This is a genomic window from Microbacterium sp. SL62 (assembly GCF_026672635.1).
Taxonomy (GTDB): Bacteria; Actinomycetota; Actinomycetes; order Actinomycetales; family Microbacteriaceae; genus Microbacterium; species Microbacterium testaceum_A.
In genome coordinates this window covers 3,235,645-3,318,354 of the sequence record NZ_JAPPRM010000001.1, presented here as the reverse complement: position 1 = coordinate 3,318,354, position 82,710 = coordinate 3,235,645, and the positions used below count along the sequence as shown (strand labels likewise).

The following is an 82,710-nucleotide window of genomic DNA, read 5'->3' as shown; positions in this document are numbered from 1 at the left end:
TGTTGATTTCGCATTTACGGGCACAATTCCCCGGGAGGACAGTCATGTCGTCGGATGACGCGAACGATCGCAAGAGCAACGAAGGGCGCTCGGGCGACCGCGCTTCCGGGCGCGGACAGTCTTCTCGAAGCAATGATTCGTCACCTCGTGGCGATCGTCCTTATCGCCGCGACGGGCAGGCCGGCGGGCAGCGCCGCGACGGCGACCGTCCGTTCCGTCGTGATGGTGACCGTCCCGTTCGTCGTGACGGTGACCGTCCTGTTCGTCGTGATGGTGACCGTCCTGTTCGTCGTGATGGTGACCGTCCTGTTCGTCGTGATGGTGACCGTCCCTTCCGTCAGGACGGCGACCGTCCGTTCCGTCGTGACGGCGAACGCCCCGCCCAGCGCGATGGTGCTCGTCCGTTCCGTCGTGACGGTGACCGTCCTGTTCGTCGTGATGGTGACCGTCCTGTTCGTCGTGACGGTGACCGTCCCTTCCGCCGGGATGCTGATCGTCCTGTTCAGCGTGGTGGTGATCGTCCGTTCCGTCGCGACGGGGATCGTCCTGTTCGTCGCGAGGGGGATCGTCCGGTCCGCCGTGACGGTGATCGTCCCGTTCAGCGCGAGGGGGATCGTCCGTTCCGTCGCGACGGGGACCGTCCGTTCCGTCGTGACGGGGACCGGCCCGTTCGTCGCGACGGCGATCGTCCGGCTCGCCGTGACGGTGACCGTCCGTTCCGTCGGGACGGGGATCGTCCCGTGCGCCGAGACGGTGACTCTCGCGGCTTCGGGGGCGGTGACCGACGTCCGAGTGGCGACCGCCGGCCGGGCGCGGGAGCGCCGCGTCGATTCGATCGCGAGGATTCCCGTGCCACGCGCCCGCCGCAGGATCGTCGCGAGCGTGGCCCGGAGATCCCCGAGGACGTCACTGCCTTCGACCTGCCTGGCGCAGCCCGCAACGAGTTGAAGACGCTCAGCAAGGACAACGCCGACAACGTCGCCCGTCACCTTGCGATGGCTGCTCGCATGATCGACGAGGACCCCCAGCTGGCGCACGAACATGCGCTGGCCGCATCCCGGAGCGCCGGCCGTGTCGGGGTCGTCCGCGAGACCGTCGCCATCACGGCATATGCCGTCGGCGACTTCGCCCTGGCACTCCGCGAACTCCGGACGCACCGCCGGATCACGGGGTCCGACGAGCAGCTTCCGCTCATCGTCGACAGTGAGCGCGGGGTCGGACGTCCCGATCGCGCCCTCGAGGAGGGGCGCGCGGTGGACCGCTCGAGCCTGTCGGTTCCGGTACGTGTACAGCTGGCGATCGCCATGTCGGGAGCGCGCCTCGACCTCGGGCAGACGGATCGTGCTCTGCAGGAGCTCGAGATCCCCGAGGCCGACCCGGACCGCGCGTTCGAATGGAGCCCGGCCCTCTTCTCCGCGCGCGCAGCGGTGCTCGAAGAACTCGGACGCTCCGATGAAGCCGCCGAATGGGAGCGTCGAGCCGAGATCGCGGCCGACGCCCTGGACGCCGCCGCAGGTGTCGCCGATCGCGAGGTCATCGTCGTCGAAGAGATCGAACTCATCGACGACGAGGGTGGTGTGGACGTGGCATCCGGAGTCATCCCCCTCGAAGGAAACGACGTGGCGGTCGAATCGGCCGACGACGATGCGAGCGAGGCGCACGACGAAGACGTGATCGAGGGTGACGGGGACGATCGTGCCGACGGCATCGAGCCCGCCGAGACGGTTGTCGAAGCGGACGTCGAGGAAGACGGGCGATGATCTTCGGCCGGAGCACTCCGCCGCCGACACCGCTCGACAGCGTCGACGTCGTTCTGGCGGACCTCGACGGGGTGGTCTATGCCGGCCCCGGTGCTCTGCCGCACGCGGTCGACAGCCTGAACCGCGCGCAACAGGAGGGGCGTCGTCTCGGGTACATCACGAACAACGCGTCGCGCACCGACGCGTCGGTCGCCGAGCACCTCACCTCCCTCGGACTGCGTGTGGCGGCGGACGACGTCACCACCAGCCCGCAAGCGGCGATGCGTCTGATGCGCGACCTGGTGCCCGCCGGTTCCACCCTGCTGGTCATCGGCGGCGAGGGTCTCGTCGTCGAGGTCGAGAAGGCCGGCTTCGTCGTCACGCGCAGCGCAGATGACAACCCGGCGGCCGTCGTCCAGGGCTTCGCTCCCGAGGTCGGGTGGGTCCATCTCGCCGAGGCCGCGTACGCACTCGCGACGCCTGTGGAGGAGGGGGGGATCCCCTGGGTCGCCACCAACTCCGACTGGACGATCCCGCAGGCCCGTGGCATCGCTCCGGGCAACGGCACGCTCGTGTCGGCCGTGCACACGGCCGTGGGGCGGTTGGCCACCATCGCCGGCAAGCCCGAACGGCCCATCTTCGATGTCGCCGTCGCCCGCACCGGCGCGCAGTCGCCGCTGTTCATCGGTGATCGCCTCGACACCGACATCCAGGGTGCGCGCACGGCCGAGATGCGCTCCCTGCTGGTGCTCACCGGCATCGACCGACCGAAGCAAGTGCTCGCGGCGCCGCCCTCGCAGCGCCCCGACTACATCGTCGAAGACCTCCGTCAGCTCTTCGAGCCGTACCCCACGACGGTCGTCAAGGGCGACCGCACCCGTGTGGGTGATGCGATCGTCGAGATCGACGGCGTCGATCTCCGGATCGTCAACGACGGAGGGCGGCAGATCGACCTTCTGCGTGCCGGCGCGGCGGCCATCTGGAACAGTGGTCGCGCCATCTTCGGCTTCCGGGTTCCGGAGCAGCTCTACGCGGACCCGTTCCGCGTGCGCTGACGTCGGTAGCATGGCATCCATGTCCGACAGCTCCGCCCCGGACGCCGGGCTCATCGATCGGCTGCGTCTCATCGAGGAGCAGCCCCTCGACACCCGCGCGGACGCTTACGCCGCCGTGCACGAGGAGTTGGCTCGGCGACTCGAGTCGGCGCCGATCGATCCGACCGCAGCGTCGTGAGCCCGCGCCTCGATGCCGAGCTCGCCGCCCGCGGGCTGGCGCGTTCCCGCTCGCACGCGGCTCAACTGATCTCCGGCGGGCTCGTGACGGTCGACGGCCGCTCCGTCGTCAAAGCATCGACGCCCGTGGAGACGGACAGCGTGCTCGACGTCGCGGGGGCCGACCACTACGTCAGCCGCGGCGCGCACAAGCTGCTGGCCGCGCTCGACGCCTTCGGGGTCGACGTGAGCGATCGGGTCGCCCTCGATCTCGGAGCGTCCACCGGCGGCTTCACACAGGTCCTTCGCGAGCGCGGCGCGTGTCCGGTCATGGCCGTCGACGTGGGGCACGGTCAGTTATCCACCGTCGTGGGGGCGGACCCCGACGTGGTGTCGGTCGAGGGGTATAACGTGCGGTTCATGACCGCCGACTCCCTCGCGGGCGCCACGGGTATCGCCGAGCGTCCCACCGTGGTGACCGGAGACCTGTCGTTCATCTCGCTGGAGCACGTGTTGCCGGCCGTCGTGGCCACGGCGGCCCCCGAGGCGGATGTCATCCTCCTCATCAAGCCGCAGTTCGAGGTCGGCCGCACGGCGGTGAAGGGCGGGCTGGTCACCGACCCCGCCCTGCGATCCGACGCCGTGCACGGCGTGCTCTGGGCAGCGTGGGACGCAGGTCTCAGGACCTCCGGGCTCATCGCGTCGCCCATCGTCGGAACGCACGGGAACCAGGAGTACGTCGCGTGGTTCTCGGCCACTCGGGGCAGCGACCCCTCAGAATGGGAGAGCACCGTGACCCGACTGACCGGAAGCCGATGACCCCCAGCGATCGCCGAATCCTCCTCGTCGTGCACGCGCGCCGAGATGACACCGTCCACGCCGCCGAGCGCATCCTGACCGCCGTGCGGTCGGCCGGTGCCACCCCGGTGGTGTCCGCGGAGGACCGGCCCGAGCTCGCGGAGCGTCTGTCGCTCGAGGGCGTCCAGACCCTCGGGGTCGACGTCGGCATCGACGACATCGAGCTCGCCATCGTGCTCGGCGGCGACGGCACCATCCTGCGCGCGGCCGAAGTCGTGCGGGGTGGAACCGTCCCGATCCTCGGGATCAACATGGGCCACGTCGGATTCCTCGCCGAGATCGAACGCGACGACATGGACGACGCCGTGCGTCGGGTCATCGACCGCGACTACGTCGTCGAGGAGCGACTCGCCCTCGCGGTGCGCGTGTTGAACGCCGACGATGAGGTCATCTTCGAGACCTGGGCGCTGAACGAGGCCACCGTCGAGAAGGCGAGCCGCGAGCGGATGCTCGAAGTGGTGATGGAGGTCGACGGCCGTCCGCTGTCGTCGTTCGGCTGCGACGGGATCGTCGTGGCGTCTCCGACCGGTTCGACGGCCTACAACTTCTCCGCCGGAGGGCCGGTGATCTGGCCGACGGTCGAGGCCATCGCCGTCGTCCCCCTCTCGGCGCACGCCCTTTTCGCACGTCCGCTGGTGGTGAGTCCCGAGGCGATGGTCGCCGTCGAGGTGCTCGAGCGCACGAGCGGCAGCGGCATCCTGTGGTGCGACGGCCGACGCTCGCACGAGCTGCCCCCGGGCGCTCGCGTGATGGTGCGTCGTTCGTCGAGGCCCGTCCGCCTCGCCCGCCTGCACCCTGCCGCGTTCACCGACCGGCTCGTTCGGAAGTTCCGTCTCCCGGTCACGGGATGGCGCGGGATGCCGGGAGGTGCGGCGTGATCGAGGAGATGCGGCTGCGCGACCTCGGGGTGATTGCGGATGCGACCCTGCCGATCGGGCGCGGTTTCACGGCCATCACCGGCGAGACCGGGGCGGGCAAGACGATGGTCGTGACCGGACTCGGGCTGCTGCTCGGTCAGCGCGCCGACTCCGGCGCGGTGCGCAAGGGCGCGACCCAGGCTGCCGTCGAGGGCGTGTGGCTCGTCCCCGAAGAGGGGGTCGTCTCCGCGCGAGTGCGGGAGGCCGGAGGCGATGTCGAGCCCGTCGGGGACGGTTCGGCCGAGCTCTATCTCGGACGCACCGTCTCGAGCGAAGGACGCGGGCGCGCCACCGTGGGCGGACGCACCGCTCCGGCGGGTGTCCTGGCTGATCTCGCCGACGACCTCGTCGTCGTGCACGGACAGTCCGACCAACTCCGCCTCAAGTCGTCGGGAGCGCAGCGCGATGCCCTCGACCGCTTCGGCGGGGAGCCGGTCGTCGCTGCCCGCACCGCCTATCGCGCGGCGTGGGACGCCTGGCGTGCTCTGGATGCCGAACTGACCACCCTGACCGCCGATCGTGACGACCGCGCCCGCGAGGCCGAGCAGCTGCGCGCCGCGATCGCCGAGATCGAGGCCGCAGCGCCGATCGTCGGCGAGGAAGAGGAGCTGGCGCGCCGCGCCGAGCGTCTCGCCAACGCCGAGGATCTGCGAGTCGCCGCCGTGACGGCCCACGCCGCCCTGTCGAACGAAGACGGCTCACCCGATGTCGTGACGCTGCTGGCCGAAGCCCGCCGGGCCCTCGAGCGGATCTCGGGCAGCGACGAGGCACTCGCCGCCATCGGCGAGGTGGTCGCCGACCTCGGGTATCGCGCGACCGACGCCTCCGTCGCGCTGTCGGGCTACCTCGCAGACCTCGACGAATCCGGCCCGCACGAGCTGGCCGCGGTCGATGAACGCCGCGGAGTGCTCGCCGGACTCGCCCGCACGCACGGAACGGTCGAGGCGGCGATCTCGTTGCTCGAGACGGGCTCGGCTCGTCTGGTCGAATTGGATGACGACGGCGACCGCCTCGAGCGACTCGAGGCGCAGCGCGACGCCGCGGCCTCCGAGCTGGATGCGGCCGCGGAAGCACTCACCGCTGCGCGACGCGAGGCCGCCGAGAGACTGGGCGCCGCGGTCACCGAAGAGCTCCATGCGCTCGCCCTTCCCGACGCCCGGTTGAGCGTCGACGTGGCCCCCGCCTCGCCCGCCGGTCACGGACGCGATGAGGTCTCGATTTTGCTCGCCCCGCACCCGGGCGCCGATCCCCGCCCCGTGTCGCGCGGGGCGTCCGGGGGCGAGCTGAGTCGCGTCATGCTCGCCATCGAGGTCGTCATCGCCGGCGTCGACCCGGTGCCCACCTTCGTGTTCGACGAGGTCGACGCCGGAATCGGGGGAGCCGCGGCCATCGAGGTCGGTCGTCGGCTCGCTCGTCTCGCGGAATCGTCGCAGGTGATCGCCGTCACGCACCTCGCGCAGGTGGCGGCCTTCGCGGGAAACCACCTGACGGTCGTCAAGGGCAACGACGGTGCGGTCACGGCATCCAGTGTCCGCCGTCTCGACGGGGCCGAGCGCGAAGCCGAGATGGCCCGGCTGTTGTCGGGGCTCCCCGACTCGGAAGCGGCGTTGACGCACGCCCGTGAACTGCTGGAGACCGGCCGATCCCGATGACCGACGACTCCGACGACGAGCTATCAGCGCCGCCGGAAGCGACGCGGATCGACCCCCCGCGGCACACGCGGCTGTGGGCGTTCCTCTCCCGGCTGCTGCTGCGGCTCGAGGCGTGGCTGCGGTCGCACGGGGGGACACGTCTGCGTGCCGACATCCGCGTGTTCTGGGCGGCGGTCGCCGCCGTCGGCGTGGTGCTCCTCGTCGGCCCGGTGATCAACGCGCCCCTCACCTTCGACGACATCACCTCGTCGGCGAAGGATGCCACGAGCACCTGGATCGCGAAGGACTTCTCGGCGGAGTACGACCTGCAGCGTCACGACGACGGGCGACTCGTCGTCGCGGTGACGGAGAGGTTCACCGCGGTCTTTCCGGACGACGTCGACGAGAACTCGATCGAACGCGTGCTCGCGTCGCAGTACGAGGGACACGACCTCGCTCCCGCGCTGCGCGAGGCGCGGCTCGACGATCGCCCCGTCGACGCACGGGTGGAGACGACGCCGACCCGCACGACCTACGTCATCGGGGGAGTGGACAGACTCACCGGGTCGCATCTCGTCGAGGTGCGCTACGACCTGCGCGACCTCGCTTACGACGACCGCGACACCTCGTCGGACCAGGTGTCCCAGGTGCTGCAGTGGGACGTCTTCGGACCCGAGTGGCCGCACGGGGTCTCGTCGAGTTCGTTGCGCGTCGTCGTGCCGCGCGACCTCGAGGGGGCTTTCGCGCGCCAGCCCTCGGCGGGACTGTCGTGGCTTCTCGTGGGCGGTTCCACCACGATGGAGCCCGAGGACGCGGCATCCGATCCTCTCGTGTACGAGATCACGAACGACCAGAACATCCCTCCCCACGGATCTTTCTGGTTCACGTTCCGGTTCGATCCGGGTACGTTCGCGATGCCGGGGCCGTCTCCGCTGTTCTTCGCCCAGGCGTACGGGCCCTTCGTGCCGCTGCTTCTCTTGACGGCCGGCGTGCTCTTCGCCTTCGCCGCGCGGGCGGTGGCCTGGGCCGACGCGCGGGGGCGCGCGTGGTTCGTGGCGGAGTCGCAACCGCGCCGCGGCAGCTCGGTGGCGCTGGACGCACGCCTGTGGGGAGCGCGCCGCACGGCGGTGCTCGCCGAGGCCCTCGACGCGTGGCGTCGAGATCCGAAGGACCCCCGGCTGACCCGTCGTCTCGCGCGCGCCGCGCATCGAACGGGGCGGTGGGGGGACCTGCTCCCGGCTCTGCGGTCGTTCCGCTTCTCGCCCGCGTGGAGGGCACAGTTCGAACGGGGTCTCCGCACGGTGCCGCGCGGGTTCGTCCGGGACGCCTTCCTCGGCGGAGCGTTCGCGCTCGCCGTCCTCCAGCTCGGACTGACGCGACAGCTCTCGCATCAGCGCGCGCTGACGATCGAATGGTGGCCCGTGGCTGCCGCGGCGGCTTCCGTCGCCCTCGCCGGCGTGATCCTCGCGGTGGCGCTGAGCGCACGCCCACTGACGCGCGAGGGAGCCCTCGCGCGTGAACACCTTCTCGGTCAGCGGCAGTACCTCGAGTTGACAAGCGCCGCCGAGCGAACGCCGATGCGATCGCCGGATCTGCCCTACGTCGTGATCTTCTCGCACCCGCGCGCGGCCGGTCGTGTGCTCAGGGGCCTGATCGAGCGCGAAGGGATCGATCGACGGGTGGGTGCCGATCCGACGTTCCTCGGGGGCGGACGACTCGCCGTCCGTGCGTGCGCGCTGGGTCTCGTCGCCGGCGCCATCGCGCTCGCGTTCCTCACGACGGCGTCCACCCGCGCCGCCCCCGATCAGACCGCGGTTCTCGGCGGGATCGAGGGCAGCAGCGGTCTCGCCGTGACGGACGCCGACATCGCCGCCACCCTCCGTCGCGACGGCGACGGAGCGGGCCGGGTGGAAGTCGTCGAGACCCTGAAGACGGAGGTCGAGGCGGATCGCCGGGTGATCCCCCAGGTCACGCGCGTGTGGCGGGACGTCGTCGACGGGCACGATCAGGGGCTGACCGTCGAGTCGATCACCGTCGACGGCGGGACGGTTCCCTTCGTGCAGACCCGGCGTCTCGATCACGCTGTCGTCCAGACTCGCCTGACCGACGACTGGACCGGGGCCCACGTCGTCGAGATCCGGTACGAGGTGACGCGCCCGATCGCCCAGGGCGCATCGGGGGAGCGGATGACCTGGACCGCACTCATGCCGGGGTGGTCGTGGTCGTGGCGGACCGTCGACGCGGAGACGGAGCACGTGCGGATCGCGTTGACCCTCGCGGACGGACTGGGAGAGGACCTCGAAGAGGGGTCCGGATGGGTGGATGCCACTCCCTCCCGCCCGGATGCGGCACCCGAGCCGCTGGGCGACGACGCCGTGCAGAGCGGGTCCGAGACCGTCATGTCGTTCGACGCGAGGGCGAGCGACGAGTATTCGCCGAACAGCCGGTGGCCGTCCTCGTCGAAGTACGCGGGTCTCGACCTGCGATTCGCCTCGGGGACGTTCTCGTCCGCGACGCCACCGAGCATCGGGCACACCCCGTGGACGGCGCTTCCCTGGGTCATCGGGCCGATCCTCGGAGCGGGGGCCGTCGTCCTGGGCCTGGTGGGCATGAGCGCGCGCGACCGGGTCGGTGTGCGGCGCGATCTCGCGCGCTGGCTGCCGCCGAGCCTGGTCATCGCCCAGGTCGTGCTCGTCGGCTGGGCGGCCGGCGACGCGGCGACCGAGGACGCGATCCTTCCCGTCGTGCTGATCCCCGTGGTGCTCTCGGTGGTCGTCGCGGTGGTCGCCTTCGTCCGCACCCGAAGACTCGCCATCGTCACGCGAACGTGACGCGGATGTCGGAGGGGGGTGCCAGACTCGGAGGCGAACCCCCACACGCGACTGATAGGATCGAAGCCCGTGATGCAGACTTCGGACGCGGGACATTCAGACGACACGACTTTCACGACGAAGCACATCTTCGTCACCGGAGGCGTGGTCTCCTCACTGGGGAAGGGCCTGACGGCGGCAAGCCTCGGCAACCTCCTCACGGCTCGCGGACTCCGCGTCGTCATGCAGAAGCTCGACCCGTACCTGAACGTCGATCCGGGAACGATGAACCCGTTCCAGCACGGCGAGGTCTTCGTGACCGACGACGGAGCCGAGACCGATCTCGACATCGGTCACTACGAGCGGTTCCTCGACATCGAGCTCAGCCAGGCGGCGAACGTCACCACGGGCCAGATCTACTCGCAGGTGATCGCGCGCGAGCGCCGCGGCGAGTACCTCGGCGACACGGTGCAGGTCATCCCGCACATCACCGACGAGATCAAGCGCCGCATGCGCCTGCAGGCCAGCGAGCAGCCGCAGCCCGACGTCATCATCACCGAGATCGGCGGAACGGTCGGCGACATCGAGTCGCAGCCTTTCATCGAGTCGGCGCGACAGATCCGTCACGAGCTCGGCCGTAAGAACGTCTTCTTCGTGCACGTCTCGCTCGTGCCGTTCATGGGCGCCTCGGGGGAGCAGAAGACCAAGCCGACGCAGCACTCCGTCGCGACGCTGCGCTCCATCGGCATCCAGCCCGACGCCCTCGTGCTGCGCAGCGATCGCCCCGTCACCGAGTCGAACAAGCGCAAGATCGCGCTCATGTGCGACGTCGACGAAGACGCGGTCGTCAACGCGATCGACGTGCCGAGCATCTACGACATCCCCTCGATGCTGAACGACCAGGGTCTCGACGGCTACATCGTCGACGCCCTCGACCTCGACAAGGCGAGCGACGTCGACTGGTCGCGGTGGCAGCGCGTGCTGCAGGCCGTGCACAACCCAAAGCACGAGGTCACGATCGGACTCGTCGGCAAGTACATCGACCTGCCGGACGCGTACCTCTCGGTCACCGAGGCCATCAAGGCCGGCGGCTTCGGTCAAGAGACGCACGTCAAGATCACGTGGATCCCCTCCGACCTGTGCGAGACGCCCGAGGGCGCGGCGAAGGCCCTCGGCGCGGTCGACGGCATCATCGTCCCCGGTGGTTTCGGCATCCGGGGAATCGAGGGCAAGCTCGGCGCGCTGCGGTTCGCACGCGAGCAGGGCATCCCCACGCTCGGCATCTGCCTCGGCCTGCAGTGCATGGTCATCGAGTACGCGCGCACCGTCGCCGGCCTCGAGGGCGCGTCGTCGAGCGAGTTCGACCCGGATACCGCGCACCCGGTGGTGGCGACCATGGCCGAGCAGGTCGACATCCTCGAAAGCGGCGACCTCGGCGGCACGATGCGCCTGGGCTTGTACCCCGCCGCGCTCGCGGAGGGCTCGCTCGCGGCCGACCTCTACGGATCGAACAACATCTCGGAGCGTCACCGTCACCGCTACGAGGTCAACAACGCCTACCGTCAGCAGCTGAGCGACGCGGGCCTGGTGTTCTCGGGGCTGAACCCCGACCTCGACCTCGTCGAGTTCGTCGAGCTGCCGCGCGACGTGCACCCGTACTACATCGCCACGCAGGCCCACCCCGAGCTGCGCTCGCGCCCGACCGAGCCGCACCCGCTGTTCCGCGGTCTCGTCGGCGCGGCCCTCGAGCGTCACCGCTCGAGCGAGCTCTTCGACGTCGAGGAGGACTGACGTGGAGGAGCTGCGCGACGAGAAGGTCGACCTCGAGGTCGTCTCGACCGACCTGGTCTACGAGGGCGCGGTCTGGGACGTGCGCTCCGACACCGTGCGCTACGGCGACGGCGAGATGACCCGTCAGTACGTCGAGCACCCGGGAGCCGCGGCGGTCGTCGCGATCGACGACGACGAGCGCGTCGTGCTCATCCAGCAGTACCGCCACCCCATCAAGGAGCGCGACTGGGAGATCCCCGCCGGGCTGCTCGACGTCGCGGGCGAGCCGCCGATCGAGACCGCCAAGCGCGAGCTGACCGAAGAGGCCGACCTCGCCGCCGACCGCTGGCAGCACCTGGTGTCGATGCACACGACCCCCGGCGGCAACGACGAGGTCGTGCACCTCTTCCTCGCGCGTGGTCTGCGCGCGGTCGAGACCGACTTCGAGCGCGAGCACGAGGAGTCCGACATGCGCCTTGAGCGCGTGCCGCTGGCCGAGGTGATCGACGGCGTGCTCGCGGGACGCCTGCGCAACGGCATCCTGGCCACCGGCGCCCTGGCGGCGGCCGAGGTGTTGCGCCGCGAGGCCTCCGCCCGCTGACGTGGAGCTCGAGCGCGCGGTCGAGACCTACCTTCGGCACGTTGCGCTCGAGCGCGGGCTCTCGGACCACACCGTCGCCGCGTATCGCCGCGACCTGTCGGTCTACACGGCGTGGTTAGGTGAGCGCGGCGTCGTCGAGGTCGAGGTCGTGACGTCCGCTCTGATCGCGGACTTCGCGGCCGAGCGGGCCTCGGCCGAGCCACCGCCCGCCTCGTCGTCGCTGGCGCGGCTGCAGTCGTCGGTGCGGGGGCTGCACCGCTTCCTCGTGCGGGAGGGACGCGTGGATGCCGACCCCAGCGGCCGACTGCGCCCGCCCAAGGCTCCGCGCCGCCTGCCGAAGGCCCTCACGATCGCTCAGGTCGATCAGCTGCTGGATGCCGCGGGTCCCGCGCCCGGTTCGGCCGACGCCTCCGCCGCGGAGCCGGCGGCCGTGCGCGACCGCGCTCTGCTCGAGCTGCTGTACGCCACGGGTGCCCGCGTGTCGGAGATCGTGCAGCTCGACGTCGACGACACCGCCCACGGCGACCTGCTGCGCGTGCGCGGCAAGGGCGACAAGGAGCGGATCGTGCCCGTCGGTTCCTACGCGCGCGCGGCCGTCGAGGCCTACCTGACGCGCGTGCGACCCGCGCTCGCCGCGAAGGGGCGGGCGACACCGCGGCTGTTCCTCGGCGTCCGCGGGGCGCCGCTGTCGCGCCAGAGCGCCTGGTTGATCATTCAGGCCGCCGCCGAGAAGGCGGGGCTCACCGCCCACGTCTCACCGCACACGCTGCGGCACTCGTTCGCGACCCACCTGCTGCAGGGCGGAGCGGACGTGCGCGTCGTCCAGGAACTGCTCGGACACGCCTCGGTGTCGACGACGCAGATCTACACCCACGTGTCGGTCGACGCGCTGCGCGACGTGTATGCGACCTCGCACCCGCGGGCGCGGTGACGGGACGGCATCTGGAGCCTTCGGCGGGCTCAGGGACCCGGGCGGCGCGGGCCGGTGTCCTGTCCCGTCGACGGGCTGGGGGACCTGCATGGGCGGGCGCCTGAGGGAGTGGCATCCGAGGTCTTCGACGCGTCGAAGGCGGAGGCGTGAACAGCGCAGCGGCCCTGAGAGACTAGAGGGATGACCGCCACCCTCGTCGCGCAGGGCCTCGCCGGGGGCCACGGACACCGCACACTCTTCGACGGCGTCGACCTCACCGTCGCGCCGGGAGACGTGATCGGCGTGGTGGGGGCGAACGGAGCGGGCAAGTCCACGCTGCTGCGTCTGCTCGCCGGCGTCGACGAACCGCAGGGTGGATCGATCAGCCTCGCGCCAAGCGACGCCTTCGTCGGCTGGCTCCCGCAGGAGCACGAGCGCGTCGCGGGAGAGACCGTCGCGCAGTACATCGCCCGCCGCACCGGGTGCGCGGAGGCGACGCGGGAGATGGATGCCACGGCGGCGGCGCTCGGCGACGCCTCGGTCGTGGGGGCGGACGACGTCTACGCCACGGCCCTCGAGCGCTGGCTCGCCAGTGGCGCGGCCGACCTCGACGAGCGGCTGCCGATCGTGCTCGCCGACCTGGGTCTGGACGTGGGACCGGATGCCGAGATGACGGGCCTTTCCGGCGGCCAGGCGGCGCGCGTGGGGCTGGCGGCTCTGCTGCTGTCGCGCTTCGACATCGCGCTTCTCGACGAGCCGACCAACGACCTCGACCTCGACGGGCTCGAGCGGCTCGAGACCTTCGTGAAGGGGCTCCGCGGCGGGGTGGTGCTGGTCAGTCACGACCGCGAGTTCCTCGCCCGCTCGGTGACCCGCGTGCTCGAGCTCGACCTCGCGCAGAACTCCCACCGTGTCTACGGCGGTGGATACGACGCCTACCTCGAGGAGCGCGCGACCCTGCGCCGCCAGGCGCGTGAGAAGTACGAGGAATACGCCGACACGAAGGCCGACCTGGTTTCGCGCGCCCGCACGCAGCGCGAGTGGTCGAGCCAGGGCGTGCGCAACGCCATGAAGAAGTCGCCCGACAACGACAAGATCCGCCGCAAGGCCGCGACGGAGTCGAGCGAGAAGCAGGCGCAGAAGGTGCGCCAGATGGAGAGCCGGATCGCGCGCCTCGACGAGGTCGAGGAGCCGCGCAAGGAGTGGCAGCTCGAGTTCACGATCGGATCGGCGCCGCGCTCGAGCTCGGTCGTGTCGACGCTGTCGGGGGCGGTGTTCCGCCAGGGCGACTTCACTCTCGGGCCGGTGTCCCTGCAGGTCAACGCGGGCGAGCGGATCGGCATCACCGGGCCGAACGGCGCCGGCAAGTCGACCCTGCTGCGCGGCATCCTCGGCCGTCAGAGCCCTGACGAGGGATCGGCCTCGCTGGGCTCGAGCGTCGCGATCGGCGAGATCGACCAGGCACGGTCGCTGCTGGTCGGCGGGCGTGCGCTGGCCGAGACCTTCGAGGACTTCGTGCCGGAGATGAACGCCGGTGAGGTGAGGACGCTGCTGGCGAAGTTCGGGCTCAAAGCCGACCACGTCACCCGCCCGGTCGATGAGCTCTCGCCGGGCGAGCGCACGCGCGCGGGACTCGCCCTGCTGCAGGCGCGGGGCGTCAACGTGCTCGTGCTCGACGAGCCGACGAACCACCTCGACCTGCCGGCGATCGAGCAGCTCGAGCAGGCGCTCGAGTCGTACACCGGCACGCTGCTGCTCGTCACGCACGACCGGCGGATGCTGGCCGCGGTGCAGACCGACCGCCGCTGGCGCGTGCAAGCCGGGGTCGTGACCGAGCTCTAGGCGAGCGGCGCGGGGCGCACCCGTCGCTCGATAAACGCGGATTCTGTCGGGACACGGTGTGTCGCAGCGAGTCTCGCCACTATCAGCGTTTATCGCGTGTGGGGGCGGCGGGGAACGGCGGGGTCAGCGGCCCTGGCGCTTCTTGTAGGGCTTCGGCTCGCCCTTCACGATCGGGGCGCGGCCCTTGCCCTTGTTGGCCTTCGCCTTGCCGCCGCCGGGGGCCTTCTGCCGGGGCGCGGCGGGAGGCGCATCCGCGATGCGGAGGTGGGCTTCTTCGAGCAGCAGGCGGCCGGCCGGGGTGAGCTGCGTCGGCGGGGTGCGCGAGATGAGCGGCTGCCCCACCTGCTCCTCGAGCTTGTCGACGGTCGTGTACAGGGAGGCGAGGGGGATGCGCAGCTTCTCGGCCGCGCGCGGGAAGTGCAGCTCCTCAGCGAGGGCGGCGAACCGGACGAGGTGCTCGAGCTTCATGGCATCCATTCTCCCGTGTTCGACGCGCGGAGCGGACCGGGCCGCTCGGCATGCGGACACGGGGGCCGCTCCTGAGTCGTCTGGAGCGCGGACCGGGGGACCTGGACGCGCGTCACCGTCCCGCCGCACCTGCGCGCGGCGGGACGGACGACGCCACTCAGGCGGCGGTGGAGGCGAGGAAGCGGTCCGCGGTGCGCAGGGAGAGGGCCATGATCGTCAGCGCGGGGTTGGCGGCGATCGCCGAGGGGAAGACCGAGTTGTCGCAGATCCAGAGGTTCGGGATCTCGTGCGAACGGCCGTCGGCATCGACCACGCCGTCGGACGGGTCGGTCGACATGCGGCACGTGCCGATCGTGTGCGCGGTGCGGGCGAGGACCATCGTCTCGCGCGCCCCGGCGGCCTCCATCACGCGCAGCATGAAGGCCGTCGCGTGCTTGTCGATCGCCTTCTCGTTGTCGCCGGCGGTGAACGTCACCCGAGCGCGCGGGATGCCGAACTCGTCGAGCTCGTCGACCAGCTCGAGGCGGTTGTCGTCGGACGGTAGGCAGTCGGCGTTGATGCCGATGCCGGCCATGAACCGCGCCTGATCGAGTCGCTGCAGGAGCTCGGGGCCCCACAGGCCGCCGCCGCGCACGAGGGTGGTCGAGAACGTCAGCGGCATGACCCCGAGACTCTGCACGAGGTATCCGCCGGCGAAGTCGGCGTCGGCCGGGCGCATCATGTCTTCGCTGATGAGCGACGAGGGGTACCCGCGGTGCCCGCGCACCGGCTCGTCGAACCGGCCCCACACCTGCGTCGCGCCGTGCGCGAGGAAGTTGCGGCCCACCTGACCGTTGTCGTTGGCCAGGCCGGTGTGCAGCAGCAGGCGCGGCGTCTCGACACCGCCGCCGGCGAGCACGAGGGCGCGGCAGCGCTGACGACGGTCGACGCCGTCCGTGCGGTAGACGACGGCCTCGACGTGACCGCGGGCGTCGAGCTCGATGCCGTGCACCATCGCCTCGCTGCGGATCTCGGCACCGGATGCCACGGCCGCGGGCAGGTACGTGTTGGCGGTGGATGCCTTGGCATCCACCCGGCAGCCCTGGTGGCACTCGCCGCAGTTGACGCACGCTCCGCGCTCGCCGTGGTGGTCCTGCAGGCGGGCGCGGGTGAGCACGGCGGCCGGGGCGTCGGCCCAGCGGACGCCGAGGGCGTCGCAGCCCTTGGCCACGAGATTCGCGGGCGCGTTGCGCTGCGCCGGCGCATAGGCGTAGGTGCGGCTGGGGTCCCACGGGTAGGGGGACGGACCCGAGACACCGATGTCGCCCTCGACGCGCTCGACGTACGACAGCAACTCGTCGGGATCGATCGGCCAATCGCGGCCGACCCCCGACTCGGTCCGCAGCGCGAGGTCGCGGCGGTCGGGGCGCGGGGTGAAGGCGCCCCAGTGCAGCATCGAGCCGCCGACGCCGCGCCCGCTGTTGTTCGGGCCGAACGCGGTCGGGTCGTCACCGCCGCTGAGGCGCTCCGACATCCAGTTGATCTCGACGGCCTCGGTCTCGTCGGGGGTGAGGTCGTCGAGCGAGAAGTGCCGCCCGGCCTCGAGAGCGACCACCGTGAGACCCTTCCGCGCGAGTTCGGCGGTCAGGGGTGCGCCGCCGGCACCGGTTCCGATCACCACCACGTCGACGATCTCGTCGTCGCTGAAGGCGCGCATCGCTTCGAGGTTCATGCCGCGTCTCCCGTCGCGATCGTGCCGCCGACGTTCGCCGGCTCCCAGTCTTCGCGGCGCCCCAAGCGCAACTCGACGAATCCGCGGATGGGGCGGCCGCCGGTGGCGAACCCGTCGTAGCCGACGCGCGCCATGCTCGCGGGGTGGGCGAGCCACTGGCGCACGAGGTCGTTGCGCACGTCCTCGAGCCACGCTTTCAGCTGGGTGGCGTCGAAGGGGCCCTCGGCATCCGCCTCTCCCTCGACGGCGGCGCGGAAGGTCTCGGCACGCTCGGCCGGGTCGGTGGGCCACGCGGCGGCCATCTGGTCGAGACCGGTGCGATACGCCTCGGCGTCGAGGGGCAGGTCGGCGTGACGCCAGCCGTCCCCCTCGCCGCGTGCGAGCTGAGCATCGACGCGCCCGGCGATGTCGATCGCCGGACCTTCCTGGGGAACGACGAGATCGGCGATCTCGCGGAGCAGCGTCAACTGCGCCAGATCCAGCACCGCGGGGGCGTAGCCGCGGTCGTCGGGCAGGGATCGTCGAGCCAGGATGCCGCGCACCCGGGCATCGACACGATCGCCGGCGATCAGCCGGGCCCAGTCGTCCGGCACCACCGGACCGACCCGCACCTCGTCGGCGATGAAGCGGGAGATCGCCGCAGCGGCCTCGGCGGGACGTTCGAGGGGGATCATGTGCCCGGTGTCGGGGAAGGTCGTGAAACGCGCGCGGGGGTAGACCGAGGCGAGCAGCTCCGGCTGGGCGGCGGCCCCGAGGTCCGCGTCGTCGGTGCCGGCGAGCACGAGCACGGGGATATCGAGGGTCTGCACCTCGGCGGTGGCGTCGACGCGACTCCCCGTCTCGAGCCAGGCGCGCCACGCGGTGGGGGACGTGCGACGAAGGTCCGCGAGGGCGAGGGAATGCGCCCCGGCGTCGAGGGGCTCCGCGGTGTTCTGATCGATGAAGGTCTCGGCATCCTGCTCCGAGATCGCCCCGCCGTCGACCCACGAGAGCATCCGCTCACGGCGCTCCTCGTCCATGGGTTCGGGACGTGGCGGCGAGGGAGCCATGAGCACCATGCCGCGGAGCCCGAACAGCGGAGCGTCTCCGCGCAGGACGCGTGCGGCGACGAGCGCGGCGATCTTGCCGCCCATGCTGTGGCCGCCGAGCATCCACGGACCGTTCGCGTGGCCGGCGAGGTGGCGGAGGACGTGCTCGACGGTCTCGTCGAGCGTGGCGTCGGGGGCGCTCGCGGCGGAGCCGAACCCGGGGAGGTCGATGCCCTGCACCCGCACGTCGTCATCGAGCTTCTCAGCGAGGCGGTCGAAGGAGCCGGAGCTCGCTCCCAGCGCGTGGAGGAGGTACAGGGTGAGGGGCGCCCCGCTGGCGGCGGAGGCGTTGTCGGTGGGCATGCACTCACGCTCGCGCACGGGAGGCCCCGGAAAGGGTCGGTTGCGGAACGGGAGGTTTTGCGCAAGCGTGCGCTGTGGCCCGTCCCCGGGACGACGATCGCCCCGGCCGCGCGCGACGGACCGGGGCGATGCGCGTGGTCGGCTTACGGAGTGACCATGCCGCCGTTGACGTTGAGAGTCTCTCCGGAGACATAGCTCGACTCCGCCGAGGCGAGGAAGACGAAGGCCGGCGCGATCTCGGCCGGCTGGCCCGCCCGCTGGTAGGTGCTCTCGTCGTCGAAGTGCTCCATCTGGTCGTCGGAGACGCCCTGACTCACCTGCAGCGCCGACCAGGTGGGACCCGGTGCGACGACGTTGACCCGGATGCCGCGTGACGCGAGCTGCTGCGCCAGCCCCTTCGAGAGGTTGTTGATCGCGGCCTTGGTCGCGGCGTAATCGAGGCGGTCGGGTGCGGGCACGTACGCCTCGAGGGACGCGGTGTTGATGATCGTGCCACCTTCCGGCAGATGGGCGAGGGCCGCCTTGGTGATCCAGAACGGCGCGAACACGTTGGTGCGGAAAGTCTGCTCGAATTGTTCGTCCGAGAGGTCGTCGACCTTCTCGACCATCACCTGCTTGCCGGCGTTGTTCACGACGATGTCGAGGCCGTCGAGCGCCTCGGCGGCGCGGGCGACGAGCTCGCGGCACGCGCCGGGATCGGTGATGTCGGTCGCGATCGAGACGCCGGTACGGCCGGCATCCCGGATCTGCTCGAGGATGTGGTCGGCATCGCGCTGCTCGTCGGGCAGGTGCACGATGGCGACGTCGGCACCCTCGCGCGCGAAGGCGATCGCCACGGCCCCGCCGATCCCGGAGTCGCCCCCGGTGATGAGCGCCTTGCGGCCGACCAGGCGGCCGAGCCCGCGGTAGGTCTTCTCACCCAGATCGGGCACCGGACTCATATCGGCCTGAACGCCGGGCTCGGGCTGGTGCTGCAGGGGCGGCTCGACGCGGGCATAACGGGTCACGGGATTGTCGAAGGTGAACTGATCGCGATCGGAGGTCATACGTCGACGGTAGGCAGGGGCCGCTGCGCGGCGCGTGGCCTTGACGGGAGCGGGGCAGCCACGCTCGGACCGCGCGAGCCGGCGCGGAGACGGGAGCGTCCGATGGTCAGGACACCCCGCCCCGGTCGACGAGGCGCGTCGGCACGAGGTGCGTGTGGGAGCCCGTCGCGGGGTCGGCGCCCCTCGCCAGCAACGTCTCGGCCGCGCGCGTGCCGAGCTCGGTGACGTCGTAGTCGACGATGCGGATGCGACGGGGCAGCAGCCGCGAGAGCTCGAAGTCGTCGAAGCCCGCGATCGCGACCTCGGCTCCGCGGGGCAGAATCGCCTCGAGGGCACCGATCGTGACGCGGTTGTTGGCGCAGAAGACCGCCGTCGGCGGCTCTGCGGAGTCGAGAAGTCGATGCACGACGTCGCGGGCGACGGCGGGGGTGTGGAGTCCGTCCACGACCAGCGCAGGATCGAGGGACAGCCCGGCGGCGGCGAAAGCCTGGCGCGCGCCGGCGAGGCGCTCGACCATGGTGAAGATCTCGGGGGAGTCGAGCAGCACGGCGATACGGCGGTGTCCGGCCGCGAGGAGCTCAGCGACGGCGTCGCGAGCGCCTCCACGGTTGTCGAGAAGGATGGCGTCGGCCGGTACCCCGCTGCCGGGGCGGTCGAGGAAGACGACGGGCGTCCCGAGCTCGACCTCGCGGGACAGATAGGAGTGGTCGGTGGCGGTGGGGACGACGATGAGGCCGCCGATCTGGCGCTGGCAGAGATCGAGGGCGAGGGTGCGTTCCAGGTCGGCGTCCTCTTCGCTGGATGCCATGACTAGGTGCATGCGCTCTCGCGTGGCGATCGTCGAGACGGCGGCGGCGACGGCCATGTAGAAAGTGTTCGAGAGGTCGGCCGCGATGAAGCCGATCGTGTCGCGGTTGCCCGAGCGCAGGCTCGCGGCGAGGGAGTTGCGGTGGTACCCCAGCCGCGCGACCGCCGCGCGCACCCGCTCGATCATGGCCGGGTCGACGCCCGACTCCCCGTTGACGACCCGCGAGACGGTCTTCAGGCTGACGCCGGCGTCGGCGGCGACGTCGATCATCGTGGGCCGGCCGGTCTTGCGCATGCGTCTCCTCGTGCTGCCGTGAAGCGACGGCATCCTCCGAGCATAGGGAGTGCGCCCGCCTCGAACCGGCGACGCGGGGCCCGGGAGCGCGTCCGGGCCCCGCGTCGCGTGATCAGGCCTCGGGGGCGACCAGCGCGCCCGTCTCGTGCGAGGCGATCGCGGCCGCGAACAGGCGGTGGGTGAGCGCCGCCTCTTCGGGGCGCACGCAGCCGAATCCGTCGCCCAGCTCGCCCAGGTATTCGGCGAGGAAGGCCGCCCACATCTGCAGGATGGCGTCGGAGAAGCCCGACTCGAAGTTGGGGCCGGTCACCGTCGGCCAGACGGACTGGCTCCCGGCATCCACGCTCTGCCAGCTCTGCTCGCGGCCGACACCGGGCACGTCGACGAAGGCGAACACCTCGACCTGCTTGGGGTTCTTGGTGCTGAAGCGCACGCCGCCCGACATGCCGATGGCCTCGAACTCCCACGTGTTCTTCTGCCCCGGAGCGATGCGCTTGGTCTCGGTGGTGAGGGGGAAGGGGGCGCCCTCGTGGCGCGACCACGAGTGGATCACGGCGTTGTCCCACGTGTCGCAGGGCTGCGGCGACCCGTCGGGGCCGGGGCGCTCGGTGACGATGTCTTGCAGGATGCCGACGACCTTCTCGGGCGCCCATCCCAGGCGCAGCGGCACGTGCCACGTGTGCATGCCGAGGTCGTTGAGCACACCGGCGTCGCCGCAGAACTGCTTCTGCCGCTTCCAGTTGAGGGGCTTGTTCACGTCGATGTCGCTGGAGTGCAGGAAGGTGCATTTCGCCTCGACGATGCGGCCGAGACCGCCCGCGCGTACGTAGTCGACGGCCCACTGAGCACCCGGGAAGAACGGCATCTCGCTCGAGACGCGCACGAACGACTGAGGATTCTCCTCGATCGCGGCCACGACCGCGTCGGCGGCGGCGCGGTCGATGCCGAACGGCTTCTCGGCCAGCAGCGCCTTGCCCGCGCGCACGGTGTCGACGTAGAGACGCTCGTGCAGGTCGTGGCGGACCGCGATGTAGACGACGTCGACGCGGGGGTCGGCGAGCAGCTCGTGGTGGTCGGTCGTGGTCAGCTGCACCGTGTCGATGCGCTCGAAGAACTCCAGCGCCGCGGGGTTGATGTCGCAGACGGCGACGAGCTCGGGCTCGGCCGGGTGGTCGATCAGGGCGGGCCAGCGTCGCAGCGCCGCCGCGATCTCGCGGCCCATGAGGCCGCCGCCGATGATGCCGACGCCGATCTTCTTGCCGGTCATGCGCGGTCTCCTTCTGCGGGGGCGCCGATGAGGGCGAGGGCCTCGTCGACCGAGGCGTCGTCGTGCACGACGGCCATGAGGGCGGCCGTGATGCCGGCGGGGTCGTGGTGCTGGATGACGTTGCGTCCGTAGACGATGCCGCGCGCGCCCTGCTCGAGGACGGCCCGCGTACGCTCGAGCAGCGTGCGGTCGTCGACGCGCCCGCCGCCGCGGACCAGCAGCGGGGTGTCGCCGGCGGCCTGGATGACCCGGTGGTACTCGGTGATGTCGTCGGTGGGGTCGGCCTTGATGAGGTCGGCGCCGAGCTCGCGCGCCTGACGAACAAGGGTGACGATCTTGGCGGTGTCGCCGTCGACGCCGTAGCCGCCGGTGCCGGGCTTGGTCTGCATGACGAGGGGCTCGATCATGAGCGGCATCCCGTACTTCTCGGCGTCGGTGCGGAGGGCCAGGATCGAGCGGATGCACTGCTCGCGCACCTGCGGCTCGCCGGGGAGGTCGAGGAGGTTGACGCACACGGCCACGGCGTCGAGACGCACGGCGACCTCGATGGCATCCGGAACGTGGATGCTGTGCAGCGGCGTCTCGAGGGGGTCGCCGTAGACGTTGGCGATGTCGGTGCGCAACACGAGTCCGGGCTTCTGCTTGCCGGGGAACGCCTGCAGCAGCGGGGCCTGGCCGAGGGTGAGCTGCACGGCGTCGGGGCCGGCGTCGACGAGAGTTGCGACGGTCTTCGCCATGTCTTCGATGCCGGTGAGGAAGTTGTACTCGTGGAACGCGCCGTGGTCGACGGCGACGTCGAACGCGCGACCGGATCGAGCGTTGAAGAGGCGATTGAGGCGGGGTTTCGACATGGGGTGTGGGTCTCCGAAGCGTCGTATCGGGGCGCGGCTCTGCGCTCGACGGTCAGTATGCGGTTCGCAAGACAACGTTGTCAAACGTTGGTAGCGTGAGCGTCGCAACGGCGAGGAAGGCGGGGCTCATGGGCGAGCTGTACGGACGATCGATCGACGAGGCGCTGCGGCGCTCGGGCTCCGCGGCGCAGGTCGCCGCGGTCGAGGCATCGGTGCGCAGCGATGGGCCGGATGCCGGAACCCGGCGACTACGCGTGATCGCGGGCGACCTCGACATCGAGCTGCTGCCCGACCGCGGACTCGACCTCGGGCAGGTGCGGCACCGCGGCGTGCCCCTGGCCTGGGTGTCGCCGACGGGATGGCCGCGCCCCGGCGCCACGGGGTTCGGGGCGTCGTTCGGCGGGGGGCTCGTGACCACCTGCGGTCTGCTGTCGTTCGGCCCGCCGTCGGTCGACGCCGAGGGGGAGCATCCTCAGCACGGGCGGTACAGCGGGCTGTCGGCATCCGTCACCCGGGCGGAGGTGCAGGCGGATGCCGTGGTGATCGAGGCCACCGTCGTCGAGGCGACGGTGCTCGGCGCCCACCTGGAGCTGCGACGGCGCCTGCGCGTGCCGCTGGGCGCGGGGCGGATCGAGCTGCGCGACGAGATCGTCAATCGCGGGTCGCGGGCGGTGGAGCCGATGGTGCTCTACCACGTCAACCTCGGCTGGCCGCTGGTCGACGCGGGCACCGTGCTGCGCTCGCCCGCGGACCGCGTCGAACCCCGCGACGCGGCGGCAGAGGCGGGGCTCGACGGGTGGGCGGAGTTCCCTGAACCGGTCGCGGACTACCCCGAACAGGTGTTCCGCCACGAGCTGCCGAGCGATCGCCGGGTGAGTGCCGAGGTGATCTCGGCGTCGGGGCTCGGCATCCGGATCTCGTTCGACACCACGGTGCTGCCGGCGATGTTCCAGTGGCGCGTGGCACAGGACGACGGTGTCGTGCTGGGCGTCGAGCCGGCGACGGCGGCGACGATCCACGGCCGTGCCGCCGCGCGGGAGGCGGGGCTGCTGCGCGCGATCGCCCCCGGTGCGTCGTGGGAGCTCGGCCTCGACATCGATGTCATCCGTCATCGATCTGAGACTTGACAACGTTGTCCGGCTGACCGCAGGATGACTCCATCGGAGCCCGACCGAGGGATCCGATCCGAAATGACAACGATGTCGAGGATGCGATGACGCACGATGAACGGGTGGCCGCCGCCGCGGTCGCCGAGGCCGCGCCGGCCCGCCCGCGCGCTCGCCTCATCGACGTCGCGATGGCTGCGGGCGTGAGCCCCAAGACCGTGTCTCGCGTCATCAACGACGAGACCGGGGTGCTCCCCGTCACCCGCGACAAGGTCATGCAGACCGTGCGCGACCTCGGCTTCGTGCCCGACCGCAGCGCCCGGGAGCTCAAGCGTCGCGAGGCCGACACGATTGGCATCCTGATCGACGCGATCAGCGACCCCTTCTTCGCCGCCTTCGTCAGCGTGGTCGAAGAGCTCGCGATCGCCGAGGGGCTGAGTGTGATCTTCGCCAGCACCGGCTACGACGCCGCGCGAGAGACGGCCCAGCTCGACCGCCTGACCGGACGCCGCCTCGCCGGTCTCGTGGTCGCGCCCGTCGCCGTACCCGCCGCGGTCCTCGCGGGGCTCCGCAACAGGTGCCCCGTGGTGACAGTCGACCGCGTGCGCTCGGGGATCGACGCGGTCGTCATCGACGATTTCGGGGCGGCGGTCGAAGCGACGACCGCCCTCCTGTCGCACGGCCACCGCCGGATCGCCTTCATGGGCGAGGACGTCCCCTACCCCACCGTCAGCGATCGCCAGGCCGGATACCGCGCGGCGCTCGAAGCGGCCGGCGTGGCCTTCGACCCCTCACTCGTGATCTCGCACGAGCGCTTCCGAGCGGGGGAGGCGGCCGAAGCCTCGCCCCTGCTCGAACGCGCGGACGCCCCCACCGCCCTGCTGTGCGCGACGAGCCTCGCGGCCATCGCGACCGTGCGCGCGATCCGCGCGCGGGGGCTCGGGATGCCCGCGCTCATCTCGTTCGGGGACTTCACCCTCGCCGAGGTGCTCGAACCCGGGATCTCCTACGTCGATCACAATCCCCGTCTGCTCGGCGCGGCGGCCTTCCACCGCCTCCGGCACCTAGCCCAGCACCCGGACGACGCTCCGAGCCGCACGGTCGTGCCCACGCGTCTCGTGCCCCGCGGCTCGGGCGAGATCGCCCCCGCCTTTCCCCTCGACCCGATCGGAGCGACGCGATGAAGCCCGTCCTGCTGCCCCCCAATCCCGTGCAGCACTTCTACCGCGGAGGCGACCGCATCGCCGCCCTCCGCGGCATCGTGCCCGAGACCGACCGTCAGCCCGAGGAGTGGCTCGGCTCGACCGTCTCGCGGTTCGGCTCCGACGAGATCGGTCTCGCCGTCACCGACGGCGGCGACGTCCTGCGCGACCTGGTCACCGCCGACCGCGCCGCGTGGGTGGGAGCGCGCAGCGGACGGGATGCCGCCGACCTCGGCATCCTGGTCAAGCTCCTCGACGCCCGGCAGCGCCTCCCCGTCCACGTGCACCCCGACCGCGGGTTCGCGAACGCCCACCTCGACTGCCCGTACGGCAAGACCGAGGCCTGGTACGTGCTCGAGACCGAGGACGACTGCGCCGTCCACGTCGGCTGGAACGAGAGCGTCGACCGCGACGAACTCGACCGCCGCCGCGACGCGCAGGACAGCGAGTGGATGCTCGCCCACATGAACCGCGTCGTCGTGCGCCCGGGCATGGGGGTGCTGGTGCCCGCCGGCACCGTGCACGCAATCGACGGCGGCATCTTCGTCGCCGAGGTGCAGGAACCCACCGACTTCTCGATCCTGCTGGAGTGGTCGGTCACGACCTCGACGCGCGAGGAGTCGCACCTCGACCTGGGCTTCGATGCCGTCATGCCCGCGGTGTCGACCGAGAAGCTCGACGCCGCAGCCCTCGACGCCCTGGTCAGCACCTCCGGCACGACCCCGGCCGGACCCGCTTTCCGTTCCCTATTGCCGGATGCCGCGGACCCCTACTTCCGCCTCTTCGACGCCGCGGGAGACACGGTGGCGCACGCGGCCGGCTTCTCGGTCGTCCTGGTGCGCGAGGGCGCGGGCGCCCTCGTGTCGGATGCCGGCCGGGTCGACGTCGAGCGCGGACAGGTCTACGCCGTGCCGCACGCCTTCGGCGCCTGGCGCCTCACGGGCGGAGCCGAGATCCTCGTCGCCGCCCCCGGCGCCGGCTGGCCCGGAACCCTCCGCGGCGGTGACGTGCGATGAGCGACTACGTCGTCGGCGTCGACATGGGCTCGACGAGCACGAAGCTGCTCGTCGCCACCCCCGAGGGACGCCAGGTGCTCGTGGTGAGCCGCCGGTCGCCGTGGACCAACCTCGACCACGGTCAGGCCGAGATGACCGCAGCGGAGGCCGTCGCCGTCGTGCGCGACCTCGCCGCCGAAGCCGACGCGCGCCTCGACGGGGGCTACCGCATCGTCGCGCTCGGGGTCTCGGGCATGGCCGAAGCGGGCGTCCTGCTCGACGAGCGAGGCGCGGCCCTCGCGCCGATCATGGCGTGGTTCGACCCGCGCGGGGCGGCGCAGATCATGGCGACGCCCGATTCCTTCCGCGCCGAGTTCCCCGGCCGCACCGGACTGCCGGTCGGACCCCTGGCATCCATCGCCAAGCTGCTGCACCTGCGCGACGAGGGCATCGCGCTCGCGGGAACCACGTTCCTGAACGTCCCCGAGTTCGTCGTGCACGCGCTCGGCGGCCCTCGTGTCGCGGAGTACTCGCTCGTCTCGCGCACCGGCCTCATCGATCAGGACGACAGCACCCCCTGGCAGACCGCCCTCAACGTGCTCGGCGTCGACGAGTCGATCCTCGGCGCCCTCGTCAGCGCGGGGGAGCCGGTCGGCACCCTCACCGACCCCGACATGCCCGCGGGCTTCCGCGGCGCCGCCCTCACCGTCGCCGGTCACGACCACCTCGTGTCGGCGGTCGCCGCCGGCGCCACGCACACCGGTCAGCTCTACGACTCGATGGGCACCGCAGAGGCGCTCGTGCGGGTGCTCGACGACACCCTTCCCTTCGATGCGCGCGAGCGTCTCGCCCACGCCGGCATCAACTGCGTGCGCCACGTCATCCCCGGCAAGTACGTCCTGCTGGCGGGCACGAAGTCGGGCCTGCTCATGCGGCGCGTGCTGCAGCTGCTCGGCATCGCGGATGCCGTGGGGCGGGCCCGCATCGACGACGAGGCTCTCGCTCTTCCCGTCGACGGGACCCTCGCCGACGGAGGCCTGGAGGTCTCGGGCGCGCGCAACGACGACGGCGTGCTGAAGATCGTCGCGCAGAGCGACGGGCTCAGCCCCGCGGAACTGTTCGCGGCGTCGTTGCGCCATGGCAACGACATGCTCGCCGAGTGCATGGCGGCGATGGACCGCGAAGTGACCCCTCCCACCTCGACGGTGCTCACCGGGGGGTGGTCGACCATGGCGTCCGTCGTGCGCTCGCGCTCCGCGCTGCTGCCCGAGGTCACCGTCTCGACCCACGACGAGGGCACGGCCTACGGCGCCGCGCTCTTCGCCGCCTTCGCCGCGCGATCGGCCGAGGGCACGGCATCCGGGACCTTCGCGGACGTCGCGGACACCTTCCTCTCGTCAGCGCTCGACCCGGCGGAGCGCCGTTCCGCCGTGCTCGCCTCCCCCACCCCCACCCCTGAAAGGAGCTGACGATGTCGTCAGTCACCACGACCGTCCCGGTGCTGCAGGCCCGCGGCCTGTCACGTCAGTTCGGATCCGTCCGCGCCCTCCACAACGTCGACTTCGAGGTCTACCCCGGAGAAGTGACCGCCCTCATCGGCGACAACGGCGCCGGCAAGTCGACGCTCGTCAAAGCCCTCTCGGGCAACCTCGCGGTGGACGAAGGCGAGATCCTCTTCGACGGCAAGCCCATCGAGATGTCGAACCCGCAGGTGGCGTCGTCGCTCGGGATCGAGACGGTCTACCAGGACCTCGCACTGGCGCCGCACCTCGACCCCGTGCAGAACATGTACCTCGGCCGCGAGATCCGCCGCCCCGGCCTCGCCGGCGCGCTGGGTTTCATGAAGACCAAGGACATGGCCGTCGCCTCGCGGGCCGCGTTCGACGAACTCGGCGCGACGGTGCGATCGCTGTCGTCGCCGGTGGGCGAGATGTCGGGCGGTCAGCGCCAGGCCATCGCGATCGCCCGGGCCGTGCACTGGGCCGGTCGCCTCGTCTTCCTCGACGAGCCCACCGCCGCCCTGGGCGTGCGCCAGACGAAGAACGTGCTCGAGACGATCCGCCGCGTGCGCGACAAGGGCATCGCCGTCGTGCTGATCTCGCACTCCATGCCGCACGTGATGGAGGTCTGCGACCGCATCCAGGTGCTGCGCCTGGGCACCCGCGTCGCCAACGTCGACGCGAAGAACACCTCCATGGAAGAACTCGTCGGACTCATGACCGGCGCCGTCACGAAGGACGACTCCAAATGAGCACCAAGACCCCTCCCACCGAGACCGTCGCCATCGGGACCTTCGACGACTCGCGGCCGAATTTCTTCACAGGACTGCTCAAGGCGCAGGCCTTCCAGATCCTCATCATCCTCATCGTCATCGTGCTGATCTTCAGTGCGCTGGCCCCCGACTCGTTCGCGCAGTGGTCGAACTTCCGCCTCATCATCCAGAACGCCTCGATCCTCGCCGTCCTCGGCGTCGGCATGACGTACATCATCATCACCTCGGGCATCGACCTCTCCATCGGATCGGTGCTGGTGTTCTCGGGCGTCGTCTCCGCGCTCACGATGAGGGCGCTCGGCGGTGAAGGCTGGGGCGTGGCGACCATCGGCATCCTGGTCTCGATCCTCAGCGGCGTGTGCTGGGGCCTTCTCAACGGCTTCCTCATCGCGAAGGCGAAGATCCCGCCGCTCATCGTCACCCTCGGCTCGCTGGGAATGGCGCTCGGTCTCGCGCAGATCCTCACCGGCGGCGTCGACATCCGCGACGTGCCCACCGTGCTGACCGTCTCGATCGGGTACGGCAACGTGTTCGGTTCGCTGCCGATCATCAGCGTCATCGCGCTCGTCGTGGTCGTCATCGGCGCGATCGTGCTGCACTTCACGAAGTTCGGCCTGTACACCTACGCCGTCGGCTCGAGCGAGCTCGCCGCCCGCCGCGTCGGCGTCAAGGTCGACCGCCACCTCATCTCGGTCTACACGCTGTCGGGAGCGCTCGCGGGCCTCGCCGGCATCCTGGCGCTCTCGCAATTCTCGACCACCGCGATCGCGGGACAGTCCCAGACGAACCTGAACGTGATCGCGGCCGTCGTCATCGGCGGTACCTCGCTCTTCGGCGGGGTCGGCACGATCTTCGGAACCGTGGTCGGCCTCTTCATCCCGGCCGTGCTGCAGAACGGCTTCGTCATCACCGGCGTGCAGCCCTTCTGGCAGCAGGTCGCGGTGGGCGCGGTGCTGATCACCGCCGTCTACGTCGACCAGGTGCGCCGCACCGCCGCGACCCGCGGCAACACCCAGAGCCTCTGGCGGAAGTTCGTCAGCGGAGGACGCCGCGGCTGAGGCCCGGCATCCGACACCCACCAAGAGAGAACAGGCAATCACAATGCAGTGGAACAAGAAGGTTCTCGCGTTCGCCACCCTCGGCGCCGCAGCCACCCTCGTACTCGCCGGGTGCTCCGGCGGCTCCTCGTCCGGCGGCGCGTCCGGCGGCGCCGACGGCGGGTACAAGATCGCGTTCGTGCAGGGCGTCGCGGGAGATGAGTTCTACATCTCCATGCAGTGCGGCATCCAGGCCGAGGCCGAGAAGGAGGGTGCCACCGTCACTACGCAGGGTCCCGAGAAGTTCGACCCGACCCTCCAGAAGCCGATCGTCGACGCGGTCGTGGCCTCCAAGCCCGACGCGCTGCTCATCGCCCCCACCGACGTCTCGGCCATGCAGGCGCCCATCGCGGCCGCCGAGGCAGCCGGCATCAAGGTGGTGCTGGTCGACACGACGCTGGAAGACCCCTCCGGTGCGGTCTCGCAGATCTCCTCCGACAACGAAGGCGGCGGAGCTGCGGCGTTCGAAGCGATCCAGAAGGCCAACCCGGGCGGCGGCAAGGTCCTCGTCGTCTCCACCGACCCGGGTGTCTCCACCACCGACGCCCGCGCCCAGGGCTTCGAAGACGCCGTCAAGAAAGACAGCAAGTTCAGCTCCGTGGGCGTGCAGTACTCCCACAACGAACCCTCCACCGCTGCGGAGATCGTGACGGCGGCGCTGCAGAAGGACCCCGACATCGTCGGCATCTTCGCCGCCAACCTCTTCGCCGCCGAAGGCTCCGCCACCGGCGTCCAGCAAGCCGGCAAGCAGGGCGCCGTGACCATCGTCGGCTTCGACGCCGGCCCCGCGCAGGTCAAAGCCCTCGAGGCCGGCACCGTTCAGGCCCTCGTCGCCCAAGAGCCCGCCACCATCGGCGAAGACGGCGTCAAGCAGGCCATCGCGGCGCTGAAGGGCGAGAGCACCGAGGCCAAGATTCAGACCGGCTTCACCATCCTGACGAAGGACAACATCACCACCGATGGCAAGGACGCGGTCTACAAGTCCTCCTGCTGACACCCCCCTCGCGTGAGGGGTCACAAACGGTCGCCTGGGCCGCTCCGAAGCGACACCGAGTGACCCCTCACGCGAGATGAATCCCGGATGCCGGGACTCGGAGCGACCGCCCGGGCCCCGGCATCCACCCCCCTCCTCCCCCTCCCCGCGCGTGAGTCGCCAGAATCTGTCGCTTCCGACACCCCTGAAGCGACGAAATCTGGCGACTCACGCGGAGGGGCGACCCGACAAGAGAGAAACCGCCGTGCCGCTGGCCGACATGCCCGCCCTGCTCGCCGCGCACCGCGCGGTCGGGGCCTTCAACTTCATCACCCTCGAGGTCGCCGAGGCGATCGTGACCGGGGCCGAGGCCGCCGGCACCGGCGTGATCCTGCAGCTCTCGCAGAACGCGATCGCCTTCCACGGCGGTCTGGCGCCCGCCGCCTCCGCCGCCCTCCGCCTGGCCGAAGCGGCGCTGGTCGACGTGGTCGTGCACCTCGACCACGCCACCGACGAGCCCCTCGTCGACGAGGCCCTGGCGGTCGGCCTCCGTTCGGTCATGTTCGACGCCGCTCACGTGAGCGATGCCGAGAACCTCGAGCGCACCGCCGCCGTCGCGGAGCGGGTGCACGCCGCGGGCGGCTGGATCGAGGCCGAGCTCGGCGAGATCGGCGGCAAGGGCGCCCACGCACCCGGGGTGCGCACCGACGTCGCCGAGGCCGTGCGCTTCGTGCGCGAGACCGGCGTCGACGCCCTCGCCGTGGCCGTCGGCAGTGAGCACGCGATGCGCGAGCGCAGCGCCCGACTCGATGAGGCGCTCATCGCCGAGCTCGCCGCGGCGGTGCCCGTGCCCCTCGTGCTGCACGGCTCCAGCGGGGTCGCGGATGGGGGCATCGACGGCGCCGTGCGCGCGGGCATGCGCAAGATCAACATCGGCACACACCTCAACGCCGTGCTGACGGGCGCCGTCCGCGTGGAGCTGGAGCGGGACCCGGATGCCATCGACCCTCGCCGCTGGCTCACCCCGGGCCGCGCGGCGGTCGCCGCCGAAGTCGAGCGCCTCCTCGGTGTCATCGCGGGGCGCGGCGCATGAGCGGGTTCGTCACCCTGACCGCCGCCGGGGCGATCGACGCCACCTACCGCGTCGGCGCTCTGCGCCGCGGGGCGTTCGCCCGCGCCGAGAGCTACACGCGCGAGGTGAGCGGTAAGGGCGTCAACGTCTCTGCCGCCCTCGCCGCGGGCGGGGCGAGGACGGTCGCGGTCGTGGTACTCGGGGCCGACGACGTGCGCTTCGCGCGATGCGGGCTCACCGCTCCGCTCCTGCGGATCGTCGAGGTGCCCGGGTCGACGCGCGTGAACACCTCGATCATCGACGCCGACGGCGCCACGACGAAGGTCAACGCCCCGACCCCGCCGCTGTCGTCCGACGCGTGGGATGCCACGGTCTCGGCCGTGCGCGACGAGCTCTCGGCCCGAACGGCCCCCTGGCTCGTGATCTCGGGGAGCCTGCCCGACCTCGCGGGCACCGGGTCTCTGATCGATCTCGCCGCCGTCCGCGCGGTCGCGCGCGAGCACGGTGCGCGAGTGGCCGTCGACACGAGCGGGGCGGCGCTCGACGCGCTGCTCGCCGAACCGGACGGAATCGACCTGCTCACCCCGAACGCCGAAGAACTGTCGGCAGCGGTGGGACGCCCGCTCGCCACGCTCGGCGATGTCGTCGACGCCGCCCGGGAGATCGTCGCGCGGGGAGTGGGGACGGTGCTCGCGAGCCTCGGCGCCGACGGCCTCGTCGCCGTCACCACCGATCGAGCGGTCTTCGCGCGCGCAGCCGCCCCCTACGTCGCGAACACCGCCGGCGCGGGAGACGCCGCCCTCGCGGGCTTCCTCCTCGGCCTCACCCGCGAAGCCGCGGCCACCGCCGCCGGTGCCGACCCCTCGCCGTCGCCGCAGCGTCGGCGGCCGAGTGGGGAGCGCACGCCGTCGCGCACGCCTCCACTCTCGTCGCGGGACCTCCGCACGGCATCCGGGCCCTCGTCGAAACCGCGCCGGACCTCGAGCGCGTGCTCACGCCGGAGGGCGAAGCATGACCTCCCGTTCGGCCCGATCGAAGGACAGTGCATGACCGTGGCCCGCACCGAGATCGCCCCGGAGATCGTCGCGGCCGTCGCCGACGTCTCGCGCATCCGCACCCGCGCGATCGACCGGGTCGCCTACGCCAACGACGCCTCGCACTACCTGCTGACGCCCGAGGCGGTGGTGGTCGCCTCGGATGCGGTCGAGGTCGGCGCGATCCTCCGCGCGGCCACCGCGTCGCGCACGCCCGTGACCTTCCGCTCGGGTGGCACGAGCCTGTCGGGCCAGTCGGCCGGGTCGGGCCTGCTGGTCGACGTGCGGCAGGGATTCGGCCGCATCGACGTGCTCGACGGCGGCCGACGCGTGCGCTCGCAGCCCGGAGCCACCGTGCGTCAGGTCAACGCGCGACTCGCGCGGCACGGTCATCGCCTCGGCCCCGACCCCGCGAGCGAGGCCGCGTGCACCATCGGCGGGGTCGTCGCGAACAACTCCAGCGGCATGGCATGCGGAACGGCCGAGAACTCGTACCGCACCCTCGAATCGCTCGTGGTGGTGCTGGCATCCGGAACCGTCGTCGACACCGCGGACCCCGATGCCGATCGGCTGCTCGCCCAGCGCGAACCCGCCCTCGTCGACGAGCTGATGCGGCTGCGCTCCCGCGTGATCGGCGACGCCGCGAGCGTCGCGCTCATCGAGCGGCAGTTCGCGATGAAGAACACCATGGGGTACGCCCTCAACGCCTTCGTCGACTTCGACACCCCCGCGGCCCTCCTGGCCCACCTGGTCGTCGGCTCGGAGGGGACGCTCGCCTTCGTCGCCGAGGCGACCTTCCGCACCGTGCCGATCCGGCCCGCGATCGCGACGACCCTCGCGGTGTTCCCGACGCTCGACGCCGCCACGCGGTCGCTTCCAGCGCTGGTGGCGACCGGCGCGGCGACGCTCGAGCTGATGGATGCCACCTCGCTCCGCGTCGGACAGCGCCTGGAGGGGACTCCCGCCGCGATCCATGGCTTCGAGGCGACGACCCAGGCGGCTCTTCTCGTGGAGTATCACGCGGATGACCCCGAGGCCCTGCGCGCGCTCGCCGAGGCCGGCTCGCGCGTGCTGGGGGAGCAGGACCTGCGCGACCCCGCGCTGTTCTCGAGCGACGCCGCCGACCGCGCGGCCGCGTGGAAATTCCGCAAGGGCCTCTACGCCTCGGTGGCCGGCGCCCGGCCGAGCGGCACCACGGCCCTGCTCGAGGACGTCGTCGTGCCCGTCGACCGCCTCGCCGACACCTGCGGGGGGCTCCAGGAGCTGTTCGCGCGCTACGGCTACGCCGACAGCGTGATCTTCGGTCACGCCAAGGACGGCAACATCCACTTCATGCTCACCGACCGGTTCGAGGGCGCGAAGGCCCTCGGCCGTTTCGAGGGCTTCACCGACGCGATGGTCGACCTCGTGCTCGACGCGGGCGGCAACCTCAAGGCCGAGCACGGCACGGGTCGTGCGATGGCGCCGTACGTGCGCCGCCAGTACGGCGACGCGCTGTACGACGTGATGGTTCGGCTCAAGCGCCTGCTCGACCCCAGCGGCATCCTGAATCCGGGTGTCATCATCGACGACGACCCGACCGCGCACATGCGCAACCTCAAGACGCCCGTGTCGATCGAGCCCGAGGCCGACCGGTGCGTGGAATGCGGATACTGCGAGCCGGTGTGCCCGAGTCGCTCGCTCACGCTCACCCCGCGCCAGCGCATCGTCGTGCGGCGCGCCTCGACCGCCGCCCGCGAGCGCGGCGACGGGGCGCTCGTCGCCGAGCTCGAGAAGGACTACGACTACGACGCGGTGCAGACCTGCGCGGTGGACGGCATGTGCCAGACGGCGTGCCCCGTGCTCATCAACACGGGCTCGCTCATGAAGCGCTTCCGCCGCGAGGACGCGAACCCCGCGCTCGCCGCCGGCTGGTCGGCCGCGGCGACGGGATGGGGCGCGGTGACGCGCGCCGGATCCGCGGCCCTGTCGGTCGCATCCGTACTGCCCACACCGGCGGTGCGGGCGATGACGGATGCCGCGCGCGCGGTGCTCGGGACCGACACGGTGCCCCGCTACGCGGCCGAGCTGCCGGGCGGCGGAGCCTCGCGCAAGACGCTGGGCCGGGTCGTCGGTGCCGCGGGCGTCGAGCCGAGCGCGGTGTTCCTGCCCGCGTGCGTGGGCAGCATGTTCGGACCGGCTTCTTCCGACGGCATCGGCGCGACCGAAGCGTTCACGCGGCTGCTCGAGCGAGCGGGGGTCTCGGCGATCGTCCCCGAGGGCATCGATGCTCTCTGCTGCGGCACGCCCTGGTCATCGAAGGGATACGCGAAGGGGCACGCGACGATGTCGGCTCGCGTCCGCGCGGCGGTGTCCGCGGCGTCGCGCGGGGGAGAGCTCCCCGTCGTCTGCGATGCGTCCAGCTGCACCGAGGGATTCGCGGCGACCCTGCGTGACGAGGGAGTGAGAGTGGTGGATGCCGTGGCCTTCGCGGCATCCGCTCTGCTTCCGCTCCTCGAGCCCACGCCGGTGGCCGAGCTGCTGGCCCTGCACCCCACGTGCTCGTCGACGCAGTTGGGCATCGACCCGGCGCTGCGCGCGGTGGGCGAGGCCGTGGCGTCCGAGGTGCGCGTGCCCGACGCCTGGGGCTGCTGCGCCTACGCGGGGGACCGGGGCATGCTGCACCCCGAACTCACCGAGGCCGCGACCGCTCCCGAAGCAGCCGAGGTCGCCGGGCTCGGCGCCGATGCCTTCGCGTCGTGCAACCGCACGTGCGAGCTGGGCATGACGAAGGCGACGGGCGAGACGTACGTGCACGTGCTGGAGCTGCTGGAGCGCGCGACGCGGTAGCAGCGCAGCGGATCCGAAGAATGGTCACCCCCTCTCCGTGTGAGAGGGGGTGACCACCTGAAGGGATGTTGCGTCGGTCAGGCGGCCATCACGCCGTAGCGCTTGTGGCCCTTCACGTCGTAGCGGTCCAGCATCATGACCTTCGACCACACCTGGGCGAAGTCGCGGACGAACCTCTCCTGTCCGTCGGTGCCGGCGTAGGCATCGGCGATCGAGCGGAGCTGCGCGTTCGAGCCGAACACGAGGTCGTTCCTCGATGCCCGCCAGCGCGCCTCACCGGTCGCCTGGACGCGGCCGGTGAAGGTCGACGCGGTGTCGTCGTCTTTCGTCCAGACCAGATCGGTGTCGGTCAGGTTGACGAAGAAGTCCGTCGTCAGGACGCCGACGCGTTCCGTGAGGACACCTGTATCGGATCCGTCCCAGTTCGCGCCGAGGACGCGCAGGCCCGCGGTGAGGACGGTCCACTCGGGCGCGGTGAGCGTGAAGAGGTTCGCCTTGTCGAGGAACGCCGCCTCGGGGGCGACTCCGGGCGCGAACTGGTCGAATCGCTCCGACACGAAGTTGCGGAATCCATCCGCTACGGGCCGAAGCCACTCGAACATCTCGATGTCGGTGAGCTCCTGCGTCGTGTCGACGCGACCCGGGGTGAACGGGACGTCGACGTCGGAGCCCGCCGCCCGCGCCGCGCGCTCCACGGCGGCCGTGCCGGCGAGCACGATCAGGTCGGCAAGCGACACCTGCCGCCCGCCCGACGACGCGGCGAACTCCGTTTGCACCGACCGCAACGCGTCGATCACCGGGATGGTGCGGCGGTTGATCGCCCAGTCCTTCTGGGGCGACAGGGCCAGGCGGCCACCGTTCGCGCCGCCGCGTTTGTCGCTGTCACGGTAGGTGGACGCCGCGGAGTAGGCCGTGTAGACGAGGTCGGACACAGACAAGCCCGTCGCGATGACGGCCTCTTTCAGGGTCGCCACCTCCGCCTCGTCGAGGGCGGTTCCCTCCGCATCGGGCAGGGGGTCCTGCCAGAGCAGGTCGTCGGCGATGGTGACCTCGGGTCCGAGGTAGCGGTGCTTCGGACCCATGTCACGATGCGTGAGCTTGTACCAGGCCTTCGAGAACGCCAGCGTGAAGAGGTCGAAGTCGGCCAGGAAGCGCTCGCACACGGCCCGGTACTCCGGGTCGACCTTCAGGGCGATGTCCGAGGTCATCATCATCAGCGGGTTCATCTGCCCGGGCACGTGCGCGTCGGGGGTTTTCGGCGCGTTCGGGTCGGTGGGAGTCCACTGCAGGGCGCCGGCCGGGCTCTTCGTCTGCTCCCAGTCGAACGCGAACAGGTTCTCGAGATAGGTGTTGTCCCACTGGATCGGGTTCGGGGTCCAGCTGCCCTCGATGCCGTTGGTCGAGGTGTTCTCGGCGTTGCCGCTGCCGACGGGGTTGTGCCATCCGAGCCCCATCGACTCGATCGGCGCCAACTCGGGCGAGGGGCCGATCTTCGACGCGGGTACCTGGCCGTGGCTCTTGCCGAAGGCGTGGCCGCCGGCGATCAGCGCGACGGTCTCCTCATCGTTCATCGCCATGCGGGTGAAGGTGATGCGGATGTCGCGCGCCGAGCCCATCGGGTCGCCGTTGGCGTACGGTCCCTCGGGGTTGACGTAGATCAGGGCCTGGTGCGATGCGGCCAGGGGGCTCTGCAGGTCGTAGTCCGCGTCGCCGTTCTCGCCGTGCCAGCGTTCGTCACGACTGACCATCTCGTCGGGGCTCTGGACGTTGTGCGGGTTCCAGACCTCGGGGCCCCACCAGGTGCCGTCGTCGGGCTCCCACGCGTCGAGTCGTCCCCCGGCGAAGCCGTACGTCGGCAGTCCCATCAGCTCCAGCGAGCAGTTGCCGGTCAGCACCATCAGGTCGGCCCACGACAGCGCGTTGCCGTACTTGTGCTTGATCGGCTGCAGCAGGCGTCGGGACTTGTCGGTGTTGCCGTTGTCCCACCAGCTGCCGATCGGCGCGAATCGCTGCATCGCGGTTCCCGCTCCGCCGCGTCCGTCGGCGATGCGGTACGTGCCGGCGGCGTGCCACGCCATGCGGATCATCTGCGGGCCGTAGTTGCCGTAGTCCGCCGGCCACCAGTCGACCGAGGTGGTGAGCAGTTGCTTGATGTCGGCCTTGAGCGCGTCGAGATCGATCGTGGCGAACGCCGCCGCGTAGTCGAAGTCGGCACCGAGCGGGTCGGCGGCGACGCCGTTGCGATGCAGCAGCTCGACCTTCAACCGTTGCGGGTACCACCCGTCGAGGCTCGGCGCCTGGCCGAAGGTGCCGCCGAGGTGGTCGCCGCCGGCCGGGAGATCACCGGCCATGTGGTAGCTGCAGGTATCGGTCTTGTCATCCGAGCTCATGGGTGCTCTTTTCGTTCTCGAGGGGGGAGCGCCTTAGTCGAGTTCGGGTGCGACACGAGGCGGCGGCCGCTCACTCTGTCCGATCAAGAGCCTGAAGATGCGCGATTGAGCCCAGAGTAGGCAGCGACCGGTTGGCGCGCTACGGGCGAGAGCGAACGCCCAGCCGATGCGTCGATGGTCCTAAACTGTGCGGCTGACGTCCCTTCACAACCGGATCGGGCCTCGTCGTGGCGGTCGCGTGATCAGGCCGGGAACAGCCGGAGCGTCCCGGATGCCGTGACCTCGAGCCGCACGGCATCCAGCCCGTCGACGACGAGGTCGGCGGTCAACTCCTCTTCGGCGGTCGTGCCGGTGAGGGCGATCACGGCGCAGCCGGCGGCGCGGGCGGCGGCGATGCCGGCGGGGGCGTCTTCGACGACGAGGCAGCGTGACGGATCGACGCCGAGACGTTCGGCCGCCAGCAGGAACGGCTCGGGGTCCGGCTTTCCGTTGACCACGTCGTCCACGGTGACGAACACCGCGGGTCGCTCGTAGCCGGCGGCCGCCAGACGCGCGGTCGCGATCGGAACGGACCCCGACGTGACGATGGCCCGATTCTCCGCCGGGACGGATGCGAAGAAGTCCGCGGCTCCGCGGATGGGGGACAGGCCCACGGCATCCGCCACCTCGAGAGCGGTGACGTGCGCGATGGCCTCGGCCCCGCGCTCGGCGGGCAGGAGCAGGCTGACGAGGGTGCGCGCGGGTTGCCCGTGGTTGGCATGCAGGGCCTCCATCGACACGTCGAAGTGCTCCGCGAAGCGCCGCCACGACCGGACGACCGATGCCGTGGAGTCCACGAGCGTCCCGTCGAGGTCGAAGAGCACCGCGTCGAACTCGCGTCGGAAGATCTCGGCGTCTGCGTCGACCGCCCGGCGAATCCCCAGCGCGGGGAGCACTCGGGCGAGCTGTTGTGCGGTTGAGAGTTCGGCGTCGACGGCGATCACCGGGATCGCCGGCGCCACGAGGGCGACGTCGGGGCGGTGCGCGTCGCGGGATGCCCCCCTCGCCGCGCGGCGGGATGCCAGGACGGCGGGGTCTCCGTCGACGTGCACGACGTGCGGCTCGGCGGGGGCGAGCGCGGCGACCAGCGCCTGCCACTCCTCGCCGCCGGAGAGCTCGGAGGTGAAGGGGGCGACGATCACCACCCGGCCCGCTGTCGCGAGGGCATCTGCGGCGGTCGCGAGCAGGGCCGCGTAACGCCCGGCACGGATCGCTGGGGCGTGGGGGGAGGTGAGCCAGTGGCCGCCGCCGAAAGCGTCCGCGGGCAGGGCGTCGAGCAGGGGAGTCGTGACGCTGTCGAGGTCGACGAGGGGTGCGCGAAGGGTCTCGGCGATCGCGCGGCCGAGCGTGCTCTTGCCGCTCCCGGCCGTCCCGGCGACGACGACGGCGAGCGGATCGGGTATTTGACACGACGACGGCATACCCTCACCATAGACGTAGCAAGTCACCGGTGTCATGCTTGAAATTCCGGGACTCGACGAAGTTCCGGAAAGGACGGCCGCCCATGCGAGACACCGGTGACATGGTTTCGGGGCCCGCGCGACTGCACGGCGGGCTCGACCTCGGCAGCACCGCGATCAAGATGCTCGTCATCGACGACGACGGCGCCGAGATCGCCGGTGCGCAAGTGCCGACGCCCTGGCGCGTCGGCGAGGGCGGAACGACCGACATCGACGCCGACGACCTGCTCCGCGCCATCCGCTCGCTCATCGAACGCGTCGACGAAGAACTGGCGCCGATCACCGCCGCTTCGCTGACCTCTCTCGCCGTGGCCGGCATGGGAGAGACCGGAATCCTCGTCGATGCCGAGGGGGCCGCTGCCGCGCCCGGCTTCGCGTGGTTCGATCCGCGCGGACTCGAGCAGATCGCCGCCTTCCCGCGCGTGGTGCGCGAAGAGTTCGCCGGTCGCACGGGACTCCCGCTCGGTGCGCAGGTGAGCGTCGCGAAGCTCGCGTGGCTGCGCGATCAGGGCACCTCGCTCGCGGGCCTGCGCTGGCTCGACCTGCCCGAGTTCGTGGTCGCCTCCCTCGGCGGTGACATCGCCCTCGAGCTCTCGCTCGCGTCGCGCACCGGCCTCATCGACCAGGACTCCGGTGCCGCCTGGCCCGCGATGCTCGACGCTCTCGGCGTCGACGCCGACCTGCTCCCGCCGCTGCGCGGAGGGGGACTGCCCTGGGGGACGGCATCCGGAGCCTTCGGCTCGCGCGTTTCGGGCGCGGCACTCACCGTCGCCGGCCACGACCACCTCGTCGCCGCTCAAGCGAACGGGACCCTGGACGCGGACGGATACCACGTGTCGCTCGGCACCGCCGAGGTGCTGCTGCGCGTGCTCGATGAGCCGCTCGGCTTCGCGGCTCGACAGCGGTTGGCTGACGCGCTGATCAACGAGGTGCGCCACGTCGTGCCCGGCAAGCACGTGCTGGTGGCCGGGGTGAAGACGGGGCTGCTGCTGCGTCGCGCTCTTCACGCCGCCGGCATCAGCGACCGCGCCGGGCGGGACGCCCTCGACGAAGCGGTCATGGCCCTGCCCGTCGAGGGCGAGCTGCCCGCCGGGGCCATCGAGGTCACCGGTGCGCGCAACGACGACGGCGTGCTGCGCCTCACCCTGCACACCGAGGCGTCGCCCGCCGAGATCTTCGGCGCCGTGCTGCGGCACAGCAACGACGAGGTCGCCGCCCTCATCGCGGCGATGGACCGCGAGGTCGCCCCGGCCACCCGCTCCACCCTCACCGGCGGCTGGGCGGGCATGGCGAGCGTCCGCCGCGCCCGCGCGGAAGTGCTCCCCGATCCGTCCCTGTCCACCCGCGAGCAGGACGTCGCGTGGGGAGCCGCCGACATGGCGCGGCGCCTCGTCTCGGCATCCGTCCCCTCCTGACGTCCCACCCGCCGTGCCCGTCCCGATCGGGCGCGCGAGCAGACCACCCGCGCCGACCGGTGCGAAAAGAACCCAGAGAAGAGAGATCATGAACGCACTCACCACGATCGAACGCCGCGCGCTCCAGTCGATCAGCACTCCCGACGGCCACATGCTCATCGTCGCTGCCGACCAGCGCAACGGCATGAAGGCCGCGATCAAAGACGCCCCGAACGGCTCCGACGCGATCTCGCGCGACGAGCTCGCCCAGGTGAAGGCCGACCTCGTGCGCCACCTCGCCAACCACGCGCCGGCGATCCTGCTGGACCCGGAGGTCGCGCTGCCGCAGATCGTCGACGACGGTGTGCTCGCTCGCGACACCGCGCTCGTCGTGGGCCTCGACGCCTCGGGTGCCGAGACCGTCGACGGGCTGAAGTACACGCGTTTCGTTCCCGGAGCCACCCCCCACTCGATCCGCGAGCAGGGTGCCGACGTCGCCAAGATGCTCTGGTACACCCGCCCCGACAAGCAGGATGCCGACTCCCGCGTCGCGCACGAGATCCGCGACCTTGTGCAGGCGTGCGAGGCCGAGGGGCTGCTGCTGATCGTCGAGCTGCTGACCTACCAGCTCGACGACGAGAGCGACGAGGAGTACACGGCGACCTTCGCCGACCTCGTCGTCGACGGAGCCGCCCTCGCCGTTGCCTGCGGCGCAAAGATCCTGAAGCTGCAGTACCCCGGCTCCGCCGAGGCGAGCGCCCGGGTGACCGAGGCCGCCCAGGGCGTGCCGTGGGCCGTGCTGTCGGCCGGCGTCGACCACGAGACCTTCATCGAGCAGGTGCGCACCGCCGTCGCGAACGGCGCCTCGGGTGCGATGGCCGGCCGGTCGCTGTGGAAGGACAGCCTCTCGATCGACGCCGACCGCCGCGAGGAGCTGCTCTCGGGCCGCGCCCTGCCGCGCCTGCGCGAGCTCGCCGACGCCGTCGACGGTCACTGAGATGACTACGCCCGCTCGGGTCGGGGCGCGCTCACCGCGGGTGCACGCGGGGAGCGTCGCTGCGGCCCCGGGCGGGCGGGTCCGACCCGTCGCCGGATAGGGTGGCCTGTCGGAGCAGCCCCCCGCCCGATCCCCTACCTCGGAGGTGTCTCGTGACCACCATGCGCGATGTCGCCCTGCGCGCCGGGGTGAGCACCAAGACCGTGTCGCGCGTCTTCAACGACGACCCGCACGTGCTGCCCGACACCCGCGCCCTCGTCGAGGCCGCGATGCGCGAACTCAACTACGTGCCCAACGCCCTGGCGACGACCTTCCGCGCCGGTCGCGCCTCGGTCATCGGGGTCGCCGTTCCCGACGTCGTCGACCCGTTCTTCGCCGCGATCGCGCGGTCGGTCGAAGACGCCGCCCGACGGCGCGGGCTCTCCACCCTCGTCACCAGCCTCGGCGAGGATCCCGCCGACGAGCGTCCCGCTCTGGAGTCTCTCCTGGGGCGTCAGCTCACCGGGCTGGTGATCGCCCCCGTCGGCACCGACCACTCGTGGCTCGAGCGCTGGCGCGGCCACACGCCGATCGTCTTCGTGGACCGCGCTCCGGTGGGGCTGCTCACCGACACGTTCACCGAGAACGACGAAGCGGGCGCCCATCTCGCGACCGCCCATCTGCTCTCGCACGGTCACCGTCGCATCGCCTACGTGGGCGACATGGTGCACCTGTCGACCGAGACGAAGCGCGTCGAGGGCTGGCGACGAGCACTCCGCGAAGCCGGGGTCGACGTCGACGAACAGCTGATCGCCTCGCAGGTGTCGGACCGCGAGTCCGCGGCATCCGCCCTCGGACGCCTGCGCGCGCTCGCCGACCCGCCCACCGCCGTCTTCTCGGCCAACGCGCGCTCATCGATGGCTCTCGCCCACGTGCTGCGCGGGCAGTCGCTGCCGTTCGTCGGATTCGGCGACTTCCCGATGGCCGACACCCTGACCCCCTCGGTCACGGTCGTCGACCAGGATCCGCGCCGCATCGGAGCGCTCGCGGCCGAACGCGTCTTCGCGCGCCTGCAGCCCGACGCCGGTCTCGGCCTCGACGAGCTGACGGTCATCGACGTGTCGCTCGTCGAGCGGGAGTCCTGCGGCCTCTGATCGGCGCTTCCGGGTCCGGGAGGCCCGCGTGATCGATCCGCCGAAGCGACGGGCACGGCACCCCCCAATGGTGCCGTGCCCGTCGCCGACGGACCGGGAAGCCTCTCCCGGTCGCTCGCGCGCGGGGTTTCCCCCACGGACGCCCGCGCGCGGTCGTCATCCATACAAGCACAGCGTCTCGTAAATAGCACCCGCGCTCGGGCCGTAAATACGATCATCCCTGCGTCGTCGGGGGCGTCTACGATCGGAATGTGGGTCGCGGCGCTGTCGGACCGCCCTCGCGGTACTCCCGGCGAGTGGTGGCGAATGTGGATCGCCTGCGTCGGGCGAAAGGCCTGACGGTGGGCGAGCTGCTCAGTCGCGCCGGAATGACGAAGAGCTACTACCAGTCGCGCGCGGGCTTCTCTCTGCCGTACAACACGAACGACATCGAGGCGCTCGCCGCCGCCCTCGGAGTGGCCCCCGAAGAAGTCGCGAACCCCGACTCCGCGCCCCGGGTCGAGATGCGCGTCCCCGCGGCCCCCCTCGCCGCCCGCGTCCGTCGACTCGTCCAAAGCCAGGGGGCGACGGAGAACGACCTCGTCGATCACCTCGATGAGATCGACCCCGCCGCCGCCGAGAGCGCGCGTGCCCTCCTCGCCGCCGCGACCAACACCGTCGTGCTCGACGAAGAGGTCCTGCGCCTGATCACGCACTGGGCCGACGTGCCGACCGAGTACCTCACCGACTACACCGACGACGCGGTGACCGACCGGACCGACGCCGAGCTCGAACTGCGCGACGCGATGCGCGAGGCGGGAGCGAGCAGCATCCAATTCCGCGCCCTCGGCGAGATGTCGCCCGACGCCCTCCGCGCCATCGCGCACTCCCTGCGAAGCAGGCCGCCCGCGACATGATCAGCCGTGAGGGGGGACGGTGGTGACGGAAGCGGACGAGATGATCGCCCGCGTGCAGGCGCGCGCCGACCGCGCGATCCAGCGCGCCGGTCTCGCCGTCGGCATGACCTTCGACCAGGTCGTCCACGCGGTCGAGCAGGCGCTCGAGATCCGCTTGCGCATCGTCCCCGAGACCGACACGGCGGGGTGGGGCACGTTGACCGGTTTCCTCACCTACTTCGCCGATCGACGCGAGGGCAGCATCCACGTCCGCGCCTCGGATGCCGCGATCTACAGCCAGTTCGCCGCCTCCCACGAACTGGGTCACCTCCTCGACGACGCCCACTGCTCCGGCGCTCTGCACGAGCGTTCCTCGGTCTCACCCCATGACAACCCCCTGTTGACCACGCCGGAGTACGAGGCGGAACTCGTCGCCGAGCACATCGCGCACCGGATCGCGCGCCTGCTGTACACCTCGCCGAGGGTGGCCGAGTCGTCGTGGTGACCGTCCTTCTGATCGACGCGGCACTGGCGGGGCTGCTTCTCGTCGTCGTGCTCCGGGCCCGCGTCGCCTGGCGCCAGCCGCGGGCGCGCATCGCGTGGCTCGCCGCTCTTATCGGCTGCATCGCCCTGCTCACGCAGGGCACCGTCATCCCCCTCGAGATCCTCGACGGGTTCCTCGGCGGAACGAACGTCCTCAAGCTCGTGCAGAACGTGCTCACCATGGTGGCGCTGTGGCTCGGCATCCAGGCGGGTACCGCTCCGGTGAGCGCGCGTATCCGCACCCTGCGGTGGTGGTTCCCCGGCCTGCTCGGCGCGCTGTTCGCGGTGGTCTTCTTCGCCGCCCTCCCCGAGCGGGGGACGTCGTCGTTCCGGTTCCTCGAGGATGCGGCGATGACCTCGACCGGCGCATGGGCGTACGGCGTGCTGCACATGGCGGGTATCGCGCTCGTCGGCCTGCTGCTGTTCCGCTCGGCCCGCGGATCGCTGCCGAAAACGCGCGTCTTCTTCCGCGTCGGGGCGGTGGGGATCGTTCTCGGGTGCCTCAGTGAGATCCTCGACCTCACGCTGTCGCGGTTCTTCGAGCCGGACGCGCTGGTCAGTGCGCTGTTCGATCCGCTCTTCTACCTCGGGGTCGTCTCGTTCGTGATCGGGATCTTCGTGGCATCCCGCACGACGACGCGCATCCGCCGCCGCGGCGATGAGCTGCTGGCGCGGCTCGAGCCGGTCGCCCGGGAGCGTGGAGTGGACTCGTTCCCCGGGCTCCCGGCCGATGCCGTCGCCGACACACGCCTCCACGCCCTGCGGGTCGCCATCGAAGACGACGCGATCGCCACCTCGACGCCGCTCAGCCCTCCTCAGCGCGCTCTGCTCGACGACATCGACGCCCACCTGACCCGACGAACCACGGGAGTCCACCCATGATCCGATCCCTCGCCGTCGGCACCGGAGTCGCCGCCGCGACTCTCGCCCTCGCTCACACGGCCGTCGCCGGCTACGTCGCCCGCCGTCTCATCGCGCCGCGCGCTCCGAAGGTGTACGCCCCGATCACTGTCGCGGGCGACACCGTCTCGGTGCCGGCCACGCTGGAGAGCCGCGAGCCGGGCACGTACGGACTGTGGCTCGACGACGGTCGGCACCTGGTCGTCGGCGAGCCGCTGCGCATCGGGAAGGACCGGGTCGTGCGCGCGCTGGCGGCGCGACCGGAGGGCCTCGAAGACGGGGATGCCGTGGCCACCTGGACCTCGCAGAGCATCGGCGCCCCCGAGGAGGTCGGGCCCACTCGACACGTCTCGGTGCCGCTGCGACGCGGCGGAGTCGCGGAGGCCTGGGAGATCGGCGACCGCGACACCGCGGACGGACGGTGGACGATCCACGTCCACGGCCTGCGTTCCAGCCGCAACGGTGCCTTGCGCTCCACCCCGGCCGCAGCCGACGCGGGGTGGATGTCGCTCGTCGTCTCGTACGCGGGCGACGAGGAGTGCGCCCCCGCCGATTCCCTCCCCTCGACGCTCGGGACGCGCGAGTGGAGAGACGTCGACGACGCGATCTCGTATGCCGTCGACCAGGGGGCGCGCGAGATCGTGCTCGTGGCCTGGTCGATGGGGGGAACGATCGCGATGCTCGCGCTCGAGCAATCGGCGCACCGCGACCGGGTCACGGCTCTCGTGCTCGTCGCGCCGGCCCTCGACTGGACGCGCGTGGTCGAGAACGCCGTCGCGGGCGCCCACCTTCCGCGCTCGGTGGCGGGAGCATCGATGCGCATCCTGGGCAGCGCCCTCGGCGCGCGAGCACTCGGACTCATCGAGGGCGTGGACGCCCCGGCGCTCAACTGGGTCGACGGTCCGCGGCCCGCGCCTCGCGTCCCCACCCTGATCGTGCACAGCCTGCGCGACCCCGTGGTGCCGGTGAGCGGGTCGCTCGCGTACGTGAAACGGCATCCCGAGGCCGAGCTCATCGCGTTCGATGCGACCGGTCACTGCAACGAGGCGAACCAGGACCCGACGCGGTTCCACGACGCCATCGCGGGGTTCCTGCGGAGCCGACCGCGTACTTGACCCGCCCGGGCCGTCAGCCGGCGAGGGCGGCGATCGCTCCGCGCGCCCCGCGCTCGGCCAGCGACGCCCGCGCCGCGAGGTAGGCCTCGCGCAGGCGGGGGTTCTGCCCGAGGTCGCCGAAGACGGGGGCGTAGTCGAGGAGCGACACAGGGTCGTCGGCGACGATCGCCCGCAGTTCGTCGAGACGGCTGTCGACCGCGGGCGTCTCTTCGCCCGACTCGGTGCGCCCCTCGAGGAAGACGCTCCACCCCGCGAGCACGAGCGCGGCGTGGTCGATGCGGCCGCCCGAGGCGAGCTGCTCACGCACGACCGGCAGCAGGAACTTCGGCAGGCGGTCCGAGCCGTCGACGACCTGGCGCGCGAGGGTGTCGCGGATCGCCTCACTGCCGAAACGGGCGATGAGCTGGTCGCAGTAGGCATCGAGGTCGATCCCCGGGACCGCGCGGAGCGTCGGGATCGCCTCCTCGTGCATGTATCCCTGCAGGAAGTCGACGAACAGCGGGTCGGTGCACACCTCGTGCACGTAGTGCGCGCCCGAGAGAATGCCGAGGTAGCTCATGGCCTGGTGCGAGGCGTTGAGCAGGCGCAGCTTCATCAGCTCGTAGGGCTCGACGTCGTCGACGAGCTGAACGCCGACCTCGTCGAACGGCGGGCGCCCGGCGGGGAAGGCGTCTTCGAGCACCCACTGCTCGAACGACTCGCTGCGCACGGGCCAGCGGTCGCGGATGCCGAAGTCCGAGGCGATCGCGTCGCGCGTCTCGTCGGTGGTCACGGGCGTGATGCGGTCGACCATCGAGTTCGGGAACGACACGTTCTCGGCGATCCAGCTCGACAGCTCGGCGTCGCGCCGCTCGGCGAAACCGAGCAGGGCCGCACGGGCGACGTGTCCGTTGCCCTGGATGTTGTCGCACGACATGACGGTGAAGGCCGGGATGCCGGCATCCCGGCGTCGGCGAAGAGCTTCGGTGAGCAGACCCATGACGCTGCGCGGCGGGGTCGCACCGTCGAGGTCGGCGAGCGTCGCCTCGTCGCGCGGGGCGTAGGCGCCGGTGGCGTCGTCGATGCCGTACCCGCCCTCGGTGATGGTGAGAGAGGCGATCGCGGTGTCGGGGGCGGCGAGCTTCGCGACCACGGCCTCGGGGTCATCGGGCACGAAGAGGTACTCGACGATGGAGCCGACGACGCGGGCGGTGGAGGTCCCGTCGGGCGCGGTCGTGACGAGCGTGTAGAGGTCGTCTTGAGCGGCGAGGGCGTCGCGCATGGACGCGTCGAACGACAGGACCCCGACTCCGCACAGGCCCCACTCGGTGTGGCCGGCTTCGAGCAGGCGGTCGAGGTACATGGCCTCGTGCGCCCGGTGGAAGCCGCCCACACCGAAGTGCACGATGCGCGCGCGCACGGCCGACCTGTCGTACGTCGGAACGGAGACGTTCGTCGCGAGGGAGGGGAGGGCGGCGGCGGTGAGGTCGGTCATGCGGGGCTCCGTGGTCGATGCGCGTGAGTCGCCAGATTCTGTCGCTTCAGGGGTGTCGGAAGCGACAGACCTTGGCGACTCACGCGCGGGGAGGGGGAGGGGGGGGGGGGGAGGGGGATGCCGGGACGCCGCGTGAGCGCGAGATCCCGGCATCCGGAATCGATCAGCAGGACGACTTGTAGACCGCGTCCTTGCCGTCGGTGGTGATGTTGTCCTTCGTCAGGATGGTGAAGCCGGTCTGAATCTTGGCCTCGGTGCTCTCGCCCTTCAGCGCCGCGATGGCCTGCTTGACGCCGTCTTCGCCGATGGTGGCGGGTTCCTGGGCGACGAGGGCCTGAACGGTGCCGGCCTCGAGGGCCTTGACCTGGGCGGGGCCGGCGTCGAAGCCGACGATGGTCACGGCGCCCTGCTTGCCGGCTTGCTGGACGCCGGTGGCGGAGCCTTCGGCGGCGAAGAGGTTGGCGGCGAAGATGCCGACGATGTCGGGGTCCTTCTGCAGCGCCGCCGTCACGATCTCCGCAGCCGTGGAGGGTTCGTTGTGGGAGTACTGCACGCCCACCGAGGTGAACTTGCTGTCTTTCTTGACGGCGTCTTCGAAGCCCTGGGCGCGGGCGTCGGTGGTGGAGACACCCGGGTCGGTGGAGACGACGAGGACCTTGCCGCCGCCCGGGTTGGCCTTCTGGATCGCTTCGAACGCCGCAGCTCCGCCGCCTTCGTTGTCGGAGGAGATCTGCGAGACCGCACCGGAGGGGTCTTCCAGCGTCGTGTCGACCAGCACCACCTTGATGCCGGCTGCCTCGGCGGCCGCGATGGGCGCCTGCATGGCCGAGACGTCGGTGGGGGCGATGAGCAGCGCGTCGGGCTTGGAGGCCACGACCGCGTCGACGATCGGCTTCTGGAGGGTCGGGTCGAACTTCTCGGGACCCTGCGTAGTGACGGTGGCACCCTCCTTCTCGGCCTCGGCCTGGATGCCGCACTGCATCGAGATGTAGAACTCATCTCCCGCGACGCCCTGCACGAACGCGATCTTGTACCCGCCGTCGGCGCCGCCGGACGCGCCGCCCGAGGACGCACCGCCCGAGCACCCCGCGAGGGTCAGCGTCGCCGCCATGCCGAAGACCGTCAGGGCGGTCGCCTTCTTGTTCCACTTCATTGTGATCACCGTTCTTTTCTGGAGTACTGCTGTCGGGTTGGTAAGGGGTGGAGAGGGAGGGGATGCCGCCGCGGATCAGCCGCGTCGACCTCCGCTGAGGAACTTGCGCCAGAGGCCCTGCGAGGTACCGCGGGTCGCGGCGGTGCGGCGCACCTGGTCGACGTAGACCGCCGCGATCAGCACCGCGCCGACGGCGACCTGCTGCCAGAAGGGCTGCACGCCGGTGATGACGAAGCCGTTCTGCAGCACCGCCGGGATGAACAGGCCCACGACGGTGCCCATGATCGTGCCGACCCCGCCGAAGAGCGAGGTGCCGCCGATCACGACAGCGGCGATGACGTTCAGGTTGGTCTGGGACTGGCCGGCGATGGCGGTCGTGGAGAACTGGGAGAGAGACAGGATGCCGCCGAGCCCGGCCAGGGCGCCGGAGATCGTGTAGATCTTGATCAACTGTGCGTCGACCTTCACACCGACGCGGCGGGCGGCGATCTCGCTCGAGCCCACGGCCAACGTGTAGAGGCCGAAGCGCGTGAAGTGCAGGACGACAGCGCCGATCAGCACCACGACGAGCGCGATGACGCTGATGATCGGGACGGATCCGAACACGTTGCCGTAGCCGATCGAGACGGTCAGCACGGTGGGCACGTCGCGGATGTCGACGCCGCCGGTGAGGATCTGCGCGAGACCGAGTGCCATGCCCAGCGAGCCGAGGGTGACGATGAGCGGCGGGATCTTCGCCTTCGCGATGAGGAAGCCGTTGAACAGCCCCCAGCACACGCCGCTCAGGACCGCGACGATGATGCCGACCGTAGCGACGCCCCACCCCTCGCCGCCCATCGCTCGCATGACGAGGGCCGATACGACCCCCGAGAAGACGAGGACGGACCCGACCGACAGGTCGATGCCGGCGGTGATGATGACGTAGGTCATGCCGACGGCGAGCACCGCGAGGATCGAGGCGTTCTGGATGATGAGGCGGAAGTTCGACCACTGGGCGAACGAGTCGGGCGCGATGATGCTGAAGACGATGATGATCGCCAGCAGAACCAGGAGGATCTGGAACGCCTGCGTGCGCAGGACCGCGGCGACCGGGTTGGTCTTCTTGTTGTCGTCGAACGTGCCGATCGCGACGGTCTCGGTCGGGGGAGTCTTGAGGCTCACTTCTGGTCGTCCTTCGTGACGGCGCCGGTCATGAGTCCGACGAGCTCTTCCATGGAGGTGTCCTTGGCGTTGATGTTGGCGACGCGGGTCCCGAGGCGCAGGACCTGGATGCGGTCGCTGACGTCGATGACGTGCGGCATCGAGTGCGAGATGAAGACCACGGCGATGCCCTTGTCACGCACGCGCCGGATGGTCTCGAGCACGTTCTTGGTCTGACGCACACCGAGGGCGGCGGTCGGCTCGTCCAGGAACACGACTCGCGAGGCCCAGTGCACGGCGCGGGCGATCGCGATGGCCTGACGCTGACCGCCCGACATCTCGCCGACGGGCGAGGTGAGCGAGCGGACGGTGGCGCCGAGTTCGTCGAATGCGTCGCGGGAGGCCTTCGCCATGTCCTTGGTCTTCATGAAGCCGAGCGCTCCCGCGAGGCCGGGGCGGCGGATCTCGCGGCCCAGGTACATGTTCTGCACCGGGTCGAGGTGGGGGGCGAGAGCGAGGTCCTGGTAGACGGTCTCGATGCCGAGGCCGGAGGCGATCTGCGGGTTCGACATGTCGATGGGCTTGCCGTCGAAGAGGATCTCGCCCTCGTCGACCGCGAGGTTGCCCGAGAGGGCCTTCACGAGTGTCGACTTGCCGGCGCCGTTGTCGCCGATCAGGGCAGTGACCTCACCCGGGTAGACCTCGAAGTCCACGTTGTTGAGGGCGCGGACGGATCCGAACTGACGCGACAGGCCGCGCGCCTGCAGCACGGGCGTGGCCGTGGTGGTGCTCATGAGGAAGCTCCTTCGTGGGGACCGACGGGGGCATCGGAGACGGTGACGACGAGGTCGGCGCGGTCGCGCCCGCGTTCGACGACGAGGGCATTGCGCTCGTCGACCTCGCGGACCCAGGCGACGGCTTCGTCGTAGGGGTGGTCGTGGGAGAGGCGCCGCGCGACAAGGCGCTCGCGGCGCGCGGGGGAGTCGATGTCGAGGAACCACACCTCGTCGAGGCGCGAGGCGACGGCATCCCACCCGAACTCGTCGTGCAGCAGGTAGTTGCCCTCGGTGATGGCGAGAGGAACGCGGGCGGGCACGAGCACCGCCGAGCCGATCGACTCCTCGAGGGCGCGGTTGAAGCGCGGGGCGTAGACCTCGTGCCCGGCGCGGATGCGATCGAGCAGGGCGACGTAGCCCTCGACGTCGAAGGTGTCGGGGGCGCCCTTGCGGTCGCGCCGGCCGAGGCGTACGAGCTCCTCGTTGGCGAGGTGGAAGCCGTCCATGCCGACGAGCACCGCGTCGTCGCCGAGGGCGGCGAGCAGGGCGTCGCTGACGGTCGACTTGCCCGCGCCGGGGGTGCCGGCCACGCCCAGGATGCGCCGCTCGCCCGACGCCGCGAGCTGCCGGGCACGGGCGACGAGGTCGTCGAGGTGCACGGTCGCGGCGGCGGTCGTCGCGTCGTTCTCCGAGGTGTGGGTCACAGCGGTGTGGTCCTTCCGGGCGACGCACCACGGCGGAGTGCTGCGTCGATGAAGCGGGTCCGGCGGGGGTGTCCACCGGTCGAACTCCGGTTACGGTAAGCCCACCGTGACACCGGTGTCAACACCCGTGACCAATTCGTCATGACACCGAAGTCATCCGCGTGATTCTGTGGTTATCATGGGCCGCGACGACACTGCCGTCGTCCTCGACTCCCGGACCCGCGAAAGAGGCCACCCATGACCGAATTCACCGACCGCACCATCCTCGTCACCGGAGCCGGTGGCAGCATCGGAGGCGCGACCGTGCGCCACCTCGTGGCCGCCGGCGCGACGGTCCTCGCCGCGGGTCGCGACGCCGACAGCGTCGCCGCGATCAGCGCCGAAACCGGTGCCGAGCCCGTCGTGTTCGACCTCGAATCCGAAGACGAGATCCGCGCGGCCATCGAGGGCCGCGACATCTACGGCGTCGTCAACTGCGGCGGCTGGGGCGGCGAGATCGCGACCCCGATGGACACCGACATCGACGTGTTCGACAAGGTCATGCGCATCAACGCGCGCGGCTCGCTGCTGGTCACCAAGTACGCCTCGCGCGAGATGATCCGCGTCGGCAAGGGCGGCGCGATCGTGAACGTCTCCAGCCAGGCGAGCCTCGTCGCCCTCACCGGTCACATCTCTTACGGATCGTCGAAGGCCGCCCTCGACAACATCACGCGGGTCTCGGCCCTCGAGCTCGGTGGCTACGGCATCCGCGTCAACAGCGTGAACCCCACGGTCGTCATGACCCCGATGTCGGCTTGGTACTGGGGTCGTCCCGACATCGAGGGTCCCTTCCTCGAGGCCATGCCGCTGCACAAGTGGGCCACCGAAGACGACATCGCGGCGCCGATCGTGTTCCTCCTCGGCGACGGCGCCGGCATGATCTCGGGCGTCTCGCTTCCCATCGACGGCGGCTACTCCAGCCGCTGATCCCGGATGCCGTGAGGCGGCGACGCGGTGGGCGGCGCCGTCTCGTGGTGACGCGTGCGTTGGTACCGGTCCTTCGACAGGCTCAGGGACCTGGGTCGGGCTGATCAGCCCCCGAAAACGCGGTGCAGGAACGCGTTGCGGAAGACACCGCGCGGGTCCGCCTCGCGCGCGACCGCATCGAAGTCGTGGGCACGCGGCAGGGTCGCCAGGATCCGCTCACCGGGCATGGTGAACGCCTTGCCCCAGTGCGGCCGCGCATCGAACGGCGCGAGAGCGGCCTCGATGTGCGGCAGCGCTGAGAGCACGCCCTCGGTGTCGTTGCGCCAGGTGAAGTGGATGGCGAGCACGTCGCGCTCGTACGCGGGGCTCAGCCACAGCCGATCGGCGGCGACCGTGCGCAGCTCGGTCACCAGCAGGTGCTCGGCGAAGTCCGGGGCGATCTCGCGCACGGCCGCGAGAGCCTCGGTCGCCGAGGCCAGCGGCACGAAGTACTCCGATTGGATCTCGTCGCCGTCGCTGGGCAGCGCGTCGGCGCGGAAGTGCGGAAGGCGCGTGTGCCACGGCCCTGAGGTACCCCGCGGCGTCGTGTTGTCGACGGTGCGGATGCGGCCGAGATGGATGTCGTCGCCGACGGCGATCCCGCCGAGTTCTTCGACCCACGACGGCGAGCCCGTGTCGCTCTTGGCCCAGACCAGGTCGTGCGCGGGGTCTCCCCAGGTCGTGAAGATGCTGACGCTGTGCGAGCCACCGAGCACCGCGATCGGATCCGCCACGATGTCGGCCCACGCGACTCCGGTATACGCCTGCTGCGTGACGGAGTAGGTCGGTTCGGTGCGCAGCTCGACCGCGGTGACCACGCCCAGGGCGCCGATGCTGAGGGCTGCCGCGCCGAACCATGGGTGGTCCTCGTCGATGCGGTGCGTGCGGCCGTCGGCATCCATCAGCTCGACGCCCGTCACGGCACTCGAGAGATTGCCGTTGCGCACGCCCGAGCCGTGCGTGCCGGTCGCCGTCGCACCCGCCACCGAGATGTGGGGGAGCGAGCCGAGGTTGTGCAGCGCCCGGCCCTCGGCCTCGAGCACGGGCGCCAGCTGGGCGAAGGTCACGAGCCCTTCGACGCGCACCCGGCTGCCTGCGATGTCGATGCGCGTGGGCATCCTCTCGAGCGAGACGAGTGCGCCCTCGCTGTCGGCGACGTCGTTGAAGGTGTGGCGGGTCGCCTGCACGCGCAGATGATCCGCGGATGCCACGACCTCGGCCAGTTCGTCGGGCCCGGTGGGCAGCAGCACCTCGGTGGCACGGTACTGGTGGTTGCCCGACCAGGTGGCTCCGGCGGAACGTGTCTCGATCATGGTTCTCCTCGCGTCGTCGCTCACCCATCCTGCCCCGGACCGCCGACATCGGGGCCGGGCGCGAGGTTTCGAGGAGAGTTTCGCGCTCAGCGCGCGGGGAAGAGAGCGGCCTCGAACACGGCCTCGGCCGCGCCGACGAGCAGGCGGTTCTCGCCGAGCTCGGCGACGGCCAGGCGCAGCCCCTCCGCGCACGCGGGGATCGTCTGCGCGCGCACCGCGGCGTCGAGACCGGCCAGGTCGAGCTCGCCGAGGCTCGCGAGGAACCCGCCGAGCACGATCACCGCGGGATTCATCACGTTCGCGGCGTTGGCGAGGGCCGTGGCGAGAATGCGGCGTTGCCGATCGGTCTCCGCCCGCACCGTCGGGTCGGTGCTGCGGGTGAGCGCCGCCGCGAGGGCCGCGTCGTCGGCGGCGTCGATGCCGAGCGCGCGCAGCAGAAGCGATCGGCTGACCTCGTCTTCGAGCACGCCCTCGGGTGCGCGCCGATCGTCGGGGTCGGCGATCCCGGGTCTGTTCTGGCCGAACTCCCCGGCGTAGCCGCCTGCCCCGCCCAGCGGCATCCCGCCGACGATGACCGCCCCGCCGATACCGCTCGCGCCGCCGTTGAGGTAGACGACGTCGTGCACGCCGCGCGCGGCTCCGAACAGGTGCTCGGCCACGGCTCCCAGCGCCGCGTCATTCGCGACATGGGTCGTGAGCCCCGTGGCATCCGTCATCAGGCCGGCGAGGGCGGCGTCGGTCCAACCGAGGTGCGGAGCCTCGCGTACGAGACCGTCGGACGCGCGCACCGGACCGGGGACGGCGACGCCCACGCCGGTGAGGCGGGAGTCGGCGAGTGGCCCGCGGCGCCAGACATCGAGACGGATGCCGACGAGCTCTGCGGTGCGCTCGGGGGTGAGCAGCGCCGACTGCTCGAGGCGCTCGCGCGCGACGATCGACCCGTCGAGGGCGACCGCTGCGATGTCGAGGGCGTCGACCTCGGGGTTCACGGCGACGGCGACGACCCGCGGGTCGGGCTCGACGATGGGGGAGGGGCGGCCGACGCGCCCCTGTGCGTTCGACGCCCGTTCGACCACGAGTCCCGCGCGCTGCAGTTCTCCCACGAGGTCGGCGATGGTCGAGCGGTTCAGGCCCGTCGCCTCGGTCAGCGCGGCGCGCGAGCGCGGCCCTTCACGGTGCACGGTGCGCAGCACGAGGGCCAGATTGGCGCGGCGCATGCCGTCGCCCCGGCTTCCCGCGGTGACCATCCGACCACTGTGCCACGGGCGGGGCCGATTCCCACCCCGACCACAACAACGCGATGCCAGGATCGGAACATGGACCTTTCCGGCATCCCCATCACGACCATCCGCGGCGAGCAGACGACCTTCGGCGAGCTGACAGACGGCAAGGCGGCCCTCGTGGTGAACGTCGCGTCGCGGTGCGGGCTCGCGCCGCAGTACGAGGCACTCGAGGCGCTGCACAAGAAGTACGCCGACCGCGGCTTCACGGTGATCGGCTTCCCCAGCAACCAGTTCCTGCAGGAGCTCAGCGACGAGGACAAGATCGCCGAGTACTGCTCCGCGACGTGGGGCGTGACCTTCCCGATGTCGGAGAAGGTCAAGATCAACGGGCGCAGCGCGCACCCCCTGTACAAGGAGCTCACGACGACGCCCGATGCCGAGGGCAAGACCGGCCGCATCTCGTGGAACTTCGAGAAGTTCGTCGTCGCCCCCGACGGCCGGGTGACCCGCTTCAGCCCCCGCACGCTGCCCGACGCCCCCGAGGTCGTCGCCGCCATCGAGGACGCGCTGCCGAACTGACGCGGGGCGCCGCGACCCGGCGCCTGAGGCCGCGCGCCGGCCGGGACCCGCTCCGTCGCGCGGGCGGGTTCGGCGGCGTGTCGGACACTCCCCGGGTCCGCCGAGGTGCGCGACCTGCCCTATCCTGACCGGGACCCGACCTGCGAAGGAGTCGCCATGGCTGACGCCGTCGTCCTCGTCTCCGGAGGAGCCGCCGTGACCCCGTACACCGCCCCGGAGCACGCTGCCGCATCGGGCCTCGCGGCGGGCAACACGATGACCGCGCTCCGTTCGTCCTTCCTCGATCGCGGCGTCCGGGTCTTCACCGCTCCCGCCCGCATCGGGCCGGGTCAGGTGCGGGCGGATGCCGGGTGGCAGGGCTTCGACGACGTGCCGGTCGTGCTTCCGGCCGAGGTGACGATCAACGCGGTCGGCCGTGTCGACGATGCGGGCGCCGCGCTCGCCGGATTCCTCCGCTGGCTCGCCGCCGAGGAGGGGATCGCCGATGTCGACCTGGTCGGCCACTCGATGGGCGGGCTGTTCTCCCGCGCCGCGATCCGCGAGCTCGGTGACAGTGGCCCGCGCGTGGAGCGTCTCGTGACCCTCGGCACCCCGTGGGACGGCTCAGTGCTCGGCGATCTGCTCGACGGCGAGATCGGCGAGGTCGACGCGCACGGCGACCCCGCCACGCTGCGGATCTTCGCCGAGGCGCGCCCTTATGCCGACGCGAACTCGCAAGGGGCAGCGGCCGAGGTGTCGCGCCGGTTCCTCCGCGGGTGGAACGACGCTCAGGCGGGGGTGCTCGACCGCATCGCGGTGACCGCGATCGGCGCGGGGTACTTCGCCGCCGCGACCGAGCCGGCGCAGCTCTGGCCGCACGACGGCCTGGTGTCGCTCACGAGCGGCCGGGCCGACGAGGTCCCTGCGGCGGTGTTGCCGGAGGTGACGCGCCACTCGTTCCCCGATCACGTGCACAGCATCTTCTTCGCCGAGGCGTGCGGGCTGGCGTGGGAGCGCGCGCTGACCTGGGACCCCATGGTGTTCGCGGTGGTGGACGACGCACTCGGGCGCTGACGAGGCGGGGTCAGAGTGTCGGCGCGACGTACTCGTGAGCGAGGTCGGTCACGGCTGCGATGTGATCGAAGTCGTGGTCCGCGCTGAGGATCGTCGCGTCGTTCGCGATCGCGTAAGCCGCGATCAGAATGTCGATCGAGCCCGCCGCTCGCACGAGCCCGGCTCCCCACAGGGCGGACTGGATGCCGACGGCGAGGGACTCGTCGGGCGCCCGCTCGAGGGGGAAACCCAAGGAGATCTGCTCCAGGTAGAGCGCGTGCTCCTCAGCGGAACGGGCACTGTGGCAGAACTCCAGCACCTGGGGCGGGCACGTGACGAACAAGTCGGAGGGAGACCGGGCGATCCGTTCGAGCCGCGTCCGGATGACGGAATCCCCGGAGGCCAACCGTGCCCAGACGGAGTTGTCGACCAGGTAGTCGGTCACGACGTCGGGGCGACCATGGGCGAATCGAGGTGCTCTTCGAGATCGGTGAGCGACGCGATCCCGGCGATCATCGCGTCCTTCTGCTTCGACGCGATCAGGCGGCGAAGGGCGAGGTCGAGAACCGCACGGTTGGACGGCTCTCCGGTGAGAATGCGCGCGCGTTCGATGAGGCGCGGATCGAGGTCGACGCTCGTCAAGGCCATGAGTGGCTCCCTTCGTTATATAGGCGATTATATGCGCCGGATTGCTATCCGTGGGGGCTGGACGTCGCGGCATCCGGGATATATGTTGTGAGCACCAACAAACCCGCTGCGCGCCACCGCGCGCTCGTGCGTCCATGCGAAGGAGCAGGAATGCCCACCCCCACCCGCGACGACAAGTTCTCGTTCGGTCTCTGGACCGTCGGCTACAACGGCACCGACCCCTTCGGCGGCCCCACGCGTGAGCCCCTCGACGTCGTGCACGTCGTCGAGAAGCTCGCCGAGCTCGGCGCCTACGGCCTGACCTTCCACGACGACGACCTCTTCGCGTTCGGCTCCACCGACGCCGAGCGTCAGAAGCAGATCGACCGCCTCAAGGGCGCGATGAGCGACACCGGCATCGTCACGCCGATGGTGACCACCAACCTCTTCTCGGCCCCCGTCTTCAAGGACGGCGGTTTCACCTCGAACGACCGCCAGGTGCGTCGTTTCGCGTTGCGCAAGGTGCTGCGCAACCTCGACCTCGCCGCCGAGCTCGGTGCGAAGACGTTCGTCATGTGGGGTGGCCGCGAGGGCGCCGAGTACGACTCCGCGAAGGACATCCGCCAGGCGCTCGAGCGCTACCGCGAGGCCGTGAACCTGCTCGGCGACTATGTCACCGACAAGGGCTACGACATCCGCTTCGCCATCGAGCCCAAGCCCAACGAGCCCCGCGGCGACATCCTGCTGCCCACGCTCGGCCACGCGATCGCATTCATCGACTCGCTCGAGCGCCCCGAGCTGGTGGGCCTGAACCCCGAGGTCGGCCACGAGCAGATGGCGGGCCTGAACTTCGCCGCCGGCATCGCCCAGGCGCTGTACCACGGCAAGCTCTTCCACATCGACCTCAACGGTCAGCGCGGCATCAAGTACGACCAGGACCTCGTGTTCGGTCACGGCGACCTGCACAACGCGTTCGCCCTCGTGGACCTGCTCGAGAACGGCGGCCCCGGCGGCGTGCCCTCCTACGACGGCCCCCGTCACTTCGACTACAAGCCCTCGCGCACCGAAGACGAGACCGGTGTCTGGGACTCCGTGTCGGCCAACATGAACACCTACCTGCTGCTCAAGGAGCGCGCCGCGGCCTTCCGCGCCGACCCCGAGGTGCAGGAGGCGCTCGAGGCCGCGAAGGTCGCCGAGCTCGCCCAGCCCACGCTGAACGAGGGCGAGACCTACGACGACTTCCTCGCCGACCGCTCGGCCTACGAGGACTTCGACACCGACGCCTACCTCGGCGGCAAGGGCTTCGGCTTCGTCCGCCTGCAGCAGCTCGCCACCGAGCACCTGCTCGGCGCGCGCTGAGTCGGATGGGGTCCGGATGCCACGGCATCCGGGCCCTCTGTCCGTCGAGTGTCCACGACATGCCGCATCGCGCTCGTGCGAGACGGCATGTCGTGGACACTGAACGGGATGCCGCACTGTTGCGGCGAGGACAAGAGGAGTGAGCATGGCGCTCGTCATGGGAGTCGACTCGTCGACGCAGTCGTGCAAGGTCGTCGTCGTCGACGCCGAGACCGGGAAGGTCGTGCGCGAGGGGCGCGCGTCGCACCCCGCCGGCACGTCGGTCGACCCCGAGGCCTGGTGGAAGGCGCTGCAGGATGCCATCGCCCAGGCCGGCGGTCTCGACGACGTCTCCGCGGTGTCGATCGCGGGCCAGCAGCACGGCATGGTCGTGCTCGACGCCGAGGGTGCCGTCATCCGCGACGCTCTGCTGTGGAACGACACCCGGTCGGCGCAGGCCGCGCGCGACCTCATCGAGGAGGTGGGCTCCCAGGCGTTCGCCGAGCGCACGGGAGTCGTGCCGGTCGCCTCGTTCACGGGCACCAAGCTCCGCTGGTTGCGCGACGCCGAGCCCGACAACGCCGCGCGCGTCGCCGCCGTGGCACTGCCGCATGATTGGCTGACCTGGCGTCTGCGCGGGTTCGGCCCCGGTAACGCCGTTCTCGAGGAGCTCGTCACCGACCGGTCCGACGCCTCGGGTACCGCCTATTGGGGTGCCGACGGCTACGACCTCGACCTGTTCCGCCGTGCCCTGGGACGCGACGCCGTGCTGCCGCGCGTGCTCGGCCCATGGGAGAGCGCGGGGGCTCTGCCCGGGGGCGCGCTCGTCGGCCCCGGCGCGGGAGACAATGCCGGCGCGGCCCTCGGCCTCGGCGCGGGCGTGGGCGACGTGGTCGTCTCGCTCGGCACCTCGGGCACCGTGTTCGCCGTCACCGACACTCCGGCCCGTGACGCGACGGGCGCGGTGGCCGGCTTCGCCGACGCCACGGGGCGCTTCCTGCCGCTCGTGGCCACCCTCAACGCCGCCCGGGTCCTCGACGCCTTCGCGGGACTCCTCGGCGTCTCCCACGACGAGCTCGGGGCCCTGGCCCTCGAGGCCGAGCCTGCTGCCGGCGGCGTGGTGCTCGTGCCGTGGTTCGAGGGAGAGCGCACGCCCAACCTGCCGCACGCGCAGGCCTCGCTGACCGGCCTGACCCTGGCATCCACGAACCGCCCGAATTTCGCGCGCGCCGCGATCGAGGGCATGCTGAGCGGCTTGGCCGTCGGGCTCGAGGCGATTCAGGCGCAGGGTGTCGAGGTGTACCGCGTGCTGCTCATCGGCGGAGCGGCGGTGAACGAGGGAGTGGCGCGCATCGCCGCGCAGGTGTTCGACGCCGAGATCGTCGTCCCCGCTGCGGGGGAGTACGTCGCGCTCGGCGCGGCCCGCCAGGCGGCGGGGGTGCTCGCGGGCGGGCCCGTCGACTGGGCCGTCGCGATGACCCGCACGGTCGAACCCGACCACCGACCCGAGATCCGCGAGCGCTACGACGTGATCGCCGCACTCCGCGCCTCGGAACAGTAGATTTCTCGCCCGCGAGCGGGCCAGAGTAGGACCGGGTCCGTCGACGTCTTGTAAGGGGGGCGTCGGCGGACTCTCGACTGCGGGAGCGCTCCCGCGCCGTGCGGTCGGCCGAGGGGGTTGCGCGCCGCTACTGTGAGGGACCATGAGCGGCGAGGTCGGGGGCAAGCGCATCGGCGTGCGCGAGGTCGCCGCCGCCGCGGGGGTCTCGACGCAGACAGTCTCGCGCGTGCTCAACGGCTACGCGGGCATCCGCGAGAGCACGCGCGAGCGCGTGCTCGCCGCGGTCGCCGAGCTGGATTACCGCGTCAACAACGCCGCGCGAGCGCTGGGCACGAGCTTGACGCGCACGGTCGGGGTCGTGGCATCCGATGCCGTGCTCCACGGGCCCTCGGCCGGCATCGCCGCTCTGGAGCGGGCGGCGCGGACGCGCGGGCGGTGGATCTCGACGGCGTACACCGACTCCGACGACCCCGCCGACATCGACGCCGCGGTGCGGCACCTGCTCGATCAGGGCGTCGACGGGATCGTGCTGGTCGCGGCGCACGGGGCCACTCCGCTCGAGGGATACGACGTTCCCATCGTGCCGCTGTACGGCGAGTCCGGGGCCCGCCAGCGCGATGCGGCCACCCTCGTCGTGGAACATCTCGCGGACCTCGGACACCGCTCGATCGTCGAGCTGGCCGGGCCCTCCGACTGGCGCGAGGCCCTCGCTCGCACCGCCGGGGTCACCGGCGCCGTGACCCGGCGGGCACTCGATCTCGTCGATCGGGTCGAGGGGGATTGGAGCGCCGCCTCGGGATCCGCCGTCGCCGACGCGATCGCCGCCCGCATCGCCGCGGGCGCCACCGCTGTCGCCGTCGCCAACGACCAGATGGCCTTGGGCCTCATCGCAGGCCTCGCCGTCCGGGGTCTGGGGGTCCCCGCAGATGTGTCGGTCACGGGCTTCGACGACAACCCGGATGCCGCGTTCTACACGCCCGCGCTCACCACGGTGCGACTGGACGTCGAGGGCGAGGCCGAGTACGCGGTGGCCGCCGTCGTCGGGGAGGCGACGGAGCCGCCGGCGGCGCCCGTGCTCGTCGTGCGCGATTCGAGCGCTCCGCCCCGCTCGCGCTGAGCCGGTGCGACGCGACCGGCGGTGTCCGTCATCGAGGCCGCAGGCGTTCATCGAGACCGCACGTGTTCGGCGCGAATCCCGTGCGTCCTCGGCGAATGGATGCGTCCTCAGTGCGGGCCGGTGCTCGCGCCGGGCCCGCGGCGCACGCCGCCGCCGTGCTGCCCCTCGCGTCGCCGCGATGTTACCGGTAACATCGAACCGGCCCCACCCGACCCCGTCGAAGGAGACACGCGTGTCCGATGCCGCCACGTTCGCGCCCGAGGTGCAGGAGGCGATCGACGCCGTCCGCGCCGACGTCGCGAAACTGCACGCCGAGCTCGTGCGCTACAACCTCATCGTCTGGACCGGCGGCAACGTCTCGGGTCGCGTGCCCGGCGCCGACCTGTTCGTCATCAAGCCCTCCGGCGTCTCGTACGACGACCTGGCTCCCGAGAACATGATCCTCTGCGACCTCGACGGCAACGCGATCCCCGGCACGCCCGGCTCCGAGCGCAGCCCCTCGAGCGACACCGCGGCGCACGCCTACGTGTACCGGAACATGCCCGAGGTCGGCGGGGTCGTGCACACGCACTCCACCTACGGCGTCGCCTGGGCCGCCCGCGGCGAAGAGATCCCCTGCGTCATCACCGCGATGGCCGACGAGTTCGGTGGACCCATCCCGGTCGGCCCGTTCGCGATCATCGGCGACGACTCGATCGGCCGCGGCATCGTCGAGACCCTGCGCGGCCACCGCTCGCGCGGCGTGATCATGCAGAACCACGGTCCCTTCACGATCGGCACGAACGCGAAGGACGCCGTCAAGGCCGCCGTCATGCTCGAAGACGTCGCCCGCACCGTGCACATCGCGCGTGAGGCGGGCCCGCTCATCCCGATCCCGCAGGACAAGATCGACGCCCTCTACAACCGCTACCAGAACGTCTACGGACAGAGCACGGACGACCGCCGATGACCGCCCACACCACCGCACTGCTCGAAGAGGGCCGCGCCAGCCTCGGCATCGAGCTCGGCTCCACCCGCATCAAGGCGTGCCTCATCGGCCCCGACGCCGAAGTGCTCGCCACCGGCTCCCACGAGTGGGAGAACGTCTACGCCGACAAGCTCTGGACGTATTCGCTGGATGCCGTGTGGTCGGGCCTGCAGGCCGCCTACGCCGCACTGGTCGCCGACGTGCAGCAGCGCTTCGGCGTCACCCCCGAGCGCTACGCCGCGATGGGTGTGTCGGCGATGATGCACGGCTACCTGGCCTTCGACGCCGACGGCGAGTTGCTCGCGCCCTTCCGCACGTGGCGCAACACCAACACCGGTGTCGCGGCGACCGAGCTCACCGAGCTGCTGGGAGTGAACATCCCGCTCCGCTGGTCGATCGCGCACCTGCACCAGGCCGTCGTCGACGCCGAGCCGCACGTGCCCGAGATCCGCTTCCTCACCACCCTCGCGGGGTACGTGCACTGGAAGCTCACCGGTGAGAAGGTGCTCGGCGTGGGCGATGCCTCGGGCATGTTCCCGATCGACTCCGCCATCCGCGACTACGACGCCGAGCTCGTCGCGCGCTACGACGCGCTCGCCGCGGGTCGGGTGCCCGCGTTGAACGACCTGCTGCCGCGCGTGCTCGTGGCGGGCACCGCCGCCGGCGCGCTGACCGATGCCGGTGCGACGCTGCTCGACCCGAGCGGGACCCTGCGCCCCGGCATCCCGTTCGCTCCTCCCGAGGGCGACGCGGGCACTGGCATGGTCGCGACCTGCGCCGTGGCTCCCCGCACCGGAAACGTCAGCGCCGGTACGAGCATCTTCGCGATGGTCGTGCTCGAGCGCCCGCTCACCGAGGTGCACCACGAGCTCGACCTCGTCACGACCCCTTCGGGTGACGCGGTCGCGATGGTGCACTGCAACAACGGCGCGAGCGAGCTGGCCGCGTGGGCGAACATGTTCACCGCGTTCGCCGCCGCCGCCGGCACCCCGGTGACCCCGGATGCCACCTACGCGGCGCTCTTCGAAGCGGCGCTGAACGGCGAGGCCGACGCCGGCGGACTGCTCGCCTACAACCACCTCGCCGGCGAGCCCATTGCGGGTCTCGACGAGGGCCGACCGCTGGTCGTGCGCACCCCCGACAGCCGTCTGACGCTGCCGAACTTCATGCGCGCGCAGCTCTACGGCGTCTTCGGAACGCTCGCGCTGGGTATGGACGTGCTCCACGGCGAGGGCGTGCAGCTCGACAAGATGTACGCGCACGGCGGCATGTTCCGCACGGCGGGCGTCGCCCAGCGCTTCCTCGCCGCCGCCCTCGACGCACCCGTCGCGGTCGCCGAGACGGCGTCCGAGGGCGGGGCGTGGGGAATGGCCGTGCTCGCGGCGTACGTCGCCGACGACTCCGGCCGCGACCTCGACTCGTGGCTGCGCGAGACGGTGTTCGCCACCGCCGCGATCGTCACCGCCGATCCCGAGCCTGCCGATGTGGCCGGGTTCTCGTCCTACCTCCACCGTTACCGCGCCGGCCTCGCCGTCGAGGCCGCCGCCGTGGCATCCCTCTGATCACCCGAAAAGGAACAGTCATGACTCGCACCCCCCTCAAGAACGACCTCGACGGTTACGAGGTCTGGTTCGTCACCGGCAGCCAGAACCTCTACGGCGAAGAGACGCTGAAGCAGGTCGCCGAGCAGTCGCAGGCCGTCGTCGAGGGCTTGAACGGTCTGCCGGTGAAGGTCGTCTGGAAGCCCGTGCTGAAGGATTCCGACAGCATCCGCCGCATGGCGCTCGAGATCAACGGCCGCGACGACGTCATCGGCGTCATCGCGTGGATGCACACGTTCAGCCCCGCCAAGATGTGGATCTCGGGCCTGGACGCGCTGCAGAAGCCGCTGCTGCACCTGCACACGCAGGCCAACGTCGAGCTGCCGTGGAACGACATCGACTTCGACTTCATGAACCTCAACCAGGCCGCCCACGGCGACCGCGAGTTCGGGTACATCCAGACGCGCCTCGGCGTCTCGCGCAAGACGGTCGTCGGCCACGTGTCGAACCCCGCCGTGCGCCAGCAGATCGAGGACTGGGAGCGCGCCGCAGCCGGCTGGACCGCCGCCCGCACCCTCAAGCTCGCGCGCTTCGGCGACAACATGCGCTTCGTCGCCGTCACCGAGGGCGACAAGACCGAGGCCGAGCTGCGCTTCGGCGTGCAGGTCAACACGTGGGGCGTCAACGAGCTCGTCGAGGCCGTCGAAGCGGCATCGGATGCCGACATCGACGCGCTCGTGCAGGAGTACGTCGACAGCTACGACGTCGTCGACGAACTGCTCCCCGGTGGCGCGCGTCACCAGTCGCTGCGCGACGGCGCGGCGATCGAGCTGGGCCTGCGCTCGTTCCTCGAGGAGGGCGGCTTCGGCGCCTTCACCACCTCGTTCGAAGACCTCGGCGCGCTGAAGCAGCTGCCCGGTCTCGCGGTGCAGCGCCTCATGGCCGAGGGCTACGGCTTCGGCGCCGAGGGCGACTGGAAGACCGCGATCCTCGTGCGCGTCGCCAACGTCATGGGCGCGGGCCTGCCCGGTGGCGCCTCGCTCATGGAGGACTACACCTACGACCTCGTCCCCGGCTCCGAGCGCATCCTCGGAGCGCACATGCTCGAGGTCTCGCCCTCGCTGACCACGAAGAAGCCCCGCCTCGAGATCCACGAGCTGGGCATCGGCGGCAAGGACGACCCGGTGCGCCTGGTCTTCACCGCCGACGCGGGCCCCGCGCTCGTCGTCGCGATGAGCGACATGCGCGACCGCTTCCGTCTGGTGGCGAACGTCGTCGAGAACGTCGACGCGCCCGACCTGCCGAAGCTCCCCGTGGGCCGCGCGGTGTGGAAGCCCGCCCCCGACTTCGCGACCTCGGCCGGCTGCTGGCTCGCCGCCGGCGCCGCCCACCACACCGTCATGACGACGGCCGTGGGCATCGAGGTGTTCCGCGACTTCGCCGAGATCGCCAAGACCGAGCTCGTCGTGATCGACGACGACACCACGGTCCGCGGTTTCCAGAGCGAGCTGCGCTGGAACCAGGCGTACTACCGCCTGGCCCAGGGCCTGTAAGACCCGTCACCCCGGGTGCCGCACTGCCCCGGGGTGACGCGGCGCGTGCGCCTCCCGTTCGCTCGGGACGCGCCCCGCTCGCCGAGGTGCCCCTTACCGCCTCGGCGAGCGGACCGTGCCCCGGATCCGTGGTGGCGGTGGGCCGCCCCGGATCCGGGGCACTTTCTCGTGTGCGCCGGCTCAGCCCGGAGTTGTCGGGACATGGGTGCAGTGGCATCCGGTGCGGAGGGGGCATGTCCCCATTTCCGTGGGGGTGTGTCCCCGATCGTGCGGTGTGCGCGGTGTCCAGCCAGCGCTTTTTGGGACATGGATGCCGTGGCATCCGGGGCACGGAGAACCTGTGGTCGGCGCCGGGCCGGAACCCGGCCGAGGAATACCCCTCGACCTCGCACGGTTTCTGTTCGTTCACCTCGACCGATGGGAACCCCCGTTTTGACTCAATCCGCGCACGCCCTCGTGGTCGGCGCCACCGGTATCGCCGGCGGCGCCCTGATCGACCGACTCTCCGACGAGGGATGGGCGGTGACCGGCCTTTCCCGTCGGCCGGGTGCGGAGCGTCCGGGTGTCGGATGGCGTTCCGCCGACCTGCGCTCGCTCGAGTCGCTGCGCGCGGCGCTGGCCGACCTGCCCGTCACCCACGTCTTCTTCACCGCGTGGTCGCGGCAGGACACCGAGGCCGAGAACATCGCCGTCAACGGCGGCATGGTCCGCGACCTGCTCGCGGCGCTCTCAGACGCTCCGGTGCGTCATGTCGCCCTGATGACCGGGCTCAAGCACTACCTCGGGCCCTTCGAGGCGTACGGCCAGGGCGAGATGCCCGACACCCCGTTCCACGAGGACGAGCCGCGACTCGACGTCGACAACTTCTACTACGCGCAGGAGGACGAGCTGTTCGCCGCCGCCCGCCGTCAGGGCTTCACGTGGTCGGTCCACCGTTCGCACACGGTTCTCGGTCATGCGGTCGGCAACGCGATGAACATGGGGCTCACGATCGCCGCCGCCGCCGCGATCAGCCGGCACACGGGTCGACCGCTCGTCTTCCCGGGTAGCGAGACCCAGTGGAACGGCCTCACCGATGTGACCGACGCCGACCTGCTCGCGAGCCAGATGGTCTGGGCGGCCACGCACCCCGAGGGCGCTGACGAGGCCTTCAACACCGCGAACGGCGACGTCTTCCGGTGGCGCTGGATGTGGCCGCGCATCGCGGCCGACCTCGGTGTCGAGGCGGAGGGATTCGACACCGCTCCGCGCCCGTTCGAGCAGCAGATGGCCGATGCGGCGCCGGTGTGGGCCGAGATCGTCGAGCAGCACGGACTCGTCGAACCCGACATCACGCGCGTCGCCTCGTGGTGGCACACCGATGCCGATCTCGGGCGCGACATCGAGGTCATGACCGACATGTCGAAGAGCCGCCTCGCGGGCTTCACCGAGCATCACCGCACGCGCGACTCGTTCACGAAGCTCTTCCAGCGGTACCGCGCGGCGCGGCTCATCCCCTGAGGAGGAGCGACGGGGCGACCCATCCGTCGGCGGTGACGTAGGGCCCCCATTTCGGAGCGAGCGGTGTGGGGCGCATCTTTCCGTTCGCGGCGCGAGATTTCCCGGCCCGAGCGGAAGAACCCGCCCCGAACCGACCTACAGCCGCTGCCCCAGCGCCCACAGCCGGTCGGCGCGACCCGAGATCGCCTCCGACAGGGCGAACGCCTGCGAATCGGTGAGGGAGGCCACGTAGTCCACGATTCCGCGGGATCGCGCGAGATTCTCGGCCTCGGCGTCCGAGGGGCGACGCTCGGCGGGAAGGGACGCGTACTGCTCGCGGGCCAGCGCGATGAGCTCGCGCAGCCGCCGAGGAGTGCGGGCGCGGTCGAGGTCGTCGTCGAGCCACTCGCCGAGCGCGCGCACCGACCGGGCCAGGATGCGGCTCATTCCGCGCTGCTGGATGGCGAGGTCGGGGCGGCTGAGCACGAACCTCTTGTGCACGAACTTCAGCACTTCGACGTGGTGCCACGCCCAGGGCGACAGCACGACGGGCCCCGCGCGCGGGGTGTCGAGGGGACGGAGGTCCGCCGACTCCTGGAACCGGCGGATCCAGCGATCGGTGAAGGCGGCGAGACGACGCTCCGCCGTCAGCGACCCGTCGAACGGGCGCGCCAGCAGGTCGGTCACCATCTCGGCATCCACGTCGCTGACGGCGGCGAGGAAGGCCTCGTCGTCGGCGATCCAGGGGTCGTCGCGGCGCATCTTGCGGCGCAGTCGCTCGAGGCCGGCGCCGGGCATGAGTTCGGCGCGGACCTCGGCGTCATCGCGATCGCGCCACTCGAGGACGTCATCCAGCCACCCGCGGAACTCGGCGGCGATGGGAGCGTGGTCGAGGATCCCCGCTCGGTAGAAGTCGTCCACGTCGTGCACCGAGTAGGCGATGTCGTCGGCGAGGTCCATCACCGCGCCTTCGACGCTCTGGCGGAGGGGCTCGGCATCCACTCCCTGCCGGGCTTCGACGAGATCGGCGAGGTCGAGGTCGTAGGCCGAGTACTTGTGCACGCGGTACGCGCCGTCGGGGGAGCGACGGATGCCGCGGGGCGGGCCGATCCGTTCGACGTCGGCGGCGTCGACCGATGGTGCCCACGGGTACTTCGCCGAGGCCGCGCGCACGGCGGCGGTGAGATTGAGCCCGCGCGGGGCGTTCTCGACCACGTCGAGGGCGGTGAGGATGCGATAGGTCTGGGCGTTGCCCTCGAATCCGTCGGGGAGGCCGAGCTCTTCTCGCGCGAGACGGTCGAGGGTGGACTCGCCGAGGTGTCCGAAGGGCGGGTGGCCGAGATCGTGCGCGTAGGCGGCCGCCTCGACGACGGTGGCGTTGCAGACGTCGCCCTCACCGGCCCGGCGCGAGCGGGTGTTCAGCTGCAGGGCGACGACGCGCGCGATCGCGCTGACCTTGAGCGTGTGGGTGAGGCGGTTGTGCACGGGCGCGCCGCCGATCGAGGGGGAGACCACCTGCGTGACCGCCGACAGGCGCGAGAAGTACGGCGAGAACTGGATGCGCTCGAGGTCGATCGACCAGGGGTCGGCGTGCACGTCGTCGCGGTCAGGGTGGATCCGGGATGCCGCGTTGCCGATGACGGCATCGTGCTCTGCGTTTCCGTGCTCCCGGCGCGCGGTGGCTGCCGGGGGAGTGATCTGATCGGGGAGCAAGGCGGTCCTCTCGGGGCGTCGGCGACGTGTGACCACGCTAACGTGCGGTTTCCGCCCGGGCGTCGTTGTTCCCCGCCGACGGCCCGGGTGGGGCGCGGGCAGGCGCGGCGACGACGCGGAGACGCGGGCCTGCGCCGTCGGGAGCGATAGGTCGCGATGGCCGCCAGGACGGGCGAGGCGCAGCGGGCTCAGGCCGGTCGCCGGATCCGTCGCGGAAAAGATAGCGGAGTGGGAGACCTCGTCGCCCGGTGCGGCGCATCGAGGTCGCGCGCCCGGTTATACGCCTCTGTTCCGGCCGAAGCAATCGTCGGAGCCCGCCGCGCGTTCGAAGGGTGCCCGGGTTAGCGTGGCGCGTGTGACGCTGAACCACATCCGACGCGGGGAGGGCAGCCCCCTGCTGCTCGTACACGGCTTGGGCGCGGGCTGGCAGTCCTGGGCTCCGATCCTCGACGACTTGGCCCGGCACCGAGAGGTCATCGCCGTCGACCTGCCGGGGTTCGGTGAGACGCCGCCGCTGTCCGGCGACGTCTCCATCGCCACGCTGACCGACTCCGTCGCGGATTTCATCCGCGAGCAGGGGCTGGACGACGTGTCCACCGTCGGCCAGTCGATGGGTGGCCGAATCGTGCTCGAGCTCGCGCGGAGGGGAGTCGGCGGAGACACCGTGGCGTTGGACCCCGGCGGCTTCTGGAGTCGGCGCGAGCGCGCTGTCTTCGCCGCCACGCTGCGCCCGTCGATCGTGCTGGTCCGCGCGTTGCGGGCCGCGATGCCGGCCTTGCTCGGCAACCCCGTCGGGCGGACGCTGCTTCTGGCGCAGTTGTCGGCGCGCCCCTGGGCCCTCGCGCGCGAGACCGTACTGCCGGACGTGCGCGGACTGGCCGATTCCCCCTCGGTCGGAGCTGCCCTGGACGCCCTCACCAAAGGCCCCCTGCAAGAGGGTGCCCCCGCGGGCACGGTACCCGGCCGGGTCACCATCGGATGGGGCCGGCGCGATCTGGTGACCGTGCCGAAACAAGCTGATCGCGCCGCGCGACTCTTCCCGGACGCCTCGCTCCACTGGTTTGAACGATGCGGCCACTTCCCGCAATGGGACGCTCCCCGCGAAGCGACACGTCTCATCCTCGACCGCACCAGCTGACGCGGCGGGCCGCGCAACCGTCGCCAGCAGTCACGCTCCGAGGGTGGCGCGAAACGTTGTGCTCCGTTTCGCGCCGCGCCGGTGCCTCACTCCCTCCGCACCTCCACCTCGACGATCCGCGCGTCGTCGACGCCCAGCTCGTACGTCGGCCCGGTGATCCGCAGAGCAATCGCCTCGTCGACCGCCGCGCACGACGGTCCCAGCCGCAGCTCCACCTCGCCCGCCTCGACGACGCGTCGCAGCGCACGATCGCTGTACGCCAAACGCGACGCGGGCACGGTGAAGCGCGCTTCGGCGCTCTCGCCGGGATCGAGCTCGACCCGCGCGTACGCCACGAGCTGCGCGAGCGGTCGCGTGACGCTGGCCACCGCGCGGTGCGCGTACACCTGAACGACGTCCGCCCCGCGCCGGGCTCCGGTGTTCGTCACGCGAGCCGAGACGGTGAATGCATCACCGGCCCGAACCTCGGCAGCGTCTCCGGATGCCGACACACCGGCGTCGCCGCGAGAGGGGGCCGCCGCGACCCCGTCCACCCGCAGCTCCCCCCGCTCGAACGAGGTATACGACAACCCGAACCCGAACGGCCGCACGGGGGTCGGGTCGGTGCTCGTGACCCCCGAGGGGCCGCCGAGCAGGGGGTGCAGGTACGAGTACGGCTGCGCGCCCGCGGAGCGGGGCAGCGAGACGGGCAGGCGCCCCGAGGGGGTGGCATCCCCCGCTAGCAGCGAAGCCAGTGCCGGCGCGCCCTCCTCTCCGGGGAAGAACGCCTGCAGCACCGCGGCGGGACCGCCCGCGGTGTCGAGTGCCCAGTCGAGCGCGTAGGGGCGGCCGGTCAACAGCACCAGCACGACGGGGGTCCCGGTCGCGACGATCGCCTCGACGAGCTGGCGCTGCACGCCGGGCAGGTCGAGGGAATCGGCGTCGTTGCCTTCGCCCACGGTGCCGCGGCCGAACAGCCCGGCGCGGTCGCCGACGACGACGATCGCGACCTCGGCGTCGCGGGCGAGGGCGGCCGCGGCATCCAGGCCCGAGAGGTCGGTGCCCTCGACCGCGCATCCCTCGGCGTAGGCGACGTCGCCGAAGCGCTCGACGAGCGCCTCGCGGACGGTGGGCAGCGCGAAGCCGAGCGGGAAGCTCGGGTGGTGCGCGAGCACGTGGTTCGCGAACGAGTAGCAGCCCATGAGCGCCTCGGCGCTGTCGGCGTTCGGGCCGATCAGGGCGATCCGGCCCGGGGCGGCGAGGGGCAGGACGCCCTCGTTGCGCAGGAGGACGACCGACTCCTCGGCCAAGCGACGGGCCAGTGCGCGATGCTCGGCGTCGTCGAGGTCCACCGTGGCCGGGGCCTCGGAGAAGTCGGCATCCAGCAGTCCGAGATCTTCCTTCTCGGCGAGTACGCGCGCGACCGCCCGGTCGACCGCGGACTCGGGAAGGGCGCCGGATGCCACCCGCTCGGCCAGATACGGGTAGGCGTCGGGCCCCGGAAGCTCGACGTCGATCCCGGCCTCGAGGGCGAGCTGTGCGGCCTCGCCGCGGTCGGCGGCGATCCCGTGCATCGAGCGGAGGAACTCCACGGCGAAGTAATCGGAGACGACCGTGCCGTCGAAGCCCCACCGGCGGCGGAGGAGGTCGGTCAGCAGCTCGGGATTCGACGCGACGGGCACCCCGTCGATCTCGGTGTACGAGTTCATGACGCTGCGCACGCCGCCGTCGCGCACGGCCATCTCGAACGGGGGGAGGAAGACGTCCTGCAGTTCGCGCTGCCCGGCCGACACGGGGGCGTGATTGCGCCCGGCGCGCGAGGCGGAGTATCCGACGAAGTGCTTCAGCGTCGCGTGCACGCCCGCCTCCTGGAGCCCGCGGACGTACGCCGTGCCGATCGTGCCCACGACGTACGGATCCTCGGCGATGCACTCGTCGACGCGTCCCCACCGCGCGTCGCGCACGACGTCGAGCACCGGAGCGAGCCCCTGGTGCACACCGACCTCGCGCATCGAGCGACCGATGGCGGATGCCATGAGCTCGACGGCATCCGGATCGAAGGATGCGCCCCAGGCCAGGGGCGTGGGGAAGGTTGCCGCCTTCCACGCCGCGAAACCGGTGAGGCATTCCTCGTGGACGAGCGCGGGGATGCCGAGGCGCGTCTCGGCCTGCAGGCGACGCTGTTCGCCCCACAGCCACTGGGCGCGCTCGACCGGGTCGACCGGTCGCGTGCCGTACACACGGGTCAGGTGGCCGAGCCCGTGCACCGTGGCGTCGGCGTAGGCGGTGGTGGTGACCTTCTCGCCCGAGAGCGGAGCGACGACCTCGTCGCCCTGGTCGACCCAGTACCCGACGAGCTGCGCGAGCTTCTCGTCGAGGGTCATCTCGGCCACGAGCGCTCGCACGCGGGGGGACGTTCCGGGTACCCGGGCAGCACCGACGTCGGTGTTCTGGATGGTCATGGTGGGGTCAGCCCTTCACGGCGCCGGTGAGGCCGCCGACGATCCGACGCTCGAAGACACTGAAGAACAGCAGAGCGGGGATCATCGACAGCGAAGTGAATGCCAGTACCCGCGCGGTGTCGACGGAGTACTGCGAGGCGAAGGCCTGTGTGCCGAGGGGCAGCGTGAAGGCGGCCTCGTTGTTGAGGATGAACAGCGGCAGCATGTACGAGTTCCAGCTGTTGACGAAGGCCAGGATGCCGACGGTCACGACCGCGGGAACGGCGAGGGGCAGCACCATGCGCCAGAAGAAGCCGAGCCGGCCGAGCCCGTCGATCGAGGCGGCCTCCTGCAGCTCGCTCGGGATCGCCGCGAGGAACGGCGACAGGATGATGATCGTCAGCGGCAGCGCGAACGCGATCTGCGGAACGATGACGCCCGCGAGCGAGTTCATCAGGCCGAGGTTGCGAACGAGGATGTACAGCGGCGTGATGGCCACGGTCATCGGGAACATCAGGCCCGCGGTGAACAGCGCGAACACCGCGCCGCGACCGCGGAAACGGTAGCGCGCCAGGGCGTAGGCCGCCATCAGACCCAGCGCGACGACGAAGACCGTCGTGGCGATCGCCGCGATGGCGGAGTTGCCGACCTGGCCCCAGAAGATGGGGCTGCCGAGCACGTCGGCGTAGTTCTGCCAGTTCCAGGTGGTCGGGAAGCCCGCCGGGTCGACGGTGATCTCGGCGTTCGAGCGGAAGCCGCCGAGGATGATGTAGACCACGGGGGCCAGCATCATGCCGATCAGCAGCAGGGCGACGAAGCCGACGAGCACCGAGGTGGAGCGCTTCGCCCCGGCGGGGGAGTGCAACGACGAGCGCGGGGCCTTGGGGGCAACGAGGGTGGCGGTGGCGGTCATTTGGGGCCTCCGGTGAGGGCGCCGGCGGTGTCGCGCCGCAGCACGAAGCGCTGGTAGATGAGGGCGACGGCGAGCGAGATGAGGAACATGACCACGGCCACGGCGCTGCCGTAGCCGAAGCTGCCCGCGTTGCGGCCGTTGGCGACCATGTAGGTGGCCATGGTCGAGGTGCCGGCGGTCGAGGCGACGTACTGGCCCCAGATGATCCAGACAAGGTCGAACAGTTGCAGCGAGCCGATGATCGACAGGAACGCCCAGATGCGGATGGTCGGACCCATCAGCGGCAGCACGATGTGACGCTGGATCTGCCAGTACGAGGCACCGTCGATGGCCGCGGCCTCGCTCAGCTCCTCGGGAATGCCCTGAAGGCCGGCGAGGAAGAGGATCACCGCGAAGCCGATGTACTTCCACGTGATGATGATCAGAAGCGTCCAGATGGCGAGCGCCGGATCGGAGATCCAGTCGGCGCGGAGGGCGCCGAGCCCGATCTTCTCGAGAGCCCCGTTCAGCGCCCCGCCCGACTGCAGCATGAGGCCCCAGCCGAGACCGACGACGACCTCCGAGATGACGTAGGGCACGAAGATCAGCACGCGGATGAGCGACTGCGCCCGCATCTTGCGGTTCAGGAGCAGCGCGAGTCCGAGGGCGAGGGGCCCCTGCAGCACGAGAGAGCCGACCACGATGAACGCGTTGTGGCCGAGGGCCTCGTGGAACGCGGGGTCGGTGAGGATCGTGACGTAGTTGCGGATGCCGACGAAGTCGACCGGAGTGCCGAAGCCCGACCACTTGTAGAAGCCGTAGTACGCGGCCAGGGCGACGGGGAGGATGACGAACGACACGAACACCACCAGGGCGGGGCCCAGGAGGATCGCGAGTTCGCCGCGGATGCGCCAGTTCTCGAGCCGCCGCCGCGCGGGCGGCCGCCCGGCCGAGGGGCTGCGCTGCGCACCCTCCCCGGCCGGGCGGCGAGACCCGGCGTCGGTCGCCGAGGCGGCGAGCTGCGTCGTCATGAGCGGTGTCCTCAGCGGGACGCGGCGGCGTTGACGGCGTCGACGATGCCCTGCGGCGAACCCTTGCCGGCGAACAGGTCGACGACGGCGACGTTCAGCGCGTTACCGACGTTCTGGCCGTAGAGGGTGTCGAGCCACACCGAGACGTAGGGCGCCTTCGAGTAGGCCTCGAGCACCGACTTCAGCGCGGGGGTCGTCACCGCTCCCTCGGCCTCGCTCGAGGCGGGGAGGGTCTGGAACGCCTTCGCGTAGGCCTCCTGGTTCTGCTTGTTCACGAGGAAGTTCAAGAAGTCGGTGCACTGCGCGGGAGCGTTGACCCAGCACGAGTAGCCGTCGACGCCGCCCATCATGGCGCCCGGCTCGCCGTCGCCGCCCGAGACCTCGGGGAAGGGGAACCAGCCGAGGTCGGCCAGGGGCTGCTCGTCGGGGGTCAGCGAGGCGATCACGCCCGGGTCCCACGCGCCCATGAGCTCCATGGCGGCCTGGTGGTTGGCCAGCAGACCCGCCGACGAACCGGCGCCCTGCTGGGCGGCGGTGGTGAGGAAGCCGTCGTTGAAGGGCTGGGTGGCGAGGAAGGACTGCAGGTCTTCGCCGGCCTTCAGCCAGCACGGGTCGTCGAAGCTGCGGCTCGCGGCGGCGGAGTCGAGCACGTCCTTCGAGCAGGCGCGCAGTGCGAAGTTGTAGTACCAGTGGGCGGCGGGCCAGGCGTCCTTCGCGCCGACGGCGATCGGGGCGACACCGGTCGCCTTGATCTTGGCGTTGGCAGCCTCGAGCTCGTCGATGGTCTTCGGCGCCGCGGTGACGCCGGCGGCGGTGAGCAGGTCTTGGGAGGTGAAGATGCCCGAGGGGAGCACGGCGACGGGCATGCCGTAGTTCTTGCCGTCGATCTCGAACGCCGACAGCGAGGAGCCCAGCGCGGTCTTGGCGTCGGCCGAGATCTTGTCGGTCAGGTCCATGGCCTGGCCGGCGGTGACGATGTCGGCGAGCTTGCCGCCGCCGCGGGCCATGAACAGGTCGGGGGCGTCGCCCGAGTTGAGGGCGGTCTGAAGCTTGCCGTCCATCTCTTCGTTCTGCACGGCCTGGATCTCGATGGTGACGCCCGGGTTCGCCGCTTCGAAGGCGGCGGCGGTGTCTTCCCAGTACTTCTTGCCGTCGCCGGTGGTGGAGTTGTGCCAGAGCGTCAGGGTGACGCTGCCGTCGGCGTTCTGGCCGCTGCCGCCGCCTGCGGCGCACCCGCCGAGCGCGAGGGTGCCGGCGACGGCGAGGGCCGCTCCGGCGAGGATCTTGCGCGTGTTCATGTGATTCCCGTTTCTCTTCGTCGAGGTGCGCCGTGGGACGCGTCGGTGTTCGGCTGCTCCGCCGTTCATGCGCTTTCGGGGTCTGCTGCCCCCGAGGTGTCAGCAGTGTCGCCCGCGGGCGGAGGGGTCGTCAAACGTTTTCGAAAATGATTTCCACGCTAGGGTCGGATGCCATGACGAGGCGCCCGACCATTCACGACGTCGCCGCGGCGGCCGGGGTCTCGGTGGCCACGGTGTCGAAAGCGGTGAACGGTCGCTACGGCGTCTCGCCCGAGACGGTGAGCCGCGTGCTCGAGGCGGTGAAGACCCTCGGCTACGAATCCAGCCTCGTCGCGAGCAGCATGCGCTCGCGTCGCACCGGCGTGATCGGCGTACTCGTGGCCGACATCGAGCCGTTCTCGGCGGAGATCCTCAAGGGCGTCGGGGGAGCCCTGTCCGACACCGGGTACGACCTGCTCGCGTACACCGGTGCCCGTCGCGACGGCGAAGGGTGGGAGCGTCGCTCGCTCAGCCGGCTGAGCGGAACGCTCATCGATGCGGCGATCATCGTCACCCCCACGGTCGTCAACGTCTCGGGCGAGGTGCCGATCGTCGCGATCGACCCGCACACGGGCCGAGGTGATGTGCCGACCGTCGAGTCCGACAGCTACACCGGCGCGCAGCAGGCGGTGCACTACCTTGCGCAGCTCGGTCACCGCCGCATCGGGTTCATCGCGGGGCGGCCCGACCTGCGCTCGGCGGTCGCCCGCGCCTCGGGGTACCGGGCGGGGCTCGCGGCCGCCGGCATCGCCTTCGACCCCGCTCTCGTCGGCGTCGGCCGCTACGCCCAGGACGTCGCCCGCGAGGCCGCCGAGGCCATGCTCTCGCTCGACGATCCGCCCACGGCGGTGTTCGCGGCGAACGACCTGTCGGCGTTGTCGATCATCGAGGTCGCCGGCGCGCGCGGACTGACCGTGCCCGACGACCTGTCGGTGGTCGGTTTCGACGACGTCCCCGAGGCCGCGCGCGCCCAACCGGCCCTGACCACGGTCCGCCAGCCGATGAAGCGCCTCGGCGCCGAGGCCGTGCGGATGGTGCTGACGCTCCTCGCCGGTGACACTTTGCCCGAGACGCATATCGAGCTACCGACCCGCCTCGTCGCGCGCGGGACGACGGCGCCCCCGCGCGTGCGCTGAAGCGGCAGGGCGGGGGGATGCCGGCATCCGCCGCTCCACCCGCCACGCGCGGTCATGCCTCGAACCGTCCCGACCCACCGACGCTCGACGCTCGTTCGCCGCGTCCGCACCGCCCGTCGCGCGCCGCGACACCCCGCGGCTCCGGTACCGTCGAAGAATGCCTACCGCGAGCAGTAAAGACGACGAGGTCGACCTCCTCATCGACGCCTGGTCGCAGCTGCTGCCCGAGGTCGACCTGACACCCCTCGACGTGATGTCGCGCCTGCGTCGCGCGGCCTTCCACCTGTCGAAGCTCCGCGCGAAAGCGTTCGCGAGTGCCGACATCGCCGTGTGGGAGTTCGACGTGCTCGCGGTGCTCCGGCGCGCGGGCACCGAGCTGAGCGCCACGCGCCTGATCACCGCCACCATGATCGGCAGCGCCGCCATGACCAACCGTCTCGACAAGCTCGCCGAGCGCGGCCTCGTGAACCGACGCCCCAACCCCTCCGACGGTCGTGCGATCCTCGTCGCGATCACCGCCGAGGGTATCGAGCGGGTGGATGCCGCGATGACCGAGCTCGTCCGCCTCGAGGCCGAAGCCCTGCGCGATGTCAGCCGACAGGACCAGGCCCTGCTCGCGAGTGCCCTGCGCGTCCTCGCCGCCGGCGAGACGCACGAGGCGTGATCGACCTCGCCACCGCTCTGACCGAGCGCCCCGTCATCCTCGACGGCGGCCTGGGTACGCTGCTCGAGGCGCGCGGCAACGACGTCACGAGCGACCTCTGGTCGGCGCGAGTGCTGCGTGACGACCCCGAAGAGGTGCGCGCCGCCCACGCCGAGTTCGTCGCCGCGGGCGCCGAGGTCGTGATCACCGCGTCATACCAGATCGGTTTCGCCGGACGGATTCCGGATGCCGAGGTCGAGGCGCTGCTGCGCCGTTCGGTGGCCGTGGCGCGAGAGGCCGGCGCGGCGGTGGTCGCGGCATCCGTCGGTCCGGTCGGAGCGCTCCGCGCCGACGGCAGCGAGTACACCGGCGCGTACGGGCTCTCGCTCGCCGAGCTGCGCGAGGCTCACCGCCGACGCCTGCACGTGCTCGCGGATGCCGGAGCCGACGTCCTCGCGATCGAGACGATCCCCTCGCCGCTCGAGGTGGAGGCCCTCGCGCTCGAGCTCGCCGCGCTCGACATGCCCGCTTTCGTCAGCCTCTCGGCCGACAGCACCGGTTTCGCGGGGCGCGGGGCGCTCGCCGCGGCACTGCGCGAAGCGGCATCCGCTCCCGGTGTCGTCGCGGTGGGCGTCAACTGCTGCGCCCCCGGCTCGGTGCGGCCCGCGCTCGAAGACGCCCCGGGCCTGCCGCTGGTGGTCTACCCGAACACGGGCGAGACCTGGGATGCCGCGACCCGCACCTGGCACGGCGGCGCCGCCCCGCTCGCCGACGACGCGCCCGCGTGGGTCGCCGCCGGCGCTCGTCTGGTCGGCGGTTGCTGCCGGTCGACGCCCGCCGACATCGCCGCGATCGCGGCCGCGGTGCGCTGAGGTCCGCTCGCGCCGCCCGTTCCTGACGTGGCGTCAGTGACTGTCGATGACTCGGTCGAGCCATTCGGCGAGCAGGGCGCGCTCGCGGGCTGAGAGGGCGGTGAGGTCGTCCGTGACCGCGCGCAGGGTGATGGCGGCGGCGCGATGGGCGGCGGGCATCTCGTCTGCCGTGGACTCTTCCTCTTCGACGAGAATGCGATCGAGGACGGCGTCGAGCAGAGTGGTCGCGAGCTCGGGGTCGCGCTCGCCGATCGGCTGTTCGAGGAGCGACAGAATGGCGCCCGTACCGGCGGCGTGGATCAGTGCGACGGCGCGAGCCTCGGCGACGCGCAGGCGCCCCGCCGCGGCCACGCGGCGCACTCGCTCCGCGAGCGCGCGGACGCCGTTCGCGAGGGCGGGGGAATCCCGGCCGCGGCGCGGGTCGCTGAGGATGACGTAGAGGTCCGCGTTGTCGAGGCCGAACCGCACCGTCTCGCCCCACGCTTCGCGGAGTTCGCCCACCGGATCCTTCGAGGCGGGGGCAGACGTCAGGGCGGAGGTCTTCGACGCGCTGAAGAGGGCCATCGCGTGCTCGGCGACCGCGTCGAGCAGGCCGTCCTTGTCGCCGAACAGGCGGTAGATCGTCGGAGCCTGAACGCCCGCGCGTTCGGCTACCGCCCGCGTCGTGACGCCCGCCGACCCTTCGGTGCGGAGGATCTCCGCCGCGGCTCCCACGATCCGCTCACGCACGTCGTCTCGGGGCGCCGCAGGAGTCATGGTTCGACGATAACAAAGAGTTGTTATCAGCGGTAATCGCTGTTAGCTTCTCACTGTTTCCATCGATAACAGAAGGAGCATGACGATGATCACCATGACTGGCGCAACGGGCGCCCTGAACGCCCGGACGGTCGACCACCTGCTGCAGACCGTCGGCCCCGCGAACCTCACTCTCGTCGTCCGCGATCCCTCTCGCGCCGGGCGATTCGCCGAGCGCGGAGTCGCGGTTCGTCGCGGCGACTACGCGGACCCGACGAGTCTCCCGTCGGCGTTCGAGGGTGCCGATCGGTTGCTCCTCGTCTCGTCGAACGATCGGGGCGCCGACGCCGTCGCCCTGCATGCCGCGGCCGTCGACGCCGCGCGGATCGCCGAGGTCGGTCACGTGCTGTATACGAGTCACCAGGGTGCCCACTCGGCCTCCCCCTTCGGTCCCGCGCGCGACCACGCGGCGACCGAGGCGCTGCTCGCCGACTCGGGCCTGCGGTGGACGGCGCTGCGCAACGGGTTCTACGCTCACTCGCTCGAGTGGATGCTCGGACCGTGGCGTGAGACGGGCGTGGTGGCGGTGCCCGCCGACGGGCCGGTGTCATGGACCTCGCGCGAAGACGCAGCCGAGGCTGCTGCGGTTCTCCTCCTGAGCGACGAACTGCCTCTGGGGCCCGTGACGCTGACGGCGGCCGACACGCCCCGCTTCGCCGACCTCGCGCGCTGGGCGGGAGAGGCGGCCCGTCGCGACGTGGGCTTCGAGGTGGTCGACGAGGACGAGTGGGCGCGCAGGGCGATCGCAGCCGGCCAACCCGAGGGTGCGGTCCCGTTCACTCTGGGGTTCTTCCGCGCGGCGTCCGGTGGCTTCTTCGCCGGGACCGCCCCGACGCTCTCAGACCTCCTCGGGCGTGAGCCCGTCACGGCGATGAGCGTCGTGGAGTCGCTCGTAGGCCCGCCGTCCGCGTGAGGGGTCAGACGTTGTCGCCTGGAGTGCCTCGACGCGACGATTCCTGACCCCTCACGCGGGGGTGTGGTCAGTCGAAGTCCGCCGCGAGGGCGTTGCGGTGGTACTCGAAGATGATGCTCGTGCGCGTCGAGGCGACGCTGTGCCGAGCGGAGAGGTGGTCGACGACGAAGCGGCGCACGGCCGACGAATCGTCGACGGCGATGTGCACGAGGAAGTCGTCGGCACCACCGAGGAAGAACAGCTGGATCACGTCGGGGTGGCGGCGGATCTCGTGCGCGAACGCGCGGATGCTCTCCTGTCGCTGCCCCGGGCGCAGGGTCACCCCGACGATCGCCTGCAGTCCGCGGCCGAGGCGACTCTGGTCGACGGCGGCGTGGAACCCGGTGATGAGCCCGCGGTCGACGAGGCCCCGCAGGCGGGCATGGGCGGTGGATGCCGCGACCCCGAGCTCGTCGGCGAGGGCGGCGTTCGTCATCCGCGCGTCGGCCGACAGCAGCTCGATGATGCGCGCGTCGAGGGGGTGCAGGTCGTCGTCGGCCACCGTAGATCCTTCGCGTCGTCGAGCCCGGTGGGGGTCGTTCAGCCGATGATATCGCCAGGTAAGCCGCAAGAATCGAAGAATCTGCGCGGAAACACCACGGAAACACTCTTTTCTGCGATCCTCTCGGCAACGCTCATCCGCTCGAGGAGGAACCCATGCGCGTGTCCGTGCCGACCGAGATCAAGAACAACGAGAACCGCGTCGCCATGACGCCCGCGGGGGTCGATTCGCTCGTCCATCGTGGTCACGAGGTCTTCGTGCAGGCGGGCGCGGGTGAGGGCAGCGGCTTCTCCGACGAGCAGTACCGCGCGGCCGGGGCCGAGATCGTCGACACCGCCGAAGAGACCTGGGCGCGCGCCGAACTGCTGATGAAGGTCAAAGAGCCCATCGCATCCGAGTACGGATTCCTGCGCCGCGACCTCACGCTTTTCACGTACCTGCACCTCGCGGCCGACCGGCCGCTGACCGACGCCCTCATGGCCGCCGGCACCACGGCCGTGGCTTACGAGACGGTGCAGACCGCCGACCGCGCGCTGCCGCTCCTGGCGCCGATGAGCGAGGTCGCCGGGCGCCTCTCGATCATTGAGGGCGCGCATCACCTGCTGCGCGCCTCGGGCGGGCGCGGGCTGCTCCCCGGCGGCGTCCCCGGCACCCCGCGGGCGAAGGTCGTCGTGATCGGCGGCGGGGTCGCGGGCGAGCACGCCGCGGCCAACGCCCTCGGACTCGGCGCCCGCGTCACGGTGGTCGACATCTCGTTGCCCAAGCTCCGCCAGATCGAGGAGCGCTTCGGCGGCGCGATCGAGACCCGCGCGTCCACCCGTCTCGAGATCGCCGAACAGCTCGCTGACGCCGACCTCGTGATCGGATCGGTGCTCATTCCCGGCGCCGCGGCTCCCAAGCTCGTCACCGACGACATGGTCGCCGCGATGAAGCCGGGCTCGGTGCTCGTCGACATCGCGATCGACCAGGGCGGCTGCTTCGAGGGCTCCCGCCCGACCACCCACGACGCGCCCACGTTCCGCGTGCACGAGGCGCTGTACTACTGCGTGGCGAACATGCCCGGCGCGGTGCCGCACACCTCGACCCGCGCGCTGTCGAACGCCACCCTCCCGTACATCACGCGCATCGCGGACCAGGGCTGGGAGGCCGCGGCATCCGCCGATCCCGCCCTCGCCAAGGGCCTGAACGTGCGCGCCGGCGTGGTCGTGAACGAGGGCGTCCGCGCCGCCTTCGACCTCTGAGTCGGTGGGAGTGCGGACGCCGGGCCGTCAGCCGCGCACCCAGGCGTAGGTGATCTCGGGGCGGCCCTGTCCGCCGTAGCGCGGCACACGGCGGACGCGACCCACGTCGGCGAGGTGCTCGAGATAGCGGCGGGCGGTCACGCGCGACATGCCCTCGCTCTCACCGACCTCGGTCGACGACACCGCGCCCGCGGCGGTGCGCACCCGCTCGGCGACGGCCTGCAGCGTCTCGTCGCTGAGGCCCTTCGGCAGCCCCGGAGCGGTCACGGTGCGCAGCGACCCGAGCAGGGCGTCGACCTCCGACTGGGTCGCGTCACCCGCCGCGCGGTCCAGACCCTCGACGTAGGAACGGTACGCTTCCAGCCGCTCCCGGAACGCCGCGAACGCGAACGGCTTGATCAGGTACTGCACGACCCCGATCGACACGGCCGCCCGCACGGTCGCGGCGTCGCGCACGGCCGTCACGGCGATGATGTCGACGCGCGATCCGGTGGCGCGCAGTCGGCGTGCCACGTCGAGACCCGAGCCGTCGGGCATCGTCATGTCGAGCAGGACGAGATCGATCCGCCGGTCGGGATCGACCAGCGCGGTGACCGCGGCGCGCGCCCCCGCGGCCTGCCCCACGACCTCGAAGCCCGGCACCCGCTCGACGTACGCGCTGTGGAGTTCGAGGGCGAGGGCGTCGTCGTCGACGACCAGCACGCGGATCACGAGACCACCGCCTCGGCGACGGCGGGAAGGAAGACGCGGACGGTGGTGGGGTCCGCCACGACCTGCAGGGTTCCGCCGTGGGCGGCGACGATATCGCGGACGAGGGCGAGGCCCACGCCCCGGCCGCCGGGGGCGTGCGCCGGCTTGGTCGACGCCCCGAAGGCGAACGGGTCGGGCAGCGACGGGTCGAAACCGGCCCCGCTGTCCGAGACGTCGAGCACCACGTCGCCACCGCCTTCACGCAGGGTCGCGCGCACCCATCGGGGTTCGGCGCCGGCCGCTGCGGCATCCAGGGCGTTGTCGACGAGGTTTCCCACCACGGTGACCGCCTCGGCCGCGGCGAGGGGGAGTGCGGGCGTGGGCTCGGCGACGTCGAGGTCGAGGCGCACTCCGCGCTCGGACGCCTCGTCGAGCTTGCCGAGCAGGAGGGCGACGACCACGGCGTCGTCATCGTCCGAGACGAGGCGATCGGCGAGCTCCTGCCGTTCGCCGGTCGAGGCCACGATCAGACGGCGGGCCTCGTCAATGCGTCCGAGTTCGAGCAGCGCCAGCAGGGCGTGCAGCCGGTTGCCGTGCTCGTGGGTCTGGGAACGGAGGGTGTCGCTGAGGGTCCGGACCCCCTCGAGCTCACCGAGTAGCGCCTGCAGCTCCGAGCGGTCGCGCAGCGTCATGACCCGGCCGCGCTCGGGCGCGCGACGCCCCGCGAGATCACGCGCTTCCTCCTGGTTGACCAGCAGCACCCGCTCTCCGTTCACGACGGTCTCCTCGACCATGCGCCGACCGCTCGCGATGGCCTCGGCGAGGCCGGCGTCCATGTCGACTTCGCGCGGATCGAGTGAGACCTGCCCGCTGGACGCGGGCGGAAGGCCCAGAAGGTCGGCGGCTTCGTCGTTGTAGAGGACGATGCGTCCGGAGCGATCGGTGACGACGAGACCCTCGCGGAGCGAGTGCAGCACCGTCTCGTAGCTCTCGACGAGGCGCGACAGTTCGGCGGGCGTGTACGAACCGGTCACGCGTCGGGCACTGCGGCGGACGTAGAGGGCGCCGAGTACCCCCATCCCGACGATGGCGGCGGATGCCAGCACGATCAGCGGTGCGCGAGCGGCGAGGTCCTGCTGCACGGCGCCGAGCGTGACCCCGACGGCGACGAGGCCCACGATGTCGCCGTTCTCGTCGCCACCGTCGCGGATGGGG

General features: G+C 71.2%; 71 protein-coding genes (1 of these 71 only partly in view). 43 read left to right on the top strand and 28 right to left on the bottom strand.

Annotation, left to right across the window (positions count from 1 at the left end; translation table 11 throughout):
• Positions 1-140 precede the first annotated feature (140 nt).
• On the bottom strand, positions 141-989 hold the full coding sequence (locus OVA26_RS15920; protein WP_268104834.1) for a hypothetical protein: 849 nt from the start codon (positions 987-989) through the stop codon (positions 141-143).
• Between the two features lie 18 nt (positions 990-1,007).
• On the opposite strand from OVA26_RS15920, the gene OVA26_RS15915 reads away from it, so the two are divergent.
• From OVA26_RS15915 to abc-f, 11 genes are all read left to right on the top strand, one after another.
• On the top strand, positions 1,008-1,760 hold the full coding sequence (locus tag OVA26_RS15915) for a hypothetical protein (protein WP_268104833.1): 753 nt from the start codon (positions 1,008-1,010) through the stop codon (positions 1,758-1,760).
• Complete coding sequence (locus OVA26_RS15910; RefSeq protein ID WP_268104831.1) at positions 1,757-2,794, top strand: HAD-IIA family hydrolase; 1,038 nt, start codon at positions 1,757-1,759, stop codon at positions 2,792-2,794. Before OVA26_RS15915 ends, OVA26_RS15910 begins: the two co-directional genes overlap by 4 nt.
• A 19-nt stretch (positions 2,795-2,813) precedes the next feature.
• Positions 2,814-2,972: a hypothetical protein gene (locus OVA26_RS15905; protein ID WP_164481584.1), complete on the top strand. Its 159-nt coding sequence runs from the start codon at positions 2,814-2,816 to the stop codon at positions 2,970-2,972.
• On the top strand, positions 2,969-3,769 hold the full coding sequence (locus tag OVA26_RS15900; RefSeq protein ID WP_268104830.1) for a TlyA family RNA methyltransferase: 801 nt from the start codon (positions 2,969-2,971) through the stop codon (positions 3,767-3,769). Before OVA26_RS15905 ends, OVA26_RS15900 begins: the two co-directional genes overlap by 4 nt.
• Complete coding sequence (locus tag OVA26_RS15895; protein WP_056224195.1) at positions 3,766-4,686, top strand: NAD kinase; 921 nt, start codon at positions 3,766-3,768, stop codon at positions 4,684-4,686. Before OVA26_RS15900 ends, OVA26_RS15895 begins: the two co-directional genes overlap by 4 nt.
• Positions 4,683-6,377 (top strand): DNA repair protein RecN, encoded by a 1,695-nt coding sequence (gene recN, locus OVA26_RS15890; RefSeq protein WP_268104828.1) that lies wholly within the window; start codon positions 4,683-4,685, stop codon positions 6,375-6,377. Before OVA26_RS15895 ends, recN begins: the two co-directional genes overlap by 4 nt.
• The gene (locus OVA26_RS15885; RefSeq protein ID WP_268104827.1) at positions 6,374-9,187 is read left to right on the top strand and encodes a DUF2207 domain-containing protein; all 2,814 of its coding nucleotides are present in this window, start codon (positions 6,374-6,376) and stop codon (positions 9,185-9,187) included. The genes recN and OVA26_RS15885 overlap by 4 nt, the downstream gene beginning before the upstream one ends.
• A gap of 72 nt (positions 9,188-9,259) precedes the next feature.
• Positions 9,260-10,957, top strand: a complete 1,698-nt coding sequence (locus tag OVA26_RS15880) for a CTP synthase (protein WP_268104948.1) — start codon at positions 9,260-9,262, stop codon at positions 10,955-10,957.
• A gap of 1 nt (position 10,958) precedes the next feature.
• The gene (locus OVA26_RS15875; protein WP_268104825.1) at positions 10,959-11,537 is read left to right on the top strand and encodes an NUDIX domain-containing protein; all 579 of its coding nucleotides are present in this window, start codon (positions 10,959-10,961) and stop codon (positions 11,535-11,537) included.
• 1 nt (position 11,538) lies between these two features.
• Positions 11,539-12,468 carry a site-specific tyrosine recombinase XerD gene (gene xerD / locus OVA26_RS15870; RefSeq protein ID WP_268104823.1) on the top strand — a complete coding sequence of 310 codons (930 nt, stop codon included), beginning with the start codon at positions 11,539-11,541 and terminating at the stop codon, positions 12,466-12,468.
• Positions 12,469-12,648: 180 nt separating this feature from the next.
• A complete protein-coding gene (abc-f, locus tag OVA26_RS15865; RefSeq protein WP_268104822.1) occupies positions 12,649-14,289 on the top strand; it encodes a ribosomal protection-like ABC-F family protein in 1,641 nt (546 codons plus the stop codon).
• 123 nt (positions 14,290-14,412) lie between these two features.
• Here abc-f and OVA26_RS15860 read toward each other — a convergent pair whose 3' ends face one another.
• From OVA26_RS15860 to OVA26_RS15830, 7 genes are all read right to left on the bottom strand, one after another.
• Positions 14,413-14,757 (bottom strand): LysR family transcriptional regulator, encoded by a 345-nt coding sequence (locus OVA26_RS15860; protein ID WP_144785893.1) that lies wholly within the window; start codon positions 14,755-14,757, stop codon positions 14,413-14,415.
• Positions 14,758-14,914: 157 nt separating this feature from the next.
• Complete coding sequence (locus OVA26_RS15855) at positions 14,915-16,468, bottom strand: GMC family oxidoreductase (RefSeq protein WP_268104820.1); 1,554 nt, start codon at positions 16,466-16,468, stop codon at positions 14,915-14,917.
• Entirely contained in the window at positions 16,465-17,859 is a 1,395-nt protein-coding gene (locus tag OVA26_RS15850; protein ID WP_268104819.1) for an alpha/beta fold hydrolase, read from the bottom strand. The genes OVA26_RS15855 and OVA26_RS15850 overlap by 4 nt, the downstream gene beginning before the upstream one ends.
• 143 nt (positions 17,860-18,002) lie before the next feature.
• Positions 18,003-18,905 (bottom strand): SDR family oxidoreductase, encoded by a 903-nt coding sequence (locus OVA26_RS15845; protein WP_056224178.1) that lies wholly within the window; start codon positions 18,903-18,905, stop codon positions 18,003-18,005.
• Positions 18,906-19,011: 106 nt separating this feature from the next.
• Complete coding sequence (locus tag OVA26_RS15840; RefSeq protein ID WP_268104818.1) at positions 19,012-20,007, bottom strand: LacI family DNA-binding transcriptional regulator; 996 nt, start codon at positions 20,005-20,007, stop codon at positions 19,012-19,014.
• Positions 20,008-20,119: 112 nt separating this feature from the next.
• Positions 20,120-21,274 (bottom strand): Gfo/Idh/MocA family protein, encoded by a 1,155-nt coding sequence (locus OVA26_RS15835; RefSeq protein WP_144785899.1) that lies wholly within the window; start codon positions 21,272-21,274, stop codon positions 20,120-20,122.
• A complete protein-coding gene (locus OVA26_RS15830; RefSeq protein WP_268104817.1) occupies positions 21,271-22,125 on the bottom strand; it encodes a class I fructose-bisphosphate aldolase in 855 nt (284 codons plus the stop codon). Before OVA26_RS15830 ends, OVA26_RS15835 begins: the two co-directional genes overlap by 4 nt.
• A 95-nt stretch (positions 22,126-22,220) precedes the next feature.
• Between OVA26_RS15830 and OVA26_RS15825 the strand changes: the two genes are divergently transcribed.
• The 9 genes from OVA26_RS15825 to OVA26_RS15780 all read left to right on the top strand — a co-directional run bounded on the left by OVA26_RS15825 (position 22,221) and on the right by OVA26_RS15780 (position 34,705).
• The gene (locus tag OVA26_RS15825) at positions 22,221-23,252 is read left to right on the top strand and encodes a DUF4432 family protein (protein WP_268104816.1); all 1,032 of its coding nucleotides are present in this window, start codon (positions 22,221-22,223) and stop codon (positions 23,250-23,252) included.
• Between the two features lie 86 nt (positions 23,253-23,338).
• On the top strand, positions 23,339-24,415 hold the full coding sequence (locus tag OVA26_RS15820; RefSeq protein ID WP_268104815.1) for a LacI family DNA-binding transcriptional regulator: 1,077 nt from the start codon (positions 23,339-23,341) through the stop codon (positions 24,413-24,415).
• The gene (locus OVA26_RS15815; protein WP_268104814.1) at positions 24,412-25,449 is read left to right on the top strand and encodes a hypothetical protein; all 1,038 of its coding nucleotides are present in this window, start codon (positions 24,412-24,414) and stop codon (positions 25,447-25,449) included. The genes OVA26_RS15820 and OVA26_RS15815 overlap by 4 nt, the downstream gene beginning before the upstream one ends.
• On the top strand, positions 25,446-26,897 hold the full coding sequence (locus OVA26_RS15810; protein ID WP_268104813.1) for an FGGY-family carbohydrate kinase: 1,452 nt from the start codon (positions 25,446-25,448) through the stop codon (positions 26,895-26,897). The genes OVA26_RS15815 and OVA26_RS15810 overlap by 4 nt, the downstream gene beginning before the upstream one ends.
• Positions 26,898-26,899: 2 nt before the next feature.
• Positions 26,900-27,679 carry an ATP-binding cassette domain-containing protein gene (locus tag OVA26_RS15805; protein ID WP_268104811.1) on the top strand — a complete coding sequence of 260 codons (780 nt, stop codon included), beginning with the start codon at positions 26,900-26,902 and terminating at the stop codon, positions 27,677-27,679.
• Positions 27,676-28,758, top strand: a complete 1,083-nt coding sequence (locus OVA26_RS15800) for an ABC transporter permease (protein WP_268104810.1) — start codon at positions 27,676-27,678, stop codon at positions 28,756-28,758. The genes OVA26_RS15805 and OVA26_RS15800 overlap by 4 nt, the downstream gene beginning before the upstream one ends.
• Positions 28,759-28,801: 43 nt before the next feature.
• Positions 28,802-29,791, top strand: a complete 990-nt coding sequence (locus OVA26_RS15795) for an ABC transporter substrate-binding protein (RefSeq protein WP_268104809.1) — start codon at positions 28,802-28,804, stop codon at positions 29,789-29,791.
• A gap of 244 nt (positions 29,792-30,035) precedes the next feature.
• A complete protein-coding gene (locus tag OVA26_RS15790) occupies positions 30,036-30,863 on the top strand; it encodes a class II fructose-bisphosphate aldolase (protein ID WP_442786064.1) in 828 nt (275 codons plus the stop codon).
• On the top strand, positions 30,860-34,705 hold the full coding sequence (locus OVA26_RS15780) for a PfkB family carbohydrate kinase (RefSeq protein ID WP_326493375.1): 3,846 nt from the start codon (positions 30,860-30,862) through the stop codon (positions 34,703-34,705). Before OVA26_RS15790 ends, OVA26_RS15780 begins: the two co-directional genes overlap by 4 nt.
• Positions 34,706-34,782: 77 nt before the next feature.
• Here the strand turns inward: OVA26_RS15780 and katG are convergent, their stop codons facing one another.
• Both katG and OVA26_RS15770 read right to left on the bottom strand, forming a co-directional pair.
• Positions 34,783-37,095: a catalase/peroxidase HPI gene (katG, locus tag OVA26_RS15775; protein WP_268104808.1), complete on the bottom strand. Its 2,313-nt coding sequence runs from the start codon at positions 37,093-37,095 to the stop codon at positions 34,783-34,785.
• 242 nt (positions 37,096-37,337) lie between these two features.
• On the bottom strand, positions 37,338-38,582 hold the full coding sequence (locus OVA26_RS15770; protein ID WP_268104807.1) for an HAD-IA family hydrolase: 1,245 nt from the start codon (positions 38,580-38,582) through the stop codon (positions 37,338-37,340).
• A gap of 56 nt (positions 38,583-38,638) precedes the next feature.
• On the opposite strand from OVA26_RS15770, the gene OVA26_RS15765 reads away from it, so the two are divergent.
• The 7 genes from OVA26_RS15765 (at position 38,639) to OVA26_RS15735 (ending at position 45,551) form a co-directional block, all read left to right on the top strand.
• The gene (locus OVA26_RS15765; protein ID WP_268104806.1) at positions 38,639-40,009 is read left to right on the top strand and encodes an FGGY family carbohydrate kinase; all 1,371 of its coding nucleotides are present in this window, start codon (positions 38,639-38,641) and stop codon (positions 40,007-40,009) included.
• Between the two features lie 88 nt (positions 40,010-40,097).
• The gene (locus OVA26_RS15760) at positions 40,098-40,985 is read left to right on the top strand and encodes a tagatose-bisphosphate aldolase (RefSeq protein WP_074695237.1); all 888 of its coding nucleotides are present in this window, start codon (positions 40,098-40,100) and stop codon (positions 40,983-40,985) included.
• A gap of 161 nt (positions 40,986-41,146) precedes the next feature.
• Positions 41,147-42,118: a LacI family DNA-binding transcriptional regulator gene (locus OVA26_RS15755; protein ID WP_268104945.1), complete on the top strand. Its 972-nt coding sequence runs from the start codon at positions 41,147-41,149 to the stop codon at positions 42,116-42,118.
• Positions 42,119-42,426: 308 nt separating this feature from the next.
• On the top strand, positions 42,427-43,014 hold the full coding sequence (locus tag OVA26_RS15750; protein WP_268104804.1) for a helix-turn-helix domain-containing protein: 588 nt from the start codon (positions 42,427-42,429) through the stop codon (positions 43,012-43,014).
• A 19-nt stretch (positions 43,015-43,033) separates the two neighbouring features.
• The gene (locus tag OVA26_RS15745; protein WP_268104802.1) at positions 43,034-43,498 is read left to right on the top strand and encodes a hypothetical protein; all 465 of its coding nucleotides are present in this window, start codon (positions 43,034-43,036) and stop codon (positions 43,496-43,498) included.
• Positions 43,495-44,418 (top strand): hypothetical protein, encoded by a 924-nt coding sequence (locus OVA26_RS15740; protein ID WP_268104801.1) that lies wholly within the window; start codon positions 43,495-43,497, stop codon positions 44,416-44,418. The genes OVA26_RS15745 and OVA26_RS15740 overlap by 4 nt, the downstream gene beginning before the upstream one ends.
• Positions 44,415-45,551, top strand: a complete 1,137-nt coding sequence (locus OVA26_RS15735; protein WP_268104800.1) for an alpha/beta hydrolase family protein — start codon at positions 44,415-44,417, stop codon at positions 45,549-45,551. The genes OVA26_RS15740 and OVA26_RS15735 overlap by 4 nt, the downstream gene beginning before the upstream one ends.
• A 13-nt stretch (positions 45,552-45,564) precedes the next feature.
• On the opposite strand, the gene OVA26_RS15730 is transcribed toward OVA26_RS15735, so the two are convergent.
• The 5 genes from OVA26_RS15730 to OVA26_RS15710 form a co-directional block, all read right to left on the bottom strand.
• Complete coding sequence (locus tag OVA26_RS15730; RefSeq protein ID WP_268104799.1) at positions 45,565-47,025, bottom strand: mannitol dehydrogenase family protein; 1,461 nt, start codon at positions 47,023-47,025, stop codon at positions 45,565-45,567.
• 163 nt (positions 47,026-47,188) lie between these two features.
• Positions 47,189-48,178, bottom strand: coding sequence for an ABC transporter substrate-binding protein (locus tag OVA26_RS15725; RefSeq protein WP_268104944.1), 990 nt, complete (start codon positions 48,176-48,178; stop codon positions 47,189-47,191).
• A gap of 75 nt (positions 48,179-48,253) precedes the next feature.
• The gene (locus tag OVA26_RS15720; RefSeq protein ID WP_074695251.1) at positions 48,254-49,339 is read right to left on the bottom strand and encodes an ABC transporter permease; all 1,086 of its coding nucleotides are present in this window, start codon (positions 49,337-49,339) and stop codon (positions 48,254-48,256) included.
• Positions 49,336-50,112, bottom strand: a complete 777-nt coding sequence (locus OVA26_RS15715; RefSeq protein WP_268104798.1) for an ATP-binding cassette domain-containing protein — start codon at positions 50,110-50,112, stop codon at positions 49,336-49,338. Before OVA26_RS15715 ends, OVA26_RS15720 begins: the two co-directional genes overlap by 4 nt.
• Positions 50,109-50,798 carry a nucleoside/nucleotide kinase family protein gene (locus OVA26_RS15710; RefSeq protein WP_268104797.1) on the bottom strand — a complete coding sequence of 230 codons (690 nt, stop codon included), beginning with the start codon at positions 50,796-50,798 and terminating at the stop codon, positions 50,109-50,111. Before OVA26_RS15710 ends, OVA26_RS15715 begins: the two co-directional genes overlap by 4 nt.
• A gap of 237 nt (positions 50,799-51,035) precedes the next feature.
• Between OVA26_RS15710 and OVA26_RS15705 the strand changes: the two genes are divergently transcribed.
• Entirely contained in the window at positions 51,036-51,764 is a 729-nt protein-coding gene (locus tag OVA26_RS15705; protein WP_268104796.1) for an SDR family oxidoreductase, read from the top strand.
• Positions 51,765-51,868: 104 nt separating this feature from the next.
• On the opposite strand, the gene OVA26_RS15700 is transcribed toward OVA26_RS15705, so the two are convergent.
• Together OVA26_RS15700 and OVA26_RS15695 are read right to left on the bottom strand one after the other, a co-directional pair.
• Positions 51,869-53,116: a D-arabinono-1,4-lactone oxidase gene (locus tag OVA26_RS15700; protein WP_268104794.1), complete on the bottom strand. Its 1,248-nt coding sequence runs from the start codon at positions 53,114-53,116 to the stop codon at positions 51,869-51,871.
• Between the two features lie 86 nt (positions 53,117-53,202).
• The gene (locus tag OVA26_RS15695) at positions 53,203-54,363 is read right to left on the bottom strand and encodes an ROK family transcriptional regulator (RefSeq protein WP_268104793.1); all 1,161 of its coding nucleotides are present in this window, start codon (positions 54,361-54,363) and stop codon (positions 53,203-53,205) included.
• 69 nt (positions 54,364-54,432) lie between these two features.
• Here OVA26_RS15695 and OVA26_RS15690 point away from each other — a divergent pair, with 69 nt between their 5' ends.
• Both OVA26_RS15690 and OVA26_RS15685 read left to right on the top strand, forming a co-directional pair.
• Complete coding sequence (locus OVA26_RS15690) at positions 54,433-54,918, top strand: glutathione peroxidase (RefSeq protein WP_268104792.1); 486 nt, start codon at positions 54,433-54,435, stop codon at positions 54,916-54,918.
• A gap of 156 nt (positions 54,919-55,074) precedes the next feature.
• Positions 55,075-55,971 carry an esterase/lipase family protein gene (locus tag OVA26_RS15685; protein WP_268104790.1) on the top strand — a complete coding sequence of 299 codons (897 nt, stop codon included), beginning with the start codon at positions 55,075-55,077 and terminating at the stop codon, positions 55,969-55,971.
• A 10-nt stretch (positions 55,972-55,981) separates the two neighbouring features.
• Here OVA26_RS15685 and OVA26_RS15680 read toward each other — a convergent pair whose 3' ends face one another.
• Together OVA26_RS15680 and OVA26_RS15675 are read right to left on the bottom strand one after the other, a co-directional pair.
• The gene (locus OVA26_RS15680; RefSeq protein ID WP_268104789.1) at positions 55,982-56,395 is read right to left on the bottom strand and encodes a PIN domain-containing protein; all 414 of its coding nucleotides are present in this window, start codon (positions 56,393-56,395) and stop codon (positions 55,982-55,984) included.
• Positions 56,392-56,598, bottom strand: coding sequence for a type II toxin-antitoxin system VapB family antitoxin (locus OVA26_RS15675; protein ID WP_268104788.1), 207 nt, complete (start codon positions 56,596-56,598; stop codon positions 56,392-56,394). The genes OVA26_RS15680 and OVA26_RS15675 overlap by 4 nt, the downstream gene beginning before the upstream one ends.
• A 150-nt stretch (positions 56,599-56,748) precedes the next feature.
• On the opposite strand from OVA26_RS15675, the gene xylA reads away from it, so the two are divergent.
• From xylA to OVA26_RS15640, 7 genes are all read left to right on the top strand, one after another.
• Entirely contained in the window at positions 56,749-57,936 is a 1,188-nt protein-coding gene (gene xylA, locus OVA26_RS15670; protein WP_268104786.1) for a xylose isomerase, read from the top strand.
• 145 nt (positions 57,937-58,081) lie between these two features.
• On the top strand, positions 58,082-59,476 hold the full coding sequence (xylB, locus tag OVA26_RS15665; protein WP_268104784.1) for a xylulokinase: 1,395 nt from the start codon (positions 58,082-58,084) through the stop codon (positions 59,474-59,476).
• Between the two features lie 142 nt (positions 59,477-59,618).
• Positions 59,619-60,593 (top strand): LacI family DNA-binding transcriptional regulator, encoded by a 975-nt coding sequence (locus OVA26_RS15660; RefSeq protein ID WP_268104783.1) that lies wholly within the window; start codon positions 59,619-59,621, stop codon positions 60,591-60,593.
• A gap of 232 nt (positions 60,594-60,825) precedes the next feature.
• Positions 60,826-61,542, top strand: a complete 717-nt coding sequence (locus tag OVA26_RS15655) for an L-ribulose-5-phosphate 4-epimerase (RefSeq protein ID WP_056224118.1) — start codon at positions 60,826-60,828, stop codon at positions 61,540-61,542.
• Positions 61,539-63,122, top strand: a complete 1,584-nt coding sequence (locus tag OVA26_RS15650) for a xylulokinase (RefSeq protein ID WP_268104782.1) — start codon at positions 61,539-61,541, stop codon at positions 63,120-63,122. The genes OVA26_RS15655 and OVA26_RS15650 overlap by 4 nt, the downstream gene beginning before the upstream one ends.
• Positions 63,123-63,142: 20 nt before the next feature.
• Positions 63,143-64,654, top strand: coding sequence for an L-arabinose isomerase (araA, locus tag OVA26_RS15645; protein ID WP_268104781.1), 1,512 nt, complete (start codon positions 63,143-63,145; stop codon positions 64,652-64,654).
• Between the two features lie 417 nt (positions 64,655-65,071).
• Positions 65,072-66,154: an SDR family oxidoreductase gene (locus OVA26_RS15640; protein ID WP_268104780.1), complete on the top strand. Its 1,083-nt coding sequence runs from the start codon at positions 65,072-65,074 to the stop codon at positions 66,152-66,154.
• A 135-nt stretch (positions 66,155-66,289) separates the two neighbouring features.
• Here the strand turns inward: OVA26_RS15640 and OVA26_RS15635 are convergent, their stop codons facing one another.
• Positions 66,290-67,846 (bottom strand): deoxyguanosinetriphosphate triphosphohydrolase family protein, encoded by a 1,557-nt coding sequence (locus OVA26_RS15635; protein WP_268104779.1) that lies wholly within the window; start codon positions 67,844-67,846, stop codon positions 66,290-66,292.
• A gap of 355 nt (positions 67,847-68,201) precedes the next feature.
• Between OVA26_RS15635 and OVA26_RS15630 the strand changes: the two genes are divergently transcribed.
• Positions 68,202-68,984: an alpha/beta fold hydrolase gene (locus OVA26_RS15630; RefSeq protein WP_268104778.1), complete on the top strand. Its 783-nt coding sequence runs from the start codon at positions 68,202-68,204 to the stop codon at positions 68,982-68,984.
• An 86-nt stretch (positions 68,985-69,070) separates the two neighbouring features.
• Here OVA26_RS15630 and OVA26_RS15625 read toward each other — a convergent pair whose 3' ends face one another.
• From OVA26_RS15625 to OVA26_RS15610, 4 genes are read right to left on the bottom strand one after another with little or no spacing between them, the layout of a single operon-like run.
• Positions 69,071-71,425 (bottom strand): glycoside hydrolase family 3 N-terminal domain-containing protein, encoded by a 2,355-nt coding sequence (locus OVA26_RS15625; RefSeq protein WP_268104777.1) that lies wholly within the window; start codon positions 71,423-71,425, stop codon positions 69,071-69,073.
• 7 nt (positions 71,426-71,432) lie between these two features.
• The gene (locus OVA26_RS15620) at positions 71,433-72,317 is read right to left on the bottom strand and encodes a carbohydrate ABC transporter permease (protein WP_268104775.1); all 885 of its coding nucleotides are present in this window, start codon (positions 72,315-72,317) and stop codon (positions 71,433-71,435) included.
• Positions 72,314-73,327, bottom strand: coding sequence for a carbohydrate ABC transporter permease (locus OVA26_RS15615; RefSeq protein ID WP_268104773.1), 1,014 nt, complete (start codon positions 73,325-73,327; stop codon positions 72,314-72,316). Before OVA26_RS15615 ends, OVA26_RS15620 begins: the two co-directional genes overlap by 4 nt.
• Positions 73,328-73,338: 11 nt before the next feature.
• Positions 73,339-74,625: an extracellular solute-binding protein gene (locus tag OVA26_RS15610; protein WP_268104771.1), complete on the bottom strand. Its 1,287-nt coding sequence runs from the start codon at positions 74,623-74,625 to the stop codon at positions 73,339-73,341.
• Between the two features lie 173 nt (positions 74,626-74,798).
• Between OVA26_RS15610 and OVA26_RS15605 the strand changes: the two genes are divergently transcribed.
• The 3 genes from OVA26_RS15605 (at position 74,799) to mmuM (ending at position 77,315) form a co-directional block, all read left to right on the top strand.
• Complete coding sequence (locus OVA26_RS15605; protein WP_268104770.1) at positions 74,799-75,800, top strand: LacI family DNA-binding transcriptional regulator; 1,002 nt, start codon at positions 74,799-74,801, stop codon at positions 75,798-75,800.
• Positions 75,801-75,957: 157 nt separating this feature from the next.
• Positions 75,958-76,464 (top strand): MarR family winged helix-turn-helix transcriptional regulator, encoded by a 507-nt coding sequence (locus OVA26_RS15600; RefSeq protein ID WP_268104769.1) that lies wholly within the window; start codon positions 75,958-75,960, stop codon positions 76,462-76,464.
• Positions 76,461-77,315 carry a homocysteine S-methyltransferase gene (gene mmuM / locus OVA26_RS15595; RefSeq protein WP_268104768.1) on the top strand — a complete coding sequence of 285 codons (855 nt, stop codon included), beginning with the start codon at positions 76,461-76,463 and terminating at the stop codon, positions 77,313-77,315. Before OVA26_RS15600 ends, mmuM begins: the two co-directional genes overlap by 4 nt.
• Before the next feature lie 33 nt (positions 77,316-77,348).
• Here mmuM and OVA26_RS15590 read toward each other — a convergent pair whose 3' ends face one another.
• Positions 77,349-78,071 (bottom strand): TetR/AcrR family transcriptional regulator, encoded by a 723-nt coding sequence (locus OVA26_RS15590; protein WP_268104766.1) that lies wholly within the window; start codon positions 78,069-78,071, stop codon positions 77,349-77,351.
• Between the two features lie 85 nt (positions 78,072-78,156).
• Here OVA26_RS15590 and OVA26_RS15585 point away from each other — a divergent pair, with 85 nt between their 5' ends.
• The gene (locus tag OVA26_RS15585; protein WP_268104765.1) at positions 78,157-79,023 is read left to right on the top strand and encodes an NAD(P)H-binding protein; all 867 of its coding nucleotides are present in this window, start codon (positions 78,157-78,159) and stop codon (positions 79,021-79,023) included.
• Positions 79,024-79,090: 67 nt separating this feature from the next.
• On the opposite strand, the gene OVA26_RS15580 is transcribed toward OVA26_RS15585, so the two are convergent.
• Complete coding sequence (locus tag OVA26_RS15580) at positions 79,091-79,564, bottom strand: Lrp/AsnC family transcriptional regulator (RefSeq protein ID WP_144785944.1); 474 nt, start codon at positions 79,562-79,564, stop codon at positions 79,091-79,093.
• A gap of 155 nt (positions 79,565-79,719) precedes the next feature.
• Between OVA26_RS15580 and ald the strand changes: the two genes are divergently transcribed.
• On the top strand, positions 79,720-80,805 hold the full coding sequence (gene ald, locus OVA26_RS15575; protein WP_268104764.1) for an alanine dehydrogenase: 1,086 nt from the start codon (positions 79,720-79,722) through the stop codon (positions 80,803-80,805).
• Positions 80,806-80,832: 27 nt separating this feature from the next.
• Here ald and OVA26_RS15570 read toward each other — a convergent pair whose 3' ends face one another.
• On the bottom strand, positions 80,833-81,516 hold the full coding sequence (locus OVA26_RS15570; protein WP_268104763.1) for a response regulator: 684 nt from the start codon (positions 81,514-81,516) through the stop codon (positions 80,833-80,835).
• Positions 81,513-82,710: the 3' portion of an ATP-binding protein gene (locus tag OVA26_RS15565; protein WP_268104762.1), read on the bottom strand. 407 nt of this gene lie beyond the right edge of the window; the window shows 1,198 of its 1,605 coding nt (coding positions 408-1,605); its start codon lies beyond the right edge, outside the window; the stop codon is at positions 81,513-81,515. Before OVA26_RS15565 ends, OVA26_RS15570 begins: the two co-directional genes overlap by 4 nt.

What these genes read in the sequence shown, in the direction of transcription:
- OVA26_RS15915 (WP_268104833.1), top strand. Translation starts at nt 1,008, where the DNA reads ATGATCGACGAGGACCCCCAGCTGGCGCACGAACATGCGCTGGCCGCA.
- OVA26_RS15910 (WP_268104831.1), top strand. Translation starts at nt 1,757, where the DNA reads ATGATCTTCGGCCGGAGCACTCCGCCGCCGACACCGCTCGACAGCGTC.
- OVA26_RS15905 (WP_164481584.1), top strand. Translation starts at nt 2,814, where the DNA reads ATGTCCGACAGCTCCGCCCCGGACGCCGGGCTCATCGATCGGCTGCGT.
- OVA26_RS15895 (WP_056224195.1), top strand. Translation starts at nt 3,766, where the DNA reads ATGACCCCCAGCGATCGCCGAATCCTCCTCGTCGTGCACGCGCGCCGA.
- OVA26_RS15885 (WP_268104827.1), top strand. Translation starts at nt 6,374, where the DNA reads ATGACCGACGACTCCGACGACGAGCTATCAGCGCCGCCGGAAGCGACG.
- OVA26_RS15880 (WP_268104948.1), top strand. Translation starts at nt 9,260, where the DNA reads ATGCAGACTTCGGACGCGGGACATTCAGACGACACGACTTTCACGACG.
- abc-f (WP_268104822.1), top strand. Translation starts at nt 12,649, where the DNA reads ATGACCGCCACCCTCGTCGCGCAGGGCCTCGCCGGGGGCCACGGACAC.
- OVA26_RS15860 (WP_144785893.1), bottom strand. Translation starts at nt 14,757, where the DNA reads ATGAAGCTCGAGCACCTCGTCCGGTTCGCCGCCCTCGCTGAGGAGCTG.
- OVA26_RS15855 (WP_268104820.1), bottom strand. Translation starts at nt 16,468, where the DNA reads ATGAACCTCGAAGCGATGCGCGCCTTCAGCGACGACGAGATCGTCGAC.
- OVA26_RS15850 (WP_268104819.1), bottom strand. Translation starts at nt 17,859, where the DNA reads ATGCCCACCGACAACGCCTCCGCCGCCAGCGGGGCGCCCCTCACCCTG.
- OVA26_RS15845 (WP_056224178.1), bottom strand. Translation starts at nt 18,905, where the DNA reads ATGACCTCCGATCGCGATCAGTTCACCTTCGACAATCCCGTGACCCGT.
- OVA26_RS15840 (WP_268104818.1), bottom strand. Translation starts at nt 20,007, where the DNA reads ATGCGCAAGACCGGCCGGCCCACGATGATCGACGTCGCCGCCGACGCC.
- OVA26_RS15835 (WP_144785899.1), bottom strand. Translation starts at nt 21,274, where the DNA reads ATGACCGGCAAGAAGATCGGCGTCGGCATCATCGGCGGCGGCCTCATG.
- OVA26_RS15830 (WP_268104817.1), bottom strand. Translation starts at nt 22,125, where the DNA reads ATGTCGAAACCCCGCCTCAATCGCCTCTTCAACGCTCGATCCGGTCGC.
- OVA26_RS15820 (WP_268104815.1), top strand. Translation starts at nt 23,339, where the DNA reads ATGACGCACGATGAACGGGTGGCCGCCGCCGCGGTCGCCGAGGCCGCG.
- OVA26_RS15815 (WP_268104814.1), top strand. Translation starts at nt 24,412, where the DNA reads ATGAAGCCCGTCCTGCTGCCCCCCAATCCCGTGCAGCACTTCTACCGC.
- OVA26_RS15810 (WP_268104813.1), top strand. Translation starts at nt 25,446, where the DNA reads ATGAGCGACTACGTCGTCGGCGTCGACATGGGCTCGACGAGCACGAAG.
- OVA26_RS15805 (WP_268104811.1), top strand. Translation starts at nt 26,900, where the DNA reads ATGTCGTCAGTCACCACGACCGTCCCGGTGCTGCAGGCCCGCGGCCTG.
- OVA26_RS15800 (WP_268104810.1), top strand. Translation starts at nt 27,676, where the DNA reads ATGAGCACCAAGACCCCTCCCACCGAGACCGTCGCCATCGGGACCTTC.
- OVA26_RS15795 (WP_268104809.1), top strand. Translation starts at nt 28,802, where the DNA reads ATGCAGTGGAACAAGAAGGTTCTCGCGTTCGCCACCCTCGGCGCCGCA.
- OVA26_RS15780 (WP_326493375.1), top strand. Translation starts at nt 30,860, where the DNA reads ATGAGCGGGTTCGTCACCCTGACCGCCGCCGGGGCGATCGACGCCACC.
- katG (WP_268104808.1), bottom strand. Translation starts at nt 37,095, where the DNA reads ATGAGCTCGGATGACAAGACCGATACCTGCAGCTACCACATGGCCGGT.
- OVA26_RS15765 (WP_268104806.1), top strand. Translation starts at nt 38,639, where the DNA reads ATGCGAGACACCGGTGACATGGTTTCGGGGCCCGCGCGACTGCACGGC.
- OVA26_RS15760 (WP_074695237.1), top strand. Translation starts at nt 40,098, where the DNA reads ATGAACGCACTCACCACGATCGAACGCCGCGCGCTCCAGTCGATCAGC.
- OVA26_RS15755 (WP_268104945.1), top strand. Translation starts at nt 41,147, where the DNA reads ATGCGCGATGTCGCCCTGCGCGCCGGGGTGAGCACCAAGACCGTGTCG.
- OVA26_RS15735 (WP_268104800.1), top strand. Translation starts at nt 44,415, where the DNA reads ATGATCCGATCCCTCGCCGTCGGCACCGGAGTCGCCGCCGCGACTCTC.
- OVA26_RS15730 (WP_268104799.1), bottom strand. Translation starts at nt 47,025, where the DNA reads ATGACCGACCTCACCGCCGCCGCCCTCCCCTCCCTCGCGACGAACGTC.
- OVA26_RS15725 (WP_268104944.1), bottom strand. Translation starts at nt 48,178, where the DNA reads ATGAAGTGGAACAAGAAGGCGACCGCCCTGACGGTCTTCGGCATGGCG.
- OVA26_RS15715 (WP_268104798.1), bottom strand. Translation starts at nt 50,112, where the DNA reads ATGAGCACCACCACGGCCACGCCCGTGCTGCAGGCGCGCGGCCTGTCG.
- OVA26_RS15705 (WP_268104796.1), top strand. Translation starts at nt 51,036, where the DNA reads ATGACCGAATTCACCGACCGCACCATCCTCGTCACCGGAGCCGGTGGC.
- OVA26_RS15700 (WP_268104794.1), bottom strand. Translation starts at nt 53,116, where the DNA reads ATGATCGAGACACGTTCCGCCGGAGCCACCTGGTCGGGCAACCACCAG.
- OVA26_RS15695 (WP_268104793.1), bottom strand. Translation starts at nt 54,363, where the DNA reads ATGGTCACCGCGGGAAGCCGGGGCGACGGCATGCGCCGCGCCAATCTG.
- OVA26_RS15690 (WP_268104792.1), top strand. Translation starts at nt 54,433, where the DNA reads ATGGACCTTTCCGGCATCCCCATCACGACCATCCGCGGCGAGCAGACG.
- OVA26_RS15685 (WP_268104790.1), top strand. Translation starts at nt 55,075, where the DNA reads ATGGCTGACGCCGTCGTCCTCGTCTCCGGAGGAGCCGCCGTGACCCCG.
- OVA26_RS15675 (WP_268104788.1), bottom strand. Translation starts at nt 56,598, where the DNA reads ATGGCCTTGACGAGCGTCGACCTCGATCCGCGCCTCATCGAACGCGCG.
- xylA (WP_268104786.1), top strand. Translation starts at nt 56,749, where the DNA reads ATGCCCACCCCCACCCGCGACGACAAGTTCTCGTTCGGTCTCTGGACC.
- xylB (WP_268104784.1), top strand. Translation starts at nt 58,082, where the DNA reads ATGGCGCTCGTCATGGGAGTCGACTCGTCGACGCAGTCGTGCAAGGTC.
- OVA26_RS15660 (WP_268104783.1), top strand. Translation starts at nt 59,619, where the DNA reads ATGAGCGGCGAGGTCGGGGGCAAGCGCATCGGCGTGCGCGAGGTCGCC.
- OVA26_RS15650 (WP_268104782.1), top strand. Translation starts at nt 61,539, where the DNA reads ATGACCGCCCACACCACCGCACTGCTCGAAGAGGGCCGCGCCAGCCTC.
- araA (WP_268104781.1), top strand. Translation starts at nt 63,143, where the DNA reads ATGACTCGCACCCCCCTCAAGAACGACCTCGACGGTTACGAGGTCTGG.
- OVA26_RS15640 (WP_268104780.1), top strand. Translation starts at nt 65,072, where the DNA reads ATGGGAACCCCCGTTTTGACTCAATCCGCGCACGCCCTCGTGGTCGGC.
- OVA26_RS15625 (WP_268104777.1), bottom strand. Translation starts at nt 71,425, where the DNA reads ATGACCATCCAGAACACCGACGTCGGTGCTGCCCGGGTACCCGGAACG.
- OVA26_RS15620 (WP_268104775.1), bottom strand. Translation starts at nt 72,317, where the DNA reads ATGACCGCCACCGCCACCCTCGTTGCCCCCAAGGCCCCGCGCTCGTCG.
- OVA26_RS15615 (WP_268104773.1), bottom strand. Translation starts at nt 73,327, where the DNA reads ATGACGACGCAGCTCGCCGCCTCGGCGACCGACGCCGGGTCTCGCCGC.
- OVA26_RS15610 (WP_268104771.1), bottom strand. Translation starts at nt 74,625, where the DNA reads ATGAACACGCGCAAGATCCTCGCCGGAGCGGCCCTCGCCGTCGCCGGC.
- OVA26_RS15605 (WP_268104770.1), top strand. Translation starts at nt 74,799, where the DNA reads ATGACGAGGCGCCCGACCATTCACGACGTCGCCGCGGCGGCCGGGGTC.
- OVA26_RS15600 (WP_268104769.1), top strand. Translation starts at nt 75,958, where the DNA reads ATGCCTACCGCGAGCAGTAAAGACGACGAGGTCGACCTCCTCATCGAC.
- OVA26_RS15590 (WP_268104766.1), bottom strand. Translation starts at nt 78,071, where the DNA reads ATGACTCCTGCGGCGCCCCGAGACGACGTGCGTGAGCGGATCGTGGGA.
- OVA26_RS15585 (WP_268104765.1), top strand. Translation starts at nt 78,157, where the DNA reads ATGATCACCATGACTGGCGCAACGGGCGCCCTGAACGCCCGGACGGTC.
- ald (WP_268104764.1), top strand. Translation starts at nt 79,720, where the DNA reads ATGCGCGTGTCCGTGCCGACCGAGATCAAGAACAACGAGAACCGCGTC.